At 72.0% G+C, this 115343-nt stretch carries 98 protein-coding genes and 1 riboswitch (2 of these 99 cut by a window edge); of the genes, 64 read left to right on the top strand and 34 right to left on the bottom strand.

Annotated elements, in window-relative coordinates; all coding sequences use genetic code 11:
- Window positions 1-999 carry the 3' portion of a cation acetate symporter gene (locus AB0I82_RS31920; RefSeq protein WP_363260999.1) on the top strand. 618 nt of this gene lie to the left of the window's left edge, so only the last 999 of its 1617 coding nucleotides appear in the window; the start codon falls outside the window, past its left edge; it ends in the stop codon at window positions 997-999.
- A 43-nt stretch (window positions 1000-1042) separates the two neighbouring features.
- Here the strand turns inward: AB0I82_RS31920 and AB0I82_RS31915 are convergent, their stop codons facing one another.
- From AB0I82_RS31915 to AB0I82_RS31905, 3 genes are all read right to left on the bottom strand, one after another.
- Window positions 1043-1717 carry a response regulator gene (locus AB0I82_RS31915; RefSeq protein WP_363260920.1) on the bottom strand — a complete coding sequence of 225 codons (675 nt, stop codon included), beginning with the start codon at window positions 1715-1717 and terminating at the stop codon, window positions 1043-1045.
- Window positions 1714-3447 carry a sensor histidine kinase gene (locus tag AB0I82_RS31910; protein WP_363260919.1) on the bottom strand — a complete coding sequence of 578 codons (1734 nt, stop codon included), beginning with the start codon at window positions 3445-3447 and terminating at the stop codon, window positions 1714-1716. The genes AB0I82_RS31915 and AB0I82_RS31910 overlap by 4 nt, the downstream gene beginning before the upstream one ends.
- A gap of 147 nt (window positions 3448-3594) precedes the next feature.
- The gene (locus AB0I82_RS31905) at window positions 3595-4533 is read right to left on the bottom strand and encodes a sucrase ferredoxin (RefSeq protein ID WP_363260918.1); all 939 of its coding nucleotides are present in this window, start codon (window positions 4531-4533) and stop codon (window positions 3595-3597) included.
- A gap of 541 nt (window positions 4534-5074) precedes the next feature.
- Between AB0I82_RS31905 and AB0I82_RS31900 the strand changes: the two genes are divergently transcribed.
- Window positions 5075-6250, top strand: coding sequence for a CobW family GTP-binding protein (locus tag AB0I82_RS31900; RefSeq protein WP_363260998.1), 1176 nt, complete (start codon window positions 5075-5077; stop codon window positions 6248-6250).
- 165 nt (window positions 6251-6415) lie between these two features.
- Here the strand turns inward: AB0I82_RS31900 and AB0I82_RS31895 are convergent, their stop codons facing one another.
- Window positions 6416-8884, bottom strand: a complete 2469-nt coding sequence (locus AB0I82_RS31895) for a DNA topoisomerase IV subunit A (RefSeq protein ID WP_363260917.1) — start codon at window positions 8882-8884, stop codon at window positions 6416-6418.
- Window positions 8885-9333: 449 nt separating this feature from the next.
- Between AB0I82_RS31895 and AB0I82_RS31890 the strand changes: the two genes are divergently transcribed.
- From AB0I82_RS31890 to AB0I82_RS31875, 4 genes are all read left to right on the top strand, one after another.
- Window positions 9334-10728: a pitrilysin family protein gene (locus AB0I82_RS31890; RefSeq protein ID WP_363260997.1), complete on the top strand. Its 1395-nt coding sequence runs from the start codon at window positions 9334-9336 to the stop codon at window positions 10726-10728.
- A 20-nt stretch (window positions 10729-10748) separates the two neighbouring features.
- Complete coding sequence (locus AB0I82_RS31885) at window positions 10749-12116, top strand: pitrilysin family protein (RefSeq protein WP_363260995.1); 1368 nt, start codon at window positions 10749-10751, stop codon at window positions 12114-12116.
- Window positions 12117-12432: 316 nt separating this feature from the next.
- Window positions 12433-12590: riboswitch (cyclic di-AMP (ydaO/yuaA leader) on the top strand.
- Window positions 12591-12602: 12 nt separating this feature from the next.
- A complete protein-coding gene (locus AB0I82_RS31880; protein WP_363260916.1) occupies window positions 12603-13436 on the top strand; it encodes a M23 family metallopeptidase in 834 nt (277 codons plus the stop codon).
- 247 nt (window positions 13437-13683) lie between these two features.
- The gene (locus tag AB0I82_RS31875; RefSeq protein ID WP_363260915.1) at window positions 13684-14382 is read left to right on the top strand and encodes a GntR family transcriptional regulator; all 699 of its coding nucleotides are present in this window, start codon (window positions 13684-13686) and stop codon (window positions 14380-14382) included.
- A gap of 256 nt (window positions 14383-14638) precedes the next feature.
- On the opposite strand, the gene AB0I82_RS31870 is transcribed toward AB0I82_RS31875, so the two are convergent.
- Window positions 14639-14920: an HPr family phosphocarrier protein gene (locus tag AB0I82_RS31870; protein ID WP_363260913.1), complete on the bottom strand. Its 282-nt coding sequence runs from the start codon at window positions 14918-14920 to the stop codon at window positions 14639-14641.
- Window positions 14921-15167: 247 nt separating this feature from the next.
- Here AB0I82_RS31870 and AB0I82_RS31865 point away from each other — a divergent pair, with 247 nt between their 5' ends.
- The 6 genes from AB0I82_RS31865 to AB0I82_RS31840 all read left to right on the top strand — a co-directional run bounded on the left by AB0I82_RS31865 (window position 15168) and on the right by AB0I82_RS31840 (window position 22854).
- On the top strand, window positions 15168-18038 hold the full coding sequence (locus AB0I82_RS31865; protein WP_363260912.1) for a GNAT family N-acetyltransferase: 2871 nt from the start codon (window positions 15168-15170) through the stop codon (window positions 18036-18038).
- A 57-nt stretch (window positions 18039-18095) separates the two neighbouring features.
- Complete coding sequence (locus tag AB0I82_RS31860) at window positions 18096-18686, top strand: DUF5998 family protein (protein WP_363260911.1); 591 nt, start codon at window positions 18096-18098, stop codon at window positions 18684-18686.
- Window positions 18686-19885 (top strand): nucleotide pyrophosphatase/phosphodiesterase family protein, encoded by a 1200-nt coding sequence (locus tag AB0I82_RS31855; protein ID WP_363260910.1) that lies wholly within the window; start codon window positions 18686-18688, stop codon window positions 19883-19885. The genes AB0I82_RS31860 and AB0I82_RS31855 overlap by 1 nt, the downstream gene beginning before the upstream one ends.
- A 326-nt stretch (window positions 19886-20211) precedes the next feature.
- The gene (locus AB0I82_RS31850) at window positions 20212-20862 is read left to right on the top strand and encodes a thymidine kinase (protein ID WP_363260909.1); all 651 of its coding nucleotides are present in this window, start codon (window positions 20212-20214) and stop codon (window positions 20860-20862) included.
- Window positions 20863-21108: 246 nt separating this feature from the next.
- Entirely contained in the window at window positions 21109-21918 is an 810-nt protein-coding gene (locus AB0I82_RS31845; protein WP_363260908.1) for a hypothetical protein, read from the top strand.
- Window positions 21919-21984: 66 nt separating this feature from the next.
- A complete protein-coding gene (locus AB0I82_RS31840) occupies window positions 21985-22854 on the top strand; it encodes a transporter substrate-binding domain-containing protein (RefSeq protein ID WP_363260907.1) in 870 nt (289 codons plus the stop codon).
- A 206-nt stretch (window positions 22855-23060) separates the two neighbouring features.
- Here AB0I82_RS31840 and AB0I82_RS31835 read toward each other — a convergent pair whose 3' ends face one another.
- On the bottom strand, window positions 23061-23837 hold the full coding sequence (locus AB0I82_RS31835) for a VOC family protein (protein ID WP_363260906.1): 777 nt from the start codon (window positions 23835-23837) through the stop codon (window positions 23061-23063).
- A 293-nt stretch (window positions 23838-24130) separates the two neighbouring features.
- On the opposite strand from AB0I82_RS31835, the gene AB0I82_RS31830 reads away from it, so the two are divergent.
- The gene (locus AB0I82_RS31830; protein ID WP_363260905.1) at window positions 24131-24967 is read left to right on the top strand and encodes a sulfurtransferase; all 837 of its coding nucleotides are present in this window, start codon (window positions 24131-24133) and stop codon (window positions 24965-24967) included.
- 237 nt (window positions 24968-25204) lie between these two features.
- Here AB0I82_RS31830 and sepH read toward each other — a convergent pair whose 3' ends face one another.
- Window positions 25205-26323 carry a septation protein SepH gene (gene sepH, locus AB0I82_RS31825; protein WP_363260904.1) on the bottom strand — a complete coding sequence of 373 codons (1119 nt, stop codon included), beginning with the start codon at window positions 26321-26323 and terminating at the stop codon, window positions 25205-25207.
- A gap of 487 nt (window positions 26324-26810) precedes the next feature.
- Here sepH and AB0I82_RS31820 point away from each other — a divergent pair, with 487 nt between their 5' ends.
- Window positions 26811-27977 (top strand): hypothetical protein, encoded by a 1167-nt coding sequence (locus AB0I82_RS31820; RefSeq protein WP_363260903.1) that lies wholly within the window; start codon window positions 26811-26813, stop codon window positions 27975-27977.
- Window positions 27978-28025: 48 nt separating this feature from the next.
- Here the strand turns inward: AB0I82_RS31820 and AB0I82_RS31815 are convergent, their stop codons facing one another.
- Both AB0I82_RS31815 and AB0I82_RS31810 read right to left on the bottom strand, forming a co-directional pair.
- On the bottom strand, window positions 28026-29345 hold the full coding sequence (locus tag AB0I82_RS31815; RefSeq protein WP_363260902.1) for a D-arabinono-1,4-lactone oxidase: 1320 nt from the start codon (window positions 29343-29345) through the stop codon (window positions 28026-28028).
- A complete protein-coding gene (locus tag AB0I82_RS31810) occupies window positions 29305-30576 on the bottom strand; it encodes an MFS transporter (RefSeq protein WP_363260901.1) in 1272 nt (423 codons plus the stop codon). Before AB0I82_RS31810 ends, AB0I82_RS31815 begins: the two co-directional genes overlap by 41 nt.
- A 153-nt stretch (window positions 30577-30729) precedes the next feature.
- On the opposite strand from AB0I82_RS31810, the gene AB0I82_RS31805 reads away from it, so the two are divergent.
- Entirely contained in the window at window positions 30730-31878 is a 1149-nt protein-coding gene (locus tag AB0I82_RS31805) for a ferrochelatase (protein ID WP_363260900.1), read from the top strand.
- Between the two features lie 126 nt (window positions 31879-32004).
- On the top strand, window positions 32005-32835 hold the full coding sequence (locus tag AB0I82_RS31800) for an inositol monophosphatase family protein (RefSeq protein ID WP_363260899.1): 831 nt from the start codon (window positions 32005-32007) through the stop codon (window positions 32833-32835).
- Between the two features lie 176 nt (window positions 32836-33011).
- Here the strand turns inward: AB0I82_RS31800 and AB0I82_RS31795 are convergent, their stop codons facing one another.
- Window positions 33012-33185, bottom strand: a complete 174-nt coding sequence (locus AB0I82_RS31795) for a hypothetical protein (protein WP_363260898.1) — start codon at window positions 33183-33185, stop codon at window positions 33012-33014.
- 351 nt (window positions 33186-33536) lie between these two features.
- Between AB0I82_RS31795 and AB0I82_RS31790 the strand changes: the two genes are divergently transcribed.
- From AB0I82_RS31790 to AB0I82_RS31775, 4 genes are all read left to right on the top strand, one after another.
- Entirely contained in the window at window positions 33537-34190 is a 654-nt protein-coding gene (locus AB0I82_RS31790; RefSeq protein WP_030062975.1) for a response regulator transcription factor, read from the top strand.
- Window positions 34191-34195: 5 nt separating this feature from the next.
- Window positions 34196-35443 carry a HAMP domain-containing sensor histidine kinase gene (locus AB0I82_RS31785; RefSeq protein ID WP_363260896.1) on the top strand — a complete coding sequence of 416 codons (1248 nt, stop codon included), beginning with the start codon at window positions 34196-34198 and terminating at the stop codon, window positions 35441-35443.
- A 439-nt stretch (window positions 35444-35882) separates the two neighbouring features.
- On the top strand, window positions 35883-36185 hold the full coding sequence (locus tag AB0I82_RS31780; RefSeq protein ID WP_003982531.1) for a DUF4193 domain-containing protein: 303 nt from the start codon (window positions 35883-35885) through the stop codon (window positions 36183-36185).
- Window positions 36186-36377: 192 nt separating this feature from the next.
- The gene (locus AB0I82_RS31775; RefSeq protein ID WP_363260895.1) at window positions 36378-37196 is read left to right on the top strand and encodes a hypothetical protein; all 819 of its coding nucleotides are present in this window, start codon (window positions 36378-36380) and stop codon (window positions 37194-37196) included.
- Window positions 37197-37259: 63 nt separating this feature from the next.
- On the opposite strand, the gene AB0I82_RS31770 is transcribed toward AB0I82_RS31775, so the two are convergent.
- Window positions 37260-37703 carry a DUF3093 domain-containing protein gene (locus AB0I82_RS31770; RefSeq protein WP_363260894.1) on the bottom strand — a complete coding sequence of 148 codons (444 nt, stop codon included), beginning with the start codon at window positions 37701-37703 and terminating at the stop codon, window positions 37260-37262.
- A gap of 58 nt (window positions 37704-37761) precedes the next feature.
- On the opposite strand from AB0I82_RS31770, the gene AB0I82_RS31765 reads away from it, so the two are divergent.
- The 7 genes from AB0I82_RS31765 (at window position 37762) to AB0I82_RS31735 (ending at window position 44346) form a co-directional block, all read left to right on the top strand.
- The gene (locus AB0I82_RS31765; protein WP_363260893.1) at window positions 37762-38364 is read left to right on the top strand and encodes a PaaI family thioesterase; all 603 of its coding nucleotides are present in this window, start codon (window positions 37762-37764) and stop codon (window positions 38362-38364) included.
- Entirely contained in the window at window positions 38361-38891 is a 531-nt protein-coding gene (gene dut / locus AB0I82_RS31760) for a dUTP diphosphatase (protein ID WP_363260892.1), read from the top strand. The genes AB0I82_RS31765 and dut overlap by 4 nt, the downstream gene beginning before the upstream one ends.
- Before the next feature lies 1 nt (window position 38892).
- Window positions 38893-39660: a DUF3710 domain-containing protein gene (locus AB0I82_RS31755; RefSeq protein WP_363260891.1), complete on the top strand. Its 768-nt coding sequence runs from the start codon at window positions 38893-38895 to the stop codon at window positions 39658-39660.
- A 212-nt stretch (window positions 39661-39872) separates the two neighbouring features.
- Window positions 39873-42419 carry an ATP-binding protein gene (locus tag AB0I82_RS31750; RefSeq protein ID WP_363260890.1) on the top strand — a complete coding sequence of 849 codons (2547 nt, stop codon included), beginning with the start codon at window positions 39873-39875 and terminating at the stop codon, window positions 42417-42419.
- Window positions 42420-42484: 65 nt separating this feature from the next.
- Window positions 42485-43168: a response regulator gene (locus AB0I82_RS31745; protein ID WP_363260889.1), complete on the top strand. Its 684-nt coding sequence runs from the start codon at window positions 42485-42487 to the stop codon at window positions 43166-43168.
- Window positions 43169-43200: 32 nt separating this feature from the next.
- The gene (locus AB0I82_RS31740) at window positions 43201-43599 is read left to right on the top strand and encodes an OB-fold nucleic acid binding domain-containing protein (protein ID WP_363260888.1); all 399 of its coding nucleotides are present in this window, start codon (window positions 43201-43203) and stop codon (window positions 43597-43599) included.
- Window positions 43600-43710: 111 nt separating this feature from the next.
- Complete coding sequence (locus tag AB0I82_RS31735) at window positions 43711-44346, top strand: DUF3159 domain-containing protein (RefSeq protein ID WP_363260994.1); 636 nt, start codon at window positions 43711-43713, stop codon at window positions 44344-44346.
- Between the two features lie 50 nt (window positions 44347-44396).
- Here the strand turns inward: AB0I82_RS31735 and AB0I82_RS31730 are convergent, their stop codons facing one another.
- The 5 genes from AB0I82_RS31730 to AB0I82_RS31710 form a co-directional block, all read right to left on the bottom strand.
- Window positions 44397-45068: a TrkA family potassium uptake protein gene (locus tag AB0I82_RS31730; protein ID WP_030260896.1), complete on the bottom strand. Its 672-nt coding sequence runs from the start codon at window positions 45066-45068 to the stop codon at window positions 44397-44399.
- Window positions 45065-45733, bottom strand: coding sequence for a TrkA family potassium uptake protein (locus AB0I82_RS31725; RefSeq protein ID WP_030260898.1), 669 nt, complete (start codon window positions 45731-45733; stop codon window positions 45065-45067). The genes AB0I82_RS31730 and AB0I82_RS31725 overlap by 4 nt, the downstream gene beginning before the upstream one ends.
- A 202-nt stretch (window positions 45734-45935) precedes the next feature.
- The gene (locus AB0I82_RS31720) at window positions 45936-46598 is read right to left on the bottom strand and encodes an acetoacetate decarboxylase family protein (protein WP_363260887.1); all 663 of its coding nucleotides are present in this window, start codon (window positions 46596-46598) and stop codon (window positions 45936-45938) included.
- Between the two features lie 26 nt (window positions 46599-46624).
- Complete coding sequence (locus AB0I82_RS31715) at window positions 46625-48247, bottom strand: prenyltransferase/squalene oxidase repeat-containing protein (protein WP_363260885.1); 1623 nt, start codon at window positions 48245-48247, stop codon at window positions 46625-46627.
- Window position 48248: 1 nt separating this feature from the next.
- A complete protein-coding gene (locus AB0I82_RS31710) occupies window positions 48249-48803 on the bottom strand; it encodes an EF-hand domain-containing protein (protein WP_363260884.1) in 555 nt (184 codons plus the stop codon).
- Window positions 48804-49025: 222 nt separating this feature from the next.
- On the opposite strand from AB0I82_RS31710, the gene AB0I82_RS31705 reads away from it, so the two are divergent.
- The 9 genes from AB0I82_RS31705 (at window position 49026) to AB0I82_RS31665 (ending at window position 62050) form a co-directional block, all read left to right on the top strand.
- A complete protein-coding gene (locus AB0I82_RS31705; protein ID WP_363260883.1) occupies window positions 49026-51140 on the top strand; it encodes an NAD-binding protein in 2115 nt (704 codons plus the stop codon).
- A 98-nt stretch (window positions 51141-51238) separates the two neighbouring features.
- A complete protein-coding gene (locus tag AB0I82_RS31700; RefSeq protein WP_363260882.1) occupies window positions 51239-52345 on the top strand; it encodes a helix-turn-helix domain-containing protein in 1107 nt (368 codons plus the stop codon).
- Between the two features lie 459 nt (window positions 52346-52804).
- On the top strand, window positions 52805-54856 hold the full coding sequence (locus tag AB0I82_RS31695) for an APC family permease (protein WP_363260881.1): 2052 nt from the start codon (window positions 52805-52807) through the stop codon (window positions 54854-54856).
- A 115-nt stretch (window positions 54857-54971) separates the two neighbouring features.
- Window positions 54972-56300, top strand: coding sequence for a TRAM domain-containing protein (locus AB0I82_RS31690; RefSeq protein ID WP_363260880.1), 1329 nt, complete (start codon window positions 54972-54974; stop codon window positions 56298-56300).
- Between the two features lie 606 nt (window positions 56301-56906).
- Window positions 56907-58490 (top strand): asparagine synthase C-terminal domain-containing protein, encoded by a 1584-nt coding sequence (locus AB0I82_RS31685; protein WP_363260879.1) that lies wholly within the window; start codon window positions 56907-56909, stop codon window positions 58488-58490.
- Window positions 58491-58495: 5 nt separating this feature from the next.
- Complete coding sequence (locus AB0I82_RS31680) at window positions 58496-58789, top strand: PqqD family protein (RefSeq protein ID WP_363260878.1); 294 nt, start codon at window positions 58496-58498, stop codon at window positions 58787-58789.
- The gene (locus AB0I82_RS31675) at window positions 58789-59322 is read left to right on the top strand and encodes a lasso peptide biosynthesis protein (protein WP_363260877.1); all 534 of its coding nucleotides are present in this window, start codon (window positions 58789-58791) and stop codon (window positions 59320-59322) included. Before AB0I82_RS31680 ends, AB0I82_RS31675 begins: the two co-directional genes overlap by 1 nt.
- 98 nt (window positions 59323-59420) lie before the next feature.
- Complete coding sequence (locus AB0I82_RS31670) at window positions 59421-61151, top strand: ABC transporter ATP-binding protein (protein WP_363260992.1); 1731 nt, start codon at window positions 59421-59423, stop codon at window positions 61149-61151.
- Between the two features lie 167 nt (window positions 61152-61318).
- A complete protein-coding gene (locus AB0I82_RS31665; protein ID WP_363260876.1) occupies window positions 61319-62050 on the top strand; it encodes a DUF4232 domain-containing protein in 732 nt (243 codons plus the stop codon).
- Here AB0I82_RS31665 and AB0I82_RS31660 read toward each other — a convergent pair.
- Window positions 62013-62870, bottom strand: coding sequence for an AraC family transcriptional regulator (locus AB0I82_RS31660; RefSeq protein WP_363260875.1), 858 nt, complete (start codon window positions 62868-62870; stop codon window positions 62013-62015). The genes AB0I82_RS31665 and AB0I82_RS31660 overlap by 38 nt on opposite strands.
- Window positions 62871-62920: 50 nt before the next feature.
- Here AB0I82_RS31660 and AB0I82_RS31655 point away from each other — a divergent pair, with 50 nt between their 5' ends.
- Window positions 62921-63385: a DUF2000 domain-containing protein gene (locus tag AB0I82_RS31655; RefSeq protein ID WP_363260874.1), complete on the top strand. Its 465-nt coding sequence runs from the start codon at window positions 62921-62923 to the stop codon at window positions 63383-63385.
- A 74-nt stretch (window positions 63386-63459) separates the two neighbouring features.
- Here the strand turns inward: AB0I82_RS31655 and AB0I82_RS31650 are convergent, their stop codons facing one another.
- Together AB0I82_RS31650 and AB0I82_RS31645 are read right to left on the bottom strand one after the other, a co-directional pair.
- The gene (locus AB0I82_RS31650; RefSeq protein WP_363260873.1) at window positions 63460-64794 is read right to left on the bottom strand and encodes an MFS transporter; all 1335 of its coding nucleotides are present in this window, start codon (window positions 64792-64794) and stop codon (window positions 63460-63462) included.
- Between the two features lie 24 nt (window positions 64795-64818).
- Window positions 64819-66033: a M20 family metallopeptidase gene (locus AB0I82_RS31645; RefSeq protein WP_363260872.1), complete on the bottom strand. Its 1215-nt coding sequence runs from the start codon at window positions 66031-66033 to the stop codon at window positions 64819-64821.
- A gap of 205 nt (window positions 66034-66238) precedes the next feature.
- On the opposite strand from AB0I82_RS31645, the gene AB0I82_RS31640 reads away from it, so the two are divergent.
- A complete protein-coding gene (locus tag AB0I82_RS31640; protein ID WP_363260871.1) occupies window positions 66239-67345 on the top strand; it encodes an Lrp/AsnC family transcriptional regulator in 1107 nt (368 codons plus the stop codon).
- Window positions 67346-67476: 131 nt separating this feature from the next.
- Here the strand turns inward: AB0I82_RS31640 and AB0I82_RS31635 are convergent, their stop codons facing one another.
- Window positions 67477-68256, bottom strand: a complete 780-nt coding sequence (locus AB0I82_RS31635; protein ID WP_363260870.1) for an IclR family transcriptional regulator — start codon at window positions 68254-68256, stop codon at window positions 67477-67479.
- A 199-nt stretch (window positions 68257-68455) separates the two neighbouring features.
- Here AB0I82_RS31635 and hutH point away from each other — a divergent pair, with 199 nt between their 5' ends.
- Both hutH and hutU read left to right on the top strand, forming a co-directional pair.
- Window positions 68456-69994, top strand: a complete 1539-nt coding sequence (gene hutH / locus AB0I82_RS31630; protein WP_363260869.1) for a histidine ammonia-lyase — start codon at window positions 68456-68458, stop codon at window positions 69992-69994.
- Window positions 69995-70029: 35 nt separating this feature from the next.
- Window positions 70030-71694, top strand: coding sequence for a urocanate hydratase (gene hutU / locus AB0I82_RS31625; protein WP_363260868.1), 1665 nt, complete (start codon window positions 70030-70032; stop codon window positions 71692-71694).
- 133 nt (window positions 71695-71827) lie between these two features.
- Here the strand turns inward: hutU and AB0I82_RS31620 are convergent, their stop codons facing one another.
- Window positions 71828-73252, bottom strand: a complete 1425-nt coding sequence (locus AB0I82_RS31620; protein ID WP_363260866.1) for an amino acid permease — start codon at window positions 73250-73252, stop codon at window positions 71828-71830.
- 185 nt (window positions 73253-73437) lie between these two features.
- On the opposite strand from AB0I82_RS31620, the gene AB0I82_RS31615 reads away from it, so the two are divergent.
- Complete coding sequence (locus AB0I82_RS31615; protein WP_363260865.1) at window positions 73438-74247, top strand: IclR family transcriptional regulator; 810 nt, start codon at window positions 73438-73440, stop codon at window positions 74245-74247.
- Window positions 74248-74286: 39 nt separating this feature from the next.
- Here AB0I82_RS31615 and hutC read toward each other — a convergent pair whose 3' ends face one another.
- Window positions 74287-75039: a histidine utilization repressor gene (gene hutC / locus AB0I82_RS31610; RefSeq protein WP_363260864.1), complete on the bottom strand. Its 753-nt coding sequence runs from the start codon at window positions 75037-75039 to the stop codon at window positions 74287-74289.
- A 161-nt stretch (window positions 75040-75200) separates the two neighbouring features.
- Between hutC and hutG the strand changes: the two genes are divergently transcribed.
- A complete protein-coding gene (gene hutG / locus AB0I82_RS31605; RefSeq protein WP_363260863.1) occupies window positions 75201-76313 on the top strand; it encodes a formimidoylglutamase in 1113 nt (370 codons plus the stop codon).
- A gap of 16 nt (window positions 76314-76329) precedes the next feature.
- Here hutG and AB0I82_RS31600 read toward each other — a convergent pair whose 3' ends face one another.
- From AB0I82_RS31600 to AB0I82_RS31590, 3 genes are read right to left on the bottom strand one after another with little or no spacing between them, the layout of a single operon-like run.
- Window positions 76330-77379 carry an ATP-binding protein gene (locus AB0I82_RS31600; RefSeq protein ID WP_363260862.1) on the bottom strand — a complete coding sequence of 350 codons (1050 nt, stop codon included), beginning with the start codon at window positions 77377-77379 and terminating at the stop codon, window positions 76330-76332.
- A complete protein-coding gene (gene kaiC / locus AB0I82_RS31595; RefSeq protein ID WP_363260861.1) occupies window positions 77372-78916 on the bottom strand; it encodes a circadian clock protein KaiC in 1545 nt (514 codons plus the stop codon). The genes AB0I82_RS31600 and kaiC overlap by 8 nt, the downstream gene beginning before the upstream one ends.
- Window positions 78913-79215, bottom strand: coding sequence for a circadian clock KaiB family protein (locus AB0I82_RS31590; RefSeq protein ID WP_363260860.1), 303 nt, complete (start codon window positions 79213-79215; stop codon window positions 78913-78915). Before AB0I82_RS31590 ends, kaiC begins: the two co-directional genes overlap by 4 nt.
- A gap of 211 nt (window positions 79216-79426) precedes the next feature.
- On the opposite strand from AB0I82_RS31590, the gene AB0I82_RS31585 reads away from it, so the two are divergent.
- Both AB0I82_RS31585 and AB0I82_RS31580 read left to right on the top strand, forming a co-directional pair.
- On the top strand, window positions 79427-80071 hold the full coding sequence (locus AB0I82_RS31585; RefSeq protein WP_363260859.1) for a response regulator transcription factor: 645 nt from the start codon (window positions 79427-79429) through the stop codon (window positions 80069-80071).
- Window positions 80072-80190: 119 nt separating this feature from the next.
- Entirely contained in the window at window positions 80191-80892 is a 702-nt protein-coding gene (locus AB0I82_RS31580; RefSeq protein ID WP_363260858.1) for a GAF and ANTAR domain-containing protein, read from the top strand.
- Between the two features lie 54 nt (window positions 80893-80946).
- Here AB0I82_RS31580 and hemC read toward each other — a convergent pair whose 3' ends face one another.
- Window positions 80947-81885 (bottom strand): hydroxymethylbilane synthase, encoded by a 939-nt coding sequence (hemC, locus tag AB0I82_RS31575; RefSeq protein ID WP_363260857.1) that lies wholly within the window; start codon window positions 81883-81885, stop codon window positions 80947-80949.
- Between the two features lie 266 nt (window positions 81886-82151).
- Between hemC and AB0I82_RS31570 the strand changes: the two genes are divergently transcribed.
- Window positions 82152-82799, top strand: a complete 648-nt coding sequence (locus tag AB0I82_RS31570; RefSeq protein ID WP_363260856.1) for a transglycosylase SLT domain-containing protein — start codon at window positions 82152-82154, stop codon at window positions 82797-82799.
- On the opposite strand, the gene AB0I82_RS31565 is transcribed toward AB0I82_RS31570, so the two are convergent.
- The 4 genes from AB0I82_RS31565 to AB0I82_RS31550 form a co-directional block, all read right to left on the bottom strand.
- The gene (locus AB0I82_RS31565) at window positions 82796-83272 is read right to left on the bottom strand and encodes a MarR family winged helix-turn-helix transcriptional regulator (RefSeq protein WP_363260855.1); all 477 of its coding nucleotides are present in this window, start codon (window positions 83270-83272) and stop codon (window positions 82796-82798) included. The two genes, AB0I82_RS31570 and AB0I82_RS31565, sit on opposite strands and share 4 nt — an antisense overlap.
- Window positions 83273-83290: 18 nt before the next feature.
- Window positions 83291-85132: an asparagine synthase (glutamine-hydrolyzing) gene (gene asnB, locus AB0I82_RS31560; protein ID WP_363260854.1), complete on the bottom strand. Its 1842-nt coding sequence runs from the start codon at window positions 85130-85132 to the stop codon at window positions 83291-83293.
- 271 nt (window positions 85133-85403) lie between these two features.
- Window positions 85404-86570 (bottom strand): FAD-dependent oxidoreductase, encoded by a 1167-nt coding sequence (locus AB0I82_RS31555; RefSeq protein WP_363260853.1) that lies wholly within the window; start codon window positions 86568-86570, stop codon window positions 85404-85406.
- Complete coding sequence (locus AB0I82_RS31550) at window positions 86567-86887, bottom strand: bifunctional 3-phenylpropionate/cinnamic acid dioxygenase ferredoxin subunit (RefSeq protein ID WP_363260852.1); 321 nt, start codon at window positions 86885-86887, stop codon at window positions 86567-86569. The genes AB0I82_RS31555 and AB0I82_RS31550 overlap by 4 nt, the downstream gene beginning before the upstream one ends.
- 223 nt (window positions 86888-87110) lie before the next feature.
- Between AB0I82_RS31550 and AB0I82_RS31545 the strand changes: the two genes are divergently transcribed.
- The 7 genes from AB0I82_RS31545 to AB0I82_RS31515 all read left to right on the top strand — a co-directional run bounded on the left by AB0I82_RS31545 (window position 87111) and on the right by AB0I82_RS31515 (window position 97460).
- A complete protein-coding gene (locus AB0I82_RS31545) occupies window positions 87111-87854 on the top strand; it encodes an IclR family transcriptional regulator (RefSeq protein WP_363260851.1) in 744 nt (247 codons plus the stop codon).
- A 201-nt stretch (window positions 87855-88055) separates the two neighbouring features.
- Window positions 88056-89141, top strand: coding sequence for an S-(hydroxymethyl)mycothiol dehydrogenase (locus AB0I82_RS31540; RefSeq protein ID WP_363260850.1), 1086 nt, complete (start codon window positions 88056-88058; stop codon window positions 89139-89141).
- A 43-nt stretch (window positions 89142-89184) separates the two neighbouring features.
- On the top strand, window positions 89185-91641 hold the full coding sequence (locus AB0I82_RS31535) for an FAD-dependent oxidoreductase (protein WP_363260849.1): 2457 nt from the start codon (window positions 89185-89187) through the stop codon (window positions 91639-91641).
- Between the two features lie 33 nt (window positions 91642-91674).
- Complete coding sequence (locus AB0I82_RS31530; protein ID WP_363260848.1) at window positions 91675-92820, top strand: aromatic ring-hydroxylating dioxygenase subunit alpha; 1146 nt, start codon at window positions 91675-91677, stop codon at window positions 92818-92820.
- On the top strand, window positions 92813-94285 hold the full coding sequence (locus AB0I82_RS31525; protein WP_363260847.1) for an aldehyde dehydrogenase family protein: 1473 nt from the start codon (window positions 92813-92815) through the stop codon (window positions 94283-94285). The genes AB0I82_RS31530 and AB0I82_RS31525 overlap by 8 nt, the downstream gene beginning before the upstream one ends.
- 102 nt (window positions 94286-94387) lie before the next feature.
- Window positions 94388-95908, top strand: a complete 1521-nt coding sequence (locus tag AB0I82_RS31520; protein ID WP_363260991.1) for an APC family permease — start codon at window positions 94388-94390, stop codon at window positions 95906-95908.
- Complete coding sequence (locus AB0I82_RS31515; protein ID WP_363260845.1) at window positions 95898-97460, top strand: GMC oxidoreductase; 1563 nt, start codon at window positions 95898-95900, stop codon at window positions 97458-97460. Before AB0I82_RS31520 ends, AB0I82_RS31515 begins: the two co-directional genes overlap by 11 nt.
- Before the next feature lie 37 nt (window positions 97461-97497).
- On the opposite strand, the gene AB0I82_RS31510 is transcribed toward AB0I82_RS31515, so the two are convergent.
- Complete coding sequence (locus AB0I82_RS31510; RefSeq protein WP_363260844.1) at window positions 97498-98337, bottom strand: ANTAR domain-containing protein; 840 nt, start codon at window positions 98335-98337, stop codon at window positions 97498-97500.
- A 120-nt stretch (window positions 98338-98457) separates the two neighbouring features.
- Here AB0I82_RS31510 and AB0I82_RS31505 point away from each other — a divergent pair, with 120 nt between their 5' ends.
- Window positions 98458-99459, top strand: coding sequence for an AraC family transcriptional regulator (locus AB0I82_RS31505; RefSeq protein ID WP_363260843.1), 1002 nt, complete (start codon window positions 98458-98460; stop codon window positions 99457-99459).
- Between the two features lie 7 nt (window positions 99460-99466).
- Here the strand turns inward: AB0I82_RS31505 and AB0I82_RS31500 are convergent, their stop codons facing one another.
- From AB0I82_RS31500 to AB0I82_RS31490, 3 genes are all read right to left on the bottom strand, one after another.
- A complete protein-coding gene (locus tag AB0I82_RS31500) occupies window positions 99467-100018 on the bottom strand; it encodes a hypothetical protein (RefSeq protein WP_363260842.1) in 552 nt (183 codons plus the stop codon).
- Window positions 100019-100106: 88 nt separating this feature from the next.
- Window positions 100107-101735, bottom strand: a complete 1629-nt coding sequence (locus tag AB0I82_RS31495) for a M4 family metallopeptidase (RefSeq protein WP_363260841.1) — start codon at window positions 101733-101735, stop codon at window positions 100107-100109.
- A gap of 134 nt (window positions 101736-101869) precedes the next feature.
- Window positions 101870-102700 carry an IclR family transcriptional regulator gene (locus AB0I82_RS31490; RefSeq protein WP_363260840.1) on the bottom strand — a complete coding sequence of 277 codons (831 nt, stop codon included), beginning with the start codon at window positions 102698-102700 and terminating at the stop codon, window positions 101870-101872.
- A gap of 152 nt (window positions 102701-102852) precedes the next feature.
- Between AB0I82_RS31490 and AB0I82_RS31485 the strand changes: the two genes are divergently transcribed.
- The 11 genes from AB0I82_RS31485 to AB0I82_RS31435 form a co-directional block, all read left to right on the top strand.
- Complete coding sequence (locus tag AB0I82_RS31485) at window positions 102853-104136, top strand: hydroxyacid-oxoacid transhydrogenase (protein ID WP_363260839.1); 1284 nt, start codon at window positions 102853-102855, stop codon at window positions 104134-104136.
- Window positions 104137-104149: 13 nt separating this feature from the next.
- Entirely contained in the window at window positions 104150-105523 is a 1374-nt protein-coding gene (locus AB0I82_RS31480) for an MFS transporter (protein WP_363260838.1), read from the top strand.
- Window positions 105489-108527: an FAD-linked oxidase C-terminal domain-containing protein gene (locus AB0I82_RS31475; protein ID WP_363260837.1), complete on the top strand. Its 3039-nt coding sequence runs from the start codon at window positions 105489-105491 to the stop codon at window positions 108525-108527. The genes AB0I82_RS31480 and AB0I82_RS31475 overlap by 35 nt, the downstream gene beginning before the upstream one ends.
- 180 nt (window positions 108528-108707) lie before the next feature.
- On the top strand, window positions 108708-109097 hold the full coding sequence (locus AB0I82_RS31470; RefSeq protein ID WP_030261034.1) for a cell division protein SepF: 390 nt from the start codon (window positions 108708-108710) through the stop codon (window positions 109095-109097).
- An 84-nt stretch (window positions 109098-109181) separates the two neighbouring features.
- Window positions 109182-110504, top strand: a complete 1323-nt coding sequence (locus tag AB0I82_RS31465) for an ATP-binding protein (protein WP_363260836.1) — start codon at window positions 109182-109184, stop codon at window positions 110502-110504.
- Complete coding sequence (locus AB0I82_RS31460; RefSeq protein WP_363260835.1) at window positions 110501-110845, top strand: nucleotide pyrophosphohydrolase; 345 nt, start codon at window positions 110501-110503, stop codon at window positions 110843-110845. The genes AB0I82_RS31465 and AB0I82_RS31460 overlap by 4 nt, the downstream gene beginning before the upstream one ends.
- Window positions 110846-110976: 131 nt before the next feature.
- Window positions 110977-111444 carry a DUF6099 family protein gene (locus AB0I82_RS31455; RefSeq protein WP_363260833.1) on the top strand — a complete coding sequence of 156 codons (468 nt, stop codon included), beginning with the start codon at window positions 110977-110979 and terminating at the stop codon, window positions 111442-111444.
- A gap of 210 nt (window positions 111445-111654) precedes the next feature.
- Window positions 111655-112578, top strand: a complete 924-nt coding sequence (locus AB0I82_RS31450; protein ID WP_363260832.1) for an LLM class F420-dependent oxidoreductase — start codon at window positions 111655-111657, stop codon at window positions 112576-112578.
- A gap of 96 nt (window positions 112579-112674) precedes the next feature.
- Window positions 112675-113901, top strand: a complete 1227-nt coding sequence (locus AB0I82_RS31445; RefSeq protein WP_363260831.1) for an arginine deiminase — start codon at window positions 112675-112677, stop codon at window positions 113899-113901.
- A gap of 110 nt (window positions 113902-114011) precedes the next feature.
- Complete coding sequence (argF, locus tag AB0I82_RS31440) at window positions 114012-115016, top strand: ornithine carbamoyltransferase (protein WP_363260830.1); 1005 nt, start codon at window positions 114012-114014, stop codon at window positions 115014-115016.
- A gap of 177 nt (window positions 115017-115193) precedes the next feature.
- Window positions 115194-115343: the start of an amino acid permease gene (locus tag AB0I82_RS31435; RefSeq protein ID WP_363260829.1), read on the top strand. It continues 1290 nt past the right edge of the window; only the first 150 of its 1440 coding nucleotides appear in the window; its start codon is at window positions 115194-115196; its stop codon lies beyond the right edge, outside the window.

Here is a 115343-nt window from a genome sequence, read left to right as displayed (position 1 = left end):
CTGCGCTTCCACGGGGACCTCGGCACGCTGCTCACCACCGCGGCGCAACGGAGCGGCCACGGCATGGACTTCCTCGTCCCGGGCCTCAAGTACGGCGGCAGCTGGACCGCTCAGCTGGACTTCCTCAGCCTCGGGCTCGCGCTGGTCCTCGGTACCGCGGGCCTGCCGCACATCCTGTCGCGCTTCTACACCGTGCCCACTGCCCGCGCCGCCCGCCGCTCCGTGGTGTGGTCCATCGGGCTCATCGGCGGCTTCTACCTGATGACGATCGTGCTCGGCTTCGGGGCGGCGGCCGTCCTCGGGACCGACGCGGTACGGTCCGCCAACCCGGCCGGCAACACCGCCGTACCGCTGCTCGCCCTCGACCTGGGAGGCGGCGCCGCTTCCACTGGCGGAACGATCCTTTTCGCCGTGGTCGCGGCGGTCGCCTTCGCCACGATCCTGGCTGTCGTCGCGGGCATCACCCTCGCCTCCTCGGCCTCGGTCGCGCACGACCTGTACGGCGCGCTGCGGCGCGGCGGCCGCGTGGCTTCTCCGGAGCGGGGCGCGGCCTCCCGAGAGGTGGCCGTCGCCCGGATCGCCGCGGTCTTCGTCGGAGCGGCGGCCATCGCCCTGGCCCTGCTCGCCCAGGAGCTGAACGTCGCCTTCCTGGTGGGCCTCGCCTTCGCGGTCGCGGCCTCCGCCAACCTCCCCGTCCTGCTCTACTCCCTCTTCTGGCGCCGCTTCACCACCAGGGGCGCCGTGTGGTCCGTCTACGGAGGGCTGATCCCGGCGATCGCCCTCGTGGTGCTCTCACCGGTCGTCTCCGGGAGTCCCACGGCGCTCTTCCCCGGCGCGGACTTCCGGCTCTTCCCCCTGGAGAATCCGGGTCTCGTCTCCATCCCCCTGGGCTTCGCGCTCGGCTGGCTCGGTACCGTCACCTCCCGCCAGGCCCCGGACGCCGCCGCCCGGCACGCGGAGACCGAGGTACGGGCACTGACGGGCGCGGGGGCGGCGTGAGGGCCGCACAGGCGGCCTGGCGGGCCCAGCAGGCCCGGCCGGATCAGACCCAGTCGTACCGATGCTCCGGCCGGCCCGTCTCGCCGTACCGGAGCGTCAGCTTGACCCGGCCGGCCCGCTCCAGGAGCTTCAGGTACCGCTGTGCGGTCTGCCGGCTGAGGCCGGCCCGCCGGGCCACCTCTTGTGCCGACAAGGGCGTCTCGGCGGAGCGCAGGACGGACCGTACGCGGTCGGCCGTCGCCGTGGAGTGTCCCTTGGGCAGCTCGGCCGGACCGGCGTTGGCGGCCCCCAGCGCCCCGAAGATCCGGTCCACCTCGGACTGTTCGGCCTGCCCGCCGTCCTCGAAGGTCCGGCGCAACGCCGCGTACCCCTCCAGCTTCGAACGCAGCCCGGCGAACGTGAACGGCTTCACCAGGTACTGGAGCGCGCCGTGCCGCATCGCGGCCCGTACGGTGGCGACGTCGCGCGCCGCCGTCACCATGATCACGTCGGTGTGCAGGCCGCGCTGCCGCAGCCGGGCCACCAGTTGCAGGCCCGTCTCGTCCGGGAGGTAGTGGTCCAGCAGGACGAGGTCGACGGCCGTGCTCTCCAGCACGGCCAGTGCCTCGGCGGCGGTGTGCGCCTGCGCGACGACCCGGAAACCGGCGATCTTCGCGACGTACGCCGCGTTGATCCCGGCCACCCGGACGTCGTCGTCGACGACGAGTACGCCGATCATCGGGCACCCCCGAGAGGATCCGGCAGCGTTTCCCCGTCCGCACCGGGGACATGCGTCTCGGACAGGGCGTCCGCGAGCGCGTCGGGGAGCGTCACGGTGAACCGTGCGCCGCCGCCCGGCCGGTCGTCCACCTCGGCGCTGCCCCCGTAGCGCTCGGCCAGCCGCCGCACGAGGACCAACCCGATACCGCGCTGCCCGTGTGCCGGCGGCTCCTTGGTAGTCCAGCCCTCCGTGAAGATCTCCTGGCGCCGCTCGTGCGGCACACCGGGGCCGTTGTCGCTGACCCGCACGGTCGCCGTGCGGCCCTCGGCGCGCACCTCCACCTCGACCTGCCCGTCCCGCCCGGCGGACGCCGCGTCCAGCGCGTTGTCGACCAGATTGCCGACCACCGTGACGAGGCCGTGCGGGTCGACCACCCGGTCCGGCAGCCGGGTCGCCGTCGCGATGCTCAATGAGACGCCGCGCTCGGCGGCGACCGTCGCCTTCCCCACCAGCAGCGCCGCCAGGAGCGGGTCGTGCACGCGCTCGGTGACCTGCTCGGCGGTCGCCCGGTGCACGCCGACCGCGTGCGTCACGAACTCCACCGCTTCCTCGTACAGCCCCAGTTCCAGCAGCCCGAGGAGCGTGTGCAGCCGGTTGGCGTGCTCGTGGTCCTGGGCGCGCAACGCGTCGATCAGCCCTCGCGTACCGTCCAGCTCGCGGCCCAGCCGCTCCAGCTCCGTACGGTCCCGCAGGGTGACCACGGCGCCGCCGTCGTCCGTCGGCATCCGGTTGGCCACCAGGACCCGCTGTCCGCTGACGGTGAGCAGGTCGGCGCCGGAGGCCCGGCCGGCCAGCACGTCCGTCGTCCGGCCCGGGGGCAGCACCGTGTCCAGGGGGCGGCCGGTGTCCTCCGTCCGCAGATCGAGGAGCCGCTGCGCCTCGTCGTTCATCAGCCGGATGCGCCCGTGCGGGTCCAGCGCGACGAACCCCTCGCGGATCCCGTGCAGCATGGCCTCCCGCTCGGCGAGCAGCGCCGAGATGTCGGAGAAGGCCAGGTCGTGGGTGCGGCGCTGGAGCCGGCGCGCGACGAGGTACGCGGCCAGCGCGCCCACGGCGAGCGCCCCGCCCGCGTACGCCAGCAGGTCGGGCACGGTCGACAGCAGCCGTTGCTGCACGCTCTCGTACGCGATGCCGACCGAGACGGCGCCGACGATGCCGCCGCGGTCGTCCCGCAGCGGGACCTTGCCCCGTGCCGAGCGGCCGAGGGTGCCCTCGTCGATCTGCATGACCTCCCGGCCGGAGAGGGCGGCGCTGGGGTCGGTGGAGACATGCCGGCCGATCTCGTCCGGGTCGGTGTGCGACCAGCGCACGCCGCGCTCGTCCATGACCACGATGTACTCGGCGCCGGTGGCCCGTCGGATCCGCTCGGCGGCCGCTTGCACCGGGCCGCCGGGGGAGGGACGGGACGCCTCCAGCGCGTCGTCCAGGCGCGGCTGGGCGGCGGTGGTCTGCGCGATGGCCAGGGCACGGCGCATGGCCTGGTCGTCCAGCTGCGCGCTGAGCGGCGCGAGGAAGAGGCCGGTCGCCAGCGCGGTCACGCCGGCGGCAATGGCCAGCTGTACGAGCAGGACCTGCGCGAACACGCGGCGCGGCCAGCGCAGCCGCAGCCGCGCCCGGCCGCCGCCGCGCGGCTCACCGGCCGCGGCGGGACCGCTCGCCCGCTCCTCGCCCTTGTCGCCCATGCCCATACGAACGAACAGTAAGCGGGGCGGCGGTGGGTCGGGTAATCGCCGGACCCGCGCGCTCGCCGACGGCTTCGCCGAAAGTTATCCACAGGCCCGCCACGGCCGGGCGGAATCGCTCTAATCTTCAGCCATGGTCACGGAACGTGACGATCATGTGACGGCGATGGCGGGGGTGAGGGCAGTGATGTCGGTGACGGACATGAGTGCGGGAGGGATGGCGGAGGCACCGCAGCTGGCCGGGGCGGCGGTGCCGCCGGCGCGCTGCTCGACGGTGACACGCCAGGCGCGGCCGTCGGTGTGGGCGAGCGTGAGGGTCCAGGAGGGCGGCGTTCCCTCGCCGGCGGGGTGGCCCTCGGTCCTGGCGACGTCGAGGGCGTCGGCGCGGTCCTCGCCGATCAGATCGCGGACCGCGAGGTCGGCGGCCTGCGCCGGGCGGTCCCAGGTGGAGCGGCCGCGGCAGTGGTCGGTGACCACCCGGCCTTCGCGCGCCGCGACGACGGCGTCCTTGACCAGCGGCGCCTCCGCCCGGCCGTACGCGTATCCGTACGGCAGCACGAAGAGCGTGGGGGAGAAGCGATGACCACCGATGTGTGTGACCTCCCACGCCTCCATGCCGTCCGCCGCAAGCTCCGCGGCGAGCGGCCGGCCCAGCACGGCGCAGCAGCGGTCGCGCTTGCCGTTGGTGCACACGAGGACCGGCGGCCGGCCCGCGTACGGCTCCCAGAGACCGCCGTGTGTGCCCGCGCCCAGCGCGGCGAAGTCCAGCTGGAGGAGCGTGCCGGGGTCGGCGATCCGGGCCGTGCGGATCCAGGAGCGGCCGGGAGCGGTGTGCGCGAGGAAGACCCGGCGCAGCGCGTTCGCCCCGCGGTCGGCGTGCCGGCCGGGACGGCGGATCAGGGCGACGCGTACGCCGGTGTCCGCGACGGCGGCCTCCAGGGCGCGGCCGACGGCCGGATCGAGGTGGCTGTCGGTGAGTGCTTGGGCGCCCCAGGGGCCGCTCTGCTCGATGAGCAGCCAGGTCAGGGCGGTGGCCGCCGTACCGGCCAGGGGTTCGGCCGCCATGCGGGAAGCGGTTGCACAGGTACTCACAAAGGTGAGCCTAACCTGAATACCGCGACGCCGACGGGCACCGGGGCAGCAATGGCCTGTCCTCGCCGGAGTGCTCCGACAATTTCCCGCCGTCGGTCTCCTGCGGGGCGCCCGCTTGGTGGGGCCGATGCCTGTCGCGCATCCAGCGAGGATCGGTGCGGCTCGGGAGCCGGGCGTGGCGCCAATATCCTGGAGCAGGCGACGGGCCCGAAGATCGTCCAGATCCTCCGGACAGCAATCCGCTCCGTAGCGACCGCTGCCTGCCGGGTCCGTGCCCGCCACGCTCGATCGATGTACGCCGCGGCCGAGGCCGGCAGACGTACGCGGACCGACCGGACACGCTGGAGGCGCCCCCTTGACCAGTACGCAGCACTCGGCCACTCCTGGCCCGGCCGCTCCCGCCGCGGCCACCCGTGCCTGGGATGCCCGGGACCAGGAGACCGTCCGAGAGCCGGGTCCGAGCCCGGACCCGAGTCCCGGCCCCGGCTCCGACCCGAGCTCCGGTCCCGGTCCGGACCCGGCTCCGATCGCCGGCGGCTCTGTGCCGCGGCAGATCCCGGTCGTGGTGCTCGCCGGGTTCCTCGGGTCCGGCAAGACCACCCTGCTCAATCACCTGCTGAGCCGGAGCGGCGGTACCCGGATCGGGGCGGTCGTCAACGACTTCGGGGCAATCGAGATCGACGCGATGCTGGTCGCGGGCCAGGTCGACTCGATGGTGTCGCTGGGGAACGGCTGCCTGTGCTGCGCGGTCGACACGAGCGAGCTGGACACGTATCTGGAGCGGCTGGCGCGCCCGTCCTCCCACATCGACGTCATCGTCATCGAAGCCAGTGGCCTGGCCGAGCCGCAAGAGCTGATCCGCATGATCCTGGCGAGCGAGAGCGACCGGATCGTGTACGGCGGGCTGGTCGAGGTGGTCGACGCGGCGGAGTTCGAGGGCACGCGCGCCCGCCACCCGGAGCTGGACCGGCATCTGGGCATCGCGGACCTGGTGGTTCTCAACAAGGCCGACCGGATCGGCGACGCTCGGCGAGCGGAGCTGCTGGGCACCCTCGGCGAGCTGGCGCCCGGTACGCCGGTCGTGCCCGCGGCGTACGGGCGCATCGATCCGGAGCTGCTCTTCGAGCGCCGGCCCAGGGAAGGCGTGGCCGAGGGACAGCTGTCCTTCGAGGGCCTGCTCAGGGAGGAGGCCGAGCACGAGGAACACGACGAGCAGGAGGAGTGTGCGGCACACGAGGGGAGTGCCGACGGCGAGAGCTGTCAGGGCCACGGGCACGGGCACCGGCGTCATCTGCACGCCGGGTACGACACCGTGGAGTTCACGTCGGCCGAGCCGATGCACCCGCGGCGGTTGATGGAGTTCCTGGACGCGCGGCCGGCCGGGCTGTACCGCATCAAGGGGTTCGTGCACTTCGGGGTGGCGGGGAGCGGGCAGAAGTTCACCGTGCACGCGGTGGGCGGGTTTCTGCGGTTCTACCCCGGGGCGTGGGCCGAGGGGGAGGAGCGGCTGACGCAGCTCGTGCTCATCGGGTCCGGTATCGACGCGCCGGCGCTGCGGAAGGAGCTGGACGCCTGCCGCGACACCACGCCCGAGGAGACCGACCCGCACACGATGTGGGGAGTGCTGCGGTACGTACCGTCGACCGCGTCCGACGAGGAACCGGACACGACGGAGGAGGACGAGGCATTCGCGGAGGCGCACATGGAGGATGCGTAACCGACACCCTCGGAGCGCGGGCGGGGCCCCGAGGCCCGGCGCCGCACGTCACCGAAGTGCCGCACGGCGCCGAGAGCCGGACCGGGCCGGACCGGTCCGGAGCCGGGGCGAGCCCCCTGCCGGAGGGCGCCCTCGACGGGAGGGCGCCACCTGCAAAGAGTCGTCCTACACCGGCCCCGCCACCGTGGCCACCCGCTTCGTCAGCGGGACGCCCGAGCCGTCGCGGCGCGGGTCCGGGTCCGGGAGGGGGACCGGGCTGCCCTTCGCGTCCGCGGCGCGGGCCGGGGCGGCGCCGGCCCAGGCCAGGGTGAGGTGGTCCTCGCCCTTCAGGAAGCGCTGGCAGCGGACGCCGCCGGTCGCCCGGCCCTTGCGCGGGTACTGATCGAAGGGAGTGAGCTTGGCGGTGCTGATGGAGTCGTCCAGCGTGCCGTGCGAGCCGGAGACGGTGAAGACCACCGCGTCGGCGGCCGGGTCGACGGCGGTGAAGGAGATGACCTTCGCGCCGGCGGCGAGCTTGATGCCGGCCATGCCGCCGGCGGCGCGGCCCTGCGGACGTACCTGCGCGGCCGGGTAACGGAGCAGCTGGGCCTCGTCGCTGATGAAGACCAGGTCCTCCTCGCCGGTGCGCAGCTCGACGGCGCCGACGACGCGGTCACCGTCCTTGAGGGAGATGACCTCCAACTCCTCCTTGTTGGCCGGGTAGTCCGGCACGACTCTCTTGACCACGCCCTGTTCCGTACCGAGGGCGAGGCCGGGTGAGGACTCGTCGAGGGTGGTCAGACAGACCAGCTCCTCGCCGTCGTTGAGGGTGAGGAACTCGGAGATCTTCGCGCCGCCGGACAGGCTGGGTGTGGCCGCCGTCTCCGGCAATTGCGGCAGGTCGATGACCGACAGGCGCAGCAGCCGCCCGGCGGAGGTGACCGCGCCGACCTCGGCGCGGGCCGTGGCCGGGACGGCGGAGACGATGACGTCGTGCTTGGCACGCTTGGCGTCGGTGTCGAAGGAGCCCTCGCCGCCCGCCGTGCGCGCCAGCAGCCCCGTGGAGGACAGCAGGACGCGGCAGGGGTCGTCGGCGACCTCCAGCGGCACCGCGGCGGCTGCGGTCGCGCCGGAGGACTCCAGCAGGACCGTGCGGCGCTCGCTGCCGTACTTCTTGGCGACCGAGGCCAGTTCGGAGGAGACGAGCTTGCGCAGCTCCGCGTCGGAGTCGAGGATCTTGGTCAGCTTCTCGATGTCGGCGCGGAGGGTGTCGCGCTCGGACTCCAGCTCGATGCGGTCGAACTTGGTGAGGCGGCGCAGCGGGGTGTCGAGGATGTACTGCGTCTGGATGTCGCTCAGCCCGAAGCGCTCGATCAACCGCTGCTTGGCCTCCGCGCTGTTCTCGCTGGAGCGGATGAGGCGGATGACCTCGTCGATGTCGACCAGCGCGGTGAGCAGGCCCTCGACGAGGTGCAGACGGTCGCTCTTCTTGCCGCGGCGGAACTCGCTGCGCCGGCGCACCACGTTGAAGCGGTGGTCGACGTAGACCTCCAGGAGCTCCTTCAGGCCCAGCGTCAGCGGCTGGCCGTCGACCAGCGCGACGTTGTTGATGCCGAAGGACTCCTCCATGGGAGTGAGCTTGTACAGCGTCTCCAGGACGGCTTCGGGGTTGAAGCCGTTCTTGATCTCGATGACCAGGCGGAGGCCGTGCTCGCGGTCGGTGAGGTCCTTGACGTCCGCGATGCCCTGCAGCTTCTTCGAGCCGACCAGGTCCTTGATCTTGGAGATGACCTTCTCGGGGCCGACCGTGAAGGGCAGTTCGGTGACGACCAGGCCCTTGCGGCGCGCCGTGACGTTCTCGACCGAGACGGTGGCGCGGATCTTGAAGCTGCCGCGGCCCTTCTCGTACGCGTCCCGGACGCCGGAGAGACCGACGATGCGGCCGCCCGTGGGCAGGTCGGGGCCCGGGACGTACCGCATCAGCGTGTCGAGGTCGGCGTTCGGGTGCTTGATGAGGTGCCGGGCGGCGGCGATGACCTCGCCGAGGTTGTGCGGCGGCATGTTCGTCGCCATGCCCACCGCGATGCCGGAGGCGCCGTTGACGAGGAGGTTCGGATAGGCCGCCGGGAGGGCGACGGGCTCCTGCTCCTGACCGTCGTAGTTCGGTTGGAAGTCGACGGTGTCCTCGTCGATGGACTCCGTCATCAGGGACGTCGCGGAGTCCATCCGGCACTCGGTGTACCGCATGGCCGCCGGCGGGTCGTCGTTCCCCAGCGAACCGAAGTTGCCGTGGCCGTCGACCAGCGGCAGCCGCATGGAGAACGGCTGCGCCATGCGCACCAGCGCGTCGTAGATGGACGCGTCGCCGTGCGGGTGGAGCTTACCCATGACCTCGCCGACGACGCGGGCGCACTTCACGTATCCGCGGTCGGGGCGCAGGCCCATCTCGTTCATTTGGTACAGGATGCGGCGGTGTACGGGCTTGAGGCCGTCGCGTGCGTCGGGCAGGGCGCGCGAGTAGATGACCGAATACGCGTACTCCAGGAAGGAACCCTGCATCTCATCGACGACGTCGATGTCGAGGATCCGCTCCTCGAAGTCCTGGGGCTCCGGTGTGCCCCCTGACGGCGGGGTCTTCGTGCTGCGGCGGGCCATCGCGGCTGCGGCTCCTTCGCTCGAACTCTGCTTCGCTTACGGCTACGGCGTCTGCTGGACGGCAGGTCGGCGCGGTGCTCGCGTCCCCTGCCGGGGCAGGCCCGACGGCTGAGTCTGCCGGGATCTGCCGTACTCCGTCGCGCTCAACGGCCGAACCTGTCGCGGACCATTGTGGACCGCCGCACTGACATCGCCGACCGCGACCCGTCCGTAGCGCCCCCGCGCACCGGCCGCGAGCGGCCTCCGGAGCCCCGCGATCGACGGCCGTACCGGGCCCGGCAACCGCGCCACGGGCGGCGAACACCGGAGCGGAACGCAGGTGCGGAGCGCCCCGATCCGGGGAATCTCCATCCGGCGGGGGTGCCGGGCGGGAACTTCGCCAGATGCCCGCGCGCTTGCATACAGTGACAGAACTTCCTCGCAAGCGGATCGAAGGGACGTACATGCCTATGGGTCACACGGCCACAGAACAAGCCGGCTCCGGCGGCCTGACAGCAACCGAGCACCGGCTGGCCAATGGCCTGCGCGTGGTGCTCTCGGAGGACCACCTGACCCCCGTCGCGGCGGTCTGCCTGTGGTACGACGTCGGCTCCCGCCACGAGGTGAAGGGCCGCACGGGCCTTGCGCACCTCTTCGAGCACCTGATGTTCCAAGGGTCGGCGCAGGTCAAGGGCAACGGTCACTTCGAGCTGGTGCAGGGCGCCGGCGGCTCGCTCAACGGCACCACGAGCTTCGAGCGCACGAACTACTTCGAGACCATGCCGGCGCACCAGCTGGAGCTCGCCCTGTGGCTGGAGGCGGACCGGATGGGTTCGCTGCTGGCCGCGCTGGACGAGGAGTCGCTGGAGAACCAGCGCGACGTGGTGAAGAACGAGCGCCGTCAGCGGTACGACAACGTGCCGTACGGGACCGCGTTCGAGAAGCTGACGGCGATGGCCTACCCGGAGGGCCACCCGTACCACCACACGCCCATCGGGTCCATGGCCGACCTGGACGCCGCCTCTCTGGAGGACGCGCGGAATTTCTTCCGCACGTACTACGCGCCCAACAACGCCGTGCTGTCCATCGTGGGCGACATCGACCCCGAGCAGACGCTCGCCTGGGTGGAGAAGTACTTCGGGTCCATCCCCGGCCACGACGGCAAGCAGCCGCCGCGGGACGGCTCGCTGCCCGAGATCATGGGCAAGGAACTGCGCGAGGTCGTGCACGAGGAGGTGCCCTCGCGGGCCCTGATGGCGGCGTACCGGCTGCCGCACGACGGCACCCGTGAGGCTGATGCCGCGGACGTCGCGTTGACGATCCTGGGTGGCGGCGAGTCCTCCCGGCTCTACAACCGCCTGGTACGCCGTGACCGCACCGCCGTCGCTGCGGGCTTCGGCCTGCTGCGCCTGGCGGGCGCGCCCTCGCTGGGCTGGCTGGACGCGAAGACCTCGGCCGGCGTGGAGGTGCCCGCCATCGAGCGCGCCGTCGACGAGGAGCTGAAGCGCTTCGCCGAGGAGGGCCCGACCGCCGAGGAGATGGAGCGCGCGCAGGCCCAGTTGGAGCGCGAGTGGCTGGACCGCCTGGAGACGGTCGCCGGGCGCGCGGACGAACTGGCCCGGTACGCGGTGCTGTTCGGCGACCCGCAGCTCGCGCTGAACGCCGTACAGCGCCTTCTGGACATCACCCCGGAGGAGGTCAAGGCGGTCGCCGCGGCCCGGCTGCGCCCCGACAACCGCGCGGTGCTCGTCTACGAGCCGACCCGGCCCGCCGAGGCCGCGGCCGCGGCCGCAGGGGAGCCGGAGGCCGCCGCTGCCGCCGTCCAGACCGAGACCGAGACGAAGACCGAGGAGGCGGCCCAGTGACCGACGCCGTGACCCCGACCATGACCTTCCACCCGCAGCCGCAGGCCGGGCAGCCGAAGCCGTGGGCGTTCCCGGCCCCGGTGCGCGGCGCGCTCGGCAACGGCCTGACGGTGCTGCGCGCCGACCGCCCGGGCCAGCAGCTGGTCGCCGTCGAGATCAACATCGTCGCGCCGCTGGACTCCGAGCCCGAGGGCCTGGACGGCGTCGCCACGATCATGGCGCGGGCGTTCTCCGAGGGCACCGACAAGCACGACGCCGAGGAGTTCGCCGCCGAGCTGGAGCGCTGCGGCGCCACGCTGGACGCGCACGCGGACCACCCCGGTATCCGCGTCTCCCTGGAGGTGTCGGCCTCCCGCCTCGTCAAGGCGCTCGGCCTGCTCGCCGACGCCCTGCGCGCCCCGGCCTTCCCGGACAGCGAGATCGAGCGCCTGGTGCGCAACCGTCTGGACGAGATCCCGCACGAGCTGGCCAACCCGGCCCGGCGCGCCGCGATGGCCCTCTCCAAGGAGCTGTTCCCGGCCACCTCCCGGATGTCCCGGCCGCGCCAGGGCACCGAGGAGACGGTGGCGCGCATCGACGCCGCCGCGGTCCGCGCCTTCTACGAGGCGCATGTACGCCCCGCCACGGCCACCGCCGTCGTCGTCGGCGACTTCGCCGGGGTGGACCTCGACGCGGCGCTGGAGGACACCCTCGGCGCCTGGACCGGCTCCGCCGCCGAGCCGGTGGCCGCCTCGCCCATCACCGCCGACGACAGGGGCCGCGTGGTCATCGTGGACCGCCCCGGCGCCGTCCAGACGCAGCTGCTGATCGGCCGCATCGGTGCCGACCGGCACGACCGCGTCTGGCCGGCCCAGGTGCTCGGCACGTACTGCCTGGGCGGCACGCTCACCTCCCGCCTGGACCGGGTGCTGCGCGAGGAGAAGGGCTACACCTACGGGGTGCGCGCCTTCGGGCAGGTACTGCGCTCCTCCGAGGACGGCACGGGCGCCGCGATGCTCGCCATAAGCGGTTCGGTCGACACGGAGTCCACGGGGCCGGCGCTGGAGGACCTCTGGAAGGTGCTGCGGACGCTGGCCGCCGAGGGCCTGACCGACGCCGAGCGCGACGTGGCGGTGCAGAACCTGGTCGGGGTGGCGCCGCTGAAGTACGAGACGGCCGCGGCCGTCGCCGGGACGCTGGCCGACCAGGTCGAGCAGCACCTCCCCGACGACTTCCAGGCGGAGCTGTACCGGCGGATGGCCGAGACCGGCACGGTCGAGGCGACCGCCGCCGCGGTCAGCGCCTTCCCGGTGGACCGGCTCGTCACGGTCCTGGTGGGCGACGCCGCGCAGATCGCGGAGCCGGTGCGGAAGCTGGGCATCGGCGAGGTGTCGGTCGTCACGGGCTGACGCGGAGCGGGCGGGGGCGGTTGCGGTGGTGAATCGGCCTGCGCGATACGGCGGAAGGCCGGGCCGGAACGCGCCGTACCGGTACCGTCACAGGCTGACTTGAACCGCACCAACACCGCTCACATAGCAGGACATAAAGGGTCCCGGGTCGCTAAAGCGGCCCGGGATCTTTGCTTTTGTCCGGAATGCTGTAGGCGGTTGCCTCCACCTCGTGTGGCGTCCGGCACAAACTCCCGATTCTGTTTGCTGATCGCGAGATGTCCCCTTTAGCGTCGGTCCGGCTGTTCGTCAGAAGTGCGCCGCGCCCGCGGCCGCCGGGCAGTCATCGCCGAGTCCCCGTACGGCGCGAGCCAGGGGAGCCGGGGACCCACATGTCCCCTTGGGGTGAATCGGCGTCCTCCCCGGAGGCCGCCGTAGGAGACCTTCCTGCTCCGAACCCGTCAGCTAACCCGGTAGGCGAGAAGGAAGGAAAGGAGTGCGCCGGTCATGGCGTTCACCCGTGCCACCGGCAAGCACCGCCGCCCCGGCCGTGCTGCCCGGACCACCCGCAACATCGCCGGCATAGCCGCCGCGACCGGCGTCGTCGTCTCCATCGCCTCCCCGGCGCTGGCCGCGAACGAGGACCCGGCCGCCACCGACACCGGCCTGACCCGCGCGATCGCCGAGACCGGTGACCGGGTCGCCGACAACATCGTCGCCCAGGCCGACGCGCAGGAGGAGGCCGCCGAGGTCGCCGCCGCCCGTGCGCAGGTCGAGGAAGCCGCCGTCAAGAGCGCCGAGGCCGCCAAGAAGCAGGCCCAGGAGGCCCAGCGCAAGGCCGCCGCCGAGGCCGCCGAGAAGAAGGCCGCCGCCAAGAAGAAGGCGACGGAGGAGCGCGCCTCGCGCTCCGACGCCCGCACCACCCTCAGCGCCAGTGGCTTCGTCGCGCCGATCGCCGGCAGCTACGTCTCCACGCCGTACAAGGCGTCCAGCGGCCTGTGGTCCTCCGGCAGCCACTCCGGCATCGACTTCCACGCCGCCTCCGGCACCGCTGTCCACGCCGTCGGCGCGGGCACCGTCGTCGAGGCCGGTTGGGGCGGCGCCTACGGCAACAACATCGTCCTGAAGATGGACGACGGCACCTACACCCAGTACGGCCACCTGTCGTCCATCGGCGTCTCGGTCGGCCAGAAGGTCTCCGCGAACCAGCAGATCGGACTGTCCGGCAGCACCGGTAACTCCACCGGCCCGCACCTGCACTTCGAGGCGCGCACCGGCCCGGACTACGGTTCGGACATCGACCCGGTCGCCTACCTGCGCTCGCACGGCGTCAGCGTCTGAGGCCCCGAGCCTCTGAGGAGCGCAGGAACGCTGCGCCTCTGTACCACCCGAAGCCCCGGCCCCCGGCCGGGGCTTCGGCGTCTCCGTATGCGCTCCCGTCCCCGGCTCCCCGGAACTCCCGCCCTTTGGCCAAAAAATATCCATGAATTCGTGACGGCCATCGGAAATGCCGGTCAGGTGTCATAGAGTCACGGAAAAGGCGCCGTCCGGACGGCGTTTCCAGCGGATTACGGCGGAGGCACCGACGATGCGAGGGAACATTTCGGCGCATGCGGTCTGCACGGCGATTCGCGACGACATCGTCTCCGGAACGTTCCCGCCCGGCTCCCGGCTGATCGAGGAACTGCTCGCGTCCCGGTACGGCGTCTCCCGCGTCCCCGTAAGAGAAGCGCTGCGCACACTGGAGTCCGAGGGCTTCGTCACCACGCGGCGGCACGCGGGCGCGTGCGTCGCCGAGCCGACCGAGCAGGAGGCCGCCGACCTCCTGGACATCCGCCTCCTCCTGGAGCCCCTCGGGGCCGCCCGCGCCGCGGCCCGCCGCTCGGCGGCCCACCTGAAGGTACTGCGCGGCCTGGTCCGCCTCGGCCGCGCGAGAGCCCGCCACGGCAACGCCGCCGACCTGCGGCAACTGGACGGCTGGTTCCACGAGACGCTCGCCCAGGCGTCCGGCAGCGCGAGCATGACGGCGCTGCTCACTCAGGTGCGCCGCAAGATCGACTGGGTGTACGCGATCGACCTGGACCACCCGTCGCCCGGCGAGGCGGACCGGTCCTGGCAGGAGCACGGCGCGATCGTGGACGCCGTGGCGCGCGGCGACGCCGAGCGCGCCCGCGCACTGACCGCCGCGCACGTGGAGCACGCGCTGCCCGCCCACCGGCTGCGCCGTCCCGCACCCGCGGTGAGGGAAGCGAAACCGTCCGTAAACACGGCGCGCGTACGGAATTAACACCGCTGCCGTATACAACTCCTGGGGAATTCCGTACCCCTGCTCCGCCGTGCCCGAATTCTTTTTAACCCGGGCCCGAATGTCTTTTGCGCCCAGTCCGGCCGACGCGCGGAATTCCCCGTTTTTCGTCCCGTACTCGACGGCTCCCCGCCCCGCCGCAATGCGAACGGCCCCGCCCGTGACCCGTAAGAGGTCACCGTGGCGGGGCCGTGACGGCGGAACCGGGCGGTGTGCGGCCGCCGGCCTGCCCGAAGGGTCAGACCGTCTCCGGGAGCTCCTCGAGGCCCTCGGAGACGAGCTTCGCCAGGCGGTCCAGCGCGGCGTCGGCGCCGTCGGCGTCCGAGGCCAGCACGATCTCCTCGCCACCCTGGGCGCCCAGGCCCAGGACCGCGAGCATCGAGGCGGCGTTGACGGGGTTGCCGTCGGCCTTGGCGATCGTGACCGGTACGCCGGAAGCGGTGGCCGCACGGACGAAGATCGAGGCGGGGCGGGCGTGCAGACCCTCGGCCCATCCGACATTGACGCGGCGCTCAGCCATGGTGTTGCCCTTCGAGTAGGGAAAGTTGTCTAGACCAGTCTCTCACGGGGGCACCGGTGGTCCGGTGTGCCCAGCCCCGTGAGGGCTCGGATCCTAGAAGTCCAAGCCTGCGTCACGCCCAGGCTGTACGCATGCTGAGACCAGGCCGCACACACCGTCCCGCTCCGGAGTACGTACGGTCGCATCCAGGGCGCTTCCGGGCACTTCGGTCCGCCCCCGGATACGCGCGCGGTCGTACGCTGTCCGCATGGAGACGCCGTCGGATGCCGCCGCCTACCCCGCCCACTGGGAAGCCGACGTGGTGCTGCGCGACGGCGGCACCGCCCGGATCCGCCCCATCACCCCGGACGACGCGCAGCGCCTGGTCTCCTTCTACGAGCAGGTCTCCGACGAGTCGAAGTACTACCGGTTCTTCGCGCCCTACCCCCGGCTCTCCGACCGCGACGTGCACCGCTTCACCCACCACGACTACGTGGACCGAGTGGGGCTCGCCGCCTTCGTGGGCGGCGAGATGATCGCCACCGTCCGGTACGACCGCATCAACGCCGACGGCCGGCCCGCCACCGGCCCCGACGCCGACCAGGCCGAGATCGCCTTCCTCGTACAGGACGCGCACCAGGGCCGCGGCGTCGCCTCCGCGCTCATGGAGCACGCCGCGGCCGTCGCCCGCGAGCGCGGCATCCGCCGCTTCGCCGCCGAGGTGCTGCCCGCCAACACCAAGATGATCAAGGTGTTCACGGACGCCGGGTACACCCAGAAGCGCACCTTCGAAGACGGCGTCGTCCGCCTCGAATTCGACCTGGAACCCACCGAGCAGTCCGTGGCCGTCATGCGCGGCCGCGAGCACCGCGCCGAGGCCCGCTCCGTACAGCGGCTGCTCGCCCCCGGATCGATCGCCGTCATCGGTACGGGGCGCGCCCCCGGAGGCGTCGGCCGCGCCGCCCTCCGGAACATCCTCGACTCCGGCTTCACCGGCCACACGTATGCGGTCAACCACGCCTTCCCCGAAGGCGGCAGCACGCTGGACCCGGAGGGCGTGCCGGCCCACCGCTCTCTCAGGGACATCCCCGGCCCCGTCGACCTGGCCGTCGTCGCCGTGCCCGCCGCGCACGTCCCCGATGTCGTGCGCGACTGCGGCGAACACGGCGTACAGGGGCTGGTCATCCTCACCTCCGGTTACGCGGAGGCCGGCCCCGAAGGACGCGAGAAGCAGCGCGCACTGCTGCGCCAGGCCCGCTCGTACGGCATGCGGCTGGTCGGCCCGAACGCCTTCGGGCTGATCAACACCGCGCCCGCCGTCCGCCTCAACGCCTCCCTCTCGCCCCGGCTGCCCGGCGCGGGCAGGGTCGGCCTCTTCACCCAGTCCGGCGCGATCGGCATCGGGCTGCTGGCCGCCCTCCAGGAGCGCGGCCCCGGAGACGGCGCGATCGCCGGCGTCTCCACCTTCGTGTCGGCCGGCAACCGCGCCGACGTCTCCGGCAACGACCTGCTCCAGTACTGGTATGAGGACCCCGACACCGACGTCGCGCTGCTCTACCTGGAGTCGATCGGCAACCCCCGCAAGTTCACCCGGCTCGCCCGCCGCACCGCCGCCGCCAAGCCCGTCGTGGTCGTCAAGGGTGCCCGGCACAGCGGCACCGTCCCGCTCGGCCACACCGTCCCCACCACCCGCGTCCCCGACGCCACCGTCTCCGCGCTCATGCGGCAGGCCGGCGTCATCCGGGTCGGCACGCTCACCGAACTGATCGACGCGGGGCTGCTGCTCGCCTCCCAGCCGCTGCCCGCCGGCCCCCGGGTGGCGATCCTCGGCAACTCCGAAGCGCTCGCCCTCCTCGCGTACGACGCGTGCCTTACTGAGGGGCTGCGCCCGCAGCGCCCCGATGTCCTGCCCTTCGCCGCCACCACCGCCGACTTCCGCGCGGCGCTGGCCCGGGCCCTGGCCAACGACCGCATCGACGCGGTCGTCCTCACCGCCATCCCCTGGGTCGCCGAGGGCAGCAGCGCGGACCCGGAGGAGATCGCCGCCCTCGCCCGGGCCCTGCGTGAGGCCGCGGCCGAGGGACCCGCCAAGCCCGTCACCGTCGTACACCTGGCCATGGAGGAGCTGGCGGGGGCGCTCTCGGGGACGACGGGGACGACAGGGGAGCCGGGGACGATCGGGGAGCCGGGGGCCACGGACAGGCCGGAAGCCGCCGAGAACGCCGCAGAAGCGCCGGAGACGCGCCCCGCCACCCCGCCCCGCATCCCCGCCTACCCAGCCGCCGAACGCGCCGTACGCTCCCTCGCCGAGGCCGTCCGGTACGCCGCCTGGCGCCGCGAGTCCGCCGTACCGGGCAAGGTCCCCGAGTACGAGGACATCGAGGAGACCGCCGCGGGCGCGGACATCGAACGTCTCCTCGACGAGCTCACCGCCGAGACCGAACCGCACCGCTCCGTGGCGCTGCCGCCCGACGAGGCCGCCGCCCTGCTCGGCCGCTACGGCATCCGCGTCCGCGCCGCACTCCCCGCACCCGACCCGGACGCCGCCGCACGCGCCGCCGATGCCCTCGGCTACCCCGTCGCCCTGAAGACCACCGCACCGCACCTGAGGCACCGCGCCGACCTCGGGGGCGTGCGCCTCGACCTCCCCGGAGAACGCGCCCTGCGCCGCGCCTACGAAGAGCTGACCGACTTCCTCGGGAAGCCCGAAGAGCTGCGCCCGGTGGTGCAGGCGATGGTGCCGCGCGGCGTGGACACCGTGATCCGCGCCTCCATCGACCCGGCGGCCGGCGCCGTCCTCTCCTTCGGACTGGCCGGCGCCCCCTCCCAGCTCCTCGGCGACATGGCCCACCGCCTCATCCCCGCCACCGACCGGGACGTCGCCGAGCAGATCCGCTCCATCAGGAGCGCGCCGCTGCTCTTCGGGTGGCGCGGCTCGCAGCCCGTGGACAGCGCCGCGCTGGAAGAACTGCTGCTGCGCGTCTCCCGGCTCGTCGACGACCACCCCGAGGTCGTCGGCATCGACCTGGAACCGGTCGTCGTCGCCCCCCAGGGCCTCGCCGTCCTCGGCGCCTCCGTACGCCTCGCCCGGCCCCCCGCCACCACCGACCTCGGCCCCCGCCGCCTCCCTGTGTACTGAGCCCCGGCCCGCCGCCTGCGGCCCGTACCGGGCACGGCGCCCCGTAGGATGGACCCCATGGCTAAGACCGGTACGACGACCCAGGGGCTGCGCGCGGCAATCGAGCGCAGTGGCTATTACCCGGCACTCGTGTCCGAGGCGGTGCAGGCCGCGGTGGGCGGCGAGCCGGTGGTGTCGTACCTGGTCCACCAGGAGACGACCTTCGACGCGAACGAAGTGCGCCGCCACGTCACGGTGCTGGTCCTCACCGGCACCCGCTTCATCGTCAGCCACACCGACGAGCAGGCCGCGGACGCCACGTCGCCGACGCCGTACGCCACCACCTCCACCGAGTCGGTGAAGCTCGGCCGCATCTCCTCCGTCGTACTCAGCCGCGTCGTCGCCAACCCCGAGGCCTACACCCCTGGTCAGCTGCCCCGCGAGGTCGTGCTGACCATCGGCTGGGGCGCCGTCTCCCGGCTCGACCTGGAGCCCGCCAGCTGCGGCGACCCGAACTGCGAAGCCGACCACGGCTACACCGGCTCCTCCACCGCCGACGACCTCTCGCTGCGGGTCAGCGAGGCCGGCGACGGCCCGGACACCGTCCGGCAGACGCTCGCCTTCGCCCAGGCGCTCTCCGAAGCCACCGCCGCCTCGGCCGCCCGCTGATGACGGGTTACGCCGTGGACGCGGCATCGGCCTGGCCCGAGCCGCTCGACCTCGCCACCGCGCCGGTACCCCGCTACGGCACGGGTGCCCTCGCCGACCTCCTCCCCGCCATCACCGCGGGCCAGGGCCTGGCGCACGCGCAGCCGACGAGCCTGGAACTGGCACCCGCCGACCGCGCCTGCGTCTTCCTGATCGACGGCCTGGGCTGGGAGCTGCTGCGCGCCCACCCGGACGAGGCGCCGTTCCTGACCTCGCTGCTGGGCACGTCCATGAACGGCACCGGGCTGCCCATGACGGCCGGTTTCCCGTCCACCACGGCCACTTCCCTGGCCTCGGTCGGCACAGGCCTGCCACCGGGCGCACACGGCCTCGCCGGATACACCGTCCAGGACCCCGACACCGGCGCGCTGATGAACCAGCTGCGCTGGCACCCGTGGACGGACCCGTACGCCTGGCAGCCGTACCCCACGGTCTTCCAGCAGGCGCACGCGGCGGGCATCCACACCTGCCAGGTCTCGGCGCCGAACTTCGAGCGCACCCCGCTCACCGAGATCGCGCTCAGCGGCGGCACCTTCCACGGCCGGCTCTCCGGCGAGGACCGCATGGACCTAGCCGCCGAGCAGCTCGCTGCCGGCGACCGTTCGCTGGTCTACACCTACTACTCGGAGGTCGACGGCAAGGGCCACCGCTACGGCGTCGACTCCGACGCCTGGCGCGGCCAGCTGATGTACGTCGACCGGCTCGCCGAGCGCCTCGCCGAGCAGCTCCCGCCCCGCTCCGCCCTCTACATCACCGCGGACCACGGCATGATCGACATCCCGTTCGACCCGGAGTCGCGCGTCGACTTCGACGAGGACTGGGAACTGAGCGCGGGCGTACGCCTACTGGGCGGCGAGGGCCGCTGCCGCCACGTGTACGCGCACCCGGGCGCGGCCGACGACGTGCTCGCGGTCTGGCGCGAGGTGGTCGGCGACCAGATGTGGGTGGCCGGCCGCGAGGAGGCCATCGCCGCCGGCTGGTTCGGGCCGCACGTCGACGACCGCGTACGGGGCAGGATCGGCGACGTGGTGGCCGCCGCCCACGCCGACATGGTCATCATCGCAAGCCAGAACGAACCGCGAGAATCAGCCATGGTCGGCATGCACGGCTCCATGACCCCGATCGAACAACTCGTCCCCCTCCTGGAAGTCCGCACCTGACGCACGCGGGCCGCGCGCTGGCCGCACCTGTCGCGCGGCGAGCGCACCTGACGCGCGTCGGCTGCGTTGTCAGTGGCACCCGTTACTGTGTTGAGCAGGGGTTCCGCATCCCCCTATGGGGGGAAGTGGAGGGTGAAACGGTACGGCACTCACCCGCCCTCCCTCCCCGAGGCGCAGCGGTCTCTCCTCCCCGAGGGATGGCGGCTCCCCTCCCCGAGGGCCAGCGACCGCCGGAACAGAACGGCACCCACCCGAACTCCCCTCTCCGTACGACCCGATTGCCGTCGGCAGGCCCCGACGCGCCCGAAAGGCAACTTGAACCCCCCATGGCTGAACTGGTGTTCTTCAGCGGCACGATGGACTGCGGAAAGTCGACTTTGGCGCTCCAAATCGGCCACAACCGCTCGGCTCGGGGGCTGCAGGGCGTGATCTTCACGCGGGACGACCGTGCAGGGGAGGGAAAGCTGTCCTCGCGTCTGGGGTTGGTTACGGACGCGGTGGAGGCGACCCCGGGGATGGACCTCTACGGGTACCTCGTGGAGCAGATGACGCACGGCAGCAAGGTCGATTACGTCATCGTGGACGAGGCCCAGTTCCTCGCGCCCGAGCAGATCGATCAGTTGGCCCGGATCGTGGACGACCTCGGCCTGGACGTCTTCGCTTTCGGCATCACCACGGATTTCCGTACGAAGCTGTTCCCGGGGTCGCAGCGGTTGATCGAGTTGGCCGACCGGATCGAGGCGTTGCAGGTCGAGGCGATGTGCTGGTGCGGCGCCCGGGCCACGCACAATGCCCGCACGGTGGGCGGCGAGATGGTGGTCGAGGGCGAGCAGGTGGTGGTCGGCGATGTGGACATGCCCGCAGAGGAGATCGGTTACGAGGTCCTGTGCCGACGCCATCACCGTAAGCGGATGACGAGCACTGCGGCACGATCGGCGGCGCTGTCACCCGACGTGCTGCCGGTCATCTCCGACTGAGGTCGGTACGTAGCCTCGCGTCGGCACGCACGCTCGCACCGGTGATCACAGACACGGTGTGGCTCAAACGGTAGGAGGGCTGGCGGAAGACCCGCGTCGGTGGCGAGGAACCTGTGACCACTACCTCATTCATCTGCAGTCGCCCGTCACTCAGAAAGAGCCACCTCCATCGCGCCTCCGGCGCTTTTCCACCAGTGTTGAACAAAGAGGTATGGAGTCGATCAGCAGGTCTTTAGCCTCTGCCAAGTGACCGACAACTCTCCGGAACAGGCGGGTACTTCGAACACGCCGCCAGGTGTTTCGGACGACCCGGCGTCGGGTCAACCGGACAACGGGTCCCCGGACATGCCCGGCCCGGACCAGCGGCGTCGAAAGGCTCCGCGCTGGCTGGTGCGTGCGGCTACCGACGCCGAGGAGCAGCTGGCGGACAACACAAAGCGGCTCGCGCTGACTTTTCTGGCCAACCTGGTCGTCCTACTCGGGACTGGTGCTGTCTGGTATGCCAGGGGCGGTGACATCACCCTGGTCGGCAGTGTCGTGGGCGCGCTCCTGGTGCTGAGTGGCGGCATGCTGCCGCTCATCAAAGGGAATGGCCAGGACAGTGAGGAGAAGCCGCTGTGGCCGCCCCTGATGCTGCTGGTCGTCCCAACTGCGGTGCTGGCCGTCGCGCTGCCGGCCTTGGCAGCGTCCGTCTGGTATGGCGCACGCCCGGTGGACCTCACTCACGAATTCGAGCTCAAGCCCGAGGGCCCTTTCATGCAGGGCATGACGGTGACCGCGTCCACGCACACGGACCGCACCAAGCCCCGCCTGTTCATTACCTTCGCCGGATCGGAGTACGACCAGTCCGCTCCGGTCTGCGCCCCCTCAAGCAGGTTCACTGTGGCACTCCGGTCGGGCGCAGGGCGCGGCGATACGCAGTCCGGCCGATCCGGAAAGGAGTTCGTCTTCGAACTCGGCCGGAATCACGAGGACATCCGTCTCGCCGTTCGAATGACGGCGGAACCCAATTGCGCGCTCCTCTTGTCGGTGGCTTCGGCACGCGTGGACGACTGACGGCGAAACGGGCGAGGGCGATCACGTCCCCGCGGGGCGGAGGCGACGACGGTGGCGCGGAATCACATGACACGGCGGACGCGGGTCGGCGCGCTGGCGGCTGTTGTGGCCCTCGTCATGGCGTCGGGTTGCGGCGGTGATGACGACGGCGGCGACAAGACGCCCATCATCGGCCAGCCCGGCAAGACCGTGCACATCGCTACCGCGTTCGATCAGCCGGGTTTCAATCTGTTCGCCCGTCACCACAACCGCGGCTTCGACATGGACATCGCCTTCTATCTGGGCGAGGAGCTGGGATTTACTCCGAAGTTCCAGGACGTTACGCACGCCGGGCGTGAGCGTGAACTCCAGGACGGGTCCGCCGACATGGTCATCGCGACATACTCGATTACACCGAAGCGGCAGCAGAAGGTCGACTTCATCGGGCCCTATCTCATGACTTCGCAGGGTTTCCTTGTACGCAGGGACTACAACGGCATCAAGAAGGAGAAGGACATCGGTGGCAAAACGCTGTGCACCGTCGAAGGCACGACTCCTGCCAGAGTCCGCATGCCTCCCAGCACGGTCGTGAACGAGGTCCCCGACTACTCGACCTGTGTGTCCAAGCTCCAAGGGGGCGGCGTCGACGCGGTGTTCAGCGACGAGGCGCTGCTCTTTGGCTACGTGGAACAGCAGAAGAAGAGTAAAGTCCCACTGAAGGTAGTCCCAAACGTCACGATGGGGCTCATCAACCGCTACGGAATCGGGATCCCGAAGGGCCACCGCGATGACTGCAAGCGGCTCCTCAAGGCCCTGCGGAAATACCTCGTCGAGGAGTGGTCCAGCGATATCAAGGCACAGCTGCCCGCACTTGTCGAAACGTATTCGGGAGACTGGGAAAACCGATTCAAGCCCGATCCACAGGATCTCAACACGTACTCCTCCTGCCGGGTCTGACCCCTCGCGCCCGGTCGGCTCCTCGGTGAACCACTTGCCGATGCCGGGCTGTTTGAAGGGTTGCTTGCAGAGCGCGATCTTTACGCGGGATGACCGTGCGGGGGGGAGGGGAAGCTGTCGTCGCGCAGCGACTGCCGGTCGACGCGGGGGAGTGAGCTGCCGGGCGGGTAGAGGCGCCGAGGCGGGGTGTCGGCGCCCCCTCGTGGTCACGCCGGTCGCTGTACCACCAGGAATTCCGCGCCCTCCCGGTCGGCGACCGTCGCCAGTCTCCCGTGGGGCGAGTCGTGGGGGGCGGCGGTTACCTGGCCGCCCAGCTCTGTGACTCGGCGGGCTGCTGCGTCTGTGTCGGAGACTGCGAAGTACGTTGTCCAGTGAGGGCCGCGCTCTCGGGGCAGCGCGTCGCCCGCTCCGTGGATGCTCGCCACCGGGCGTCCCTTGAGGCACAGTGTCAGGTCGTCGCCTTCGGGGGCGGGCGCCGGCTCTGTCTCGAAGTCGAAGACGTGTTCGTAGAATCTGCCGGCCGGGGCGGCCTCTGGGGTCACGAGCTCGTTCCACGCCAGGGTGCCCGGCTCGCCGACCACCGCCGTGCCCTTCATGGTGTGGCCCTGCCAGATCCCGAAGACCGCGCCCTGCGGGTCCGAGGCGAGTGCCATTCGCCCCGCGTGGTCGGCGTCCAGCGGGCCGACGCCGACAGTGCCGCCGCAGGCGCGGATGCGTTCGGTGACGGCGTCCGCGTCGTCGCTCGCCAGGTAGGGCGTCCAGGCGATGGACAGCTGCCGTTCGGCGGGCAGTACCCCCATCCCGGCCACCTCCCGGCCGGCCGACAGCGCCCGTACGTAGGGACCGAGTTGCTGCGGCCCCGGACGGAACTCCCAGCCGAACAGCGCACTGTAGAAGTCCTGCGTGGCGGGCAGGTCGTGCACCATGAGACTCACCCAGCAAGGGGTGCCGGGCGTCCGCCGGCTCGCTGCCTCGGTCGTCATCGTCGCTTGCTCCTCGGGCCATCAGGGGTGGGGACCGTACGGATAGAGGCTGTGCCGTGCAGATGCTCGCACTCCCCGGCAGGTGGTGCGGGTCGGCCGCGCCGCCGGTCGCGCGACCCGTTGTGCGGTCGGCCCGTAGAGCGCCCGATCTGATGACGCAGTGTCGTTTCTGCCGATGTCACCGTCCTGTGTGAAGACCCCCTCGGCCACGTAGTGATGAGCCGGTCCATCTACGCCCTCACGACTTGCCCGTGGGCGGCGTAGAACGGTCGGGACTGCGCAAGGATGGGGCCATGAATGCCATCATCTCCGCTACCGAACTGGCGAGCGAGCTGGCGGGCGGGACGCCTCCGGTGCTCCTCGATGTCCGCTGGCAGCAGGGCGGCCCGTCCGGGCACGCCGAGTACGCGACCGGCCATCTGCCCGGCGCCGTCTACGTAGACCTCGACGCCGATCTGGCCGGGCCAGCCGGTTCCGGGGGCCGCCACCCGCTGCCGGACCCGGAGGGCTTCGCGGCGGCCATGCGCGCGGCCGGCGTCTCTCAGGACCGCGCGGTGGTCGTGTACGACGGCGGACAGGGCTGGGCGGCGGCCCGCGCCTGGTGGCTGCTGCGCTGGGCGGGCCACGAGGACGTACGCGCCCTGGACGGCGGGCTGCCGGCCTGGCGGGCGGCGGGCGGCGAGTTGACCGACGAGGAGCCCGCTCAGAAGCCCGGCGACTTCACGGCGGCGCCCGGGTCGGTGCCGGTGCTGAACGCCGACGAGGCGGCCGCGCTGGCCCGGCGCGGGGTGCTCCTGGACGCGCGGGCGGGGGAGCGCTACCGGGGCGAGGTCGAGCCCATCGACCCGGTCGCCGGCCACATCCCCGGCGCACGCTCCGCCCCGACGGTCGAGAACGCCGCCGACGACGGCAGGTTCCGGCCGGCCGCCGAACTGGCCGAGCGCTTCAGCGCCCTGGGGGCCGTGCCGGGCGCCGAGGTCGGTGTCTACTGCGGCTCGGGCGTTTCCGCCGCGCACGAGGTGCTGGCGCTGGCGGTGGCGGGCGTTCCGGCGGCCCTCTACGTCGGCTCCTGGAGCGAGTGGTCGGGCGACACGTCCCGGCCGGTGGCCACGGGGCCCGAGGCGGGTTGAGCCTCGCGCCCTGAGGCGGGCCGAGTCACGGGCCCTGAGGCAGGCTGAGTCACGGGGCCCGAGGCGGGCTGAGAGGGCGAACCAGGGGCGGTACGCGGGCGGGTGCGAGGAGGGGGCACCCGCCGATCCCGCCCCCTACGGCGCGAGATCGGTTGCGCGTGGGCCGGGCCCCGCAGGACCGTTTCCGCACGCGGGCAGCCCAAGGCCGGACCGCGCCCTGGGCCGACCGCTCCGAGGTCAGGCGTCCGGCTTCTTGCGGCGCGTGCCGAAGACGATCTCGTCCCAGCTGGGCACGGCGGCGCGGCGGCCGGGGCGGACGCCGTCCGCTTCGGCCTGGCGGTCGGTCGTACCCGTGAGCCGGTCCCGGTGCCCCGCGACGGCGCGCGGCATCAGTACGTCGGCGTACGCGGAGCCGGCGCCCGCGCTCGCCGCCGGGGCGGCCTCCTCCTCGACCTCGGGCTCCGCGGCCGGCTCGTCGTCCGGCGGCGTCTTCGGTTCGGGGACGACCAGGTCGCCCCGGAAGCTCGGCACCGCCTCCAGCAGGCTGGTCAGCGAGTCGCGCGGGTCCCGCTCCTCGGTCTCCTCGACGGCGGCCGAGGCCGAAGCGGAGGCCGCGGGCACGTCCTCCTCGGGGGTGGCCGGCGGCGCGGGCCGCTCCGCGGGCTGCGGGCGGTCCAGGCTCCGGTCCAGCGGCCGGTCCCGGGGCAGCCGGGCGATCCGCGGCACGAACGGGAAGCTCGGCTCCGGGCTGTCGTCGGTCTCGCCGATCAGCGCCCGCGCCTCGTCGTCCACGGCCTGTACGAGCCGCCGGGGCGGGTCGTACGTCCAGCTCGCGGAGTGCGGTTCGGTCGCGACCCGGTAGACCAGCAGCACTTCCCAGGTGCCGTCGTCCCGGCGCCAGGAGTCCCACTGCACGCTGTCCTTGTCGGCGCCGCGCAGCAGCAGCCGCTCGGCGACCGCCTCGCCCAGCTGCGGACCGGTGTTCTCGCCGGGCCGGCGCACGGGCGTCTTGCGGGCGCGCTCGGCCATGAACGCGCGCTCTGCCAGTACGGGGCCCTCGAAGCGCCGCACCCGGTCGACGGGGATACCGGCGAGCTGCGCGACCTCCTCGGCGGAGGCGCCGGCCCGTATACGGGCCTGGATGTCGCGTGGCCGGAGGTGGCTCTCCACCTCGATCTCGATCTGGCCCAGGCGTGCGCGGTCATTGCGCACCGCGGCACGCAGCCGCTCGTCGATCGGCAGCGTGTACTCGGTGCTGTCCGCAGCCTTGAGCACCAGCCGTGTGCCGTCGTTCGAGACGGCCACGACACGCAGTTCGGGCATGGGGACCTCCCGGGTGGTGCCTGCCGACGTCACGTGCGTCGCTGCTTCCGCTAGTCGAGTGTGGCCTGCCCGGGTGCAGCCTGCCACAACATTGCCGAGTTGCCCGGCGTGTCAGGCTGTGGCCCTGAAACGCCGTTATGACACGGTAACCAGTTTGCAACCTCCGGTGACCGTACCGGTTGCCCTGTGTACCAGCACCCCGTGCCGAGTGGCGGCGCCCCGGGGCGAGAGCCGCCTTGCGGGCCCCTCCCGTGGGTCCGGGCAGCCGGACGGGAAACCGGGGCCAGGATTCGCAACAGTACTCCATTCGGACCACCGGGGTGGGGCGCCGCGCCGCCAAGTTTTCCCTGCCCAGCGGAGTTCGGTCGCCTTGTCGACCTCTCTACTTATGTGACCGGATGGCGGGTCGCACAGAATCGTGTGACCTGGTTCACAAAATCGCCAGAAACGGAACTATTCAGTCCGCCCAAATGTCCCTTCTCTGTGCAAGACGGATCGAAGCGTCGCTCAAGGGCCGAGGATGGACGATAGAACCGAAAGCCAGACAAAGAAGACCGGGAAGGGGAAACGGATCGACCTGAGCGTCGCCCAGGTGGCGGGCAGCGCGCTCGCGGCGGCGGTCGCCGCATACCTGGCCGGACGGCTCGGCGTCTACGGGACGGTCATCGGCGCCGGCGTGGTCAGCGTGGTCGCCACCACCGGCGGCTCGGTCTTCCAGCACCTCTTCCGGCGCACCGGGGAACAGGTCAAGGAGGCGACGGTCAGCACGCGGCCCCGGCCGCGCCGCCGTCAGGAGCTCGGCAGCCGGACGACGGCCCCCAGTACGGGTGCGCGCGGGGCGACCCGCGTCAGGTCCGCGTCCTCGGCGGGCGTGACGATGGTGCTTCCGACGTTCGACCGCGGCGGTACGGAGGACGAGATCACCTCCGTGGCGGCGGCCAGGAACGCCGACGCGACTCGGACCCTGCCCAGCTCGCCCGCACTCGACGAAACCCAGGTACTCACCGTCCCGCCCGCGGCCGACGAGACGCAGGTCCTCACCCCGCCCGGTGCGGAGGACGCGACCCGGCCGGTGCCGCAGCAGGACGCGCGCACGATGGCGCTGCGCACCGTGGAGGAGCCGCCCGGCGGCGCTTCTGTGGCGGAGACCCCCGAAGCGGAGTTCAGGACGCTGTACGGCACTCGGCTGCGCGGCCGGCGCCGCACCTTGCTCGCCGCGCTCGCGGTCTTCCTGCTCGCGATGGCCGGGGTCACCGCCTTCGAGCTGGCCACCGGGCACGACGCCGCGGGCGGCAACGGCACGTCGGTCAGCAACTTCTTCCGCTCCGGCGGGGGCGGCGACAGCGCCCCGACGACGCCGACGCCGCAGCCGAGTACGTCCACCGAGGACACCGACCCCGGTGGTGCCACCGAGGGACCGACCCCGCAGCCGGACGCCACGGACGGCAGTACGGACAGCGGTTCCGACGCGCACTCGGGGGCGGACAGCGGCAGCGACACGGGGAGCGGCTCGGACGACGGGACCACCTCGCCCAGCCCCTCGCCGAGCGACGGCGACGAGTCCCCGGACCCGGAGCCCACGCCGACCGATGGCGCGGACGATGGCGCGACCAGCAGCCCGGACAGCGGGAGCGGCGCCGACGGCGCCCAGGACGCCGGACAGACCCCGGCTCCCGGCTCTCCCTGAGCCGCGGGCCAGGGGCGGCAGCCAGCGGCCCGGAAGGTGCGCCCCGCGTCAGTCCCCGAGCACCCGCCGCAGGTACGCGTTGCCGAACACCCGCTGCGGGTCCAGCCGGTCCCGCAGCGCGGTGAACTCGCCGAAGCGCGGGTAAGCGGTGGCGAGATACTCCGCGTCCCGGGTGTGCAGCTTCCCCCAGTGGGGACGGCCGCCGTGCGCGGTCATGATGCGCTCGGCGGCCGTGAAGTACGCCTCGTGGGGCGTGCCCCGGTACATGTGCATCGCTATGTAGGCGGTGTCCCGCCCGGAGGCGGTGGAGAGCGGGATGTCGTCCCCGGGGGCGGTGCGCACCTCTACGGGGAAGCTGATCCGGAAGGCGGAGCGCTCGACCAGTGCGCGCAGCTCCTGTAGTGCCGCGACCGCTGCCTCCCGGGGCACGGCGTACTCCATCTCCACGAAGCGCACCCGGCGCGGGCTGGTGAACACCTTGTACGGGATGTCGGTGTACGTACGGGCGGACAGCGCGCGGCTGGAGAGCTTGGCGATGCCGGGGATGGCGGCGGGCAGCGCCTTGCCGACCGCGCAGGCCACCTGGAAGAGGCCGTTGGAGAGCAGCTCGTCCTCGACCCAGCCGCTGACGGCGCCGTTCGGTGCCGCGGGGCCCTGGCTCCGGTTGTTGCGCTTGGTGTTGCAGTTCCCGGTGTGCGGGAACCAGTAGAACTCGAAGTGCTCGTTCTCCGCGACGAGCGCATCGAAGTCCGCGGTCACCCGGTCGAACGGCATCGGCTCCTCACGGGCGGTGAGCAGGAACTCCGGTTCGACGGCGAAGGTCAGCTCCGTGAGCACGCCGAGCGCGCCCAGGCCGAGCCGGGCCGCCGCGAAGACGTCGGCGTTCTCCTGTGCGGAGCAGCGCAGTACGGAGCCGTCGGCGGTGACCAGCTCCAGGGCCACGATCTGCGCGGAGAGCGAGGCGGAGTCCCGGCCGGTGCCGTGCGTACCGGTGCTGGTGGCGCCCGAGACGGTCTGCTCCATGATGTCGCCCATGTTGGCCAGCGACAGGCCGTGCGCGGAGAGCGCCGCGTTCATGTCCTTCAGGGGCGTGCCCGCGGCCACGGTGACGGTGCCGGCGGCGCGGTCCACCTTCCGTATGCCGGTGAGCCGTTCGGGCCGTATGAGGAGTCCTTCGGTGGCCGCCGCGGGCGTGAAGGAGTGGCCGGTGCCGGCCGCCTTCACGGTCAGCCCCTCGGAGGCCGCTTGCCGTACGGCCGCCGCCAGCTCCTCCGTGGAGGCCGGTGCGACGCTCCGTACGGGGCGGGCCTCGACGTTCCCCGCCCAGTTACGCCACACGCTCTCCCGAACCGCTCCGGTCACTGTCATCTGCGCCCAGCCCTCCCGTCACCCGGGGCGAGGGGGTCCCCGCCCGCGTCGCCGCCGGCCGCAGCCGGCGGTATCCGAGGAACGCGACCGCGGCCGCGAGCGCTCCGGCCGCGACCGGCACGACGTACCCCGTACGGGCCCCGGCCGCGTCCACCACCCAGCCGGCGGCCGACGAGCCGAGCGCCACCCCGACCGCGAGCCCGGTGCTCGTCCAGGTCATTCCCTCGGTCAGTTGCGCGCGCGGTACGTGCTGCTCGACCAGGGCCATGGTGGTCACCATCGTCGGTGCGATGGTCAGCCCCGCGACGAAGAGCGCCACGGCCAGAAACGGCAGGTTCCCGACCAGTTGGAGCGGGATCATACTCACGGCCATCGCGAGCACGCCCAGTACCCAGCGGCGCGCTGCCGGGCCCGAGGGGCGCAGCATCCCGAAGACCGCGCCCGCCGTGCAGGACCCCAGCGCATAGATCGCCAGGACGACGCTGGCCGCGCCCTTGTGACCCTCGGCCTCCGCGAAGGCCACCGTGACCACGTCGATCGCCCCGAAGATCGCGCCGGTGGCCATGAAGGTGACGACCAGGACCTGTAGGCCCCGGGAGCGCAGCGCGGAGCCCTTCGTGTGGTGCTCGCGCGGGTGCGGTACGGGTTCGGTCGCGCGCTGCGCGGTCAGCCAGAAGACGCCCGCCGCCAGGAAGACGGCGGCCAGCAGCGGCCCGGCCTCGGGGAACCACGAGGTGGAGAGCCCGATGGCGAGGATCGGGCCGACGATGAAACAGAACTCGTCGACGATCGACTCCCAGGAGTACGCGGCGTGCAGCATCTCGGGGGAGCCGCGGTGCACTTCCGCCCACCGGGAGCGCACCATCGCGCCCACGCTCGGCACGCAGCCCGCGCAGGCCGCGAAGACGAAGAGAGTCCAGTCGGGCCAGCGCTGCTGTGCCGCCGTCAGCAGGGCGGCGAGCGCGGCCAGTGCGACGAGGGTGGCCGGGCGCAGCACCCGGCGCTGGCCGTGCCGGTCCACCAGCCGGGAGATCTGCGGTCCGAGCACGGCGGCGGAGAGCGCGACGGTCGCGGAGAGCGCGCCCGCCAGGCCGTAGCGGCCGGTGAGCTGGGAGACCATCGTGACGATGCCGATGCCGGTCATGGAGAGCGGCATGCGCCCCAGGAACCCGGCGGCGGTGAAGGACTTGGTGCCGGGCCGGGCGAACAGGGCGCGGTAGGGACTGGGCAAGGGGGCGCTCCGCCGAGTGAGGATCCGCGGGAACCGCGGTGAGCCGGGTCAGGATGGCAGTAAGGAACGTACTGCAGCGATACAGCTTACGGGCGGCACTCTGTCGGCGCCTCCGGTTTTCCGGCTGTCAGTGGCGGGTGGGAGGATCGGGACATGCCCGAACAGTCAGTGCCTGCTCCCTATGACGCCCTGCTCCTCCTCTCCTTCGGGGGCCCCGAAGGCCCGGACGACGTGGTCCCGTTCCTGGAGAACGTGACGCGCGGCCGCGGCATCCCCCGTGAGCGCCTCAAGGAGGTGGGACAGCACTACTTCCTGTTCGGCGGCGTGAGTCCGATCAACGCGCAGAACCGCGAGCTGCTGGACGCGCTGCGCAAGGACTTCGCCGAGCACGGCCTGGACCTGCCGGTGTACTGGGGCAACCGCAACTGGGCGCCGTATCTGACCGACACCCTGCGCGAGATGGTCCGCGACGGCCACCGCCGCATCGCGGTGCTGGCCACGAGTGCGTACGCCTCGTACTCGGGCTGCCGGCAGTACCGGGAGAACCTGGCGGACGCGCTGGCCACCCTGGAGGCCGAGGGCCTGGAGCTGCCGCGGATCGACAAGTTGCGGCACTACTTCAACCACCCCGGCTTCGTCCGACCCATGGTCGACGGCGTGCTGGCCTCGCTCGCCGAGCTGCCCGACGAGGTCCGCGCGGGCGCCCACATCGCGTTCACCACGCACTCCATCCCCACCGCCGCCGCCGACACCTCGGGGCGCCCGGAGGAGCACACCGAGGGCGGCGAGGGCGGCGCATACGTCGCGCAGCACCTCGACGTGGCCCAGGTGATCGCCGACGCGGTGCGCGAGGAGACCGGCACGGCCCACCCCTGGCGGCTCGTCTACCAGTCCCGCAGCGGCGCCCCGCACATCCCCTGGCTGGAGCCCGACATCTGCGACCACCTGGAGACGCTGCACACCCAGGGCGTCCCGGCCGTCGTGATGGCCCCCATCGGCTTCGTCTCGGACCACATGGAGGTCAAGTACGACCTCGACACGGAGGCCACGGCAAAGGCCGCCGAGCTGGGCCTGCCGGTGGCCCGCTCCGCCACCGTCGGCGCCGACCCGCGGTTCGCCGCGGCCGTCCGCGACCTGCTGCTGGAGCGCGCGGCGGCCGAGCGCGGCCGCTCCCCGGAGCGCTGCGCCCTGGGCGCCCTCGGGGCGAGCCACGACCTCTGCCCGGTGGGCTGCTGCCCGGCCCGCTCGCCCCGGCCCGCCGCCGCGGGCGCCGACCGGAGCAGCGCGCCGGCGGGGGCCTGATGCCCGTCCCGGGCCGCCCGACGGCGTGCGGCCCGGCTGCCCGGCCCGCGGGCGCCCGCCCCGCGGCGGCCCGCGGACCTGCCGTACGCAGCACCCGCGGGGCCTTCCGTACGAACAAGGAGCACCGTGTCCGACCCCCTGAAGGACGCCCCGCTGCAGAGCGGTGAGCTGAAGGACGAACTTCTCACGCTGGCCCTGGAAGCCGCCCGTCGGGCCGGTGACCTGCTGCGCGACGGCCGCCCCGCCGATCTCGGCGTGGCCGCCACGAAGTCCAGCCCCATCGACGTCGTCACCGACATGGACATCGCCTCCGAGAAGCTGATCACCGGCTTCCTCTCCCAGCGCCGCCCCGAGGACGGCTTCCTCGGCGAGGAGGGCGCCAGCGCCGAGGGCTCCAGCGGGGTGCGCTGGGTGATCGACCCGATCGACGGCACCGTCAACTACCTTTACGGGCTGCCCTCTTGGGCCGTGTCCATCGCCGCCGAGAAGGACGGCGAGACGGTCGTCGGGGTGGTCGCGGCACCGATGCGCGGCGAGACCAGCCACGCCGTCCTCGGCGGCGGCGCCTTCCTGAACAACGCGCCGATCCGGGTGCGCCCCGCGCCGCCGCTCTCCCAGGCCCTGATCGGCACCGGCTTCGGCTACATCGCCGAGCGGCGCGCCGCGCAGGCGGCGGTGCTGGGCTCGCTGCTCCCGCGGGTGCGCGACATCCGGCGGGGCGGTTCGGCCGCGATCGACCTGTGCGACGTGGCCTGCGGCCGGCTGGACGCCTACTACGAGCGTGGGCTGAACCCCTGGGACTTCGCGGCGGGCGAGCTGATCGCCCGCGAGGCCGGCGCGCGCACCGCGGGCCGTCCCGGCGAGCCGGCGTCCCACGAGCTGACCGTCGCCGGGTCCCCGGCCGTTTTCGCGGAGCTGCAGCCCCTGCTGGACGATCTGGGCGCCTGGCGCGACTGATCCGGCCCCCGGGGGCCACGGGAGACGCGCACGTCGCCGTACGGCCCGTACAGGCGTCCGGACGCGCCCGGACGCCCAGGCGCGAGGACCTCCCCGCGCAACCGGACGTCCGGGTACGACAAAGCGCCCCGGCACCGTCCCCTCGGTGCCGGGGCGCTCTTCGTCGCGCGCGGCGATCAGGCGCTGGGCGCGCCGACCTCCACACCGTGCTCAGAGGCCAGTCGCTGCAGGTCCTCCAGCTCGGCCGCCTCGACATCGGCGAGGAAGTCGTCGCCCGTTTCGCGGGCCCGGTCCAGGTCGGCTTCGGTGTTCTTTATGCGCTGCAGAATGCCTGCGGTGAACGCGTCCATGGTGCGCCCCCTCGTCGTGGGTCGGTGGCACGGGGGTGTGCCGACGGGTGTGGGCCCCTCGTCCACGGGGGTGTGGCAGAGGGAGATCACGGCGTGGTCCCTGCGGGCTGCCGGCCGGTCACGGTACGGCGTCGTGCAGGGCGTGATCGCGAGTGTGCAATCGTCCTCCCCATGCGGAACCTCACGGAAACCTCAGGCGGGTGGTGAATCCTGCCGATCGGGTGCCCGCGTCCCCGCCATCGGCGGCCGCACCTGGTCTTACAGCCGGTTTACGGCTCTTCGGGGCAGGATGGATGTGCTCGAAATTTGTGTGTGCCCTGTTCGGCGGGGCCGTGAGGAAGGACTAGCGACGTGCGTGTACTCGTCGTCGAGGACGAGCAGCTGCTCGCCGATGCGGTGGCCACCGGACTGCGCCGGGAGGCCATGGCGGTCGACGTGGTGTACGACGGCGCGGCCGCGCTGGAGCGCATCGCGGTCAACGACTACGACGTCGTCGTGCTGGACCGCGACCTCCCGCTGGTCCACGGCGACGACGTCTGCCGCAAGATCGTCGAACTGGGGATGCCCACCCGCGTACTGATGCTGACCGCCTCCGGCGACGTCAGCGACCGCGTCGAGGGCCTGGAGATCGGCGCCGACGACTACCTCCCCAAGCCGTTCGCGTTCACGGAGCTGACCGCGCGCGTACGGGCGCTGGGACGGCGTACGACGGTCGCGCTGCCGCCCGTACTGGAACGGGCGGGCATCAAGCTCGACCCGAACCGCCGCGAGGTCTTCCGCGACGGCAAGGAGGTCCAGCTCGCGCCCAAGGAGTTCGCGGTGCTGGAGGTCCTGATGCGCAGCGAGGGCACGGTCGTCTCGGCCGAGCAGCTGCTGGAGAAGGCGTGGGACGAGAACACCGACCCGTTCACGAACGTCGTCCGGGTGACCGTCATGACGCTGCGCCGCAAGCTCGGTGAGCCCGCGGTGATCGTGACGGTCCCGGGCTCCGGCTACCGGATCTGACGGGCATGGCCACGACACCCGCGGCCCCACAGTCGCCGCCCGCCCCGCCCAAGCCCACCTGGGACCCCAAACCGCCGGTCCGCCCGTTCCCCTGGCTGCGCCCGACCATCCGTATAAGGCTCACGCTGCTGTACGGCGGCATGTTCCTGATGGCCGGCATCGTGCTGCTCGCGATCATCTACATGCTGGCCGCCAACGCGCTGCAGGACGGCAACCAGCTGCCGTTCAAGATCATCGGTTCGGACTTCCGGATCGTCACCGACCGCTGCCCCGGAGCGGCCACCAACAACGTCGACCAGCTGAACTCCGCCATCAACACCTGCATCTCGCAGCAGCGCGCGGTGGCCCTGAACAACCTCCTGAACCGCTCCCTGATGGCGCTGGTCGGACTGACCATCGTCGCGTTCGCCTTCGGGTACGCGATGGCGGGCCGCGTCCTGTCGCCGCTCGGCCGCATCACGCGGACCGCGCAGCGGGTGGCCGGCTCCGACCTGCACCGGCGGATCGAGCTGGGCGGCCCGGACGACGAGCTGAAGGAGCTCGCCGACACATTCGACGAGATGCTCGACCGGCTGGACCGCGCGTTCGAGTCGCAGCAGCGTTTCGTGGCGAACGCCTCGCACGAGCTGCGGACGCCGCTGGCGATCAACCGCACGCTCCTCGAAGTACAGCTCGCCGACCCCGAGGCGTCGCCGGAGCTGGCCCAGTTGGGCAAGACCCTGCTCGCCACCAACGAGCGCAGCGAACAGCTGGTGGAGGGCCTGCTGCTGCTCGCCCGCAGCGAGAACAAGATCGTGGACCGCAAGCCGGTCGACCTCTCCGAGGTCGCCTCGCAGGCCATCGAGCAGGTCCGCGGCGAGGCTCAGAGCAAGGGCGTGGAGCTGCGCGGCGTACGCAGGCAGGTCTTCGTCCAGGGCAGCGGCGTCCTCCTGGAGCGCATCGCGCTGAACCTCGTACAGAACGCCGTGCGGTACAACACCCCCACCGACGGCTGGGTGGAGGTGACCACGGAGGCGCAGCCCGGATGGGCGGTGCTGGTGGTCTCCAATACGGGCCCGGTGGTCCCCGCCTATGAGGTGGAGAACATCTTCGAGCCCTTCCGGAGGCTGCGTACGGAGCGCACGGGCAGCGACAAGGGCGTGGGACTCGGACTGTCCATCGTGCGGTCCGTCGTCCGGGCGCACGACGGCACGATCACCGCGGTGCCACGTGAGGGCGGGGGCCTGGACATGCGGGTGGTGCTCCCGGTGTGAGTGTTCCGGCCAGGGTGCCCGCGGGTCCGGCTTGACGCGACGGCGGGTGTCCGGTCATCCTTCGCCCCGAGTTCGCTTTGCGCGGAATTCGGCCGGTCCGTTCGTTGGCCCGGACGTGTGTGATCGCTCACAGGCGCGAATTCCGGGCCATCTACTCTCCGTGATCGCCAAGCCCCTCGGAAGGCCGGGAAAATCCGGGTTTCCCGGGGGTCTGATCACGGGAAGTACACGGGATGGCAAGCGCGAGGTGCGACTTTAGGACCGTGTACGGTCCTATCGCCATCCAAACCGATCACCTCTTCAGGGGTGCGGTTGGGTGTCGATTGAGTAACAGACCTTGATGTGAGGCAAAATCTCCGCCTCAGGTCGGGCACAAGTCCGGCCTCTCACGCGTTACGAGCGCTGAGACACCGCAGACACCCAGAGGGGGAGAGCGACCATGGCTACGGATTACGACACACCACGCAAGACCGATGACGACCTCAACGAGGACAGCATCGAGGAACTGAAGTCGCGGCGGAACGACAAGTCCGCCTCGGCCGTCGACGTCGACGAGTTCGAGCAGGCCGAGGGCCTGGAGCTGCCCGGCGCCGACCTGTCCAACGAAGAGCTCGCCGTGCGGGTCCTGCCCAAGCAGCAGGACGAGTTCACCTGCATGAGCTGCTTCCTGGTCCACCACCGCAGCCAGCTGGCCGCGGAGGACAAGAACGGCCAGCCCATCTGCCGCGACTGCGCGGCCTGAGGGCAGGCCGAGGCCGTGGCGCGCGCACCGCACCCGGCCGGGGAGCCGCCGGCTTCCCGGACAGGCGCAGCACGCAACCGCGGCCACCGGGACGACAGCGTGAGGTGAAGCTCAGTGGGACCGTTCCGTAGAGGCAAGCAGGGTGAGACCGGTCCGGCGGCCGGCGCACGAACACGCGAGGAAACCGCGCCCGTGCCCGCCGACCAGACCGCCCTCCCCGCGGAGCGGCACACCCGAGCGCTGAGAGAGCGTGGCCGTGCGGCCACGCTCGCGGCCAGAGTCGGCGACGGCGCACGCAGAGGTGGTGCCGGCGCGCGGTCGGGACTCTCCTGGACCGCCGACCGGATCATCGAGAACGCCCCGCGGATCCCCGTCCGCGACCTGGCCACGCTGCGCCGCCAGTTTCCCGGCCTGACCCCCGAGCAACTGGCCGACAGGCTCGTCGCCGGAGCGACGAAGGGCACCGCCACCGTCGGTGCCGGAGTGGGCGTGGCGGCCATGATGCCGGTGCCGCCCGCGATGCCGGCCGAGCTGGCCGCCGAGGTCGTCGGCGTCGCCTCGGTCGAGATCAAGCTCATCGCCGAGCTGCACGAGGTGTACGGCGTGCGCCCGCAGGGCGGCCTCCGGGCCCGCGGCCTGGCCTACGTCCAGTCCTGGACCGAGGAGCGCGGCGTGGACGTCGCGAAGCCCGCCACGCTGAATCTCGCGCTCGGCGGCCAGATGAAGCGCGAACTGCGCCAGCGGATCATGAAGCGCATGATGCGCAACCTGCCGAGCATGACACCGTTCATGATCGGCGCCGCGGTCGGCGCGTTCATGAACCGCCGGGACACCGCCAGGCTGGCAGCCACGATCCGGCAGGATCTGCGCCGCCGTCAGGTCCCCTGGGACGCGCTCCCGGACCCGGCTCCGGCTCCCGTACACAAGCGGCTCACCGGCGTACCCAAGCGGCTCACAGGCCGCGCCAGACCCGGCCTGCTCGGCCGCCACAAGCCCGACCAGGACGCCTGACCCTCCGGTCCGTCCCGGGCTTCGCCGAGCCGCCTCAGGCCTCTCCCAGCCCCTCCAGGCGCCTCAGGCGCGGATCGCCGCCAGCGCCGCCGCCAGCTCCTCCGGATGCCGCGTCGACAAGTACACGTACGGCGTCGGGTCCGCCGGATCGGCCACCTCGACCCGCACCGCCGTCGGGATGTAACTGCGCATCAGCATGAACGCGCGGGTGTCGGCCTTGTACGTGCGCCAGGCCCGGGCCTCCGCCGCGTCCAGCACCTGCACCTCACCCAGCGCCGCCGCCGGGATCTTCGCGTCCCCCGCGATCAGCGACCCGGCGACGACCAGGATCCGCGCGGAGCCGTACGAGCTCACCAGGACCGCGGCCAGCGCCGCGCCGCCCACCAGCCCGCCCAGCATCGGCAGCGTCCCGAGCGGCAGCAGCATCAGGGCACAGGCGATGCCGACGGCGACGGCGATCACCCACCAGGAGCGGGGAGCGGTGAGACGTTCTTCGTACGACTGCATGGCTCCAGCTTGGCACGTGCGCGCGCGTGCTCCGCGCGCGCGGGTAGGGTCTCCACCTGTGAGTGGAGCCGAACCACAGAAGAAACAGACGACGCAGCTGACGCCGCCCGCGGACGCCACCGCGCCGGTGCGCCACCCCGAAGCGCCCGCGCCCGGCGAGCTGCTCGGCGCGCACTACGGCCAATGCTTCGGGTGCGGCGGGGAACAGCCGCACGGCCTGCACCTGGAGGCGCGGGCCGGCGAGGGCGTGCGCGTCACCGCGGAGTTCACCGTCAAGGAGGCCCACCAGGGCGCCCCGGGCCTCGCGCACGGCGGCGTACTGGCCACGGCCCTGGACGAGACGCTCGGCTCGCTCAACTGGCTGCTGCAGGCCATCGCCGTGACCGGCCGGCTGGAGACCGACTTCCTGCGCCCCGTACCGGTCGGCACGGTCCTGCACCTGGACGCCGAGGTCACCGCGGTGGCCGGCCGGAAGATCTACTCGCGCGCCGAGGGCCGGATCGGCGGCCCGGACGGCCCCGTGGCGGTCCGCGCCGAGGCGCTCTTCATCGAGGTGAAGGTCGAGCACTTCATCGACAACGGCCGGCCCGAGGAGATCCGGGCCGCGATGGCCGACCCGGACCAGGTGCGCCGCGCCCGCGCCTTCGAGGTGAACCCGTGACCCATCAGGCACAGCAGGTACGCACCCCCGTGGACGTACAGATCCGGCGGGTGGATCCGGAGGTTCCGCTGCCCGCATACGGGCACCCGGGCGACGCCGGGGCCGACCTCGTCACCACCGAGGCGGCCGAACTGGCCCCGGGGGAGCGCACGGTGCTGCCCACGGGGGTGGCCATCGCGCTGCCCGAGGGGTACGCCGCGTTCGTACACCCCCGGTCGGGCCTCGCGGCCCGCTGCGGTGTGGCGCTCGTGAATGCCCCGGGGACGGTGGATGCCGGGTACCGTGGGGAGATCAAGGTGATCGTGGTCAATCTGGATCCGCGCGAGTCCGTGCGTTTCGAGAGGTTCGACCGGATCGCCCAACTGGTCGTCCAGCAGGTCGAGAAGGTGCGCTTCCAGGAGGTGGCGGAGCTTCCCGGCTCGGCGCGGGCCGAGGGGGGATTCGGGTCCACCGGCGGTCACGCGGCGGTGGGCGGCGCGGGCGGGAATGGATACGCATCGGTCGGTGCCGACCGGGAAGGACAGTGACGTGTTCGGACGTCGCAAGAAGAACGAGGCTCCTGACGACGCGGTCGAGGCGGTCGATCCTGCCGAGGAGGCGACGTCGTCGGACCGGTCCGACGCGGACGACGAGGGCTACGGCGTGAGCCTCCCGCCGGCCCCGCGCCCCGACGGCCCCTGGGATCTCTCCGAGGTCGGCAATCCGGGCGAGGGCCGGGTGGACCTGGGCGGCCTCTTCGTACCGGGCGTCGAGGGCATGGAGCTGCGGGTCGAGGTCGCCGGTGACGCGATCGTCGCCGCGACCATCGTGCTGCAGGACAGCGCCGTGCAGCTGCAGGCGTTCGCAGCGCCCAAGAACGAGGGCATCTGGGGCGAGGTCCGCGAGGAGATCGCCTCCGGCATCACTCAGCAGGGTGGCGTCATCGACACGGTCGACGGCCCGCTGGGCTGGGAGCTGCGCGCCCAGGTGCCGGTGCAGCTGCCGGACGGGACGAACGGCGTGCAGGTCGTGCGGTTCGTCGGCGTGGACGGCCCGCGCTGGTTCCTGCGCGGCGTGATCTCCGGCCAGGGCGCGGTGCAGCCGCAGGCCGCCGGGCTGCTGGAGCAGATCTTCCGGGACACGGTCGTCGTACGCGGCGAGGGCCCGATGGCGCCCCGCGACCCGATCGTCCTCAAGCTCCCCGACGACGCGGAGATGGTGCCCGAGGGCGTCCAGCAGGACGACGCCTCGCAGTCCCGCTTCGGCGGCGGCGTGGAGCGCCTGGAACGCGGCCCGGAGATCACCGAGATCCGCTGAGCCGGCGGCCGCCGGAGTGCGGTCGTACGTACGGGCCGTGCCCCTCCCGGAGGGACGCGGCCCGTAGGCATGCCGGGCCCTTGGTGCCCGTCAGGGTCCCGTCAAAACTGGGCCCCGGCCCCCTGTACACGGTCTCTGTCCTGTTCCCCGTCGGTAGGCTCGGCAGCGGAACAGCCCGGTTGCGGGCGGCTCGCAGGTAAGACAATGAGGCCATGGGACGCGGCAAGCTTCGCATCTATCTCGGCGCGGCGCCGGGTGTCGGCAAGACGTACTCGATGCTCTCCGAGGCGCACCGGCGCCTGGAGCGCGGTACGGACGTCGTCGTCGCCTTCGTGGCGCACCACGACCGGCCGCGTACGGAAGTGCTGCTGCACGGCCTGGAGGAGCTGGGGCTCCAGGAGCTGAGTCATCGGGGCACGGCGTTCACCGAGATGGACGTGGACGCCGTACTGGCCCGGCGGCCCGCCGTCGCGCTGGTCGACGAGCTGGCGCACACCAATGTTCCCGGTTCCCGGAACGAAAAGCGCTGGCAGGACGTCGAGGAACTGCTCGAAGCGGGCATCGATGTGATCTCCACCGTCAACATCCAGCACCTGGAGTCACTCGGTGACGTGGTGGAGTCGATAACGGGCGTCCGGCAGCGCGAGACCGTCCCCGACGAGGTGGTCCGCCGCGCCGACCAGATAGAGCTTGTCGACATGTCGCCCCAGGCGCTGCGGCGGCGGATGGCGCACGGGAACATCTACGCCTCCGACAAGGTCGATGCGGCCCTGTCGAACTACTTCCGGCCCGGGAACCTCACCGCGCTGCGTGAGCTGGCGCTGCTGTGGGTGGCCGACCGGGTCGACGAGTACCTCCAGCAGTACCGCGCCGAGCACTCCATCCGCTCCACCTGGCAGGCCCGCGAGCGCATCGTCGTCGGCCTCACCGGCGGTCCCGAGGGCAAGACGCTGCTGCGTCGTGCGGCGCGGATGGCCGCCAAGGGCTCCGGCAGCGAGGTACTGGCCGTCTACATCGCGCGCAGTGACGGGCTCACCGGCGCCTCGCCCAAGGAGCTCGCCGTCCAGCGCACCCTGGTCGAGGACCTGGGCGGCAGCTTCCACCACGTCATCGGCGACGACGTGCCCAGCGCCCTGCTGGAGTTCGCGCGCGGCGTCAACGCCACCCAGATCGTGCTGGGGTCGAGCCGCCGGAAGGCGTGGCAGTACGTCTTCGGGCCGGGCGTCGGCGCGACCGTCGCCCGCGATTCGGGGCCCGACCTGGACGTCCACATCGTCACGCACGACGAGGTCGCCAAGGGGCGCGGCCTGCCGGTCGCGCGCGGCGCCCGGCTCAGCCGCTCCCGTGTGCTGGCCGGCTGGCTCACCGGCGTACTCGGCCCGGTCCTGCTCACGCTGCTGCTGTACAACCTGGAGAACGGCCCGGGGCTCGCCAACGATGTGCTGCTGTTCCTCTTCCTGACCGTGGCGGCGGCCCTGCTCGGCGGGCTGCTGGCCGCGCTCGCCTCCGCCGCCGTCGGCTCGGTCCTGCTGAACTTCTACTTCACGCCGCCCACCCACAGCATCACCATCGCCGACCCCAAGAACATCGTCGCCATCGCGATCTTCTTCGCGGTCGGGGTGGCCGTCGCCTCCGTGGTGGACCTGGCGGCCCGCCGTACGCACCAGGCCGCCCGGCTGCGCGCCGAGGCGGAGATCCTGTCCTTCCTGGCCGGCAGCGTGCTGCGCGGCGAGACCACGTTGAACGCGCTGCTGGAACGGGTGCGCGAGACCTTTGCCATGGACGCGGTCTCCCTCCTCGAACGGGAGAGCGACGTCGAGCCGTGGACCTGCGCGGGCAGCGTCGGCGAGGCCGCGGCCCCGCGCCGCCCCGAGGACGCGGACGTGGACATGCCCGTCAGCGACCACATGGCCCTCGCGCTCAGCGGCCGCAAGCTGCCCGCCGAGGACCGCCGGGTGCTCGGCGCCTTCGCCGCGCAGGCCGCCGTCGTACTGGACCGCCAGCGGCTGGTCGGCGAGGCGGCGCGGGCCCGCGAGCTGGCCGAGGGCAACCGCATCCGTACCGCGCTGCTCGCCGCCGTCAGCCACGATCTGCGCACCCCCCTCGCCGGCATCAAGGCCGCCGTCACCTCGCTCCGCTCCGACGACGTGGCCTGGTCCGAGGAGGACGAGGCCGAGCTGCTGGCCGGCATCGAGGACGGCGCCGACCGGCTGGACCACCTGGTCGGCAACCTCCTCGACATGTCCCGGCTGCAGACCGGCACGGTCACCCCGCTGATCCGCGACACCGACCTGGACGAGGTCGTCCCGATGGCGCTCGGCGGCGTCCCCGAGGGCAGCGTCTGCCTGGACATACCCGAGGCGCTGCCCTTCGTGGCCGTCGATCCCGGGCTGCTGGAGCGCTGCGTCGCCAACCTCGTCGAGAACGCCGTGAAGTACAGCCCGGACGGCGCGCCCGTCACGGTCGCCGCCAGCGCGCTGGGCGAGCGCGTGGAGGTACGCGTCGTGGACCGCGGCCCCGGCGTCCCCGACGCCGCCAAGGACCGCATCTTCGAGCCGTTCCAGCGCTACGGCGACGCCCCGCGCGGCGCCGGCGTCGGCCTCGGCCTCGCCGTCTCCCGCGGCTTCGCGGAGGCCATGGGCGGCACCCTCGCCGCCGAGGACACCCCGGGAGGCGGTCTGACCATGGTCCTGACGCTGCGCGCCGCGGCCGGCCACCCGCCGGTCAGCCCAGGCCTCCCCGCCCGGGCGACGACATGACCGCGCCCGCTCCCCGTACACCGACTGCGGCGGCCCCCCGGCCGTCCGCGGGAAAGGCAGGCCCGATGAACCGGGTGCTCGTGGTCGACGACGAGCCGCAGATCGTCCGCGCCCTCGTGATCAACCTCAAGGCGCGCAAGTACGAGGTGGACGCCGCGCCCGACGGCGCCACCGCGCTCCGGCTCGCCGCCGCCCGCCACCCCGACGTGATCGTCCTGGACCTGGGCCTGCCCGACATGGACGGCGTGGACGTGATCCGCGGCCTGCGCGGCTGGACGCGGGTGCCGATCCTGGTGCTCTCCGCCCGGCAGACCTCCGACGAGAAGGTCGAGGCGCTGGACGCGGGCGCCGACGACTACGTCACCAAGCCGTTCGGCATGGACGAACTGCTGGCCCGGCTGCGTGCCGCGGTGCGCCGCGCCGAGCCCACCGGGCCCGCCGACGCCGCCGTCCTGGTCGAGACCGAGGGTTTCACCGTCGACCTGGCCGCCAAGAAGGTCAACCGCGGCGGCCGCGACGTCCGGCTCACCCCCACCGAGTGGCACCTCCTGGAGGTACTGGTCCGCAACACGGGCCGGCTGGTCAGCCAGAAACAGCTGCTCCAGGAGGTCTGGGGCCCCTCGTACGGCACGGAGTCCAACTATCTGCGGGTCTACATGGCCCAGCTGCGCCGCAAGCTGGAGGCCGATCCGTCCCACCCCCGGCACTTCGTCACCGAGCCGGGCATGGGCTACCGCTTCGAACAGTGATCCGGGCGCGAGACGGCCGGTACGCTGGCTGTATGAGTGCTGGGACCCGTTCCGAGAAGCCGGCCGGACGTTTCCGCCGGCTGCTCGACAGGCTGTCCTCCTCCGAGGAGGAGCTGCAGTCCGCCGAGCTGCAGGAGGATGCGCAGAACGCGGGCTGTACGCGGATCTGCGACTGCGACGACCGTCAGATCGTGAAGGTCACGGGTACGCTGCGGCACGTCACGCTGCGTCCCCGGGCCGGGGTGCCGGCGCTGGAGGCCGAGCTGTTCGACGGCTCGGCGGCGCTGGACGTGGTCTGGCTCGGCCGACGCGCCATCACCGGTATCGAGCCGGGACGTAAGCTCATCGCCTCCGGCCGGATCTCGATGAGCCACGGACGCCGGGTGCTGTTCAATCCGAAGTACGAACTCCGACCGCTCGGACAGGAGTAGCCGGTGACGTCGTTCGAGAAGACGACCACGAGCAACGAGGAAGAGCCCGCCGCCGGGCACGGTACGGCCGCCGGGCACGGAAAGGCCGACAAGGCGGCCGCGGAGAAGGCCATCCTGGAGGCGTTCGGCGGCTTCTGGGGCATGGTGGACACGACGGTCCCCGGCCTGGTCTTCGTGCTGATCTACACGATCCAGCGGGACATCCACACCGCCGCGATCATCGCGCTGGGCCTGACCGTCCTGCTGGCCCTGGCCCGGCTCGCCCGCCGGGAAACCCTCAAGCACGCCTTCAGCGGCGTCTTCGGCGTGGCCATCGGCGCGGTCTTCGCGATGATGTCCGGCGACGCCAAGAACTTCTACCTGCCGGGCATGCTCTACACGCTGGGCCTCGCGGTCGTGTACGTGCTCTCGGCGCTCTTCAAGTACCCGCTCATCGGCGTACTGCTCGGCCCGATACTGCGCGAGAACCTCTCCTGGCGGACGCGCAACCCCGGCCGCTTCAAGGCGTACACCAAGTCCACCTACGCCTGGGGCTTCATCCTGCTCGCCAAGTCCGCGATCCTCTTCCCGCTGTACTGGTGGGGCGACGCGACGCAGCTCGGCTGGGTCAAGGTCGCGCTCGGCATCCCGCCGTTCCTGCTCTGCGTCTACCTGACCTGGATCTTCCTGGCGAAGGCCCCGGCCCCGATCGACGTGATCGCGGAGATGGAGGCGAAGGAGAAGGAATCGAGCGTCTCCGGCGCCTGAGACAAGCAGGAGGCCCGGAACCGTACGGTTCCGGGCCTCCTTGTATGTCCTTACTCCGTCGGCTTCCGCACGGAGAGCAGGTCCTCCAGCTGCTCCTCCCGCGCCTGCGCCGCGACGAACAGCAGCTCGTCACCGGCCTCCAGCGCGTCCTCCTTGTTGGGCGTGAGCACCCGCGTCCCGCGGATGATCGTCACCAGCGAGGTGTCCTCGGGCCACTCCACGTCGCCCACCTGGGTACCCGCCAGCGCCGCCTCCGGGGGCAGCGTCAGCTCGACGAGGTTGGCGTCGCCGTGGCTGAAGCGCAGCAGCCGTACGAGATCGCCGACGCTCACCGCCTCTTCCACCAGCGCGGACATCAGTCGCGGCGTGGAGACCGCCACGTCGACGCCCCAGGCCTCGTTGAAGAGCCACTCGTTCTTCGGGTTGTTGACACGGGCCACCACGCGCGGCACGCCGTACTCGGTCTTGGCCAGCAGCGAGACGACGAGGTTGACCTTGTCGTCGCCGGTCGCCGCGATGACGACGTTGCAGCGCTGCAGCGCTGCCTCGTCCAGCGAGGTGATCTCGCAGGCGTCGGCCAGCAGCCATTCCGCCTGCGGCACCCGCTCGACCGAGATCGCCGTGGGCGCCTTGTCGATGAGCAGGACCTCGTGGCCGTTTTCCAGGAGCTCGCCCGCGATGGAGCGGCCCACCGCTCCCGCACCCGCGATTGCCACCCTCATGCGCCGGCCTCCTCGGGCCCTTCGGCGAACGCCGCCTCGACCTTCTCCACATCGTCGGTGCGCATCATCACGTGCACCAGATCGCCTTCCTGCAGGACGGTCTGCGAGGTCGGCAGTATCGCCTCACCCAGCCGGGTGAGGAAGGCCACCCGTACGCCGGTCTCCTCCTGGAGGCGGCTGACCTTGTGGCCGACCCAGGACGCGTCGGTGTGCACCTCGGCGAGCTGCACGCCGCCGCTGGGGTCCCGCCACAGCGGCTCGGCGCCCGAGGGGAGCAGCCGGCGCAGCATCTGGTCGGCGGTCCAGCGGACGGTGGCCACGGTCGGGATGCCCAGGCGCTGGTAGACCTCGGCGCGGCGCGGGTCGTAGATGCGGGCCGCGACGTTCTCCACGCCGAACATCTCGCGGGCCACCCGGGCGGCGATGATGTTGGAGTTGTCGCCGCTGCTGACGGCGGCGAACGCGCCGGCCTCCTCGATCCCCGCCTCGCGCAGGGTGTCCTGGTCGAAGCCGACGCCGGTCACCCGGCGGCCCCCGAAGGCGGAGCCCAGCCGCCGGAAGGCGGTGGGGTCCTGGTCGACCACGGCGATCGTGTGGCCCTGGTTCTCCAGGGTCTGTGCGAGCGCGGATCCGACCCGCCCGCAGCCCATGATGACGATGTGCATCGTCCGCTTACCCCGCACTCCTCGTAGGCCCGCTGGCCTGCCTCAACACCCTGCTCACTACTTTCTTTCCGGCGTACCGGCCGCCCGGGGCGCCTGGCCCCGGCACGGCCCGGTCACGAGCTTATGCGGCAACGGGGGAGTTGCCCCCGCTGATGTGCGACACCACCGTAACCGGCCGACCGGTAGGAAGGAGTGCTGCCCTTCAGGCGCCGGTCCGCCCGGAGGCGGGCGAGCCGGCCGGTCCGAGGCGCGTCCCCGCCGGGAAGACGAAGCGGGCGGCGGAGACGGAGAGCGTGAAGCGGGGTGCCGGGGCCGCGAGGTCCGGCAGGGGCGGGTGCCAGTCCAGGACGCCGAGCCGGCCCCGGCCCAGGCGCCCCGAGACCTGCCCGCACAGGAACGTCCGCTCGCCGCCGATCCGGCCGAACCCGCTGCTCGGAGCGCGGAGGACGGGGACGCGCGCCCTGCCGTGCGGGCCCAGGCGGAGGGCCGCGACCGGCCCGTTGTCGTCGTGGATGCGGACGGTCTCCGCGTCCCACGAGAAGCGGGCGAGCTCCTTAGGGATGCCCCACAGCCGCCGCCCGCCGCGTACCGACGCCGCCGAGTCCACCCAGATGCGGTGGCAGAACAGCCCCACGCGGCGGCCCCGGCGGGCCGGGGAGCCGACCGCGAATTCGTCGTACCGCAGCGCGCCCTCCGTGTAGCGCGCGAGCACCACCAGGAGCGTACGGCGGCCGCCCACGGGGCTGAGGTCGGCGGGCAGCTCCGGTGCCTCGCGCGCGGTGAGGACGGACATCCACAGCACGCCGCGCGCCTTCCAGGGCGGCGCGGGGTAGTCCGCGGCCGGCGGTCCGGTGGGGTCGGTCACTGCGGTACTCCTTCCAGCGGGGCCGGTCACCACTCTCCTCGCCGTGGGCCGCGCAGCGCGCGCCGGACCGCCGTGATGCCCAGGGCGGTGAAGGCCAGGGTCTGGGCGGGGGAGTGGCTCAGCAGCGGGCGGGGGCCGTACATCTCGGGGTGGCCCGGCCAGCTGCCGTCCGGCCGCTGCGCCGCGGCCAGGTACGCGAGGGCCGCGCGTGTCCCGTTGCCGGGTACCGCCGCCCGGCAGAGCGCCGCCAGGGCCAGCCCGGTGGCCGACGGCAGGCTGGCGGTGCTGTCGGTGCCGGGACCGTGGGACCACCCGCCGTCCGGCCGCCGACTCGCGGCCAGGCGGGCCAGCTCGGCGCGGACCGCGCGGTGCCCGGCCGGCAGCGCGGGCGCGATCTCGCACACCGCGTAGGGCGCGCCGCGGTACCAGCTCGCGGCCCAGCCGTCGCCGGCGGACCCGGCGCGCCCCGCGTACGCGCCGAGCCAGCGGCGGGCCGCGCCGGTGGGGACGCGGTGACGGCCGCGGTAGCGGTCCAGGGCGGTGACGGCGTGCGCGACCACGTCGGGGGTCGGCGGGTCGGCCGCCGTCTGCCAGGTGGACCACAGCCCCGTCCCGCTCTGCTGCTCGGCGAGGTGGCGGAGCGCGCGGCGCGCCGCGTCCGCCGCCTCCGGGAGCCCGGCGAGGGCGATGAGTACCGCCGCGGTGGTGTCGTTGTCGGACTCCAGCCCCTGCCGGCACGGCCAGCCCCCGTCGGGCCGCTGGGCCGCGCGGAGGAAGTCCAGCGCGCGGGGGAGGCCCTGCACCTCGAAGTCCGGCTCGCCCCGGAACGCGCGTACCGTCAGCTGGGTGTCCCACACATCGGTGGTCAGGAAGCGCCATGTCCCGTCCGGGTGCTGTGCCGTGAGCAGGTAGCCGCGGGCCCGGTACCGCGCGGTGCCGGCCGGGACGACGGCGCGCAGCGCCAGCAGCGCGAGGGAGGTGCTCAGCACGTTCCCGTAGAACGAGCCGTCCGGCGCCTGGAGGTCCGCGAGGCGCCGCGCGGCCGCTTCCGCGTTCTGCGCGTCACCGAAGTACCGCTCGACGAGCGCGTACTCGGCCAGCAGGTCCACCAGCGCCCAGGACTTGAGCCGGGAGCGGCACGCGCCGTCCACCGCCGTGCGCAGGCCGGCGCGGAGCGCCCGCAGGCCGGCCGCCGTGACCGGCTCGCGCGCGGCCCCGTCCGGCGCCACCCGCTCAGCGCAGGCCCGCAGGACGGCCAGCAGCCGGAGCCGGGGCACGAAGACCGGGCCGGTGAACGCCTCCGTGGCGGGGCCGTGCCCGTCGGCCGTGCCGCGGGCCAGGCCGGCCAGCAGGGTCTCCGTGTACTGGGCGAGCGGATGGTGCGTCTGGGGGCGCGCGGTGCGCAGCCACTGGTGCGCGCGGCGGACCGCGTGCCGGGCCGCCGGGGTGGCCTCCCGGGACAGGGCCAGGCACGCCAGGGCGGTTTCGGTGACGCGCGGGTCGGGCGGCGTCCGCCAGCCGCCGTCCTCCTGCTGGTGCCGCAGGCAGTGATCGAGGGCGCGGGCGAGCATGTCGTCCGCCTGCCGGACGGGATCGTGGTGCAGCGGATCGCGGTACGCCGTGCCGGGTTCGCCGCCGCGCCCGGGCATGTCAGCGGGCGGGCGGGGGCAGCGGCCCCAGCAACTGGTTTCCCGGCGCGTCCGCGTCGTCGCTCAGAAAGAACTCGCGGAGCGCCGCCCGCCATTCCTCGTGCCGGATACGGCCGTCGCCGTCCCGGTCGAGCCGGCGGAACGCTTCCTCGCCGTGGGCGGTGTCCACGCCTGCGTGGGTGTAAATACGCCGGTACTCGTCCAGGCTCAGCGTCTTGTCCTTGTTCGTGTCCAGCGCGCGCATCAAGGCGTCGGCGATGGCCAGTACCGCGTCGTCGAGATTTGCGCGCGAGGAGACGAGGGACCGCATACGGCTGAGGAATTCCTGCCGGTCGATCCGGGTGTCCGGGCCGGAGCCGCCGGGTACCAGGAGCTTCCACCACTTCTCGAAGCCGGCACGGACCGCCGCCGCGTTCTCGTTGTCGCCCCGCGGGGGCAGGCCCGCTATTCCCTCGGCGAAACGGAAGAAACGCTCCCGCGTGAGATATCCCTGGCCTTCCCTGTCGAACATCTCGAAGAGCGCGTCGAATTTCTGGTCCCTGAGCGTGCCGGGCATGACTCTCCGCCCTTTCGTCTGCTGGCATCGATGTGCCGCAAGGCATCGCCTGCAGCATCGGCGTCCGGCATCGGGCTCTTCAAGCGGGCATTCGGACAGAGTGCATTGGCCGAGTTCACGGGAATTCAGTGCGAATGCAGCAAGAAATCGTGTCAGCCCGCACGAGCGCCGCGTACCCCCTGGCGGCCGGGTCGGGCCGTGCCTTCGTGATCTTGGGGAGGCATGCTGGGCGACGTGTCCTCACTGTCACCCGTGCCACAGCAGTCCCAACCGACCCCGCACGCGCCGCACATGGTGGTGTGCGGCGACGACTCCCTGGCCCACCGGCTCGCCGTCGAGCTGCGGGAGGTGTACCGCGAGCGGGTCACCCTCGTCGTGCCCTCCGTACGCGACCCGCGCGGGCCCCGCGTCCCGCAGCCGGCGCGCGGCGGCCTGGGCCGGGCCGGCGCGTTCCTCGGCCGGATGACGGCCGCGGTCGGCCGGGGAAACGCCCCGGACGACGGGAGATCCGCCGACGGTCCGGGTGCGCCGGACGCCGAGGAGGAGGCCGGACCGGTACGCGTACTGGAAGCGCCGGAGCCCGACGACGAGACGCTCACCGAAGCGGGCGTCGAGGAGGCCGGCGCGCTGGCCCTGGTGTACGACGACGACGAGACCAACATCCACGCCGCGCTGCGCGCCCGCCGGATGAACCCCCGGCTCCGGCTGGTCATCCGCCTCTACAACCGCCGCCTCGGCCAGCACCTGGAAGAGCTGCTGGACCAGGCGGCCGCCGTGGTCTGGTCCGACAGCTCCGAGATCGACGCCTCCACCACCGTCCTCTCCGACGCCGACACGGTCGCGCCCGCGCTCACCGCCACCGCCGTGGCCGGCACCAGCAAGGTCATCGAGGTCGACGGGCTGCTGCTGCGGGCCGTGGAGCACACCCCGGGCGCGCCCGCACCGCCGCGCGCCGCCGGCCGCGGCCTCGCCACCCTCGCCCTGCTCTCCCCCTCGGCCTCGGACGACACGGCACACGAAGGCGACCCGGCGCCTGCCCCGCCCCCGCCGGGCGGCCGCTCCCGGCACGGCGGCCGCACCGCCCACCGGCACGCGGCCGACGACGACGGGCCGACGCTGCTGCCCGACGACGCCACCGCCGCGGCCGCCACCGGGCGCGCCACCATCGAGCTGGAGACCGTCTCCTACCGCGGCCGCCGGCCGTCCGCCCGCCGCCTCGTAGGGCGCGGCGCGCCGCTCGGCTCGCTCTTCTCGCCGCGGCTGCGCTGGTCGATAGCGGGCCTCATCGGCACCGTACTGACCCTGGCCATCGTCTCGACGCTCGTCACCGGGGACGACCCGCTGCACGCGGCGTACCTCTCCCTGCTGGACCTCTTCGCGATCAACGAGCCCGCGATCAACGAGGGCCCGGCCCGCAAGGTGCTGCAGCTGCTGTCCGGCCTCACCGGCCTCCTCCTGCTGCCGGTCCTGGTCGCCGCGGCCCTCGAAGCGCTCGGCACCTTCCGCAGCGCCGCCTCGCTGCGCCGCCCGCCGCGCGGCCTCTCCGGCCATGTCGTCCTCCTCGGCCTCGGCAAGGTCGGCACCCGCGTCCTGGCCCGGCTGCGCGAGCTGGGCGTCCCGGTCGTCTGCGTGGAGGAGGACCCCGAAGCGCGCGGTATCCCGCTGGCCCGCCGACTGCGGGTGCCGACCGTCCTCGGCGACGCCACCGAGGACGGCGTGCTGGAAGCGGCCGGGATCGCCCGCGCCCGTACCCTCCTCGCGCTGACCAGCGAGGACAGCACGAACCTGGAGGCGTCGCTGTACGCCAGGTCCGTCAAGCCGCAGCTCCGGGTCACACTCCGGCTCTTCGACGACCGGTTCGCCACCGCCGTCTACCGCACCCTGCGCGCCGCCCACCCCACCGCCGTCACCCGCAGCCGCAGCGTCTCCTTCCTGGCAGCGCCCGCCTTCGCCGGCGCCATGATGGGCCGCCAGATCCTGGGCGCCGTCCCCGTCGAGCGCCGGCTGCTGCTCGTCGCCCACGTCGACGTGCGCGGCCAGACCGAGCTGGTGGGCCGCCGCGCCGACCAGGTGTTCCGGGCCGGGCGGCTGCGGCTGGTGGCCGTCAACATCGGCGCAGCGCCGGACCCCGCGGAGGACCCGGAGACCATGCAGGGCGGCGGGCAGCGCTGGGAGCCCGCCCGGCTGGTCCGCGACCTGCCGCCCGGCTACGTCCTGCGGCCCCAGGACCGCGTCGTCATCGCCGCCACCCGCGAAGGACTGGGCGAGCTGCTCGGCCGCCGTCCGGGCCCCGCCGCATCCACGCAGAGCGGATCTGCCGGAACCCGGCAGGGTTGATAGCGTCCCGGTGTCCGGGAGTCGGCAATGAAGGCCGATGGTGAAGCTCCCGGAACCGGCCCACGGGTCGGGACGAGCGGTGGCAGGGAGCACAACAAGTGGAGCGCGGCGCAGCGGAACCGCACGGCATCGGCGAGTACGCCGACCTCCTCGGGGAGGTGTCCAGGACCGGGCGGCTGCTCCGCCGCGAGGAGCTGGACGTCCTGCGCGAGCGGGGGGAGCGGGCCGCGGAAGAGGGCCTGAGCCTGCGCGAGCTGGTCGGCCGCTACCTGGGGGAGACCCGCCGGCTGTGGGGCTCGCTGCCCGGTGTGGCGCGGGCCGCGGGCGCCACCGAGCGGGCCCGTACCGGCGACGCGCTGCTCGCGGCCGTCGAGGCGGCCGTTGCCGCGCTCGGCGAGGGCCACGAGCGGGCGCAGCGGCTCGCGGTCCGGCAGGAGGAGGCGGCCCGCCGCGAATTCGTCGACGACCTTCTTTACGGGCGCAGCGACCTCGGCCGGCTCGCCGAGCGCGCCGAGCGCTTCGGGCTGCGGCTGGCGGGCGAGCACGCGGTGGGTGTCGCGGAGGGGCCCGAGCGCTTCGACGACCTGCACCCGGTGGCCCGGCGCGTGGAGCGCGAGCTGCTGGCCCGCTTCGGCGACCGCGATGTGCTCATCGCCACCAAGGCCGGGCGGCTGGTGTGCGTGGCGGCGGGCGGCCGGGACGGCGCCCTGGACGCCTTCGCGAAGTACGCGCGCACCGACGGGACCGGCGGGCAGGCCGCGCACCGGGTCGCGCTCGGCCGGCCGCACGCCGGCGCGGGCGGCGTGGTCACCTCGTACGAAGAGGCACTGGGCGCGCTGGAGCTGGCCACCCAGCTGGAGCTGACGGAGCCCGTACTGCACGCCGCCGACCTGCTGGTCTTCCCCGTCCTGCTGCGCGACCGGGCCGCCATGGCCGACCTCGTGCGCAGCGTGCTGGGGCCGCTGACCGAGGGGCGCGGCGGGGCGCGGCCGCTGCTGGAGACGATCTGGGCGTGCGCGGCGACGGCGTACGTCAACGCCGAGGCGGCCCGCCGGCTCCGGGTCAGCGTGCGCACCCTCTCCTACCGGCTGGCCCGCATCAAGGAGCTGACCGGCTACGACCCGGCCGACGGGCTGCAGCGCTACACGCTGGAGACGGCCGCGATGGGCGCGCGCGTACTGGGCTGGCCGGACCGGCCGCTGTAGTTCCCCCGGACGTCCGGTCCGCACGGGCCTTCTGCGGGCCGTCCGGCGGGGCAAGTGCCGGTCGGTGAGCCATCAAAATCGCGTAAAGATTGCCGGGAACCGGCAATGTGCCGAGGCCGTGGCGAATGCCACCATCAGGGCGCACCGGCGGGTGCACGGCGGGCGGCGCAGCATCAGGGGTCTGCGCGCCCGCCGGGCCGCCGGCAGCGGATCGGTTGTCCCCACCCTCGACGGGGGTGAGGGTGTGGACACCCCGCTGCGGGCAGGCAGTTCCGCCGTTCGGGCGGCGCGTGGCGGCTCCGTACCCCGCCCTCCGGCACCGTGGAGCGACGGATTCCGTACCCCCGGCGGCGGCCCCGGACGGCCGCGCGGACCAGTCGGGCGGCATCCCCGGCAGGTGCATTACCCCCACGGGTGGCGGGTGGGCGACGGCCTTGACGAAGGCTTAGCATCCTCTGCGTGTCCAAACTGACCGACGTGCCCAAACGCATCTTGATCGGGCGCGCACTGCGCAGCGACAAGCTGGGAGAGACCCTTCTCCCGAAGCGCATCGCACTCCCCGTCTTCGCCTCCGACCCCCTCTCCTCCGTGGCGTACGCGCCGGGGGAGGTGCTGCTCGTCCTGTCCGTGGCAGGCGTGTCGGCGTATCACTTCAGCCCCTGGATCGCGGTCGCGGTCGTGGTGCTGATGTTCACGGTCGTGGCGTCGTACCGGCAGAACGTGCACGCCTACCCGAGCGGCGGCGGCGACTACGAGGTCGCCAACACCAACCTCGGCCCCAAGGCCGGCCTGACCGTGGCCAGTGCGCTGTTGGTCGACTACGTCCTCACCGTCGCCGTCTCCATCTCCTCCGGAGTGGAGAACCTGGGCTCGGCGATCCCCTTCTTCGTCGAGCACAAGACGGCCTGCGCCATCGCGATCATCGTGCTGCTGACGCTGATGAACCTGCGCGGCGTCAAGGAATCCGGCAAGCTCTTCGCCATCCCGACCTACGTCTTCGTCGCCGGCGTCTTCATCATGATCCTCTGGGGCGCCTTCCGCGGCCTGGTCATGGGCGACTCCATGAAGGCCCCCACCGCCGACTACACCATCCACGCCGAGCAGGGCGGTCTGGCCGGCTTCGCGCTGCTCTTCCTCCTGCTGCGCGCGTTCTCCTCCGGCTGTGCGGCGCTCACCGGTGTCGAGGCGATCTCCAACGGTGTGCCCGCCTTCCGCAAGCCCAAGTCCAAGAACGCCGCCACGACGCTGGCGCTGATGGGCGGCCTGGCCGTCACCATGTTCTGCGGGATCATCGGGCTGGCCATGGTGACCGGCGTGAAGATGGCCGAGAAGCCGGCCACCGACCTGCTGCACAACGGAGTGCCCGTCGGCTCCGACTACACCCAGAACCCGGTGATCTCGCAGGTCGCGGCCGCGGTCTTCGGCGACGGCACGGCGCCCTTCGTCATCCTGGCCGCCGCCACCGCGCTGGTCCTCTTCCTCGCCGCGAACACCGCGTACAACGGGTTCCCGCTGCTCGGCTCGATCCTCGCGCAGGACCGCTACCTGCCGCGCCAGCTGCACACCCGCGGCGACCGCCTCGCGTTCTCCAACGGCATCGTGCTGCTCGCCGGCGCCGCCGCGATACTCGTCTACATCTACGGCGCGGACTCCACCCGGCTGATCCAGCTGTACATCGTCGGCGTCTTCGTCTCCTTCACGCTCAGCCAGATCGGCATGGTCCGGCACTGGAACCGCCACCTGGCCGGCGAGAACGACCAGGCCAAGCGCCGCCGGATGTACCGCTCCCGTGCGATCAACGCCTTCGGCGCCACCTTCACCGGCCTGGTGCTGGTGGTCGTGCTCGTGACGAAGTTCAGCCACGGCGCCTGGGTCGCGCTGCTCGGCATGGTCATCTTCTACGTCACGATGACCGCGATCCGTAAGCACTACGACCGGGTCGCCGACGAGATCGCCGCCGCCGACTCGGCCGACGACGAGGTCGCCCGCCCCTCCCGCGTGCACTCCATCGTCCTGGTCTCCAAGGTCCACAAGCCGACCCTGCGGGCCCTGAACTACGCCAAGCTGATGCGCTCGCACTCCCTCGAAGCGGTCAGCGTGGACGTCGACCAGGCCGAGACCAAGGCGCTGCGCGAGGAGTGGGAGCGCCGCGGCATCGAGGTCCCGCTGAAGGTCCTGGCCTCCCCGTACCGGGAGATCACCCGCCCCTTCATCGAGTACGTGAAGTCGCTGCGCAAGGAGAGCCCGCGCGACGCGGTCTCCGTCTTCATCCCGGAGTACGTCGTCGGCCACTGGTACGAGCACCTGCTCCACAACCAGTCCGCGCTGCGTCTGAAGGGCCGGCTGCTCTTCACCCCGGGCGTCATGGTCACCTCCGTGCCCTGGCAGCTGGACTCCTCCGAGGCCGCCAAGGTCCGCGCCCGCAAGCGCGCCGAGTGGAACGCGCCCGGCTCGGTCCGCCGTGGCCCGGTCGCCCCGCCGAAGAAGGAGAAGGCGGCCACGAAGAAGTAGCGGCCACCACGACGCAGGGGCGCGCCCCGGTGGTCAATGGGGTGGTACGGCGGGACGTAGACTTGAAGGCTGTTGTCCCGCCGCACCACCCCACGTTTTTTGGAGCTCACTCGCCATGCCGGAAGAACCGAAGAAGTCCCTGGTCGGCGAGGAGTACGAGGTCGAGGTCGGGCCCGTGGCGCACGGCGGCCACTGCATCGCCCGTACGGACGAGGGCCAGGTCCTCTTCGTACGCCACGCCCTCCCCGGCGAGCGCGTGATCGCCAAGGTCACCGACGGCGAGGAAGGTGCCCGCTTCCTCCGCGCCGACGCCGTACAGGTCCTGACCGCCTCCAAGGACCGGGTCGAGGCCCCCTGCCCCTTCTCCGGGCCTGGCCGCTGCGGCGGCTGCGACTGGCAGCACGCCAAGCCGGGCGCCCAGCGCCGCCTCAAGGGCGAGGTCATCGCCGAGCAGCTGCAGCGCCTCGCGGGTCTGACCCCCGAGGAGGCGGGCTGGGACGGCACGGTCGTGCCCGCGCCCGGCGACAAGGTCCCCGCCGGTGAGGTACCGGCCTGGCGCACCCGCGTCCAGTACGCCATCGACGCCGAGGGCCACGTCGGCCTGCGCAAGCACCGCTCGCACGAGGTGCAGCCCATCGACCACTGCATGATCGCCGCCCCCGGCGTCTCCGAGCTGGGCATCGAGAAGCGCGAGTGGCCTCAGATCGCCACCGTCGAGGCCATCGCCGCCACCGGCTCCCACGACCGCCAGGTCATCCTGACCCCGAAGCCCGGCGGCCGCCTCCCCATCGTGGAGCTCGACAAGCCGGTCTCGGTCATGCGCATCGGGGAGAAGGACAAGGGCGTGCACCGTGTCCACGGCCGCCCCTTCGTCCGCGAACGCGCCGCCGAACGCACCTGGCGCGTCGGCAACGGCGGCTTCTGGCAGGTCCACCCGCAGGCCGCCGACCTCCTGGTCGAGGCGGTCATGCGCGGCCTGATGCCCAAGAAGGGCGACATGGCCCTCGACCTGTACTGCGGCGTCGGCCTCTTCGCCGGCGCGCTGGCCGACCGCGTCGGCGACAAGGGCGCCGTCCTCGGCATCGAGTCCGGCAAGCGCGCGGTGGAGGACGCCCGCCACAACCTCGCCGACGTCGACCGCGTCCGCATCGAGCACGGCAAGGTCGACCAGATCCTGCCCCGCACCGGCATCACCGACGTCGACCTCGTCGTCCTCGACCCGCCCCGCGCCGGCGCCGGTAAGCAGACGGTCCAGCACCTCGCCTCCCTCACCCCCCGCCGCATCGCCTACGTAGCCTGCGACCCGGCCGCCCTGGCCCGCGACCTCGCCTACTTCGCCGCAGCGGGCTACGTCCCGAAGCGCCTCCAGGCCTTCGACCTGTTCCCGATGACGCATCACGTGGAGTGCGTGGCGATCCTGGTGCCTGCGGAAAAGGCCCGCTGACCTACGCCAGGTGGGCCGCACTGGGCGCGCCGTTCGGCTCATGTATCGACGCTCCCGGAAGGTCGGGATCGGATATCCAGTCGCCTCAGGCGCACGGGCATGTTCCACTCTCTCGTGAGCCATGTGGCGACTTATGTCAGTAATAGAAAAAAGAATACCTCCCTTACCTAATCGGGGGAATTTCCTGCGTGCCTGTTTTGTCGTCGGGTTGTTCGGGGAACGCGGCAGGTGCAGAACCGGGAAAGGAGGTAGGGGCATGCTCAAGTACTCGGCACCGAAGGTGATCCGTTTAGGGCGGATCGAGAAACTGACCGGTCAGCTCAGGAAGGGCTGCAAGGACCTTCTGCACGAGGGCAACATCGTATGACGAGTTCGCGCTCGGGCTCCTCACCTGCTCCTCCGCTGGTGGGCGGGGGAGGAGTCCCCGCATCCGAGGAACGTCTCGTGGTGGACTGTTTCGGGTGCTCGGGGCAGGTGGCGCCGGGAGCGCCGCATCCCGCTCTCCATTACGTTGGACGGGAATATAGTGTTGATCGGCATCCCGGAATAGATTTTTGCACATATCAGTGGCTGCGTCCGGGGAATGGAAAATCACCGCCCCAACCGGTGCCCGACTCCTGTCTACTCCTCTGCGGTCCGCTCCTGCGGCGCCCGTCGGCGGATTTCGTCGAACGGATCATCCGCGGCGTGACGGGCGGTCATCATGATGTCCTCACGCGACTTCCGGCGGAATTATCAGGATGTGTGGTGACACCGGAGCGCGTCGTGGTGTTCCGTGGGCTGTCCAGTCCGGATCAAATCTTCTTCCGCAGATCACCGAAGGGTGTCGCGTGGTCCTCCGACCCGCGGGATCTGATCGACGGGCGGTATCCGGAATTCGACAAGGAAACTCTCTGGCGCAGCTGCCGGAATGATGACATTTTCATCTATCCGGGTATGGGGCGGCTGAAGTTCGGTGAACTCGCCGTTCTGGACCGGCACTCGACGCGGTTCGAGCAGTACGACCCCGTCACCCCACTGGAGCTGCCACGCCGCACCACTCTGCGAGAGTACGCACGCATCACCTATGACCTGCTGCTGGAAGAGACCCGCCCCTACGCCCACGGCGCCGACGGCGGCGGCAAGCGGATAGGAATTCTGCTCTCCGGTGGGGTTGATTCGTCCGCTGTGCTGGCGGCACTCGTCGACCACGGCGCCGACGTCATCGCCTACCACATGAGCACCGACGATCCGCTCGCCGACGAGTCCCACTACGTCGACCAGGTGGTCCGTCATCTCTCCGTGCCGTTGGTCACCATCCCCCGGGCAATGCAGGACGATTACTTCTCCGCGTTCTCGACGGACTCCGCCGAGTGGGACTTTCCGCATCCCTTCAACCACGCATGGCTGCGCCCGTTGGGACTCCTGGGCGACCGCGTCGCCGCTGACGGCGTGAGCATCCTCCTGTCCGGCCTGGAGGGAGATACGGTCTACGGACCGTTGCGGTACGGACTGCACGACATCATCGCCGGGGATGTGCGGCGACGTGAGAAGTGGCGAATGCTGCAAGGAATGGTCGCCACCCGGTGGGAGCTCAAGCGCATCCTGCGCAGCATCAGGCCCTCGTATTCCCTGTACGCCGATCCGGAGGCACACGCCGAGACGGAGACCGGCTGCGACTTCCTCACGCCGATGCCGAACGTCCCTCCCGCGGAATACGCCCCCGATTTCTCGGCGCAGGAACACACGCTCAATCTCACTCTCTGGCGGCCGCGCGGCATCCACCTCGGCAAGCCCTGGGGAGGCAGGGGGCTTCGCTGTCTGGCCGCCCGGCTGCCCGATGCATACCGGGTGATCCCGTTCGCCGGGCGGACGATCGACAAACCGGTGCTGCGCCTGGCCGCGGCGCACCGGCTGCCGCCGGACGTCTGGCGCCACTACGGACGGACCTGGCTGGACTCCCCGGAGGAGAACTGGGCACTGCGCCACCCCGACGTCTACGCCCGGATTCTGGGTGGTCCGGACACCCGGCTGGTCGCTTTGGGGATCGTGGACCCGCGGCGGCTCACCGAAGTCCTCGCCAGCCCGGTGGCCCTCCGCCGCAACGCGGAGAGCCTCCTGTCCTCCGCCATGGTCGAGCTGTTCCTGCGCGACCTCGAGAAGAAGATCGGCCCCGAGAGGCCGAATGCCGGTACGACCTACCGGAGTTGAACGACATGCCCCTACTCAGCCTGACCGAACAGACAGCCTTCGACCCCGCGGACGGCACCGGAGTCCTGCTGGACGGCGCCCAGGGCGTCTACTTCGAACTGAACCCCGTGGCCACCCTCATGCTGGCGGCGGCATTGCAGTACGACACCACCGAGGAGGCCGTCCGGGACCTCGGAGAACGCATCGACGCCACCGAGGAGACGCTGCGCAACGGTCTCGCGGACCTGATCGCACAGCTCACCCGGAACCACCTGGCCAAGCCGACCGCGCACCACTCGCCACCGGCATCGAGCGCCTGATGGGCAGCGTCCGCGCCGACTGGGAATTCCTTCTCTGGGACACCGACCAGGCGCCACCACCGTCGCTGCCGCCCCGGCTGCGGCTGGTCGCCGTGGCACGCACCCTCCACGCGGTGCGCCTCCTGCGACGGCACGGCTGGCCGGACGCCCAGCGCTGCTTGCGCGGCATGCTCCCCGCCTCCCGTCTCGGCGCCGAACTCGAACCGCCGGCAGCCCTTCGCCTCGCCCACCGGGAGACGCTGCCCTGCTTCACGGCACTGCGACTGGTCGAACCCAACGCACTGTGCCTGCCCCGGTCCTTCGCACTCGCCACCTACCTTTCGGCGCTCGGCCTCCCGGCCGAGGTCGTGGTGGCACGGCAGCGCACGACGATCGGCGCACGGTTCGCGTTCCACGCCTGGACGGAGCTGTACGGCGAGGTGCTGGCCGACATCCCCACCGTCCAGCTCGGCTTCACCGTGCTGCAACGCGTCGGCTGCGAGCAGGCGATGAGGACGAGCACGCCGGTAGGAGCGGGGACGGGCCCCGGATGAGGCCCGGCACGGGCAGCGGAACCGGTGGGCACGGTCCGGCCGACCGGAACAAGGCACCCGAGGGACACCGCACAGGCCCGCAGGAGGTCCGGCGCGTGATGCGCGGCCACGGCCGCAGGATCGCGTCGGGCGCGGCCCTGGCCCTGATGGAATCGGCACTCGCGCTGGCCCAGCCGCTGCTGGTCAAGCGGGTCATCGAGGAGGCTCAGTCGGGCGCCGGCACGGGACGTACCATCGGGCTGCTCATCGCGCTGTTCCTCGCACAAGCAGTGGTGCAGGCAGTGGCGCGCTACGTCCTGGCGCGCACCGGAGAAGGAATCGTGCTCGGGCTGCGGCTGAACCTCATTCACTGCCTGCTGCGACTGCCCATGCGGACATACGACCGGCACCGGATCGGCGACCTCATCTCGCGTACCAGCGCCGACAGTACGGCGCTGCGGACACTCATCGCCGAGGGCTTCACCGACGCGGTCACCGGCAGCATCGGGCTCATCGGCGTCGTCGCGCTGATGCTGTGGCTCGACTGGGTACTGTTCCTCATCGTGCTGGCCGTGATCACCCTCGGCTCACTGGTCGTCGCCTCGGTGCTCAGCGGCATCGAGCGGGCCTCGCTCCACGCCCAGCAGGCCACCGGCACGATGACCGCGGAACTCGAACGCGCGCTCAGCGCCATCCGCACCGTACGGGCCAGCGGAGCGGAGCAGCGGGAGGCGGAGCGCATCGGGGACCGGGCCAGGTCGGCGTACAAGCAGAGCGTGCGCGTCGGCGCCCTGGACGCGGTGATCTCGCCGGCAATCATGCTGACGATCAACGGCTCGTTCCTGCTGGTGCTGCTCATCGGGGGCGTGCGGGTCGCCGGCCAGGAGGGCTCCGTCGCCGATCTCGCGGCCTTCTTGCTGTACCTGCTCTACTTCACAGGGCCGGTCAGCGCCGTCTTCCAGGCGTCCAGCACCATGCGCCAGGGCCTCGGTGCCCTGCGGCGCATCAGCGAAATCCTCGATCTGCCGGGCGAAGCGGAGACCGCACCGGCCCTGCCCAGGCGTGCGGTTGCACCGGGGCGGGACGTACCGGTGCTGGAGTTCCAGGACGTGTGGTTCCGTTACGACCAAAACCGGCCGGTGCTGCGCGGGGTCTCCTTCCAGGTGCGGCCCCACAGCCACGTCGCCCTGATCGGTAACTCCGGTGTCGGCAAATCCACCGTCTTCGCGCTCACGGAGCGCTTTTACGATCCCGACGAGGGCCGAATTCTCTTCGCCGGGCAGGACATACGGGACATCGGCCAGGCCGCGCACCGGGCGCGGATCGGACTCGTGGAGCAGCACGCCCCGGTGCTGCACGGCACACTCCGGGAGAACCTGCTGTACGCGGCGCCGGACGCAGACGCGGACGAGCTCGACCGCGTGCTCGAACTGGCACAGCTGACCGAGCTGGTGTCCCGGCTGCCACGCGGGCTCGACACCGAGGCCGGTGAACACGGCATGGCACTGTCGGGGGGAGAGCGCCAGCGCATCGCTCTCGCCCGCTCGCTGCTCACCCGGCCGGGGCTGCTGCTGCTCGACGAGCCGACGGCCCATCTGGACGCGGTCAACGAAGTGGCACTGCACGAGGCGATCCTGCGCATCTCACGCGAGTGCGCCCTCCTGGTCATCGCACACCGGTACTCGACCGTCCGCGCCGCGGACCGCATCGTCGTCCTGGACGGCGGCCGGGTCGTCGCCGCCGGCACCCACGACGAGTTGCTGGTCAGCAGCGCCCACTACCAATTCCTTTCGCGCGCCCAGCACACCGCCGCGAACCGGGTCGCCGAGGAGGGCACGCCGCCCCTCTGATGCCGGCCGTACCGTCGAGGTGTGGACAACCGTGCAGGCGGGCCGGGTGCCTGCGTGAACCGCGCGTTAGTGGTGTGTTAGTGGGGCATCAGTGGGACTCGGCACGGTAGATGGTGCGGGACCGAAGGGACCGGGACCGTACGTACCGACCCGGTAAGGGGATTTCCATGTCGCACCACACCAGCCTCCGCCGCGGCCGCAAGGCCGCCACCGCCACGCTGATCGCCGCCGCGGCCGCGCTCGCGCTCACGGCCTGCCAGGACGACGGCTCCGGCGTGAAGTCCGGCGCCCCGGCCGCCCCGTCCGCCGCCGCTTCCGACTCCGGGGCGGCCTCGGGTTCCGCCTCGGCCGCCTCCGGATCGTCGTCCGCCGAGGCCGACGGCGGTGGCTCGGCCGACTCCCAGTCCCCCTCTGACCAGTCCGCGAAGGGGACGGCCGTGCGTACCGCCTCGGCGCGTACCGCCGCTGCCGCTTCCACCGACACCTCGTCCGACCGCTGTACCGCCGACGAGCTGGGGCTGCGGCTGGGCCGTACCGACGTCGGCGCGGGCAACATCCGCTACCCGCTGGTGTTCACCAACAACGGCACGACCTCCTGCACGCTGCGCGGCTACCCCGGCGTCTCGCTGATCCAGCGCGACGGCCAGATGATCGGCAAGCCCGCCACTCGCGAGGGCGCGGCGGGCAAGGCCGTCACCCTGAAGCCGGGCGGCAGCGCGTACGCCGTACTGCACACCATCCAGGACGGCCTGAACGACGAGCCGTGCTGGAAGAGCCCGTACCTCCTGCAGACCTACCCGCCCGGCTCGACGGACGCGATGACGCTGCGCACTTCCGACCTGCGGGTCTGCGGCGGCCGGTTCACCGTGACGGCGCTGGAGCCGGGCGCCGGTCAGTGAAGTGCCCCGGCGGGACGCCGAGGACACGCTTGAAGTGCCGGGTCAGATGCGGCTGGTCGTGGAAGCCCGCGGCGGCCGCGGCGTCCCGCGCCGCCATGCCGTCCAGCAGCAGCCGCCGGGCGAGGTCGACACGGCGCGCGGTGAGGTACTGGTGCGGGCTGATGGCGAACTCGCGGCTGAAGGCCCGTACGAGGTGCGCCGGATGGGCGTGCAGCAGCCCGGACGCCTCCTTGAGGGTCAGCCCTTCGGAGACGTGGGTGTCGAGCAGGTCGCGCAGCTGCCGGGCCAGGCCAGGACCGGCGGCGGAAGGCGCGGCCGGCGCGTCCCGCCTCGTCGGATGCCGCCGCGACAGGTGCCGCCGCAGCCGCTCGGTGACGCACAGGAACCGGCTCTCGGACTCCAGCTCCTCGCCGGGCAGGACGAGGGCGTCGTGCAGCCGGTGGATCCGGTCGCGCAGCGTGGCGTCCTCCAGTACGGGCGCGTCGACCGCGAGCCCGATGTACTCCTCGCCGAGGCCCGCCGCCTCGGGGTCGAGGTAGAGCACGCGCTTGCGAAAGCCCTCCGGCGTGATCGGCGAGCCGTTGTGCGGTACGTGCGGGGGCAGCAGCGTGACGCCCGTGCGCAGCGCGCCGTGCTCGTGCCGGTCCAGGTCGTACCGCACCATGCCGTCGTCGATGATCAGCAGCGTCCACGCGGCGTGGGTGTGCAGCGGATAGGCGTGACCGGTCAGGTGCGCGTGGTAGACCTCGGCGATGCCGGCCACCGGCGGGCGCCAGGCCCTGACCTGCGGCCTGACAGGGGGGAGAGGACGGCGGACCATGCAAAAAACGTACAAGACCGGGCCGGGGACGGGTCGGAAGAATCCACGGTATGGAAACTCCGAACACCGCTGATCACCCGCTGACCGCTCCCGGGCCCGCACCCGTCCGCTTCGACACCAAGCTCGCCGTCCTGCTGCGCGAGGACCTGGAGACCTGGCAGCGGCTGAATGTGACGGCCTTCCTCGTCAGCGGTATCGGCACGGAGATCCCCGACGTGATCGGGGAGCCGTACGCGGACGCCGACGGCAATGACTACCTGCGGATGTTCCGCCAGCCCGTGCTGGTCTTCGAGGGGATGAAGGAGACGCTGACCGCCGCGCACGGCCGTGCGCTGAGCCGGGGCGTCGCCCTCTCGGTGTTCACTTCGGACCTCTTCGCGACCGGTAATGACCGGGATAACCGGGCTGCCGTACGGGCGGTCGGCCGGGATCAGCTCGATCTGGTGGGGCTGGCCGTGTACGGGCCGAAGAACGCCGTCGACAAGATCGTCAAGGGTGCGCGGATGCACCCGTGAGACGCGCGGACGCACCCGTGAGAGGCGGCGCGGGCGGGGGCCCGCCGGTCGGCCGGCCCCCGCCCGGGTAACGGCTACGTCAGATCCGCGTTCTTCGTCTCCGGAATGCGGTGGATCACCGCCACCCCGACCAGCAGCAGCACGACCGTGTAGCCGAGGAACAGGTCCCCGAGGCCGTGCCCGGCGAGCCAGGTCTGCAGGTACGGGGCGCTGCCACCGCAGGCGGCCACGGCGACGGCGTACGGGAAGCCGACGCCGGAGGTGCGAACATGGGTGGGGAACAGCTCCGCGTAGACCGCCGGAGCGATCGCCACGCCCGGCGCGATGAACAGCATCGCCACGGCCAGCGCCACCACGAGCTGCCACACCTGGTCGTCGATCATCCAGTTCAGGGGGAAGGCGACCAACGCCCCGCCGATCGACGACAGATACATCACCGGCTTGCGGCCGACGCGGTCCGAGAGCATCCCGAAGAGTGGCAGCGTGAGGATGAAGACGGTGTTGACCGCGACGCCCGCCCACAGCACGGCCGACGCGTCCATCCCCTTCGTACTGATCGCCTGGGCCGGCGCGGACACCACCCACGTGTAGTACGCGACCGTGCCACCCAGCGTCAGCCCGATCACCTGGAGACAGGCCTTGCGGTGGGCCCACAACGAGCGCCACAGGGAAGGCCGTTCGTGCGCCGCCTCCTCGCGCGCCCGTTCCCGCTCGAACGCCTCGGTCTCGGTCAGCCGCAGCCGCATCACCAGCGCGTACACGCCGATCAGGCCGCCCGCGACGAACGGGATGCGCCAGCCCCAGGCGTGCAGCTGAGCCTCCGTCAGCATCGTGGCCAGCACCGCGCCGAGCAGCGTGCCGGCGAGAATGCCGCTGGTGCCGGAGACGTAGATCAGGCTCGACCAGCGGCCGCGCCGGCCGCGCGGTGCCATCTCCGAGACGTACGTCTGCGCCGCCGGCAACTCACCGCCGTGCGCGAGGCCCTGAGCGAGGCGGGCGACGAGCAGCAGGACCGAGGCGCCCACGCCGATCGTGGCATGGGTGGGGGAGAGGCCGATGAGCAAGCTGCCCCCGGCGGCGAGCGCGATCGAGGAGACCATGGCGGCCCTGCGGCCCTTGCGGTCGCCGAGCCGGCCGAAGAACAGCCCGCCCAGCGGCCGCATCAGGAACCCGACCGCGAAGATCGCGAGGGTGGTGAGCAGCGGCGCCGCGGGGTCGCTCGCGGGGAAGAACTGGTCGGCGAAGAACGGCGTGAAGACCGCGTAGACGTTCCAGTCGTACCATTCGAGCGCATTGCCGATGCCGGTGCCGAAGATGGTGCGCCAGCGGCCGGGCGCCGGCGCGCTCCCGGGATCCGGGCCGGGATCCGGAGTGGTGTGCGGGACGGTGGGCGGTGCGCTGTCGGACAAGGGGACCTCCCTGGTGGACGCCGGTCATCTGGTCGTCGTGCGGGGAGCGTCGGTGGTCAGCCGGCGCAGGGCGAGTTCGGCGTAGAGCGCGGCGCCGTCCCCCAGGACGCCGTCGTCGAACTCCGCGAGCGGTGAGTGGTTGTACGGCGCGGTCTCGACGTCGCGGTCGGCCGGGCAGGCGCCGAGGAAGGTGAACGCGCCCGGCACCTCGTCCAGCACCCGCGAAAAGTCCTCGGAGCCGGTGACGGGCTGCGGCGCCCAGGCGAACCGCTCCTCGCCGTGCACCTCGCGCGCCACGTCCGCGACGAACTCCGCCTCCGTGTCGTCGTTGACGGTCGCCGGGTACTGCTCGATGAACTCCGCCGTCACCTCCAGCCCGTGCGCCGCCGCGATCCCCCGGCACACCTGCACCGCACCGTCCTTCATCCGCGCCTGCGCGGCCGTGGAGAACGTACGGATGGTCGCCGAGAAGCGCGCCTCGCCCGGGATCACATTGGACGCCGTACCGGAGTGGAACTGACCAACCGTCAGGACCACCGGGTCGAACGGGTCGAAGGAGCGGGTCACGAACGTCTGCAGCGCGGTGACCATCTCGCACGCGGCCGGAATCGGATCCTTCGCGCGCTGCGGCGCCGAGCCGTGGCCGCCCGCGCCCCGTACCGTCACCTCCAGCACGTTGGACGCGGCCATCGCGGGCCCCCGGCGGGTGGAGAACACCCCGCCCGGCACCGATGCCGAGGACACATGCAGGGCGTACGCGGCAACCGGACGCGAGCCCGCGGCCTCCAGTACGCCCTCGGCGAGCATGTGCCCCGCGCCGTCGAAACCCTCCTCGCCGGGCTGGAACATGAACACCACGTCGCCCGCCAGCTCGTCGCGGCGGGCCGACAGCAGCCGGGCCGCGCCCGCCAGCATCGCCGTGTGCAGATCATGGCCGCAGGCGTGCATCCGCCCGTCGACCCGCGAGGCGTAGTCCAGGCCCGTGCGCTCGGCCACCGGCAGCGCGTCCATGTCACCGCGCAGCAGTACGGTCGGCCCCGGGCGGCCGCCCCGCAGCACCCCGGTCACCGACGACAGGCTCTCGCCGGTGACGGTCTCCAGCGGCAGCCCGTCCAGCGCGGCCAGTACCTTCTCCTGCGTCCGCGGCAGCAGCAGGCCGGTCTCCGGCTCGCCGTGCAGGGCCCTGCGCAGCTGGACAAGATCACCGTGCAGCGCTTGCGCGTCTTCTTTCACCGACACCACGCATACCTCCTCCGCCCACCGGGGCAACGGACCGGATTTCGGTTCCGTCATGCTCCACACCTGGCCAAGGACGTACCCGCAGGTGCAGGATCTTTTCGGTATGGCCGGTCATTCGCAGGAATCTGCCGTGGAAAGCGCCGTGGACACTGCCGTGGGAACAGCCGATACAGCCGTGGAAACTGCCGATACTGCCGCTACTGCCGTGGATACTGCCGTCAACGAGCTGGACGAGCTGGATCTCAGCCTGGTCAACACGCTGCAGATCGACCCGCGGGCCCCGTGGACCCGGGTCGCCCGGGCGCTCGGCATCGACCCGGTGACCGCGGCCCGCCGCTGGGAGCGGCTGGCCGGCAGCGGCGCGGCGTGGATCACCGCCCAGCCGGGGCCGCGGCAGTCCGGGCACGCGTGCGTGGCGTTCGTGGAGGTGGACTGCGCGGCCGGGCACGCGCTGGCCGTCGCGCACCGCCTCGCGGCCTGGCCGCGGGTGCTCACCGTCGAGCACACCAGCGGCGACCGCGACCTCCTGCTGACCGTGGCCGTACCGGACCTGGCCACGCTCTCGCACTCGCTCCTCGAAGCGATCGGCGCGCTCACGGGCGTTCGCGCCCTCCGCAGTCAGCTGGTGACCCGGGTGTACGCGCAGGGCGGCGACTGGCGGCTGCGCACGCTGGACGCCGAGCAGCGGGCCGCGCTGACGCCCGCCGCGCCGGGCCCCGGCAGGCGGCCACTGCGGGAGCTCACCGCGCAGGACCGGCGGCTGATCGTGCTCCTGGGCATGGACGGCCGTACCTCGCTGACCCGCCTCTCCGCGGAGCTGGGCGTGGGCATCAGTACGGTACGGCGACGGCTGACCGCCCTGCTGGCCTGCGGCGACCTGGTCCTGCGCGGCGAGCTCGCCCAGCCGCTCTCCGGCTGGCCCGTGACGCTCTGCCTCTGGGCACACCTCCCGGCCGACGACCGGGACACCGTCGCGCGGCTGCTGAACGCGCTGCCGGAACTCCGCGCCTGCCTGGGCGTCACCGGCGGCCGGGCCAACCTCTTCCTCAGCGTGTGGCTGCGTTCGCTGGCCGACGCCCGCCGCCTCGAAGCGTTCCTCGCCGATCGGGCCCCGCGCCTGACGATCCTCGACCGCGGCGTCGTCCTGCAGTTCGTCAAGCGCATGGGCCGCATCCTGGACCCGGCGGGCCGCAGCGTCCGCACGGTCCCGATGGACATCTGGACACCGACGCCGCTGCCGCTGCCGGACGAGCCGGGGAGGGCGGGGTTTCGGTATCGGGCGAGGGCGGTGGGGCCGGGGGTGGGGCGGTGAGGGGAGGGGCCGGCGGGCGGGGCGTTGTCAGTCCCTGCCGCTACTGTGTTGAGAAGGGGACCTCGTGCACCCCCATGGGGGAAGAGGTGGGGGAAACGGTACGTCGGGCGGCGCCCAGCCCTGCGCCCCGTTCATTCCGCAGGCGGCGCGGCCGGTGTGCCGCCGATGCGGAGGGTCAGGTCGCGGGCCGTGCGGAGGACCTGTTCGGCGATTCGGGTCTGTTGGTCGGGGGTGGCCTCGGCGGCGGGGTAGGTCACGGCGACCCCGGCGACGGGGTGCGCGCTGTGGTCGAGTACCGGCGCGGCGACCGAGGAGAAGCCCGGCGTGACCTCGCCCTCCTCCGTGGCGTACCCGCGGCGCCGCACTTCCACCAGCAGATGGCGCAGCGCGGAGAGCGAGCCGGGGCCGATGCCGTGCCGGACGACGAACGCGGACGGGTCCGGAAACAGCGCGCGGACCTGGGCCCCCGGCAGCCGCGCGAGCATGGCCCGGCCGCTGGCCGTCAGATGCGCGGGCAGCCGCACGCCGACCTCCGTCACCAGCGGCGCCCGCCCCGGCGCGCGCTCCTCGATCACGTAAATGACCTCGCGGCCGTGCAGCACCGCGAGGTGCGCGCTGTGGCCGGTGCGGTCGACCAGTGCGGTCAGCGGCGCGCGCGCAAGGCGCTGGAAGGGGGCCTGACGGCTGTAGCCGGAGGCGAGTTCGAAGGCGCTGACGCCGAGGCCGTACCGGCGCTCGTCCGGCAGGTGCACCACGAAGCCGTCCTGGGCGAGGGTGTCGAGGAGGTGGTACGTCGTCGAGCGGGGCAGCCCTACGTCGCGGCTGATCGCCGCAGCGGGGACCGGGGCGAGCTGGCGGGCGAGGTAGCGGAGGATCGCCAGGACCTGGGCGGCTGCGGGGACGGTTGCCATGGCCCGAGGGTATTCGCCGTGGGGGTGTGGGTCGGCGCCCGGCGTTCCCGCCGTTGTGGTTGCTCGCGCAGTTCCCCGCGCCCCTGACGGGGCGCCCCTGCCGCACAGCCCGCGGGACCGTGACAGATGTCTGGGATCCCAGACAGAAAGCCTCCGTGAGGCATGGAACAGGGGATCTGACCTGGTGCTTCATTGAGGCATGTCAACTGTTGTTATTGACGTCGGCGCGCTCTCCGCCGACGATGTCGTGGCCGTCGCCCGCCACGGCGCCACCGTCACGCTCTCCCCCGCGGCGCAGGAGGAGATCTCCCGCAGCCGCAAGGTCATCGAGGCCCTGGCCGACGACGTGACTCCGCACTACGGCGTCTCGACCGGCTTCGGTGCCCTCGCCACCCGGCACATCCCCACCGAACTCCGCGCCCAGCTCCAGCGCAGCCTGGTCCGCTCGCACGCCGCCGGCTCCGGCCCCGAGGTCGAGCGCGAGGTCATCCGCGCGCTCATGCTGCTCCGCCTGTCCACCCTCGCCACCGGCCGTACCGGCGTCCGCCTGGAGACCGCCGAGGCCTACGCCGCGCTGCTCAACGCCGGCATCACCCCGGTCGTCCGCGAGTACGGCTCGCTCGGCTGCTCCGGCGACCTCGCCCCGCTCGCCCACTGCGCGCTCGCCGTCATGGGCGAGGGCGAGGTCCGCGACGCCGACGGCGAGCTGCGCCCGGCCGCCGAAGCGCTCGCCGCCGCCGGCATCGCGCCGGTCGCCCTCCGCGAGAAGGAGGGCCTGGCCCTCATCAACGGCACCGACGGCATGCTCGGCACGTTGGTCCTGGCCGCCCACGACCTGCGCCGCCTGCTCGCCACCGCCGACATCAGCGCCGCCATGAGCGTCGAGGGCCAGCTCGGTACGGACGCGGTCTTCGCCGCCGACCTGCAGGCCCTGCGCCCGCACCCCGGCCAGGCCGACAGCGCCGCCAACCTCCGTGCCGTACTCGCCGACTCCGCGATCGTCGCGAGCCACCGCGGCCCGGAGTGCACCCGCGTCCAGGACGCGTACTCGCTGCGCTGCTCGCCCCAGGTGCACGGCACCGCCCGGGACACCCTCGGCCACGCCGAGCTGGTCGCCTCGCGCGAGCTCGCCGCCGCCGTCGACAACCCCGTCGTCACCCTCGACGGCCGCGTCGAGTCCAACGGCAACTTCCACGGCGCTCCCGTCGCCGCCGTCCTGGACTTCCTCGCGATCTCCGTCGCCGACGTCGCCTCGATCGCGGAGCGCCGTACGGACCGCTTCCTGGACGTGGCCCGCAACCACGGCCTCAACGCGTTCCTCGCCGACGACCCCGGCGTCGACTCCGGCCACATGATCGCCCAGTACACCCAGGCCGCGATCGTCTCCGAGCTCAAGCGCCTCGCAGCCCCCGCCTCCGTCGACTCCATCCCCTCCAGCGCCATGCAGGAGGACCATGTCTCCATGGGCTGGGCGGCAGCACGCAAGCTGCGCAAGGCGATCGACGGCCTCACCCGCGTCGTCGCGATCGAGATCCTCACCGCGGCCCGCGCGCTGGACCTCCGCGCTCCGCTCACCCCCGCGCCGGCCACCGCCGCGGTCGTCGCGGGCCTCCGCGCCGACGTCGAGGGCCCCGGCACCGACCGCTACCTCGCCCCCGAGATCGAGGCGGCCGTGCAGTACGTGGCCTCGGGCGAGGCCCTGCGCGCCGCCGAGTCGGTCGCCGGCCGGCTCCGCTGACACCCGGCCACTCCACACTCCGAAAGGACAACACCATGACAGGCGCACGCCCCGTCCGCGCGGCCCGCGGCACCGAACTCTCCGCTCTCGGCTGGCAGCAGGAGGCCGCCCTGCGGATGCTCCAGAACAATCTGGACCCGGAGGTGGCCGAGCACCCGGACAAGCTGGTCGTCTACGGCGGTACCGGCAAGGCGGCCCGTGACTGGCGCTCGTTCGATGCGATGCAGCGGACGCTGCGGACGCTGAAGCAGGACGAGACGATGCTGGTGCAGTCCGGCCGTCCGGTGGGCGTCATGCAGACCCACGAGTGGGCCCCGCGCGTCCTGATCGCCAACTCCAATCTGGTGGGGGACTGGGCGAACTGGGAGGAGTTCCGGCGCCTGGAGGCCCTGGGCCTGACCATGTACGGGCAGATGACGGCCGGGTCGTGGATCTACATCGGTACGCAGGGGATCCTGCAGGGCACGTACGAGACCTTCGCCGCGGTCGCCGCGAAGAAGTTCAACGGCACGCTCGCCGGGACGATCACGCTGACCGCGGGGCTGGGCGGCATGGGCGGCGCGCAGCCGCTGGCCGTGACCATGAACGACGGTGTGGCGATCTGCATCGACTGCGACCCGCGGGCGATCGAGCGGCGCATCGAGCACCGGTATCTGGATGTCCGCGCGGACAATCTGGCGCATGCGCTGCAGCTGGCCACCGAGGCCCGGGACGCCCGGCGCCCGCTCTCGATCGGCCTGCTGGGCAATGCGGCCGAGCTGCTGCCGCGGATGCTGGCTGAGGGCGCGCCGATTGACATCGTCACCGACCAGACCAGCGCGCATGACCCGCTGTCCTACCTGCCGGTCGGCGTCGACTTCGACGAGATGGCTTCTTACGCCGCCAAGGACCCGGCCGGGTTCACCACCCGCTCCCGCGAGTCCATGGCCAAGCACGTCGAGGCCATGGTCGGCTTCATGGATGCCGGGGCGGAGGTCTTCGACTACGGCAACTCCATCCGCGGTGAGGCCCAGCTGGCGGGCTTTGAGCGGGCGTTCGCCTTCCCCGGCTTCGTGCCCGCCTACATCCGCCCGCTGTTCTGCGAGGGCAAGGGCCCCTTCCGCTGGGCGGCCCTCTCCGGCGAGGCCTCGGACATCCACAAGACCGACAAGGCCATCCTGGACCTCTTCCCGGAGAACGAGTCGCTGCACCGCTGGATCAAGATGGCCGGCGAGCGGGTCCACTTCCAGGGCCTGCCGGCCCGGATCTGCTGGCTGGGCTACGGCGAGCGGGACAAGGCCGGTGAGCGCTTCAACGAGATGGTCGCTGACGGCACCCTGCAGGCCCCCCTGGCCATCGGCCGCGACCACCTGGACTGCGGTTCCGTGGCGTCCCCGTACCGCGAGACCGAGGCCATGCTCGACGGCTCCGACGCCATCGCCGACTGGCCGCTGCTCAACGCCATGGTCAACGTCGCCTCGGGTGCCTCCTGGGTGTCCCTCCACCACGGTGGCGGGGTCGGCATGGGCCGCTCCATCCACGCCGGTCAGGTCTCCGTCGCTGACGGCACCAAGCTCGCCGGGGAAAAGGTCCGTCGCGTGCTGACCAACGACCCCGGCATGGGTGTCATCCGGCACGTGGATGCCGGTTACGACATCGCTGACACGGTTGCCGACGAGCGGGGCGTGCGTATCCCGATGCGCGAGAACCCCTCCGCGTAACCGTTCCTGCCGGGCGGGGCCATCGCCAATGACGTCGACGGCCCCGCCCGGCACTTTTTCGGGCCCGCGAAAGGGCCCTTCAGAGCCCGTTACCAGGCTCTGAAGGGCCCTTTCCGGGACCCTTTCGGGACGGTCAGTCCCGTGCCGGCACGGGGGCTTCGGCCGGCTTTTCCTGGGGGGAATCGGTCACGGCGGCGGTGCCGTTACGCGGACGGAGCCAGAGGAAATGGACCACCGACAGCAGGGCCAGCCAGGCGGCCCCCACGATCAGCGCGACCCGAGTGTCCGCGGAGAATGCGAGCAGCACCATCACCGCGGCCATGAAGACCATGGCGATGATCTGTCCGTACGGCCAGAACGGGACCTTGTAGGCGAGTGCGGCCGTCTCCTCCTCCGACATCTTCCGCCGGGCCGCGTACTGGCTCGCGAGAATCATCAGCCAGACCCAGACGGTCGCGAAGGTGGCGATCGACGAAATGATGAGGAAGATGTTTTCGGGCATGGCGTAGTTCAGCACCACGCCGAGCAGCAGCGCACCGATCATGATGGCGACGGTCATCGTCGGTACGCCGTTGCGCGAAAGGCGGCGCATGACGGCCGGGGCCTGGCCGCGCTCGGCCATGCCGTACATGATGCGGCCCGCGGCGAAGATGTCGCTGTTGATCGCGGAGAGCGCGGCCACGATCACGACGACGTTCAGTACGGCGGCCGCGGACTTGATGCCGATACCGGCGAAGATCTGCACGAACGGGCTGCCGTCCGAGCCGATGTCCTGCCAGGAATTGAGCGACATGAGGACGGCGAGCGTCAGCACGTAGAAGAACACGATGCGCAGGGGAATGGTATTCACCGCGCTCGGAATGGTCTTCTCCGGGTTCTCCGCCTCGCCGGCCGTGACGCCGATGACCTCGGTGCCGCCGAAGGCGAACATCACGACGGCGAAGGACATGATGAGGCCCTCGGTGCCGTGCGCGAAGAATCCGCCGTGGCTCCAGAGGTTGGAGACCCCGACGTGCATTTCGCCGCCGCCGATACCGAAGACGAGGATGGCGAGCCCGCCCACGATCATCGCGCAGATGGCGACGATCTTCACCAGCGAGAGCCAGAACTCCAGCTCACCGAAGACCTTGACGCTGAAGAGATTCAGTACGCCGATGAGGGCAATGGCGGCCAGCACCCAGATCCAGCGCGGCACATCGGGGAACCAGAATCCCATGTAGACGCCGAGCGCGGTGACGTCGGCGATACAGACGATGACCATTTCGAAGGCATAGGTCCAGCCGGTCGAGAATCCCGCGAACCGGCCGAGATACCGGGTGGCGTACTCGCCGAAGGAACCCGCGCACGGATGGTTCACCGCCATCTCGCCGAGCGACCGCAGCACGAGGAAGACGGCCGCGCCGCCGATCAGGTACGCCAGCAGTACCGCCGGGCCGCCGGCCTGGATGGCCTCCGAGGAGCCGTAGAAGAGCCCGGTCCCGATGGCGGAGCCGAGGGCGATGAAACGGATGTGGCGGGACCGGAGACCCCGCTGCAGTGTTGCTTTTTCGGTGCTCAAAAGATGCCCTCTCCTTCGGGAACAGCACGCCCGTCCCTGACGTGCGACATGGGCCGTTGCCTGGTGGGAGCGGCTGTCGTCGCTTCTCACTTGAACACAGGCGCCGCATGTATATGCCTGTATAGACAGGACCGTCAAGAGGTCTTCCGGGAGACGGGCGGATGACGGAGCGGCGGGAATCCGGAATGCCCGGAACGGCGGCGGCCGCGTCCAGCACCTCGCCGGCCGTCGGGCGGGCGCTGGACATCCTCACCCACCTCGCGGGGCGCTCGGGCCCGGTACGGGTCGCGGCGCTCGCCCGCGAACTGGGCATCCCGCGCTCGTCGGCGTACCACATCCTCACCGTGCTGGCCGGGCGCGGCTTCGTCACCTACCTCCCGGACGAGCAGGCGTACGGGCTGGGCGTCGCCGCCTTCGAGATCGGCTCCGCCTATCTGCGGCACGAGCCGCTGGAACGGCTCGCGCGCCCGATCCTGCGCACCCTCGCGGGCCGCCTCGCGCAGCCGGTGCACCTGGGCGTGCTGCACGGCGCGGAGACCGTGTACCTGCTCAAGGAGCAGCCCGCCGCGGTGCGTTCGGGCGCGGCCGCGGTGCCGCTGGTCACGGAGGTCGGCGTCCGGCTCCCGGCACACCTCACGGCCAGCGGCCGGGCGCTGCTCGCGCATGTCGGGGAGGCGCAGCTCAAGGCGCTCTTCCCGCGCCCGGGCGACCTCATCACCCGTACCGGCAAGGGGCCGCGGTCGCTGGGCGAGCTGCGGGACCTGCTGGCCCGGGACCGGGCGCGCGGCTGGTCGGAGGAGACGGAGCTGGTCTCGGCGGGCTTCCGGTCGGTCGGGGTGGCGGCGTTCGACCACCACGGGCGGCCGGTCGCGGCCCTGAGCAGTACGTGGTACCGCCATCACCGGCCGCGCGACGAGGCGTACGTACGCGATCTGCTGCGCAAGGGCGCGGCCCGCCTCACGCACGCGGTCTCGGGCCGCGCGCCCACCCCGTAAGGCCGCGCCCATCCAGTAGGACGGCCTGAGAGCAGGCTCTCAGCGGTTGTCGAACGTGCCCTGCAGCCGGTACCGCGACCCCGGGTGCAGCAGCCGCGCGATGCTCACCAGCGCGTCGCCCGACCACGTGCGCCGGTGGATCAGCAGGCACGGCTCGGACTCGGGCACGCCGAGCACCGCGCACTCCTCCGCCGACGGCAGTACCGCCTCCACCACGTGCTCGCCCTTGCCCAGCGGCGCCACCTCGGACAGGAACGTGAAGGGGGTCCGCCGGGTGAAGTCCTGCTCCAGATAGCCGGGCGCGAAGTCCGGGTGGACGTACCGGTCCTCCAGCTGGATCGCCACGTCGTCCTCGAAGTGCACCACCCGCGACCGGAAGACCCGGCGCCCGGCGCCCGGGCCGAACTGCGCGGCGACCTCCGGGTCGGCGGTCTCCGCCCGTACGTAGAGCACCTCGGCGCGGTATCGGTGTCCGCGGCGGCGCACCTCGTCGGCGATGTTGTGCACCTCCACCAGCGCCGAACTGCCCTTGTGCAGCGCCACGAAGCTGCCGACGCCCATCACCCGGCGGATCAGGCCCTGCCCCGCCAGCTCGCGCAGCGCGCGGTTCACCGTCATCCGGGACAGCCCGAGCGAGTCCACGAACTGGCTCTCCGACGGGAGCGCGTCGCCCTCCCGCCAACGGCCGCTCATGATCTGCTCGGTGACGAGGTCCTTCACGCGCTGGTACGCGGGGGCGCCCGGCGCCTGCGCCTTGTACCGCCGCGCGAGGTCAGCAGCCTCCCCGGCCAAGCCGTTCACCGTCCCTCGCACTCGTGGTCACACGCTCTTCGCGGGTGACGTGGACCGGAATCCTAGTGGGTCTCGGATCCGAGGAACCCGGGCGTCCGCGCTGGCCCACGGGCCGGTGGCCGGGTGTGATGGCAGCGGATCACCGAGGAGCTGAAAGAACCGTGACGACCACCGTGCAGCAGACCACGCAGAGCATGCCGACCGAGCAGGCCGCGAAGGCCGCGGAGGCCGCGCGCGCCACCGACCTGGACCTGGACCTGGCCTCGGCCGTCGATGCGCCCGCCGAGCCCTGGACCGGCCGCGACGACGGCCCCGGCATCGAGCACCTGCGCTGGCACCACGCGGTGAGGCCGTACTCGGAGTCCTCGGCCGCCGGCCCGACCCGCGGCTGGGACGCCGCCTTCGTCGGCTTCCGCAGCGATGAGGGGGTGCGGCGCAACAAGGGGCGGCCGGGTGCGGCCGACGGCCCCGGGGAACTGCGCCGCGCGCTCGCCCCGATGGCGCTGCAGACGCCGCTGAGCGCGCTGGACGCCGGGGACATCGAGGTCGGCGACGGCGACCTGGCGGCCGGCCAGCGGCGCCTGGGCCGTGCCGTCACCGCGCTCCTCGACCGGGGCCGCCCGGTGACCGTGCTGGGCGGCGGACACGAGGTGGCGTACGGCAGTTACCTGGGTCTCGCCGGCAGCCGCGCGCTGCGCGACGGCGCCCGGCTCGGCGTCCTCAACCTCGATGCGCACTTCGACCTGCGCGACGACGTCCGGCCCAGCTCCGGCACGCCGTTCCTGCAGATGGCAGAGGACGAGGCGGTCGCCGGCCGGGAGCTGAACTACTGGGTGCTCGGGGTGAGCGCGCCGAGCAACACCGAGCGGCTGTACCGCACCGCCGACCGGCTGGGCGTGCGCTACCTCCCCGACACCGACTGCGGCCTGCTGAACGTGCACCGCGTCGACGCCTTCGTGGACGACTTCCTCGCGAGCTGCGACCTCGTGCACCTCAGCATCGACCTGGACGTACTGCCCGCCGCCGTGGCGCCGGGCGTCAGCGCGCCCGCCGCGTACGGGGTACCGCTGGAGGTCGTGGAACACGTCTGCGCCAAGATCGCGGCCGGCGGTCAGCTGGCCGTCTGCGATGTCGCCGAACTCAATCCGGACCTGGACCTGGACCACCGCACGGCCCGCACCGGCGCCCGCCTGGTCCACCGCATCCTGACGGGCGCGGCCGCCGGTCAGGTGCCCGTGCCCGGCGGGCCGAGCCACGTGGCGCTCGGCAGGTAGAGCCCCGGGCCCCGGCTCATCCGCCCGGTGCGCGGCGCAGCCGCAGCCGAAAGCACGCACCGCCGTGCGGAGCCGGTTCGTACGAGACGTCGCCCCCGTTGGCCCGGGCCAGGCCGCGGGCCACCCACAGGCCCAGCCCCGCGCCGTCACTGGTCCGCTCCGTGCCCGGCCCCCGGCTGAACCGCTCGAACAGCCGCGGTACGAAGTCGGCCGGCACCCCGTCGCCGTGGTCGCACACCGAGACCTCCAGCCACCGGTGATCCAGGGCCACGGCCCGGGTGACGATGGGCGGGCGGCCGTGGGCGATGGCGTTCTCCAGGCAATTGGTGAGCATTTCCGAGAAGGCCAGTCGGTCCACCCGCGCGACCAGGTCGGGTGGGCACGACAGCCGTACCGTCTCGGCCTCCTCCGTGACATCACCCAGCCGCTCGATCAGGAACGGCAGGACGGGAATGTCCTCGGGAACGTCGGGCAGGGCGCTGGCATCGATGCGCGCCGCGGTGAGCAGCTTGCGTACCAGCGCCTGGAGGTGGGCGGTGCGTTCGGCGATCCGGTTCACGGCATCGGCCCGCGCCTGCTCCGGGAGTACCGCCCGCCGGTCGCGCAGCGTGTCGACGAGCACGCCGATCGCGGCCAGCGGATTGTGCAGCTGGTGAGCGGCCACCGCCACGATGACGTTCTGCCGCTCCAGCGCCGCTTCGAGTTCGCGTTGCGCCTGCCGCCGCCGGGTGATGTCGCGCAACGCCGCGACGTGCAGCGTGTCGGCCTCCAGCAGGGCGGTGGTGACGCGCATCTCCACCACCCGCACGCCTCTGTCCGGGAGCATCAGGTCGATGGTCGTCTCCCCGACGACGAGGGGGAAGCCGAACTCCCTGCCGACCAGTTCGTCGGCGGGCCGGTCGAACAGCTCCTCGGCGGCCGGGTTGCAGAAGAGGATGCGCCCGTGCGCGTCGACGGCCAGGATGCCGTCCGCCGTCGCCGAGACGATCACTCGCCGGATGTCGTCGGGGCCGGTGCCGTGCTCCCCGTCCGCGCCGTGGAAGCGCGGACGGTTGCCGTCAGCCATCGGGGTCCGCCCGTGTGGTCGGCGCGCGGCTGTCGGACGCGCCGTACGGGTCCGCCGTGAACACGGGCTCCGCGTACCCGGCCAGTACGGAGGTCACGCCGTGCAGCAGGCCGCCGATGTGCATCCCCGTACTGTCGATGGTGACTTCGCGGATGCGGTGGTCGTGGGCCGAGCCGCGGGCCTGCACCACCGTGACCGCCCGCCGCGCCCGGCCCCCCACCTCCAGGTAGCGCAGCAGGACCGACACATCGGTGAGGCTGGCGATCCGTGCGGCGATACCCGAGCCGGTGTTCAGCGGCATACGGTCGGCGGGCAGTGAGGTGAGCAGGGTGGTGATGGCGCGTGGCCGCAGTACCGCGCCCAGCGCGACGAAGAAGTCCAGCAGCGAACGCTGGGTGGTGATGCGCTCCAGCGCCGAGAAGGTGTCGATGACCAGCCGCGCGGGCCGGAAATCCGCCACCGCCCGCCGCACCAGGATGAAGTGGTCCTCCAGGGCGGAGGTCTCGGGGTACTCGGACACCACCCGGAGCAGCCCGGTCGCCTCCATCGCGGACAGGTCCAGACCCCAGCCCGAGGCGTTGCGGTCCAGCTGCTGGCGGGTCTCGTCGAAGGTGTACAGCAGGCAGCGCTCGCCCGCCTCCACGCCGGCGGTGACGAACCGCAGTCCGGCCAGTGTCTTGCCGGCCCCGGTCGGGCCGGTGAGCAGGACCACCGCGTCGCGGTAGATCCCGCCGCCGCACATCTCGTCCAGGCCCGGAATGCCGGTGGAGACCCGGTCGCGGATCACGGCCCCCTCGTGCGGCGCGAGGAACGCCAGGGGGACGACGACGATGCCGTCCCGCGGGTCGATGGTGAACAGCCATTCGCCGGTACGGTGCGGGCCGCCACGGAGCTTGACGATCTCCAGGGTCCGGCGCCGCCGTTCCTGGAACAGGGTGTTGCGCAACACGATGACGTTGTTGAGGGCGAACTCCTCCACGCCCAGCCGGGAGATGCCGCCGTACTCCGTCTCCCGCTCCGTGGTGATCACCGAGGTGACGCCGAGCGACTCCAGGGTGGCTGCCACGCGCAGCAGTTCCTGCCGGACGGTCCCCTGGCCGGGGAAGCTCAGAAAGACCGCGCCCAGCGAGTCCAGCGAGACCCGTTTGGCGCCGATGGTGTGGACGGCGTGTTCGATTCTGGCCGCCAGCGCGTGGAAGTCGTACGCGCCGATGACGGCCCCTTCCTCCGTGCTGGAGGCGGAGGCGTCGACGAAGGCCCATTTCCCGGCCCGCTCCCACTCCGCGATCGTGAGTCCCAGCGAGAGCGCGTTGCGCCGGATGTCCACCGGAGGTTCTTCGAAGGTGACGAACACCCCCGGCTCGTCGTATGCCTGTATTCCCCGAGCGAGGAACTCGGTGGCGAACAACGTTTTGCCGCTGCCGGCCGTACCGGTGACCAGCGTGCACCGGCCCGCGGGCAGCCCGCCCAGCGCGACCTGGTCGAAGCCGTTTATGGCGGTGGCCACGCGCGGGACCGATCCGTTGCCCGATGTCATGGCCGTACCTCCTCAGGGTGTTCGTTCGCGCTCGGCAGGCCCAGGGCGACAGCGGCGCGTTGATGGTCGGACAGGTCACCGATGACCCGCCGCTGCGGGGGCGGACTGAGCCTGATGACCGTCGGGGTGGCCAGGATCCGCCCCTCCTCCGCCAGTTCGGGGCACTCGACGGCATCCACTATCTGGAGGTCGTACCGATTGCGCAGCCGGCTGTCACACAGCAGACGCAGGTTGGCCACGGCTTCCTGGGACCGTACGGTCTGCCCGGCGATGAAGAGTTTGAACGAGTAAGTGGTCACGTGGGACGACCTCCTGATACCTGTCGTCCGCTGGTGCACGGGGCGGAGCAGCCTCGGTGCCCACTGTCCTCCGGAAGCCGGGCCTCTACCAGACCGGAACCGGCATCCCGGCCCGCCGGAGGGCGCGGTCCGGAAATCCGGTGACGCACTCCGCGCGGGCGGTGCTGCCGGACTAGGCTGGACCCCCGGCCGACAGGGTGGGGTGGCCACGATGACCAAGGTGCTGGTGGTCGAGGACCAGCGGGCACTCGCCGACGCGCTGGAGCTGGCCATCACCGCGCAGCCGGACCTGGAATGCGTGGGCGCGGTCGGCTCGGTCGAGGCCGCGCTGCCGCTCGCCGCCGCGGGCACGGACACCGTCCTGATGGACATTCACCTCCCGGGCGCCGACGGCATCGAAGGGACCGCCGCGCTCAGGGCGGCCCACCCCGGGATCCGCGTACTGATCCTCACCGCCGACACCGACCCCGCGGTGCTCGCCGCCGCCACGGCGGCCGGCGCCGCCGGTTTCCTGTCCAAGTCCAGCGGGCTGTCCGACATCCTCGCCGCGGTGCGGGCACCGGCCGGCGGACCCCTGCTGGTCGAGGGCGCTGCCCTGGCGGCGGTGCTCGGCCCGGCCGGCGGCGGCAGGAACGGGCCGGGCGAGACCGGACCGGCACGTCTGACGGCACGCGAACGGGAAGTGCTGCGGCTGCTGGGGGAGGGACTGAGCCCCCGGGCGATCGCCGAACGCCTCGTGATCAGCAGGCACACCGCCCGTGGCCACGTGAAGAACGTGTTGATGAAACTGGGCGCCCACAGCCAACTGGAGGCGGTGGTCGCGGCCACTCGCGCCGGACTGCTGCCCGGTGACTGAAAATCCGGCCCGTATGAGGGGTACCGCTCGGACCGTTTGAGGGTTCTCGCCGTCCGTCCCGCCGCCTAATTTCGAGGACAGAGAGGCGTGCCCCGGTGGAAAGGCAGGTGTCCGAGGCAATGACGGATCAGAAACGGGCCTTCGGCGAAGTGTCGGGGTTCGCGGCCGTCCTCGCGACCGCCCCTCCTGTCAGCGACCTGTTGCAGGACCTCGCGCAGCGTTCCGCCGCCGCGCTCGCCGTACGGAGCACCGGGGTCTTCCTCGTACGGGAAGGGGAGCTGCGCCCCGTCGGCGTACTGGACGGAATGGCGGCCGAACTGGCCGACGTCCAGGCACAGGAGCGCTGTGCACCGTGCACCGAAGCGCTGCGCACCGTACGGCCGGTGACCGTTCCCGACCTGGCGCGGGACGCGGCGCGGTGGCCCGGCTATGGCGAGCGGGTCCTCGACCTGGGTGTGGCGGCGACCGCCAGCCTGCCGCTGCACTTCCACGGGGAGGCGCTCGGGACACTGGACCTCTACCACACAGCGCCGCGGCCCTGGTCCGCCGGCGACCTCGCCTTCGCACGGGTGCTGATCGACATGACCGTCGCCTACCTCACGGTGGCCGCCGACCGGGACCACCAGCGGCGGGTGGCGGACCAACTGCAGCACGCGCTCGACAGCAGGGTCGTCATCGAACAGGCCAAGGGGGTGCTCGCAGCCGAGCGCCGGATCCCGATCGGGGAGGCGTTCGAGGTGCTGCGCAAGTACGCGCGGCACCACCGTGCCAAGCTGCGCGACACGGCCGAGTCGGTCGTCGCCGGCCGCCTGCGCCCCTGAGGGCGCGGCGGCGAAGGGCTTGCCGGGCAACACGCGCCGCTCGGCAGCGGCACGTCAGTGCGGAATATCGTCGATCAGTTCGCGGGCGCCCTGGCGGAGCAGCGCAACGGCGACCGAGGTACCGAGGGTGGCGGGGTCGAGCCGGCCCGCCCACTCGTGCGCGTTGAGGATCGTCTTGCCGTCGGGGGTGAACACGCAGGCCCGCAGCGACAGGTCGCCGCCGCCGCGCCCGGACCGGGCGTAGCCGGCGATGGGGGAGTTGCAGTGCCCCTGGAGCACGTGCAGGAACATCCGCTCGGCCTGCGTCTCCCGGTGCGTGTCCGGGTCGCCGAGCCCGGAGACCGCGTCGATGGTCTCGGTGTCGTCCTCGCGGCACTGCAGGGCGAGCACTCCCGCGCCGATCGGCGGGCACATCGTGTCGACGGACAGCACCTCGGTGATCACGTCGGGGCGGCCGATGCGGTGCAGCCCGGAGACCGCGAGCAGCAGCGCGTCGGCCTCCCCGGCGTGCAGCTTCTCCATCCGCCGGTTGGCGTTGCCGCGCATCGGTACGCACTCCAGGTGCGGGTGCGAGGCGGCGAGCTGAGCGCGGCGGCGTACGGACGAGGTGCCGATGCGGGTGCCCGGCGGCAGCTCGTCGAGGGTCAGACCGCCGGGGTGGATGAGCGCGTCCCGTACGTCGTCGCGCTTGAGGAACGCGGCGAACGTCGTGCCGGCGGGCAGCGGCCGGTCGGCCGGGATGTCCTTGACGCAGTGCACCGCGAGGTCCGCTTCCCCGGACAGCAGCGCCGCGTCCACCTCCTTGGTGAACGCGCCCTTGCCCTCGACCGCGGAGAGATCACCCATCCAGCGGTCACCGGTGGTGGTCACCGGGACGACCTCGGTGGCGATGCCCGGGTGCAGCGCGGCGAGTTCGGTACGGACGCGCTCCACCTGGGCCAGGGCCATGGGGGAGGAGCGGGAGACGATACGGATCAGCTCAGGGGCGGACATGGGGCCACGATAGCCCCGCCCGGCCACTCCCACCGCCCGGGCCCCGACTCGTAGCGCAAAACTTCGAAGATATCGTCAGTCCGCCCGGACCGCCGGTCGCGGCCGGGTGCTCGGCGGGTCTTGATTGCGGCTGATAGGACGCCTCCAAGTGAGCCGGCGGCTCGACGGGAAGGCGATGATTTCCCATGCACGTGGCCAGGACTGCAGCCACCGCCCTTTCCTCTGTTCTCGTCCTGATAATTCCTGCCGCAATCGTGATCAGCGGAATGGCGGATATGCGTCCCGGTGAGGCCGGGACGCACACGGAAGAAGCCGCGCTGTACGGCGGGAATGCCCGGCCGGCCGCGGCCCGGGCGGGCCACCGGGCGCCTGCCGCGGCCGCCCGGAAGGTCCGGGTCTCGTCGGCCGGGCTGGAGGGGCAGGCCGCCACCTTCGTCGCGGCGGGGCTGACGGAGCAGCGCTTCGAGGCCGCGGCCCGGGCGTCCCGGGCCAGCTCAGAGGCGCGGAGCGCGGCGCTGGAAGAGCGGGCGCGGGCAGCGGCCAGGAAGCGCGCCGAGGCCCGGGAGCGGGTGGAGGCGGCAGGGCCGGCCGGGTGGATCCGGGCGTGTCTGCGGGTCACAGGATCACCCGAATACTGGTACGCGGGGCTGTGGACGATCGCCCGCAGGGAATCCGGGTTCGACCCGAATGCTTTCAATGGCTGGGATGCCAACGCGGTGGCGGGCGAGCCGTCCCGGGGGCTTTTCCAGACGACCATGGGAACGTTCCGGGCGCACCATCAGCCCGGTACGGCATGGGACATCAATGACCCGGTGGCGAATTGCGCGGCGGCCGTGAATTACATCAAGGCGCAGTACGGCGACATCTCCCGCGTACAGCAGGCGGATTCCGGCAGCCCACCGAAGGGCTATTAGCCCTCCGCGAGGCGCCGCAGCAGGGCGCCCGCCTCCAGTACCCGGCGGATGTCCTCCTGGGGCAGCGTGCCGAGACGCCCGGCGAGCGCCTCGGCCTCGCTCTGTGCCACGTCGTTCAGCGCGCGGACGCCGTCCTTGGTGATGACGACGCGGGCCGCGCGCCCGTCGGTGGGGTCCGGCTCCCTGCGGACCAGCCCCGCCGACTCCAGGCTCGCCACCGCGGCCGTGGCCGTCGGCTGCGAGCAGGGGATGCGGTCGGCCAGTACGCCGATGCGGGACGGGCCGAGCTGGGTGAGCAGGGCGAGGACGATGAGCTGGGTGGGCGGGACGCGGCGGCCGGGGACGGCCCTGCCCAGGCTGCGCAGCAGCCGGTGCAGGGTCACGACCAGTTCGAGCGCGGCCTCTTCACTGATCGTGCCCGGTGCCGTCTCCTCGTCGACCGCCACGCCACCGTCCACCCGTCTGTCGTCCAACGACCTGCCTCGATCAGGTCAAGAGAGTGTAATGGTCGGCGAGTACATGTCCATCCAGAGGGCCAGGTCCAGGGTGCGCTCCAGGCCGCGCCGCGATGCCTGGGTGATCTGCGGGACGTCCACCTTGACAGCGCGCTGCAGCCAGTCGCGGCTGACCAGGTCGAACACCGGGTGCGAGGGCTTGGCGAGCAGGTCCTTGAGGTGGCCCTGGAGCGCGACGGCGTACTGCGGGTCCTGCGTGGAGGGGTACGGGCTCTTCACCCGGTCGTACACCGACTTCGGGAGCACATCGGCGGTGGCCTCGCGCAGCAGGCTCTTCTCCCGGCCGTCGAACGACTTCAGGCTCCACGGGGTGTTGTAGACGTACTCCACGAGCCGGTGGTCGCAGAACGGCACCCGCACCTCCAGGCCGACGGCCATGCTCGCCCGGTCCTTGCGGTCCAGCAGGACGCGGACGAACCGGGTGAGGTGCAGATAGCAGATCCGGCGCATGCGGTACTCGAAGTCGCTCTCGCCGTCGAGCCGTTGCACGTCCCGCACGGCCGTGTCGTAGCTGTCCCGGATGTAACCGTCCAGGCCCATCGCCTTGGTGACGCCCTCGGTGAGGATGTTGCCGTCGTCGCCGAAGTGCTCGGCGAACTGCACGAGCCAGGGGAAGGTGTCCGCCTCGCGCGCCTTGGGGTCGAAGAACTGCTTGTACCCGCCGAAGACCTCGTCGGCGGACTCGCCGGACAGCGCCACCGTCGAGTGCTCACGGATCGCCTTGAACAGCAGGTACAGCGAGGCGTCCATGTCGCCCAGGCCCATCGGGATGTCCCGGGCGCGGATCATCTTGGAGCGTACTTCGGGGTCGGCGAGCTGGTCGGAGTCCAGGACGATGTCCTGGTGCTCGGTCTTCGAGGCACGCGCCACGTCGTGCACGAAGGGGGTGTCCGGGGTGTCGCGGAGCGCGTCCGGGGTGAAGTTCTCGGTCTGGCCGACGAAGTCGACGGCGAAGCTGCGGACCGTCTTGTCCTCGGCGGCCAGCTGCTGCGCGGCCAGCGCGGTCATCGCGGAGGAGTCCAGACCGCCGGAGAGCAGGGTGCAGCGCGGCACGTCGGCGACGAGCTGGCGGCGCACGATGTCGTCCAGCAGCGACCGGACGTGCGCGATCGAGGTGTCCTTGTCGTCGGTGTGCTGCTTGGTCTCCAGCGTCCAGTAGACGCGGGTGCGCAGGCCGTTCTTGGTCAACGTGACGACCGTGCCGGGCTCGACCTCGCGCATGCCTTCGTATACGGCGTGGCCCGGCGTCTTGACGAAGGCGAACAGCTCGCGCAGGCCGTCCAGCGTCACGGTGGGGCGCACCTGGGGGTTGGCGAGGATGGCCTTGGGCTCGGAGCCGAAGAGCACACCGTCGTCGGTGGCGTAGTAGTAGAAGGGCTTGATGCCCATCCGGTCGCGGATCATCACGAGCTTCTGCTCGCGGCTGTCCCAGATGGCGAAGGCGTACATGCCGTTGAGGCGTTCGGCGACGGCCTCGCCCCACTCCAGATAGCCGTGCAGCACGACCTCGGTGTCGGAGTCGGTGGTGAAGCGGTGGCCGCGCGCCGCCAGTTCCTTGCGCAGTTCGGAGAAGTTGTACGCCTCTCCGGAGTAGACCATCGCGACCGGGCCGTCGGGGGTGTCGACGGTCATCGGCTGGCGGCCGCCCGGCAGGTCGATGATGGCGAGCCGGCGGTGGCCGAGGGCCGCCGGGCCCTGGATCCAGGTCCCGGCGTCGTCCGGACCGCGGCAGGACATGGTCTGCGTCATGGCGTCGACGGTGTCCTGTTCGGATCGCAGGTCACGCTGGTAGGCGACCCATCCGGCGATTCCGCACATGCTGCTCCTCCGAATCCGACCCCGGGCTCGGTGCGTCGGGGGGCGGCCGGAAAACGGCAGGCGTCAGCGGCCGGACACCCAGGGTCACGTGTATCGAGCACCTATGTATCGAGCATGTGACAGCTGAATGTCGTCCGTCAACAGGGCCATGGGGGGCGAATGCGGCTGACCGGGCCGGAGGTAAAGCGGGCGCCAAGTGCCGGTATTCGCAAGGTATTTGGGTGGTCATGGGAGTGCCGCGGCCACTCTCCGTGGCCGCGGCACGCGCGATTCAGCCGGCGACCGGCTGGGCGGCCCGCATCAGCTCGCGGCGCGCCTTCATGAAGGGGCGGGGGCGGTTGAGGGCGAGTACCGCCGTGGTGCGGCCGTCGCGCTCGTACGCGGCGAGGAAGCTGCGGTCCTCGGGGGAGCCGTCGATCACCCGCACGGTGTCGGTGGGCAGCCGCCGCCCGGCGAACTGGATGCGGACGCCGTACTGGTCGGACCAGAAGTACGGCACCGCGCGGTGCGCCACGAGGGTCTCGCCCGCGAGGAGGTTGTGCGCTGCGGTGGCGGCCTGTTCGGTCGCGCTGGTCCAGTGCTCGGTACGGGAGCCGTCGACCCGGGCCACGTCGCCGACCGCGACGACGTGGGGGAGCGTGGTCACGCACCCGGCGTCGGTGACCACCCCGTCGTCCAGGGCGAGCCCGGAGCCCGCCAGCCAGTCGGTGTTCGGGCGGACGCCGATGCCGACGACGACGGTGTCGGCGGGCAGCACCCGCCCGTCGGCCAGCTCGACACCGGTGACCCGCCCGCCCGGGGCGCCCTGCAGCGCCGCGACGCCCGTACCGGTGACCAGCGTGACCCCGTGATCCCCGTGCAGGGCCGCGCAGACCCCGGCCATCTCCTCACCGAGCTGCGGCAGCAGCGGGAGCGGCGCGGCCTCGACGACCGTGACTTCGTGGCCGAGCGCGGCGCACGAGGAGGCGACCTCGGCGCCGATGAAGCCGCCGCCGATCACCACGACCCGCAACGGGCCGCCGGCCAGATCGGCGCGGAGCGCCTGGGCGTCGTCGAGGCTGCGCAGCGCGTGCACCCCGGCGAGCTCGGGCCCCGGCAGCCGGCGCGGGGTGGCGCCGGTGGCGATGACCACCCCGTCGGTGGCCAGGGACCTGCCGTCCTCCAGGACCACCGACCGGCCGCCGGCGTCCAGCCCGGCGGCGCGCGTCCCGAGCAGCCACTCCGCGTCCAGCTCGGCGACCTCCTCGGCGTCCGCCAGCGCGAGGTCCTCCTGCCCGGTGATGCCCTTGAGGAAGTCCTTGGAGAGCGGCGGCCGGTCGTACGGGCGGTGGTGCTCGTCCCCGACGATCATCAGCCGGCCCTCGAACCCCTGGGAGCGCAGCGCTCTCGCGGCGTACAGTCCGGCCAGCGAGGCTCCGACGACGGTGACCGTCCTCATGCGGCGGTGCCTTCCTGGGCGGCGTGGTGCACGAAGATCATGCCGTTCTCCACGGTGACGGAGTGGGTGCGGACGGCCCGCCGGGCGGGCAGGCAGGTCGGCATGCCGGTGCGCAGGTCGAAGGAGGCGGCGTGCAGCGGGCATTCGACCAGGCAGCCCTCCAGCCAGCCGTCGGCGAGCGAGGCGTCCTGGTGGGTGCAGGTGTCGTCGATGGCGTAGATCTCGCCGTCGGCATTGAAGACGGCGATGGGAGGTGCGGTGTCGATGCGAACCGACTCGCCTGCGGGCAGGTCATCGAGGTGGCAGACGGGAATCACGGGGCACCCCTCTTACTGTTCGGTATAGTTGAGTTCCGCGATGCGCACGGCGAAGCGCTCTGCGCAACAGAATCCAAGCCGGGAGCCCGCGCGTCAAGCGCCTCCCTCAAGAAGCCGGCCCGCATCGGGTCGCGCCAGGTGGTGAGATCGGATGACGGAGAACGCCAAGGACACGTCGGGGGCCAGGTCAGCGCAGAAATCAGCCCGCGGAGCGGGCAGTTCCGTGCAGTCGGTGGACCGTGCGGTCACGGTGCTGGAGATCCTGGCCCGGCACGGTGAGGCGGGGGTGACCGAGGTCGCCGACGAGCTCGGGGTGCACAAGTCGACGGCCTTCCGGCTGCTCGGCGTGCTGGAGAACCGGGGGCTGGTCGCTCAGGAGCAGGAGCGCGGCAAGTACTACCTCGGCGCCGGGGTGCTGCGGCTGGCCGGGGCCGCCGCGGTCCGGCTGGACATCTCGCAGGAGGGTGCGCCGATGTGCCGGCTGCTCGCCGAGGAGCTGGGCGAGACGGCCAACATCGCGGTGCTGGACAACGGCGCCGCGGTCAACATCATGCAGGCCCGCGGCCCGGCCTCGGTCACCGCGCAGAACTGGCTCGGCCGCCGCACCCCGCTGCACGCGACCTCCAGCGGCAAGGCGCTGCTGGCGTTCCAGCCGGGCCCGGTGCAGGACGCCGCGCTCGCCCGGAAACTGCCGCGGCTCACCGAGCGGACCATCACCTCCGTCGCCGAGCTGCGCGAGCAGCTCGCCGAGGTGGTGCGCAACGGCTTCGCGGTGGCGATGGAGGAGCTGGAGCTGGGGCTGCACGCGGTGGCCGCGCCGGTGCGCGCGCACGACGGCCAGGTGATCGGCGCGATCAGCGTCTCGGCGCCCGCGTACCGGCTGGAGCCCGAGCGCATCCCGGAGGTCGCCAAGCGCACGGTCGAGGCGGCCCGGGAATTGTCCCGGCGGATGGGGTACGGGAGTTGATCTTTGCCGCGTAGACGGTTCGACCGTGCGCAGGAGGGATGCGGGGCCGGTGCTCACCGGCCCCGCAGTCATGCGCGCCGACCGTGCGCGCGCTTTTACCAACGGTTAACTCCAACCCCTTGACGCCGCCGAGAAGGCGTTCCCAGTATGTCTCTCATCGCGCAACGAGTCGTGCAGTGCGCAACACTGAGGGGTAGGGGCATGCCACACGAAGTCCGTGCTGTGGTCGCGACGAAAAAGGGCGCACCGGTCGAGGTGCAGCCGATTCTGGTGCCGGACCCGGGCCCGGGGGAAGCACTCGTCTCCGTACAGGCGTGCGGGGTCTGCCACACGGATCTGCACTACCGGGAAGGCGCCGTGAACGACGACTTCCCGTTCCTGCTCGGACACGAGGCGGCCGGGGTGGTCGAGGCCGTGGGGGACGGCGTCACCGACCTGCTGCCCGGCGACTACGTGGTGCTCGCCTGGCGCGCGCCCTGCGGCAGCTGCCGCTCCTGTCGCCGCGGCCGCCCCTGGTACTGCTTCGACTCGCGCAACGCGGCCCAGCCGATGACGCTGCTCGACGGCACCCCGCTCACCCCGGCGCTCGGCATCGGCGCCTTCGCCGAGAAGACCCTGGTCGCCGCCGCACAGGCGATCAAGGTCGACCCGGCGGCCCGCCCCGAGGCCGCGAGCCTGATCGGCTGCGGCGTGATGGCCGGCTACGGCGCGGCCGTGAACACCGGAAACGTCCGGCGCGGCAACACGGTCGCGGTCATCGGCTGCGGCGGCGTCGGCAACGCGGCGATCGCGGGCGCCTGCCTCAACGGCGCGCGCAAGGTCATCGCCATCGACGTCGACGACAGAAAGCTCGACCAGGCCGAGAAGTTCGGCGCCACCCACATCATCAACTCCCGCGGTACGGACCCGGTCGAGGCGGTCCGCGCCCTGACGGGCGGCGTCGGCGTGGACATCGCGATCGACGCGGTGGGCCGCCCGGAGACGTACACGCAGGCGTTCTACATGCGCGATCTCGCCGGCACCCTGGTCCAGGTGGGCGTGCCCGAGCCCGGCATGAAGGTCGAGATCCCGCTCAGCGACATCTTCTCGCGCGGCGGCGCCCTGAAGTCCTCCTGGTACGGGGACTGCCTGCCCAGCCGCGACTTCCCCGACCTGATCGACCAGTACCTCTACGGACTGCTCGACCTCGAAAGCTTTGTCACCGAGCGGATCTCCCTGGACGAGGTGGAGGCCGCCTTCGACACCATGCGCGGCGGCCGCGTCCTGCGCTCCGTGGTCGTCCTCTGAGGGACACCACTCCCGTACGTCCTGCTTGACCCGAAGGAGCAGCATGTCCCGCACCCCCGCCACCGATGCCCGCGTGGTCGTGATCGGCGCCGGCATCGTCGGCTGCTCGCTCGCCGACGAACTGACCGCACGCGGCTGGCGCAATGTCACCGTCCTCGAACAGGGCCCGCTCCCGGCCCCCGGCGGCTCCACCTCGCACGCCCCCGGACTGGTCTTCCAGACCGGCCCGTCCAAGACCATGACCGAGTTCGCCGCGTACACGGTCGAGAAGTTCAACTCCCTTGAAGTGGACGGCCTTTCCTGCTTCAACCCGCTGGGCGGGCTGGAGCTGGCCACCACCCCCGAGCGCTGGGCCGACCTGCACCGCAAGGCCGGACTCGCCGCCTCCTGGGGGGTACGCGCCGAACTGATCACCCCGGCCGAGTGCAAGAAGTACTGGCCGATGCTGGACGAGGACAAGGTCCTCGGCGGCCTCTACACCCCCGACGACGGGCTGGCCCGCGCCCTGCTCGCCTGCCGCGCCCAGATCACCCGCGCCGAGCAGCGCGGCGCCCGCTTCCTGGACCGGCACACCGTCACCGGCATCGAGCAGGAGAACGGCCGGGTCACCGGCGTCGTCACCGACCGGGGCACCTTCCCCGCCGACCACGTCGTCTCCGCGGCCGGCTTCTGGGGCCCGGTGATCGGCAAAATGGCCGGCGTCGACGTGCCGCTGCTGCCGCTGGCGCACCAGTACGCCAAAACGGAGCCGCTGCCGGAGCTGGCGGGCGTCAATGACCCGCGCACCGAGGCCAGCAAGCCGATCCTGCGCTTCCAGGACCGCGATCTGTACTACCGCGAACACACCGACCGCATCGGCATCGGCTCCTACGCGCACCGCCCGATGCCCGTCGACCCCGCCGCCGTGCCCGCCTTCGACGACGCGCCGATCATGCCGTCCTCGCTGCCCTTCACCGAGGAGGACTTCGCGCCGAGCTGGGAGGACAGCGTCGGACTGCTCCCCGCGCTCGGCGCCTCCCGCGTCGAAGAGGGCTTCAACGGCGTCTTCTCCTTCACCCCCGACGGCATGCCCGTCCTCGGCGAATCCCGCGAGGTACGCGGATTCTGGCTCGCCGAGGCGGTCTGGGTCACCCACTCCGCGGGCGTGGCGCGTGCCGTCGCCCAGTGGATGACCGACGGCCGCCCCGACATCGACATTCACGAGTGCGACCTTTACCGCTTCGAGGACGCGCAGCGCTCGCCCGCGTACATCGAGGACCGCGGCGCCCAGAACTTCGTCGAGGTCTACGACGTTCTGCACCCCCTCCAGCCCATGGAGCAGCCCCGCCCGCTGCGGGTCAGCCCCTTCTACGCCCGCCAGCAGGAGCTGGGCGCGTTCTTCCTGGAGGGCGGGGGCTGGGAGCGCCCGCACTGGTACGAGGCCAACGCCCCGCTCGCCGAGGGCCTCGAACTGCCCGAGCGGGACGCCTGGTCGGCCCGGTACTGGTCGCCGATCGCCGCGGCCGAGGCGAAGGCGACGCGCGAGAAGGTCGCGCTGTACGACATGACGCCGCTGCGCCGGCTGGAGGTCACCGGGCCCGGCGCGCTCGCCTTCCTCCAGCGCATGTCCACCAACCAGCTCGACAAGAAGCCCGGCGCGGTCACCTACACGCTGCTGCTGGACGAGACGGGCGGCGTCCGTTCCGACCTCACCGTGGCCCGGCTCGCGCCCGACCGCTTCCAGATCGGCGCCAACAGCGGCTCCGACCTGGACTGGCTCCTGCGGCACGCCCCCGAAGGGGTGCAGATCCGGGACATCACCTCCGGCACCTGCTGCATCGGCGTCTGGGGCCCGCTCGCCCGCGACCTGGTCCAGCCGCTCACCCGCGACGACTTCTCGCACAAGGCCTTCGGCTACTTCAAGGCCAAGCAGACCCACCTCGGCCACGTCCCCGTCACGGCCATGCGGCTGTCTTACGTGGGCGAGCTGGGCTGGGAGCTGTACACCACCGCCGACCTGGGGCTGCGCCTGTGGGACACGCTGTGGGAGGCCGGACAGCAGTACGGCGTGATCGCGGCCGGACGCTCGGCCTTCAACAGCCTGCGGCTGGAGAAGGGCTACCGCTCCTGGGGCCACGACATGACCACCGAGCACGACCCGTACGAGGCGGGCGTCGGCTTCGCCGTCCGCCCCGCCAAGGGCGACTTCCTCGGCCGCGCGGCGCTGGAGGGCCGCAGCGAGGAGACCGCCCGCCGCAAGCTGACCTGCCTCACCCTCGACGACCCGGCCGCCGTCGTCCTCGGCAAGGAGCCGGTCTATGTGGACGGCGCACCCGCCGGCTATGTCACCTCCGCCTCCTACGGCTACAGCATCGGCCGCTGCGTCGCGTACGCCTGGCTGCCGGCCTCCGCCGCCGTCCCCGGCACCGCCGTGCAGGTGGAGTACTTCGGCCAGAAGGTCGCCGCGACCGTCGCCGAGGAACCGCTGTTCGACCCGGGCATGACCCGCATCCGCAAGTAGCGCCCGAGAAGTAGTCGGCTTGAGGAGACGCACATGACGACCACGCCCGAACTCGCCCCCACCGCCGCATCCAGCCTGATCACGACCCTGCCCGGCACCTCCTACACCGACCCGGAGACCTTCCGGCAGGAGCAGGAGAAGATCTTCGAGCGGCTGTGGTTCTGCGCCGTGCGCAGCGCCGACCTGGCCAAGCCGGGCGCCTTCCGCACCGTGCAGGTCGGCCGGGAGAACGTCCTGATCACCCGCAACCGCCGCGGCGAACTGCGGGCCTTCCTGAACATCTGCCGGCACCGCGGCGCCCGCCTGTGCACCGAGGAGTCCGGCGAGGCCCGCCGCAACCTCCAGTGCCCCTACCACGCCTGGACCTACGACTTCGACGGCAAGCTGATCGCCGCGCCCAACCTGACGTCGATGCCGGACATCGACCGTACCGAACGCGGCCTGGTCACCGTCCCGCTGCGGGAGTGGCTCGGCTACGCCTGGGTCTGCCTGGCCGACGAGCCGCCGTCCTTCGAGGACACGGTGATCGGCGCGGCCGTGGAGCGGCTCGGCGACGCCGCCTCCATCGAGCGGTACCGCACCGAGGGCCTGGCCCTGGGCAAGCGCATCACCTACGACGTGGCGGCCAACTGGAAGCTCATCATCGAGAACTTCATGGAGTGCTACCACTGCGCCACCATCCACCCCGAACTCACTGACGTCCTCCCTGAGTTCGCGGACGGGTTCGCCGCGCAGTACTACGTCGGGCACGGCGCTGAATTCGCGCCGGAGGCCGAGGGCTTCACGGTCGACGGCAAGGGCGGTTTCGGCCGGCTGCCGGAGATCGCGGAGGACCAGGACCGCCGGTACTACGCGATCACGGTCCGGCCGCAGGTCTTCGTCAACCTCGTGCCCGACCACGTCATCGTCCACCGGATGTTCCCGATGGCCGCCGACCGCACGGTCGTGGAGTGCGACTGGCTCTACCTCCCCGAGGTGATCGAGTCCGGCGCCGACATCTCCACCTCCGTCGAGCTGTTCCACCGCGTCAACCAGCAGGACTTTGAAGCGTGCGAGCGGACCCAGCCGGCGATGGACTCGCGGGCCTACCGGGACGGCGGCGTGCTCGTGCCGAGTGAGCACCACATCGGCGCCTTCCACCAGTGGGTCACCGAGCAGCTGGAGGACAAGCGTGCCTGAGCTCTACATCGACGGGCAGTGGCAGGCGGCCGCCGCCGGCGGCACCCGCGAGATCCGCTGCCCCGCCGACCAGGCCCTGGTCGCCGTGGTCGACGAGGGCGGCCCCGAGGACGCGCGCCGGGCGGTGGCCGCCGCCCGGCGCGCCTTCGACACCGGACCCTGGCCGCACACCACCGCCGCCCAGCGCGGCGCCAAGCTGCTGCGGGTCGCCGACCTCCTGGAGCGGGACCGGGCAGCGCTCGCCCGCGCCGAATCGCTCGACACCGGCAAACGGCTGGTGGAGAGCGAGCTCGACATGGACGACATCGCGGCCTGCTTCCGGTACTTCGGGCGCCTGGTCACCGAGGAGGGGGACGCGGGCCGGACGGTCGACGCGGGCAGCGCCACGGTCGACAGCCGCGTCGTGCACGAGCCGGTGGGCGTCTGCGCGCTGATCACGCCGTGGAACTACCCGCTGCTGCAGACCGCCTGGAAGGTCGCCCCGGCCCTCGCGGCCGGCAACACCTTCGTACTGAAGCCCAGCGAGCTCACCCCGCACACCGCGATCCACCTGATGAAGCTGCTCGCCGAGGCCGGGCTGCCGGACGGCGTGGCCAACCTCGTCCTCGGCACCGGACCGGAGACGGGCGCCCCGCTCACCGAGCACCCGGACGTGGACCTGGTCTCCTTCACCGGTGGCCTGGCCACCGGGAAGCGGATCGCGGCCGCCGCGGCCGCTACGGTCAAGAACGTCGCCCTCGAACTCGGCGGCAAGAATCCCAACATCGTCTTCGCCGACGCGGACTTCGAGACGGCCGTCGACTACGCGCTGACCGCGATCTTCCTGCACTCCGGGCAGGTCTGCTCCGCCGGCGCCCGGCTGCTGGTCGAGGACTCCCTGCACGACCGTTTCGTCGACGAGGTGGTGCGCCGGGCCCGGGAGATCCGGCTCGGCGGCCCCTTCGACCCGGAGGCCCGTACCGGCCCGCTGATCTCCGCGGCGCACCGGGAGAAGGTCGAGGCGTACGTCGCCGCCGGGCTCGCCGAGGGCGCCGTGCTGCGCTGCGGCGGCGCCCGCCCCGACGACCCGGCCCTCGCGGACGGCTTCCACTACCTGCCGACCGTCCTGGACGAGTGCACCGCCGCCATGTCGGTGGTGCGCGAGGAGTCCTTCGGCCCGGTCCTCACCGTCGAGCGCTTCACCGACGAGGACGAGGCGGTACGGCTCGCCAACGACACCGTGTACGGGCTGGCCGGCGCGGTGTGGACCACCGACCCGCAACGCGCCGACCGGGTCGCGGCCCGGCTGCGGCTCGGCACCGTATGGATCAACGACTTCCACCCCTATCTGCCGCAGGCCGAGTGGGGCGGATTCAAACAGTCCGGCACGGGCAGGGAGTTGGGGCCCACCGGCCTCGCCGAGTACCGCGAGGCCAAGCACGTCTGGCGCAACACCGCCCCCAAGGCGCTCCACTGGTTCGAGTGAGAGGAACGGCCGTTGACGGTACCCGAGAGGAACAGCGCATCACCCGAAAGTGCCCCACCGCACAGAACCGCGGACGAGAGCTCCGCACAGGACGACGGCGCAATCGCCGAGTTCGGGTACAAGCCCGAACTGAAACGCACCCTCGGTAACTTCCACACCTTTGCCGCCGGTATCAGCTACATCTCCATCCTCACCGGCACCTTCCAGCTCTTCTACTTCGGCTTCGGCTTCGGCGGCCCCGCCTACTGGTGGTCCTGGCCGATGGTCTTCGTCGGCCAGCTGATGATCGCCCTCTCCTTCGCCGAGCTGGCCGCCCGCTACCCGGTCGCCGGTTCCGTCTACAACTGGGCCAAGCGGCTGGGCAATCCGCACATCGGCTGGCTGGCCGGCTGGATGATGCTGGTCGCCTCGATCGTGTCGATCTCGGCGGTGGCGCTCGGCTTCCAGCTGACGCTGCCGAAGATCTCGAAGGCCTTCCAGTTCATCGGCGACGGCACCGGCAAGTACGACGTCGCCACCAACGCCGTCGTGCTGGCCGCCGTACTGATTCTGTTCACCACCCTGGTCAACGCCTTCGGCGTCAAGCTGATGGCCCGGATCAACACCGCGGGCGTCTTCATCGAACTGGTCGCCACCGTCGTCCTGATCGTCCTGTTCGCCGTGCACGTGGTACGCGGCCCGGAGGTGGTGCTGGAGACGCACGGCACGGGCTCCGGCCAGAGCTTCGGCTACCTCGGCGCCTTCCTCACCGCCTCGCTCGCCTCCGCCTACGTCATGTACGGCTTCGACACCGCCGCCTCCCTCGGCGAGGAGTCCCTGGACCCCTCGCGCAACGCACCGCGCGCCATCCTGCGCGCGCTGGTCGCCTCGTTCGCGCTCGGCGGGCTGATCCTGCTGCTCGCGCTGATGAGCGTGAGCAGCCTGAAGGGCGAGGGGCTGAAGACCGACGGGCTGCAGTACGTCGTGCTGGACGTGCTCGGCCAGACGGGCGGCAAGGCGATGCTGTGGTGCGTACTGATCGCGGTCACCGTGTGCGCGCTGGCCGTGCACACCGCCGCCATCCGGCTCGCCTTCGCCATGGCCCGTGACAACAACCTGCCCGCCGCCTCGCTCATGGCCAAGGTCAGCCCGCGCTTCCAGACGCCGGTGCTGCCCGCCGTGATCGTCGGCGTGCTCTCGCTGGGCGTGCTGGTCATCAACATCCGGCAGCCGCAGATCTTCTCGGTGGTGACCAGCATCGGCATCATCATGATCTACCTGGCCTACCTGCTGGTCACCGCGCCGATGCTGGTGGCCAGGCTGCGCGGCAAGTGGCAGCCGGCGGGCGGCGGCCGCTTCTCCCTGGGCCGCTGGGGCCTCCCGGTCAACATCCTCGCCGTGCTCTGGGGCACCGGCATGATCATCAACCTCGCCTGGCCCCGGGCCGAGGTCTACAACGCAGCGCCGCCCTACCACTGGTACCTGCGCTGGGGCGCCGTCCTCTTCGTCGGCGCCGTCGCCCTCGGCGGCTTCGCCTACTACTGGTTCATCCAGCGCCACCGCACGGGCGTGCTCGCCGAACACGCGGCGCAGCAGGAAGCCGACCCCGACACCACAAGGAGCGCTCCGACTCATGTCCACTGAATCGACCGAAGAGTTCGACTACGTGATCGTCGGCGGCGGCACCGCGGGCAACGTCGTGGCCGCCCGCCTCAGCGAGGACCCCTCGGTGACGGTGTGCGTCCTGGAGGCCGGCCCCTCAGACGTCGGTGACGACAACGTGCTGCGCCTGGAACGCTGGATGGGCCTGCTGGAGTCCGGATACGACTGGGACTACCCGGTCGAGCCCCAGGAACGCGGCAACAGCTTCATGCGGCACGCCAGAGCCCGCGTCCTCGGCGGCTGTTCCTCGCACAACTCCTGTATCGCCTTCTGGGCCCCGGCCGAGGACCTCGACGGCTGGGAGGCGGCGGGCTGTACCGGCTGGGGCGCGGAGCACACCTTCCCGCTCTACCAGCGCCTGGAGTCCAACGACGCGCCCGGCGACCACCACGGCCGCTCCGGCCCGGTCACCCTGCGCACCATCAAGGGCGCCGACCCCTGCGGCTCCGCGCTGCTCGCCGCCTGCGCCGAACAGGGCATCCCCACCACCCCGTTCAACACCGGCCGGACCGTCATACGCGGCGCCAACTGGTTCCAGATCAACTCCGACGAGAACAACATCCGCCAGTCCTCGTCCGTGGCGTACCTCCACCCGATCATCGGCCGCCGCCCCAACCTGGAGGTGCGTACCGGTGTCCGCGCCAAGCAGCTGCTGATCGACGAACAGCGCCGCTGCACCGGCGCCACGTACCTCGACCCCGACCTGATCCACACGCGCACCGTCCGCGCCCGCCGCGAGGTCATCGTCTCCTGCGGCGCCATCGACACCCCCAAGCTGCTGATGCTCTCCGGCATCGGCCCGGCGGCGCACCTGCGCGAGACCGGCGTGGACGTGCTCGTCGACTCGCCCGGCGTCGGCGAGAACCTCCAGGACCACCCCGAGGGCGTCATCATGTGGGACGCCAAGCAGCCCATGGTGACCAGCTCCAACCAGTGGTGGGAGATCGGCATCTTCGCCGACACCGAACCGGGCCTGGACCGCCCGGACCTGATGTTCCACTACGGCTCCGTGCCGTTCGACATGAACACCGCCCGGCACGGCTACCCGACCTCCGAGAACGCCTTCTGCCTCACCCCGAACGTCACCCGCGCCCGCTCCCGCGGCACGGTCCGACTGCGCACCCGCGACTTCCGCGACAAGCCGAAGGTCGACCCGCGCTACTTCACCCACGAGCACGACGTACGGGTGATGACCTACGGGCTGCGCCTCGCCCGCGAGATCGCCGCGCAGCCGGCGCTGGCGGACTGGGCGGGCGCCGAGCTGGCCCCCGGCCCGGACGTGCGCACCGACGACGAGCTGCTGGACTACATCGCCACCACTCACAACACCGTCTACCACCCGGCCTGCACGGTGAAGATGGGCGCCGACGACGACGCCATGGCGCCGCTGGACGCCCGGCTGCGCGTGAAGGGCATCCAGGGGCTGCGCGTCGCGGACGGCTCGGTCATGCCGGAGCTGGTCACGGTCAACCCGTGCATCACCACCATGATGATCGGCGAGAAGTGCGCCGACCTGCTCAAGGAGGACCGCTAGCGGGTTCGGTCGGCAGGCTCCGGCGGGCTTAGCGGGCTTAGTGGGCTGCCTTGCGGAACGGCGGCGGCGCCGTGCCGTCCACGACGGAGCGCGCCAGGTCGTGGAGGTTGCGCTGGTGCGCACGGGCGTACCGGCGCAGCTCCGTGAACGCCCCGTCCGTCGGGCAGCCGAACCGCTCGGCGAGCACCCCCTTGGCCTGCTCGATGACGATCCGGCTGCGCAGCGCCTGCTCCAGCTGCCGGGCGTGGTCACGGGTGCGCCGGTGCCGCAGGTGCAGCGCCGCGGCGCCGGCGAGCGCCGCCACCGGCGCCGACCGGTCACTCAGCTGCGGGGTGGCCACGTCGGAGTACAGCACCAGCGCGCCCAGCGGGAGCCTCGGCTGCGCACCGTCCGCGGCGCCGGGGCCCTCCTCGTACGCCACCTCGGCCAGCGGCACCGTGCTGACCAGCAGAACCCCCAGCTCCCGCGCCCGCACGGCGAACCGCGGCCAGCGGACGGCCGCCGCGTCGTCCAGCGGCACCTCCGCCGCCGCAGCGCCCGCCAGGGTGTCCCGTACCGGGCCCTCGCCCAGCCGCTCCTCCAGCTCCCGCAGCAGCTCGGCCCGCGGGCCCGAACCGGCGGCGACCGGCGGCCGGCCGGCCAGCACGGCCACCGCGTCGGGGGCCGGCTCACCGCCCAGCAGCCGTACGTACTCGATGAGGGAAGCGGCGTGCGCGGCCGGCTCCCGGTCCTCGGGCGAGGCCAGATCCAGCAGCGCACGGGTCAGCAGCCGTTCGCGCTCGGGCGCCGGACGACTCGCGTGCGGGCGGTGCGGCAGGGGAGCGGCGGTCGGGTCTGCCGCATCCATGGCGAGGCGCGGCAGCGGAAATGCCTCCATTCGGACAGTCAATGCCTGCGCGGGGCCCGCCGATATCCATTTTGCGTAGCATAGAGACACGAAGCGCAGTCGGCTGCTCACTGCGCGGGGCGAGCGAGAGACCGAGAGACGGGGGCGGCGATGCCGGGGGAGCGCGGCCGCAGCACGGAGCGGTGGGCGCAGTGCGGCCCGCGGACGTTCCGCACCTCCGATGTCGAGCGTGCCCGCGCCTGGATCGCCGACACGCTCTCCTACCCGGTGGTGCTGAACCCCCTCACCGACCCCGCCGACTTCGGCTTTGCCATGAGCGCGTTACGCCTGGGCCCCGTCACCCTCGGCACCGCGACGTACGGCGCCGACGTCCTCAGCCGGAGCGAGGGACTGGGCGTCGCGTACCACATCAACGTGCCGCACCGCGGGCAGGCGGTGCAGTCGCACCGCGGCGAGGTGTTCCGGGCCACCGCCACCGATGGCCGGGTCCCGGTCTTCGAGCCGACCGGCGCCCTCTCCGGCGAACTGGACGCCGCGGCCGAGGTGCTGGCCCTCGGCTTCGACCGGCAGGCGGTGGAGAGCACGCTGGAGGAGCACCTCGAACACTCCGTGCGGCCGCTGCACTTCCCCGGCGGCCTGGACCCGTTCCACGGCCGGGGACTCACCCTCGTCTCCCTGGCCCGCACCGTCGCCGCCGAACTGACCGCGCCGACCGGCCTCCTGACCCATCCCGTGGTGGCCGTCCGCCTCGCGGACGCGCTGCTCACCACGATGCTGTACGCCACCCCGCACCAGTACCGCGACGAGCTCGCCGACCCGGCCACCCGCACCTGCCCGCGCCCGGTCAAGCGCGCCGTGGACGCCATGCAGGCCGACCCCGCGCACGCGTTCACCGTGCTGGAGCTGGCGCGGATCGCGGGCGTCGCGCCGCGCTCCCTGCAGGCCGGCTTCCGGCAGCACCTGGAGACCACGCCGATGGCCTACCTGCGGCGGCTGCGGCTGGAGCGCGCGCACCGCGACCTGCTCGACGCCGGTCCGGGCGTCTCGGTCACCGAGGTCGCGGGCCGCTGGGGCTTCACACACCTGGGCCGCTTCGCCGCCGCTCACCAGGTCCGGTACGGCAGCCTTCCGTCCCAGGTGCACCGCCGCTGACCGCGCGTCATCCTCCCTGGTGGGCGTCGCGCGCGGTGTCCACGAACGCCTCCAGCGTGGCCCAGTAGGGGGAGTACGAGGCGTCGAACCGCTCCTCGGCGGCGGTCCACTCCGCACCGCCCGGGCCGGCCGCCAGCGCTTGCTTGATCGCGGCGTGGAAGTGGCGCGTCGACTTCAGGACCTTGCGGGCCGCCGCGGCCGCGGGCAGCGGCCCCTCCAGCTCCACGACCCGCGTACAGCGGCGGAGCTGGGCGTACGCGGCCGTCTGGCGCTCGCTGAGCTGCTGCAGAGCCGCCGTGCTCCCCTCGGCGTCCGGCTGCCGCAGCACGTCCGACACCTCCCAGAACAACTCGCCCATCCGATGCGTCTGTTCGATCAGATCCAGGTAGGCGGTGCGGCGGCTCTCCCGGAGGCGTTCCCGGCGCTGGGAGTCGGCGGCGGTCTCGGCCTGGATACGGGCCGCGCGGGTGGCGCCTCGGCTGGTGACCCAGCTGGCCAGTACGGCGGTGGTGCCGGTGACCGCGGCGATCGACAGGGTCCACAGGGTGCTTTCGGCCATGGTCGGCAACGGTACCGGCCGGGTTCGCGACCCTGCCGGCCGGGCGGTGCGGCCGCCCGGCCGGGTACGTGGGTCGTGTGACGGTGCGTCAGCCGACGGAGACCGCCGACCAGGCCGCCGCCACCGTGTTCTGCTCGGCGCTGCCCGCGCCGTACAGGTCCTTCGCCGCGTTCAGCGTGGCTGTGCGGGCCGCGGCGTAGTTCGTCCCGGACGTCATGTAGACCGTCAGCGCCCGGTACCAGATCTTGCCGAGCTTGTCCTTGCCGATGCCCTGGACCGTACTGCCGTTGCAGGTGGGCGAGTTGTGCGTGACCCCGCCGATGACCTTCTGGCCGCTGCCCTCGGCGAGCAGGTACGCGAAGTGGTTGGCGACGCCGGACGAGTAATGCACGTCCAGGTCCTTCACCTTGGAATTCCAGCAGTCCGCCGACTTGGTGTCCTTGGACGGCTTGTCCATGTAGCGCAGCGCGGCCTGCCCGAAGTCCGGCCGGACGATCTTCTCGCCGATGAGGTAGTCGCCGGGGTCGCTCGCGTTCTTGGCGTAGAACTCCACCAGCGTCCCGAAGATGTCGGAGGTCGCCTCGTTCAGTCCCCCGGACTCACCGCTGTACGTGAGGTTCGCGGTGGCCGCGGTGACCCCGTGCGACATCTCGTGCCCGGCGACATCGAGCGAGACCAGCGGCCCGAAGACCTTGCCGTCGCCGTCCCCGTACGTCATGCAGAAGCAGCTGTCGTCCCAGAAGGCGTTGTTGTAGCCGCTGCCGTAGTGCACGCGGTTGTACGAGCCCTTGCCGTCCCCGGCGATGCCGTTCCGCCCGTGCTCGTTCTTGTAGTAGTCCCAGGTGGTGTCCGTGCCGTACTGGGCGTCCACCGCGGCCGAGGCGCGGTCGGTGGTGGTGCCGCTGCCCCAGTGGTTGTCCGCGTCGGTGAAGAGGGCGGCGGGGGCGCGGCCCCAGCAGATGCCGAGGATGCAGGAGTCGGTCTTGTTCTGCGCGTCGCCGGTGTACGTACCGCCGCGGGTGGCGTCCTTGAGCTGGTACGTCTCGCCGGACTTGGTGGTCTCCAGCGGCACGGTCCCGCCGTACAGCGACTTGCCGTCGCCGGTCGCGGTCTCCAGTCGGTCCCAGGAGTCGATCGCCTTGCCGGTACGGGCGTTGGTGAGGACGACGTGGGCCGCGGGGTTGCCCCGCTCGTCCTTGCCCGCGGCGGTGGTCCGCCAGGCGAGCTGCGGTGCGCCGTGCAGCGCGTCGATGACCAGCAGCGGCTTGGCGGTGACCTTGCTCAGCGCGGTACCGGAGTTGGCGGTGCGCAGGGCCGTGGTGCCCAGCCCCGCGGCCTTCTCCGCGCTGATCAGGGGCTTGACGGTGGGGACGGCGAGGTCGCTGCGGGTGGCCCGGGAGGCGCCGCGGTAACTGCCGTCGGGGGAGAGGTGGACGACCAGGTCGCCGCCGAGTACGGGGATGCCGCCGAAGGTCCGGTCGTAGCGGACGTGCCGGCTGCCGTCGTCGTCGATGACGACATCGCGTACGGAGGTGTCCTGGCCGGCGGTGACGGCGAGTTGGGTGGCGTGCGCGGCGAGCGCGGCGTCGGCGCTGCGGACGGCTTCGGCGCGGTCGGGCGTCGGCTGGGCGGTGGCGGTGTTGGGCAGGGTGGCGGCGACCAGAGCGGCCGCCGCCGTGGCTATGACGCTGGTGGCGAGGCGCGATCTCGATCTCATCGGACTCCTCGGGCGGCAGGGCAGCGCTACCGGCGGTGTACCCGCCGGTAACGCTGATGGCGAGTCACATTAAGCGTCCATGACAACGGCCTGTCCATACCCTGCTCAGGACCGCCACATGCCCGGCACGGGACCTACGCGTCGCCGTCTTCCACCGCGTACCGGGCCGCCTGCATCGTCCGCTCCGACGGCACGACCTGGGCGACCTGGGCGGCGATCTCCTTCAGGCGGGGGGCCAGTTCGCGGACGCGGGTGTCGGGGAGGCGGACGGCGGGGACCTGGATCACCACCGCCGCGTGGGCGTGACCCCCGGCGCCGAGCACGGGGGCGCCGATGCAGCGCACGCCCTCGACGTTCTCCTCGTTGTCGATGCTGAAGCCGCGCTCACGGGTGCGCTCCAGCTCCGCCGCGAACTCCCCGGGCGTCCGTACGGTGTTCGGCGTGACCGCCGCCAGCCGCCCGGGCAGGGCGGCGAGATAGTCGTCGACGTCCTCGGCGAAGGCCATCATCGCCTTGCCCGAGGCCGTGGAGTACAGCGGGAAGCGCGCCCCCGGGTGCTGCTCGAAGCGGAGCGGCAGCGTCGACTGGACGCGCATCACGACCACCGACTCGCCGCCGTCCCGCACGACGAGGTTGACCGATTCGTTGGTCTCCTCGTTGAGCTGCTTCAGCAGTGGCATCGCGCGGTCGGCGCCGAGCGCCCGCTGTGCCGCCTGGCCGAGCAGGATGGCCGTACTGCCGAGGTAGTAGCCCTCGGTCGCGGGATTGCGGCTGAGGAAGCCCTCGGCGGCCAGCGCGCCGACGACGCGGTGCGCGGTGCCGGGCGTGAGGCCCAGGCGCTGCACGATCTCGGTCACCTGGACATCGCCCTCGGCTTCTATGAACAGCCGCAATACGGCCATCGCGCGGCCGATGGCCTGCGTTCCGGCCGGGGTGTCGGGTGCCTTGGCGCGTTGCTCACTCACCCGCGGCAGCCTACCGGCCGCCCGTTGATCGACATCTGCACACCCATTGACGCCGACCACCGGCCGCCCTAGCTTGCCGGTACTGCTCCACATTGTGGATGCGCTTCCAAAGATCTTGATAGATCTTCGGCCCTCGGCTGCCAGGAGTCTTCATGCCGCACTTCGAGCACCCCACCGAGACCGTCTTCACCTGGGCCGCGCCGCCCCTGAAATTCGGCCTCGGCGCCCTCGCCGAAATCGGCCAGGACCTGCGCGCCCTCGGCGTCACCAACGCCCTGGTCATCACCGACCCCGGCGTCGCCGCGAGCGACGTACCGGACCGCGTCGCCCACGCGATCAAGGCCGCCGGGCTCGGCGCCGACGTCTTCGACGGCGTCGCCGTGGAACCCACCGACCGCAGCATCGAGGAAGCCGTCGCCTTCGCGCGCTCCGGCGACTGGGACGGCTATGTCGCGGTCGGCGGCGGCTCCGCCATGGACACCGCCAAGGCCGTCAACCTCCTCACCACCCAGCCCGGCACGCTCATGGACTACATCGCCCGGCCCATCGGCGGCGGCCGCGTCCCCGAGCTGCCCGTCAAGCCCCTGATAGCCGTCCCCACCACCGCCGGCACCGGCTCGGAGGCCACCACCATCTGCGTCGTCGATCTCCTCGACCTGCGCTTGAAGGCCGGCATCAGTCACCCCCGGCTGCGCCCCGCGCTCGCCGTCGTCGACCCGCTCACCACGCTCTCCGTACCGCCCGCCGTCACCGCCGCCAGCGGCATGGACGTCCTCACCCACGCCGCCGAGAGCTACACCGCGCTCGCCTTCGACGCCCGCCCCGCCTTCCCCGACGCCGCGGCCCGCGCCGCGTTCTGCGGCGCCAACCCCATCAGCGACGTGTGGTGCGAAAAGGCCATGGAACTGGTCGGCAAGCATCTGCGCCGGGCGGTCATGAACGGCAACGACCTGTCCGCGCGCTACGGCATGGCGTACGCCTCCGCCGTCACCGGCATGGGCTTCGGCAACGCCGGTACGCACATCCCGCACGCCAACGCGTACCCCATCGCCGGCGCCGTCGAGAACTATCGCGCCGAGGGCTACCCGGAAATGCCGATGGTCCCGCACGGCCAGGCCGTCGCCTCCACCGCCATGGCCGCCTTCCGCTTCACGTACCCGGCCGACCCGCAACGCCACCTGCGCGCAGCCGAGTTGATCGGTGGCCGGCCCGTCGACCCCGACGAGGGCGCCGAGGCGCTCCCGCGCGTCCTGCGCGAACTCCTCCGCGACATCGGCATGCCCAACGGCATCGCCGCCTTCGGCTACACCGAGTCCGATCTGGACACCCTGGTCGCCGGCACGATGAAGCAGTCGCGCCAGCTCTCCGTCGTACCGCGCCCGCTCACCACCGACGCGGCCGGCCGGATCTTCCACGAGTCGCTCCGCAACTGGTGAAGGGAGCGCAGCCGTGCAACAGGAGAAACAGCAGCAAGAGAAGCAACAGGAGCAACAGGCGAGCCCCATCGGGAAGATCGCGTTCGCCGGAGCCATCGGCACCACCATCGAGTGGTACGACTTCTTCCTCTACGGCACCGCCGCCGGCATCGTCTTCGACAAGCTCTTCTTCCCGAAGTTCGACAGCCTCGTCGGCACCCTCATTGCCTTCGCGACGTTCGCGATCGGCTTTGTGGCCCGCCCGCTCGGCGGCATCGTCTTCGGCCACTTCGGCGACCGGGTAGGACGCAAGACCGCCCTGGTCACCACCATGTTCATCATGGGCGCGGGCACCTGCCTCATCGGCGTCCTGCCCACCTACGAGTCCATCGGCGTCTGGGCCCCGGTCCTGCTCGTCCTGCTCCGCATCCTCCAGGGCATCGGCATCGGCGGTGAATGGGGCGGCGCGGTCCTGATGTCCGTCGAGCACGCCCCGGAAGGCCGCAAGGGCTACTACGGCAGCTGGCCCCAGATCGGCGTCCCCGCCGGCCTCATGCTCGGCACCGGCGTCTTCGCGCTGCTCTCCTCCGTCCTGGACAGCGAGCAGTTCCTCACCTGGGGCTGGCGCATCGCCTTCCTGCTCAGCGCCGTCCTCGTCCTCATCGGCCTCTACATCCGCCTCCAGGTCTACGAGACGCCCGCCTTCCGCTCCGTACGCGACCAGCACACCCGGGCCCGCATCCCCCTCGTCGAACTGCTCCGCACCTCCAAGGTCAATCTGCTGCTCGGCATGGGCACCCGCATGGCCGAGGGCATCGCCTTCAACACCTGGGGCGTCTTCGCCATCGCGTACACCACCACCGAACTGCACGTCCCCCGCACCCACGCCCTCATCGGCGTCATGGCGGCCGCCGCCGTCTGCGTCCCGATGATCCCGCTGTGGGGCGCCCTCGGCGACCGCTTCGGCCTGCTGCGCACCTTCGGCCTGGGCGCCGCCCTCTTCGGCGCCTCCGCCGTCCCCGCCTTCGCGCTCTTCGACACCGGCTCCGTCCTCGTCATCGGCGGCACCCTGGTCGTCACCCTCGGCCTCTTCTACGGCGCGATGTACGGGCCGCAGGCAGCCCTGTACGCCGACCTGTTCCCCGCCAACGTCCGCTACAGCGGCGTCTCCTGCGTCTACCAGGTCTCCGGCGTCGTCGCGAGCGGCTGCACCCCGCTGATCCTCACCGCGCTGCTCTCGGCGGGCGGCGGCAGCCCCTGGCTGATGGTCGTCTACATCGTCGCGATGTCCGCGCTCAGCCTGCTCTGCGTCGTCCTCATCGCCCTGCGGAGGCGCCGCCACGCCCCCGCAGCTGCCTCGGAAAGGGAGAGTCATGCGCCCGTCGCCGAAGTCCCGGCCCAGCAGTGAGGCCGCCGCCGGGCTCCTCGCGGCCCTGCGCCGCGCCGATGTGACCGACGTCGACGCCTCCGACCTCGCCCGCTCCCTCTACGCCTCCGACGCCTCGCTGTACCGCATCGCCCCGCTGGCCGTGGTCACCCCGCGGCACACCGACGAGATCGCGGCCGTACGGGAGGTGTGCGCCGAGCACGGGGTGCCGGTCACGATGCGCGGCGCGGGCACATCCATCGCCGGCAACGCGATCGGCCCGGGCGTCGTCATCGACGCGAGCCGCCACCTCAACCATGTACTGGAGATCGACCCCGAGGCCGGTACCGCCCTGGTCGAACCCGGCGTCGTCCTCGCCGACCTGCAACGCGCCGCCGCACCCCACGGCCTGCGCTTCGGCCCCGACCCCTCCACCCACAACCGCGCCACTCTCGGCGGCATGATCGGCAACAACGCCTGCGGCTCCCGGGCCCTCGGATACGGCCGGACCAGCGACAACGTACTCGGCCTCGACGTCCTCACAGGGACGGGGGAGCGGCTGCGCCTCGGATCCTCGGAGGCGAGGTCTCCGGAGGCGAGGTCCTCGGAGGCGAGGTCCTCGGAGGTGAGGTCCTCGGAGGCGACCGCCTCGCCACTCCTGACCGCCCTCCGGCGCACGGTCACCGAAGAACTCGCCGTCCTCCGCACCGAACTGGGCCGTTTCCCCCGCCAGGTCTCCGGCTACGCCCTCGAACACCTCCTGCCCGAGCGCGGCTTCGACGTGGCACGCGCCCTCGTCGGCAGCGAAGGCACCCTCGCGCTCACCCTCGCCGCCCGGCTCCGCCTCGTCCGCGACGCCCCGCACCGCGTTCTCACCGTCCTCGGCTACCCCACGATGGCCGACGCCGCCGACGCCGTACCGGCGCTCCTGAAGCACACACCGGTCGCCTGCGAGGGCCTCGACGCCCGCATCGTCCGCACGGTCATCGCCCGCAGGGGCCGCGCGGCCGTCCCAGCCCTCCCGCGAGGCGAGGGCTGGCTGCTCGTGGAACTCGTCGGCGAGACCGTGCCGTACCTGGTGGACGCCGCGGCCCGGCTCGTACGGGACGCCGGCGCGCTCGACTCCCGTACCGTCACCGACCCCGCCGAGGCCGCCGCGCTGTGGCGCATCCGCGAGGACGGCGCGGGCCTCGCCGCCCGCACCCCCGACGGCGCGCCGGCCCACGCGGGCTGGGAGGACGCCGCCGTACCACCCGAACAACTCGGCCCGTACCTCCGCGAATTCGAAGCCCTCCTCGACGACCACCACCTCACCGGCGTCCCCTACGGCCACTTCGGCGACGGCTGCCTCCACCTCCGCATCGACTTCCCGCTCGACGCCCCCGGCGGCACGAAGGCCATGCGCGACTTCCTCTTCGCGGCCGCCCGCCTCGTCGCCCGGCACGGCGGCTCCCTCTCCGGCGAACACGGCGACGGCCGCGCCCGCGGCGAACTCCTGCCCCTGATGTACTCCCCGGCCGCCCTCGCGCTCTTCGCCCGCGTCAAGGCCCTCTTCGACCCCGACGACCTCCTCAACCCCGGCGTCATCGTCCGCCCCGACCCCGTCGACCACGCCGTACGCGCCGCCGCCGCCCGCCCCCTGACCCGCCGCGAACTCCCCACCCTGGCCCTCGCTCATCACGCCGACCGCGGCGACCTCTCCCGCGCCGTGCACCGCTGCACCGGCGTCGGCAAATGCCGCGCCGACACCACCGCCACCGGCGGCGTGATGTGCCCCAGCTACCTCGCCACCCGCGAGGAGAAGGACTCCACCCGCGGCCGCGCCCGCGTCCTCCAGGACGTCGTCACCGGCGCCCTCGGCCCCGACGGCTGGCGCTCACCCGCCCTCCACCAAGCGCTCGACCTCTGCCTCGCCTGCAAGGGCTGCTCCTCGGACTGCCCCACGGGCACCGACATGGCCACATACAAGGCCGAGGCCCTCCACCAGAAATACGGGCGCGGGCCCCTCCTTGGGGGCCGTCTGCGGCCCCGCAGCCACTACGCGCTGGGCCGGCTGCCCCTCTGGACCCGACTGACCACGCGCATACCGGGGGCGACACGGGCGGCGAATGCGGTGCTGCGCTCCCGGCTGCTGCATCCGCTCCTCACCTGGGGCGCGGGCGTCGACGCCCGCCGGTCGTTGCCTGCCTTCGCGAGCATGACCTTCCGCCACTGGTTCGCGGACCGTCCAGTACCGCCGGCCGAGGCGCCTCATGGTGACGTGGTCCTCTTCGTCGACACCTTCACCGATGCCTTCGCGCCGGACACGGGCCGGGCGGCGGTTGCCGTACTGGAAGCCGCGGGCTACCGGGTCAGGGTCACCGAACGCCCCGTGTGCTGCGGCCTCACCTGGATCACCACGGGCCAGCTCGACGCCGCCCGCCGCCGCGTACGCGCCACCGTCCGCGCCCTCCTCCCGTACGTACGCGCGGGCATACCGGTCGTCGGCCTCGAACCGTCCTGCACCGCGGTACTGCGCTCGGACGCGGCGGAACTTCTGGGCGGGGGCGGCGCATACGGGGCGGCGGCGGGCTCGGGAGAGGCGGCGGGTGAGTCGGGCTCGGGCGAGGCGGCGGCCGCGCGGGAGGTCGCCGCCGCTGGGGAGGTCGCTGCCGCGACGCGTACCCTCGCCGAGCTGCTCACCGCCACCCCCGATTGGTCGCCCCCCGACCTCACCGGCACGAAGGCCGTCGCCCAGCCGCACTGCCACCACCACGCCGTCCTGGGCTGGGACACGGACGCCGCGCTGCTCGCCGCAGCAGGCGCGGAGGTCGAACGCCTCGGCGGCTGCTGCGGCCTGGCCGGCAACTTCGGCGTGGAACGCGGCCACCACGACGTCTCCGTGGCCGTCGCGGAACACGCCCTCCTCCCGGCCGTACGCCGCTCCGCCCCCGACACCCCACTCCTCGCCGACGGCTTCAGCTGCCGCACCCAGCTCACGGACCTCACCGGACGGCGGGGGACACACCTGGCGGAACTCCTGGCACGCGCACTCGGAGAGGAGTGAGGTCCGCGAGGGTCGGACAAATGTCGCAGAGTATGCGCTGGCCAGGCGTCATGGTGCAGGATGGGGGCAACGGGTGACGCCAAACGCGTGTCATGCCCCGTCAGGTTTGTATGTATATCCCTAGAATTGCTCGATGCAGATAACGCAGCTGCCCAGCGCCCTTGCGAGCGAGGTGATCCGGTGACCCGCCCCGACGCCACCGACGAACAGTGGGAGGGCCTCGCTGAGGTCGTCCCGCTGCGCGGCGGCCGCGAGTGGCCCTCGTGGCCCGACCACCGAGCCCTGCCCGACGACGAACCGAGCGAGGCGTCCCGGCGGTTCATCGTCATCCGCGTCCAGACCTTCGCCGACGCCCGCGAGGTCGCCGAGCACCTCATGGCCCAAGTGCCCGTGCTGCTCGACCTGAGCAGCGCCGACACGGATGTGGCCAAGCGCATCCTCGACTTCTCCAGCGGCGTCGTCTTCGGCATCGGCAGCGGCATGCACCGTGTTGACACGAACGTCTTCCTGCTCGCGCCGATCGGCACGGAGGTCGACGAACCGCGCGCGGGGGCCGCGCCGCGCCCGTAGGCGCAGCGCCGGCGTCCCCCATTCGTAGGAACGGCCGTCCGCCGTAACGGTTCTCCGACGACCCGGCTCTCTAGCGTTCCCGGCATGAACCCCTGGAGCCGTACGGACGACGCCGCGCCGCCGGCGGCCGCGACCACCGTGGCCGTGGACGCGGACCCGAACACCGAGGCGAGCGGGGGGCCGATCCGCCCCCTCGTCACCGAGCTGCGCCTCTCCGCCTTCAAGTCGCACCGCGGTGCGACCTACCCGCTCGGCCCGCTCACCCTCTTCGCCGGGCCGAGCGGCAGCGGTAAGTCGAGCGCACTCCAGGCGTACGGCCTGCTCGTGCGGCTCGGTGCCGGGGAGTCGCTGGAGCGGGCGCTCGTCGCCGTACCGGGCGGCGCCGCGGCCTGCGTACCGGATCAAGCCGCGCCGGACGCGCAGGGGCGGCGCGGCTTCCGCGTCGGCTGCACGGTCGACGGACCGGTCGGCCCGGTGCGTCTCGACGTCGCCGTACAGACCGAACCCGAGCTGCGGATCGCCGGCGAACGGCTCACCGGCGGCGGCCGGACCCTGTTCACCACCGCGCTCACCGACCCCGGCCGCCCCACGGTGCAGGCCGCATGGCACACCGCCGGAGCCGCACCCGTCACCCGCGCACCGCTCCCCGACGACCGGCTGGGCACCGCACTGCTGCCGCTGCGCGTCGCGGGCACGACGGAGGGCCAGCGCCTGGTGCTGGCCGCTGCCGAACAGACCTTGATCGCCCTGCGCTCCTCCTTCCTCTGCGACCCGCGCCCCGAGGTGGTACGCGCGGTGGCTCGGGGCGCGCGTCCCGCGACGGGGCCGGGGCCGAACGGGGCTGTGGGGGCGGGCGCGATGGACGCCCCCGAAGGCGCACGGCTGCGGCCGGACTGCGGCAACCTCGCCGCCGTACTGGAGCGCACCAGCCGGGAGTGCGCCACCCGCCACGCGGCGCTCGTCGCCGCGGTACGCGCCGGCTGCCCGAGCCCGGGCCCGGTACAGGGACTCCGCGCGGAGCCGGGCCCACGGCAGGACGCGGGCCGTGCGGCGGCCGACGTACCGGCGGTACGGGCCGTGCTGGAGCGCGGCGGGGAGTGCGGCGCGCTGCCCGTCGACTGGCTGGGCGACGGCGAGCTGCGCTATCTCGCGCTGGCGCTGGTGCTGCTGACCGGCCCCGGCGTGCTGGCCGTCGACGCGGTCGCCGAGGTGCTGCCGGCCCGTCAGGTGCTGACCGTGGTCGTGGACGGGCTGGACCGCTGCCTGGACCGGCGGCAGTCGGCCGAGCTGCTCGCGCTGGCCGTACGGATGGCGGCGCGCGGCCACATCCGGCTGCTGGGGACGGTGACGGACGCCCCGGCCGCCGCCCGGCTGCCGGAGGTCGGGGTGCTACACCTGGGGGCATGAGTGAAGATCTTGCAACCCTGCAGCGCCGGCTGGCCGACTTCGCGGCGGCCCGGGACTGGCAGCAGTACCACACCCCGAAGAATCTCGCCGCGGCGCTCAGCGTCGAGGCATCCGAACTGGTCGAGATTTTCCAGTGGCTGACTCCGGACCAGTCCGCCAAGATCATGGCCGACGAGGAATCCGCGGCGCGGGTCGAGGACGAAGTGGCGGATGTGCTGGCGTACTTGCTCCAGTTCTGCGGCGTACTGGGCATCGACCCGGCGGCCGCGCTCGCCGCGAAGATCGAGCGCAATGAGGAACGATTCCCCGCGAATCGACCTCGTCGTCACTCTCCGGAGTGATGGATCTCGCAAACTCGCCTTAGTTGTCCACAGATTTGCGAATTACTCTAGCGCTTTCGGCGGTTCCAGTTCACTCTGGGTAGTGACAGGTGTGCGCAAGGCAGCGGACGAGGCAAGGGAAGGGGTCGTGCATGGATGCGGTGCGGATCATCGCGGCCAGTCGGCACGGTCTGGCCCAGGCGCGGACGGTCCAGGACATCGTCATCGAGGCGTGGCAGGCGCAGGCCCTGGCGGAGGCGGTCGGCAGCCTCCTGGCGATATCGGGACCGTTCGAAGTGCGGGCCAAGGCGCGGAGGCTGGGCGAGGCGGGAGGACGCTCGGGTGCGGCGGTGCTGTGTCCGGTACCGAGGTCGTACGGCCCCAGGGCAGCCCAGCTGTCCGAAGTCCGCGACAGCAAGCTCGCGTTGACGGACCTGTGCGGCCTGCTGGCCGAGGTCTGCGAGGCACTGGTGAGCGTCGTCTGCGCGGCGGAGGAGGACGGCCTCTACTGGACCTGCGTGGAGGCGATGGACGCAGCCGACGAGTCCCGCGACCGAGCCGCCGCCATCCTCAAACAACTCCTGGTCCGCGACCGCCCCCACGACCACGACCTGGCCTGAGGGAGCAGACCGAGACCGAGCCCGACGCACTGACGAGCGCGAACGGACGAGGCCAAGTCGGGTGGACGAGTCCGCGGGCGGATGAGCGGGGGCCGGCCCGGGGGAGCCCGGCCGCGGCGGGTGGTGGGCGGGAGGTTGGTGGGTCGGTGAGGGGTGGGTTGGTGGGTGGTGGTGCGGGGGGTGGGGGGAGGGGAGGGGGAAGATGGGGGGATGGATCTGCGAATTTTCACCGAGCCTCAGCAGGGCGCCGACTACGACACCCTCCTCACCGTCGCCAAGGCCACCGAGGACCTCGGCTTCGACGCGTTCTTCCGGTCGGATCACTATCTGGCGATGGGGGCCGGGGACGGGCTGCCCGGGCCCACCGACGCCTGGATCACGCTCGCCGGGCTGGCCCGTGAGACGAAGCGCATCCGCCTCGGCACGCTGATGACCGCCGGTACGTTCCGGCTGCCCGGCGTGCTCGCCATCCAGGTCGCCCAGGTGGACCGGATGTCCGGCGGCCGGGTCGAGCTGGGGCTGGGCGCGGGCTGGTTCGAGGAGGAGCACAAGGCGTACGGCATCCCGTTCCCCAAGGAGAAGTTCGCGCGGCTGGAGGAGCAGCTGGCGATCGTCACGGGGCTGTGGGAGACGCCGGTCGGCGAGGAGTTCTCGTACGAGGGGACGTACTACCAGCTGGAGAAGTCCCCGGCGCTGCCGAAGCCCGCGCAGCGCAAGGTGCCGGTGCTGATCGGCGGGCACGGCGCGACGCGTACGCCGCGGCTGGCCGCACGGTACGCCGACGAGTTCAACATCCCCTTCGCCTCCCTGGAGGACACGCAGCGGCAGTTCGGCCGGGTGCGGGCGGCGGCCGAGGCGATCGGCCGCAAGGGCGACGACCTGGTGTACTCCAACGCGCTGGTCGCCTGCGTGGGCAAGGACGACGCCGAGGTGGCGCGCCGCGCCGCGGCCATCGGGCGGGACGTGGCGGAGCTGAAGGCGAACGGCCTGGCGGGTTCGCCGGCCGAGGTGGTCGACAAGATCGGCCGGTACGCGGAGGCCGGCGCCTCCCGCTTCTACCTCCAGCTGCTGGACCTCGACGACCTGGACCACCTGGAGATCATCTCCTCGCAGGTGCAGAGTCAGCTGGGCTGATCCCCGGTACAGGCGCGGCCCCTGCCACCGGGGCCGCGCCGCACCCACCTTCCCGGATACCGAGTGATCATCGTCGAATCCGGCCAGGATGGGGGGATGGGATTCCATGTCGACTCAGAGGTCGGTCACCTCCGCCGGGTCATCCTGCACCGCCCCGACCTGGAGCTGAAGCGCCTCACCCCGTCCAACAAGGACGCACTGCTCTTCGACGACGTGCTGTGGGTACGGCGCGCGCGGGCCGAGCACGATGCCTTCGCCGACACCCTGCGCGACCGCGGCGTCGAGGTGCACCTCTTCGCGGATCTGCTGGCGGAGAGCCTGCGGATCCCCGAGGCGCGGGCGCTGGTGCTGGACCGGGTCTTCAACGAGAAGGAGTACGGTCCGCTGGCCACCGACCACCTCCGGACCGCGTTCGACGAGCTGCCGCTGGCGGAGCTGGTCGAGGCGCTGATCGGCGGGATGACCAAGCGGGAGTTCCTGGAGCGCAACCCCGAGCCGACGTCGGTGCGGTTCCATGTGATGGATCTGGACGATTTCCTGCTGCCGCCGCTGCCGAACCATCTCTTCGCGCGGGACACCTCGGCGTGGGTGTACGACGGGGTGTCGGTGAACGCGATGCGCTGGCCCGCGCGGCAGCGTGAGACGGTCCATTACGAGGCGATCTACCGGTACCACCCGCTCTTCACGCACGAACGTTTCCACGTGTGGTCCGAGGGTCAGGCGGCGTACCCGTCCACGATCGAGGGCGGCGACGTGCTGGTGATCGGCAATGGCGCGGTGCTGATCGGGATGAGCGAGCGGACCACGCCGCAGGCGGTGGAGATGCTGGCCCGCGGGCTGTTCGCGGCCGGCTCCGCGCAGACGATCGTGGCGCTGGACATGCCCAAGCGGCGCGCTTTCATGCACCTGGACACGGTGATGACGATGGTGGACGGCGATACGTTCACGCAGTACGCGGGGCTGGGGATGCTGCGCTCGTACACGATCGAGCCGGGCGCGAGCGAGCAGGAGCTGAAGGTCACCGATCACCCGCCGGAGCACATGCACCGGGCGATCGCGGCGGCGCTCGGCCTGGACGGCGTGCGGGTGCTGACCGCGACGCAGGACGTGCACGCCGCGGAGCGCGAGCAGTGGGACGACGGCTGCAATGTGCTGGCGGTGGAGCCGGGCGTGGTGGTGGCGTACGAGCGGAATGTCACCACGAATACGTTTCTGCGGAAGCGCGGGATCGAGGTGATCACGATTCCGGGGAGCGAGCTCGGGCGGGGCCGCGGCGGGCCGCGCTGCATGAGCTGCCCGGTGGAGCGGAACGGCATCGGGTGAGACGCGGCGGCCCCGGCTCGTTGAATAGGAATGCGTAGCGTCGTATACACTTCCATAATTCGACCGCACGGTCGTACCTGACCCCATTGGCCGCGACCTAGGAGCCTGCCGTGGCGATTGACCTCACGGGCCGCCATTTCCTCAAGGAGCTGGACTTCACCGCCGAGGAGTTCCGCCATCTGATCGACCTCGCGGCGGAGCTGAAGGCCGCGAAGCGCGCGGGCACCGAGGAGCAGCGGCTGAAAGGGCGCAACATCGCCCTGATCTTCGAGAAGACCTCCACCCGCACCCGCTGCTCCTTCGAGGTCGCGGCCGCCGACCAGGGCGCCCACACCACGTACCTGGACCCCTCCGGCTCGCAGATCGGGCACAAGGAGTCGGTGAAGGACACCGCCCGCGTGCTCGGCCGGATGTTCGACGGGATCGAGTACCGCGGCAGCGCCCAGGTGAACGTCGAGGAGCTGGCCGCGCACGCCGGCGTGCCGGTCTTCAACGGTCTGACCGACGAGTGGCACCCCACCCAGATGCTCGCCGACGTGCTCACCATGATCGAGCACAGCCCCGGCCGGCCGCTGGAGGAGCTGTCCTTCGCCTACCTCGGCGACGCCCGGTACAACATGGGCAACTCCTACCTGGTCACCGGCGCCCTGCTCGGCATGGACGTACGCATCGTGGCGCCGAAGCAGCTGTGGCCCGAGGAGTCGGTGATCGCGAGCGCCCGGCGGCTCGCCGAGCAGAGCGGCGCCCGGCTGACCCTCACCGAGGACGTTGCCGAGGGCGTGCGCGGCGCGGACTTCGTCGCCACCGACATCTGGGTGTCGATGGGCGAGCCCAAGGAGGTCTGGAACGAGCGGATCGCGCTGCTCGGCCCGTACGCCGTGACGATGGACGTGCTGCGCGCCACGGGCAAGGGGAACGTGAAGTTCATGCACTGCCTGCCGGCCTTCCACGATCTCGGCACGGCTGTCGGCCGGGAGATTTACGCCCAGCACGGCCTGGAGTCGCTGGAGGTCACCGACGAGGTCTTCGAGTCGGCGCACTCGGTCGTCTTCGACGAGGCGGAGAACCGGATGCACACGATCAAGGCGGTCATGGTCGCGACGCTCGGGCGCTGAGCCCGCTGAGCGGGGGGCGGCGTCTGCCGCATAGAAATACGCCCCAATGGGCGATCATGCACCATTTCGGTTACCATCGAACCGAACTCAGGGGGACGGGCTCACCAGCTCGTCCCCCTTCTCCGTGCCCGCCCACCCCCGCCGGGCACGTCGCACCACCAGAAAGAGAACCACCCCATGTCCGCGTCCGGACTGCGCATCAAGTCCCCCGACCTGCTCGTCGCCGAATCCGGCGCGGATCTCGAAGGCCACGGCCTCAAGCGCACCATGGGCCTCTTCCAGCTCGTGTGCTTCGGCGTCGGCGCGATCGTCGGCACGGGCATCTTC

This window comes from Streptomyces sp. NPDC050315 (genome assembly GCF_040655775.1).
Classification (GTDB): Bacteria; Actinomycetota; Actinomycetes; order Streptomycetales; family Streptomycetaceae; genus Streptomyces.
This window is presented reverse-complemented; position numbering and strand designations above follow the sequence as displayed.

Bases quoted from the DNA above. Each gene is read 5' to 3' on its own strand.
- AB0I82_RS31915 (WP_363260920.1), bottom strand. From the start codon at position 1,717: ATGATCGGCGTACTCGTCGTCGACGACGACGTCCGGGTGGCCGGGATC.
- AB0I82_RS31910 (WP_363260919.1), bottom strand. From the start codon at position 3,447: ATGGGCATGGGCGACAAGGGCGAGGAGCGGGCGAGCGGTCCCGCCGCG.
- AB0I82_RS31895 (WP_363260917.1), bottom strand. From the start codon at position 8,884: ATGGCCCGCCGCAGCACGAAGACCCCGCCGTCAGGGGGCACACCGGAG.
- AB0I82_RS31890 (WP_363260997.1), top strand. From the start codon at position 9,334: ATGGGTCACACGGCCACAGAACAAGCCGGCTCCGGCGGCCTGACAGCA.
- AB0I82_RS31885 (WP_363260995.1), top strand. From the start codon at position 10,749: ATGACCTTCCACCCGCAGCCGCAGGCCGGGCAGCCGAAGCCGTGGGCG.
- AB0I82_RS31880 (WP_363260916.1), top strand. From the start codon at position 12,603: ATGGCGTTCACCCGTGCCACCGGCAAGCACCGCCGCCCCGGCCGTGCT.
- AB0I82_RS31875 (WP_363260915.1), top strand. From the start codon at position 13,684: ATGCGAGGGAACATTTCGGCGCATGCGGTCTGCACGGCGATTCGCGAC.
- AB0I82_RS31870 (WP_363260913.1), bottom strand. From the start codon at position 14,920: ATGGCTGAGCGCCGCGTCAATGTCGGATGGGCCGAGGGTCTGCACGCC.
- AB0I82_RS31865 (WP_363260912.1), top strand. From the start codon at position 15,168: ATGGAGACGCCGTCGGATGCCGCCGCCTACCCCGCCCACTGGGAAGCC.
- AB0I82_RS31860 (WP_363260911.1), top strand. From the start codon at position 18,096: ATGGCTAAGACCGGTACGACGACCCAGGGGCTGCGCGCGGCAATCGAG.
- AB0I82_RS31855 (WP_363260910.1), top strand. From the start codon at position 18,686: ATGACGGGTTACGCCGTGGACGCGGCATCGGCCTGGCCCGAGCCGCTC.
- AB0I82_RS31850 (WP_363260909.1), top strand. From the start codon at position 20,212: ATGGCTGAACTGGTGTTCTTCAGCGGCACGATGGACTGCGGAAAGTCG.
- AB0I82_RS31840 (WP_363260907.1), top strand. From the start codon at position 21,985: ATGACACGGCGGACGCGGGTCGGCGCGCTGGCGGCTGTTGTGGCCCTC.
- AB0I82_RS31835 (WP_363260906.1), bottom strand. From the start codon at position 23,837: ATGACGACCGAGGCAGCGAGCCGGCGGACGCCCGGCACCCCTTGCTGG.
- AB0I82_RS31830 (WP_363260905.1), top strand. From the start codon at position 24,131: ATGAATGCCATCATCTCCGCTACCGAACTGGCGAGCGAGCTGGCGGGC.
- AB0I82_RS31820 (WP_363260903.1), top strand. From the start codon at position 26,811: ATGGACGATAGAACCGAAAGCCAGACAAAGAAGACCGGGAAGGGGAAA.
- AB0I82_RS31815 (WP_363260902.1), bottom strand. From the start codon at position 29,345: ATGACAGTGACCGGAGCGGTTCGGGAGAGCGTGTGGCGTAACTGGGCG.
- AB0I82_RS31805 (WP_363260900.1), top strand. From the start codon at position 30,730: ATGCCCGAACAGTCAGTGCCTGCTCCCTATGACGCCCTGCTCCTCCTC.
- AB0I82_RS31795 (WP_363260898.1), bottom strand. From the start codon at position 33,185: ATGGACGCGTTCACCGCAGGCATTCTGCAGCGCATAAAGAACACCGAA.
- AB0I82_RS31785 (WP_363260896.1), top strand. From the start codon at position 34,196: ATGGCCACGACACCCGCGGCCCCACAGTCGCCGCCCGCCCCGCCCAAG.
- AB0I82_RS31780 (WP_003982531.1), top strand. From the start codon at position 35,883: ATGGCTACGGATTACGACACACCACGCAAGACCGATGACGACCTCAAC.
- AB0I82_RS31770 (WP_363260894.1), bottom strand. From the start codon at position 37,703: ATGCAGTCGTACGAAGAACGTCTCACCGCTCCCCGCTCCTGGTGGGTG.
- AB0I82_RS31750 (WP_363260890.1), top strand. From the start codon at position 39,873: ATGGGACGCGGCAAGCTTCGCATCTATCTCGGCGCGGCGCCGGGTGTC.
- AB0I82_RS31745 (WP_363260889.1), top strand. From the start codon at position 42,485: ATGAACCGGGTGCTCGTGGTCGACGACGAGCCGCAGATCGTCCGCGCC.
- AB0I82_RS31740 (WP_363260888.1), top strand. From the start codon at position 43,201: ATGAGTGCTGGGACCCGTTCCGAGAAGCCGGCCGGACGTTTCCGCCGG.
- AB0I82_RS31730 (WP_030260896.1), bottom strand. From the start codon at position 45,068: ATGAGGGTGGCAATCGCGGGTGCGGGAGCGGTGGGCCGCTCCATCGCG.
- AB0I82_RS31725 (WP_030260898.1), bottom strand. From the start codon at position 45,733: ATGCACATCGTCATCATGGGCTGCGGGCGGGTCGGATCCGCGCTCGCA.
- AB0I82_RS31715 (WP_363260885.1), bottom strand. From the start codon at position 48,247: ATGCCCGGGCGCGGCGGCGAACCCGGCACGGCGTACCGCGATCCGCTG.
- AB0I82_RS31710 (WP_363260884.1), bottom strand. From the start codon at position 48,803: ATGCCCGGCACGCTCAGGGACCAGAAATTCGACGCGCTCTTCGAGATG.
- AB0I82_RS31705 (WP_363260883.1), top strand. From the start codon at position 49,026: ATGCTGGGCGACGTGTCCTCACTGTCACCCGTGCCACAGCAGTCCCAA.
- AB0I82_RS31690 (WP_363260880.1), top strand. From the start codon at position 54,972: ATGCCGGAAGAACCGAAGAAGTCCCTGGTCGGCGAGGAGTACGAGGTC.
- AB0I82_RS31680 (WP_363260878.1), top strand. From the start codon at position 58,496: ATGCCCCTACTCAGCCTGACCGAACAGACAGCCTTCGACCCCGCGGAC.
- AB0I82_RS31675 (WP_363260877.1), top strand. From the start codon at position 58,789: ATGGGCAGCGTCCGCGCCGACTGGGAATTCCTTCTCTGGGACACCGAC.
- AB0I82_RS31670 (WP_363260992.1), top strand. From the start codon at position 59,421: ATGCGCGGCCACGGCCGCAGGATCGCGTCGGGCGCGGCCCTGGCCCTG.
- AB0I82_RS31665 (WP_363260876.1), top strand. From the start codon at position 61,319: ATGTCGCACCACACCAGCCTCCGCCGCGGCCGCAAGGCCGCCACCGCC.
- AB0I82_RS31660 (WP_363260875.1), bottom strand. From the start codon at position 62,870: ATGGTCCGCCGTCCTCTCCCCCCTGTCAGGCCGCAGGTCAGGGCCTGG.
- AB0I82_RS31655 (WP_363260874.1), top strand. From the start codon at position 62,921: ATGGAAACTCCGAACACCGCTGATCACCCGCTGACCGCTCCCGGGCCC.
- AB0I82_RS31635 (WP_363260870.1), bottom strand. From the start codon at position 68,256: ATGGCAACCGTCCCCGCAGCCGCCCAGGTCCTGGCGATCCTCCGCTAC.
- hutH (WP_363260869.1), top strand. From the start codon at position 68,456: ATGTCAACTGTTGTTATTGACGTCGGCGCGCTCTCCGCCGACGATGTC.
- hutU (WP_363260868.1), top strand. From the start codon at position 70,030: ATGACAGGCGCACGCCCCGTCCGCGCGGCCCGCGGCACCGAACTCTCC.
- AB0I82_RS31615 (WP_363260865.1), top strand. From the start codon at position 73,438: ATGCCCGGAACGGCGGCGGCCGCGTCCAGCACCTCGCCGGCCGTCGGG.
- AB0I82_RS31600 (WP_363260862.1), bottom strand. From the start codon at position 77,379: ATGGCTGACGGCAACCGTCCGCGCTTCCACGGCGCGGACGGGGAGCAC.
- kaiC (WP_363260861.1), bottom strand. From the start codon at position 78,916: ATGACATCGGGCAACGGATCGGTCCCGCGCGTGGCCACCGCCATAAAC.
- AB0I82_RS31585 (WP_363260859.1), top strand. From the start codon at position 79,427: ATGACCAAGGTGCTGGTGGTCGAGGACCAGCGGGCACTCGCCGACGCG.
- AB0I82_RS31580 (WP_363260858.1), top strand. From the start codon at position 80,191: ATGACGGATCAGAAACGGGCCTTCGGCGAAGTGTCGGGGTTCGCGGCC.
- hemC (WP_363260857.1), bottom strand. From the start codon at position 81,885: ATGTCCGCCCCTGAGCTGATCCGTATCGTCTCCCGCTCCTCCCCCATG.
- AB0I82_RS31570 (WP_363260856.1), top strand. From the start codon at position 82,152: ATGGCGGATATGCGTCCCGGTGAGGCCGGGACGCACACGGAAGAAGCC.
- asnB (WP_363260854.1), bottom strand. From the start codon at position 85,132: ATGTGCGGAATCGCCGGATGGGTCGCCTACCAGCGTGACCTGCGATCC.
- AB0I82_RS31555 (WP_363260853.1), bottom strand. From the start codon at position 86,570: ATGAGGACGGTCACCGTCGTCGGAGCCTCGCTGGCCGGACTGTACGCC.
- AB0I82_RS31540 (WP_363260850.1), top strand. From the start codon at position 88,056: ATGCCACACGAAGTCCGTGCTGTGGTCGCGACGAAAAAGGGCGCACCG.
- AB0I82_RS31535 (WP_363260849.1), top strand. From the start codon at position 89,185: ATGTCCCGCACCCCCGCCACCGATGCCCGCGTGGTCGTGATCGGCGCC.
- AB0I82_RS31530 (WP_363260848.1), top strand. From the start codon at position 91,675: ATGACGACCACGCCCGAACTCGCCCCCACCGCCGCATCCAGCCTGATC.
- AB0I82_RS31515 (WP_363260845.1), top strand. From the start codon at position 95,898: ATGTCCACTGAATCGACCGAAGAGTTCGACTACGTGATCGTCGGCGGC.
- AB0I82_RS31510 (WP_363260844.1), bottom strand. From the start codon at position 98,337: ATGGAGGCATTTCCGCTGCCGCGCCTCGCCATGGATGCGGCAGACCCG.
- AB0I82_RS31505 (WP_363260843.1), top strand. From the start codon at position 98,458: ATGCCGGGGGAGCGCGGCCGCAGCACGGAGCGGTGGGCGCAGTGCGGC.
- AB0I82_RS31500 (WP_363260842.1), bottom strand. From the start codon at position 100,018: ATGGCCGAAAGCACCCTGTGGACCCTGTCGATCGCCGCGGTCACCGGC.
- AB0I82_RS31495 (WP_363260841.1), bottom strand. From the start codon at position 101,735: ATGAGATCGAGATCGCGCCTCGCCACCAGCGTCATAGCCACGGCGGCG.
- AB0I82_RS31485 (WP_363260839.1), top strand. From the start codon at position 102,853: ATGCCGCACTTCGAGCACCCCACCGAGACCGTCTTCACCTGGGCCGCG.
- AB0I82_RS31475 (WP_363260837.1), top strand. From the start codon at position 105,489: ATGCGCCCGTCGCCGAAGTCCCGGCCCAGCAGTGAGGCCGCCGCCGGG.
- AB0I82_RS31465 (WP_363260836.1), top strand. From the start codon at position 109,182: ATGAACCCCTGGAGCCGTACGGACGACGCCGCGCCGCCGGCGGCCGCG.
- AB0I82_RS31460 (WP_363260835.1), top strand. From the start codon at position 110,501: ATGAGTGAAGATCTTGCAACCCTGCAGCGCCGGCTGGCCGACTTCGCG.
- AB0I82_RS31455 (WP_363260833.1), top strand. From the start codon at position 110,977: ATGGATGCGGTGCGGATCATCGCGGCCAGTCGGCACGGTCTGGCCCAG.
- AB0I82_RS31450 (WP_363260832.1), top strand. From the start codon at position 111,655: ATGGATCTGCGAATTTTCACCGAGCCTCAGCAGGGCGCCGACTACGAC.
- AB0I82_RS31445 (WP_363260831.1), top strand. From the start codon at position 112,675: ATGGGATTCCATGTCGACTCAGAGGTCGGTCACCTCCGCCGGGTCATC.